Consider the following 114554-nt stretch of genomic DNA (forward strand, 5'->3'; position numbering starts at 1 on the left):
CGCGCCGCCGGCGCCACCGAGCGCCTGCTCGAACTGCTCGCCGCACGCTCGGACATCCGCAATCCCACCCACCCGCGCACCCTGCCGGCACGCTCGTCGAATGGGGCGGCACTGACCTTGCACGACCTGACCTTCGCCTACCCGTCACGCCAGGACACGGCGGCGCTGTCGCATGTATCGCTCGCCATCCGGCCCGGCGAAACGGTGGCCGTGGTCGGCCCTTCCGGCGCCGGCAAGACCACCCTGTTCCAGCTGCTGCTGCGCTATTACGATCCGCAGTCCGGTTCGATCACGCTCGACGGCGTCGACATCCGCGACCTCGACCTGCACACTTTGCGCGGCGCGATCGGCATCGTTCCCCAGGACACGGTGATTTTTTCCGCCGACGCGATGGAAAACATCCGCTACGGCCGGCCCGAAGCGACCGACGAGGAAGTCATCGCGGCAGCGAAAATGGCCGCCGCCAACGAATTCATCGAGCGCCTGCCGCAGGGCTACCGCTCCTTCCTCGGCGAGCGCGGCGTGCGCCTGTCGGGCGGCCAGCGCCAGCGCATCGCGATCGCACGTGCCCTGCTGAAGAATCCGCCCCTCTTGCTGCTCGACGAAGCGACCAGCGCGCTCGACGCCGAGTCGGAACGCCTGGTGCAAGGCGCCCTGGAAGCGGCGATGGTCGGACGCACCACCGTCATCATCGCGCACCGCCTGGCCACCGTGCAGCGCGCCGACCGCATCGTCGTCATGGAAGACGGCCGCGTCGTGGAAACGGGCACCCATGCGTCGCTGGTAGCCTTGGGCGGCATCTATGCCAAGCTCGCGGCGCTGCAGTTCCACAACGTCCACGTGGAGCATTAAGTATTGAACAAAGTGTTGCTGCATCGAAAAATATAATTGCCGACTTTACTGTTTTGTATTGACTGAAGGCAACAGACAGGTATGATCCGCAGGATCTGTCACCGTTACTCTTAGTCATGAACAATAAATACCATCCTGCCAACTGGAATGTCGGCACCAAGATCAGCGCCTTCAGCTTCGCGCTGGTCGGCGCCATCATCGCCGCCCTGGTCCTGACCATTACCGTCACGACCGCCTCCATGCTGGAAGAACGCGCCGGCCAGAACATGCAGAACGAGCTGCGTGGCGTGGTCAGCACGGTCGAACTCTTCAACCGCACCGTCTCGGGCGAAGCCGTCAGTTTCGGGCGCATCTTCGGCGCCGACTTCGCCGGCAGTTTCGAGAGCGACCCAGCTGCACCGGTCGACATTGGCGGCCGCCAGGTCCCTTCGCTGAAACACGACGGCAAGGTGCTGAACCTCGACTTCAGCGCCCCTGACCGCTTCAGCGCCGCAACCGGCGGCAACGCGACCATCTTTGTGGCCGACGGCGACGACTTCGTGCGCGTCACCACGTCGGTGAAGAAGGAAAACGGCGAGCGCGCCGTCGGCACCCCGCTCGACCGCGCCAGCCCGGCCTATGCCGCGCTGAAGGACGGCAAGGTCTACGTGGGCCTGGCCAAGCTCTTCGGCAAGCAGTTCATCACCCAGTACGCACCGGTGCGCGATGCGAGCAACAAGGTCGTCGGGGCGCTCTACGTCGGCGTCGACATTACCGCCGACATCGCCGCACTCAAGGAACGCATCCGCTCAATCAAGGTCGGCGAGACCGGCTATTTCTATGTGCTCAATGCCGCCCCGGGCAAGGCCTACGGCGAGCTGCTGGTCCACCCCAAGCGGGAAGGCGACAACATCCTCGCCAGCCGCGGCGCCAACGGCCGCGAATTCATCAAGGAGATCCTCGAGAAAAAGAACGGCAGCATCGTCTACGACTGGAAGAATCCGGGCGAGACCGATGCGCGCGAAAAAGTCGTCGCCTTTGCCCACTTCAAGGACTGGAACTGGGTCGTCGCCGGCGGCACTTACCGTGACGAGATCACGCAGGAAGCCTCGCGCCAGCGCAACAAGTTCATCGTCTTCGGCCTGATCGGCCTCTCGATCTTCGCCGCCATCCTGTACGCTTTTGTCCGCGCCACGATCACCCGTCCGCTGGCCGCCGCGCGCGACGCCGCGATGCGCATCGCCGACGGCGACCTGACGGTCACGGTGGAGCGCCGCCATGCCGACGAAATCGGCCTGCTGGCCGACGCCATGAACGGCATCAGCCGCAAGCTCTCGCTGGTGGTCGGCCAAGTGCGTCTTGGCGCCGAGCAGATCGCCAACGCCTCGAACGAAATCTCGACCGGCAACCTGGACCTGTGCACCCGCACCGAGCAGCAGGCCTCGAGCCTGGCCACGACCTCGTCCTCGATGGGCGAACTGACCGAGACCGTGCGCCAGAACGCCGAACATGCGCGCCAGGCCAACACCCTGGCCGTCTCCGCATCAAGCATCGCCCAGAAGGGCGGCAGCATGGTCGCGCAAGTGGTCGAGACCATGGAATCGATCAACCAGTCCTCGCGCAAGATTTCCGACATCACGGGCGTCATCGACGGCATCGCCTTCCAGACCAATATCCTGGCCCTGAACGCAGCGGTGGAAGCTGCGCGTGCAGGTGAACAGGGACGCGGCTTTGCCGTCGTCGCCGGCGAAGTGCGCAACCTGGCCCAGCGCAGCGCCGCCGCGGCCAAGGAAATCAAGACCCTGATCGCGGCGTCCTCGGACGAAGTCGATGCCGGCCGCGAGCTGGTGTCGAAAGCCGGCGCCACCATGAACGAAGTGCTCGCCAGCGTCGGCCGCGTGACCACCATCATGGCCGACATCACGGCCGCCAGTGCGGAACAGAGCAGCGGCATCGAGCAGGTCAACCGCGCCATCGGCGAGATGGACGACACGACCCAGCACAATGCAGCGCTGGTCGAAGAAGCCAGTGCCGCGGCGCAGGCGATGCAGGACCAGGCGGCGGAACTGGCGCGCGCGGTGCGCCTGTTCAGGCTCGATGAACATGCGGGCGTGCTGGAAGCGCCGGCGCGGCGCGTCGCCCTGACCCACGGCTAAGGCTCTTCCCGACGGCCGGACGATACGTTCCGGCCTTTTTCACAGCTTCACGCAGTCGCCCATCCGGTGTAAAGTTGTGCCCCACCCCAGGAGCCCATCTTGACCGACTCTGAGCTGATCCGCCGCTGCGACACCGTCTTCCCCGGCCACCGCGCCCGCACTCCCGCCGAGATGTATGCCGCCATGGCCGCCTGGTGCGAGCGGCATGGCGTGGAGCACGACGTCTACGGCAGCGGCGAGCTGATCGAGGGTTTCGAGGACAAGCTCGCCGCCCTGCTCGGCTTTGAAGCGGCCGTGTTCTGCATCAGCGGCACCATGGCGCAAGTGACGGCCCTGCGCCTGGCCTGCGAAGAGCGCGGCAATGCGCGCGCCGCACTGCACCCGACTTCCCACATCCTCGTCCACGAGCGCTCGAACTACCAGCTGCTCGGCCACTTCGACGCCCTGCAGGTCGGCGAGCTCACCTGCCCGTGGGTTTGCGCCGACCTGCAAGCCGTGCCCGACAGGCTGGGTGCCGTGGCGTTAGAGATCCCGATGCGCGAAATCGGCGGCCAGCTGTCTCCCTGGGACGAACTGGAAGCGATCAAGGCGCACTGCAAGGCGCGCGGCGCCCACCTGCACATGGACGGCGCGCGCCTGTGGGAAGCGCAGGCCGGATACGGGCGCAGCGCGCGCGAAATCGCAGCGGGCTTCAATTCGGTCTACGTGTCGCTGTACAAGGGGATCGGCGGCCTGGGTGGCGCCATGCTGCTCGGCAGCCGCGCCTTCGTGGAACGCGCCGCCGAATGGTTCCGGCGCCAGGGCGGCAATGTGATCCACCGTTCCCCGTATGTGGTCTCGGCCGCGATGCAGTTCGATGCGCGCCTGGCCGCCATGCCCGACTATTTCCGCCGCACCGAACTGCTGTACGAGGCGCTGCGCGCGCACCCGGAAATCCGCGTCAATCCCGGCAAGCCCGCCGCCAACATGCTGCACCTGCATTTGCCGGTCGGACGCGAACGCGCGCTCGCGATCCGCACCGAGCTGGCCGAAGCGCATGGAATCTGGCTCTTCAACCGCATCTCGCATGGCGTCCTGCCGGACACCAGCTATTTCGAGCTCTACGTGGGCGACAACCTGCTGCAGGTGAGCGAGGCCCGGCTGCGCGAGGCCCTGGCCATTCTTTCAAGTAAGTTAAAATAGCGCGTTTCCCAACTAAAGACCGCAATGCGCCAATACCTCGACTTCATGCGCCATGTGAAAGAGCACGGCGCGCTCAAGACCGATCGCACCGGAACGGGCACCCTGTCCGTGTTCGGACACCAGATGCGCTTCGACCTGGCGGAAGGTTTTCCGCTGGTGACCACCAAGAAGGTGCACCTCAAGTCCATCATCCATGAACTGATCTGGTTCCTGCAAGGGTCGACCAACATCGCCTACCTGAAGGAAAACGGCGTCTCGATCTGGGACGAATGGGCCGATGCGAACGGCGAACTCGGTCCCATCTACGGCCACCAGTGGCGCAACTGGCCGACGCCGACCGGCGAACACATCGACCAGATAAGCCAGGTGCTGGAGCAGATCCGCAGCACCCCGGACTCGCGCCGCATGATCGTATCGGCCTGGAACGTGGCCGACATCCCGCAGATGAAGCTGCCGCCCTGCCACGCCTTCTTCCAGTTCTATGTGGCCGACGGCAAGCTGTCCTGCCAGCTTTACCAGCGCAGCGCCGACATCTTCCTCGGCGTGCCCTTCAATATCGCCTCCTACGCGCTCCTGACCCACATGATGGCGCAGCAGGCCGGCCTGGAAGTGGGCGACTTCGTCTGGACTGGCGGCGACTGCCACCTGTACTCGAACCACCTCGAACAGGCCGAACTGCAGCTCGCGCGCGAACCGTTCCCGCTACCGAAGCTGGTCATCAAGCGCAAACCCGCGTCGCTGTTCGACTACCGCTTCGAGGATTTCGAGGTCGTGGATTACCAGTCGCACCCGGGCATCAAGGCGCCGGTGGCGGTGTGAGCGCATGAAGATCGCGGGACTGGCCTGGCGTCCCGTTCGACGCTCGCCCCCGCAAGCATCCGGCAGCCTGCGTCTCCTCGCCGGCGCCGGTATCGATGGCGATATCCACGCCGACCCGCTGTCGCCGCGCCAGCTGCTGCTGGCCGGCACGCCGGTGTATGAAGCGCTGTCGCTGCCCGCGCATGCGCTGCGCGAAAACCTGCTGCTCGATACTGAGACTACCTGTCTCAGTTCCGGCACGGTGCTCCAGGTCGGCAGCCAGGTCCGGCTGCGCCTGATGTTCCAGTGCGAGGCCTGCGGCCAGCTCGACACCATCATGCCGGGGCTGGCGGGTCGCGTCGGTGCTGGACGCGGCATGCTGGCGCGGGTCTTGCGGGGCGGCGTCATTCAAGTTGGCGACTCCGTGCGCGATCTCGGCGTGCTGGAACCAGCCTGGCATGAGGACTGGCGCGAGCGCGTGCGCGCCGTGCTCGACGCCGTGCCGCCCGGCGCGGTGGTCGAATACCGCCAGCTGGCGCGCCTGGCCGGCATCCAGTCGAGCTACTGCCGCGCGTTTCCGAGGGCCGTCGCCAGGCTGGGCGATGGCTATGCGGCGAAGGCGGTGCCGGCGCAGTCGGCTGTCACGCGGCCGCGCTGGGATGGTAGCGCCCTGTTCGATCTGTACTGAGCAAAGGCGCAGGTGCGCGCTTCTACGCCCAAAGTCCAATTGCCGATCGCGCGGCACGTTCATACAGTTCAATGAGCGCACAGCCGTGAAGGACCAGCAGGATGAACGCTCGGCCGGGTTCAACCGAACTGCGCTTCGCCGGCAGGCAAGGATGATCTGGAGGACATCGACCATGCGACATCCGATACAGTGCATGCTCGTCATTGCCATGGCGGCGCTGGCGGCGCTCGCCGCGGCACAGGCGCCGATCGCCTACCCCGCCAAGGGCCAGAGCGCCCAGAAGCAGAACAAGGACGAAGGCGAATGCTACGCGTGGGCCAGGCAAACGACCGGGGTCGATCCGGCCACGGTAACGAACGTCCCACAGGAAACCGGCCCTGCGGCCGGCGGGGGCGAACGCGTCCGGGGCGCTGCACGCGGCGCCCTCGGCGGCGCCGCCATCGGCGCCATTGCCGGCGATACGGGCAAAGGCGCGGGCGTCGGCGCGGTTGTCGGCACCATGCGCGGCGGGCGCGAGGCGCGCCAGAACCAGTCCGCCAGGAACCAGCAGGCGCAGGCGGGCTCCCAGCAGGCATTGGGCGCCTATTACCGCGCATTCGGAGCCTGCATGTCGGGCCGTGGCTACACCATCAGCTAACGCGTGTGAAGGACATTCTCCATGAACAGGCTGGCCCAAGCACTCATCTGCCTGGCGCTTTGTGCGCCGCCCGGCGTGGCCCTGGCTGCCGACTTCGATGGCTCGAAGCCCTTGATTTGCGCGACGGCCGAAGCCGTGGAGATCCGCCCCGGCGACGAGATCGTCAAGGAACGGCCGTCCGACATCGGCGCACCCTCCTTCCTGCGGGTCGACATCGCCAACAGGAAGATTTCCGGTCCGAAGCGCGTCACGCCGATCAGTCAGATCGAGAAGGACGACAAGCAAATCCTGCTGCAAGGGACGGAATTCGGTTTCGGGTGGACCCTCGCGCTCGACCAGCGCGCGGGCGAGATGACCTTGAGCTTCGTCGACCGTGCTGGCGCCGTCGTGCTCACCGGAAGATGCACACCGGCTTGAGCCTGTAATGGCCACCCGCACCTGTGAACCCGAACCGGGAGAGCCGCTTGAAATGGCTGACTGGAATCTGCCGCCGATCGAAGCTGGTCCTCGCCGGACCAGCCCTCATGCTCATCCTGGCAGGCTGCGCCTCGCCGCGGGCCTTCCAGGTGCAGCGTGCGGCGCCCGGCCCGCTGCCCTGCGAAGTGCCGATGCAGCAGCGCGAGGTGCTGGTCGGCGTGGCGATGTCGGGCGGGGGCAGCCGCGCCGCCTTGTTCGGGGCGTCCGGCCTCGATGCGCTGGCCGGCGTGCAGCTGCCGGGTGGGAAATCGGTGCTCGAGGAAATTGCCTATGTGTCGAGCGTGTCGGGTGGCAGTATTGCCGCAAGCTACTATGTACTCAAGAAGCCGGGGCGCGAAGTGCCGGTGCTCGCGCCCGACGGCACGATGACGCCCGCCTACCGGACTTTTTTCGACGAGTACCGCCGCGCGGTCGGCCAGCGCATTGGCCCGCCCGTGTTCTGGCGCCAACTGAGCCGCTTCCGCTGGATCAATCCGGCCTCGGGCGCATTGTCCCTGCACGAGATCCTGGGCGAGCGGCTGCTGGGTAATGCCACCTTGACGGATGTCGCGCGGCGCGAAGCGAATGGCGACAGTCCCGGCCTGATCGTCAACACCACCCTGTACAACAACGGACGCCGCTTTGCGCTCACCAATCAGACATCGGACATCTTCCAATACAATTTTTTCGCCGATCTCGAAGCCGCGCTGGGGCGCCAGGGCAAAGCCGCGACGATTCCGCCGGTCCTGATCGAGCGCTGGCAAACCCTGCTCCCCATGACGCCGCACGAAATCCATTTCAACGCCTGCGTCACGCCCCTGAGCGCGGCGGTCAGCGCTTCCGCCTCGTTTCCGCCGGTGATAGGCCCGATTACCTTCCAGGTGGCGGGTGACCCCACCTTCTGGCATGCCGGAGACGGCGGCCTGTACGAAAACCAGGGCGCCGAATCGATCCTCTTCATGTTCCTCAAGCAGTTGCAGGTAAAGAGGGCCAAGCGCGCCCTGATCGTGGCATTCGACAGTTCCTTCCCGTTTGCCGTGGGCGACGTCCGGCTCAACCGGCGCTCCCAGCCATTCGGTCTGTTTTCCTTCGACTTCAGCCGCATTCCGAGCATCATGGAGGAACGCGCCACGACCTACCGTTCCCTGTTCTTCCGCACCTTGCAGATGCAGGGCGTGTTTCCGGATGACCGCACGATCCGGGTGCTGATTCTTCGCCATACCGATGCGATCTGGAATCCGGACCTGAGCGACCTGCCCGCGGCTTGCCGCAACGAACAGCCGGCGCTGCAGACGCCCGCGAGCGTCAAGCAACGGCTGGCGGAAATCCCTACCCTGCTGCAAATCAAATCCGACTGCGACAGCCAGCTGCTGACCGTCGCCGCCGCCAAGGTGGTGGACCAGCACCGCGCGAGCATCCTCGAATTCCTCGGCGGTTCGCCAGTACCTTAAGCGTGCTCTGTTGTCTGTGCCTGGAGCGAAAACTGACCGAGAAACAGTGCTCCGATCAGGGATGACAGCACCGTGATCAGGAAGAAGCAGCCCGACGCAATCACGCCATAGGTCGGGTCCAGGTGCATCAAGTTGAGGCCGAACAGAAAAGTCGCTTCCCGCACGCCCAGGCCGCCAATACTGAGCGGCAGCACGGCAGCAACTGACGACATCAGAAAAATGGCGAAATAAGCCAGGTAGTGCGTTGCCGGCGTGCCCAGATACAGCAGCAGCATCCCCATGCAGATCACCTGCAGGCATTGCACTAAAAGTCCAAGCACGAACACGCTGGCCAGTCCCTGCATGTCGATCTTGATCAGCCAGCGATGCCCTAGTACAAACAAGGCGCCAATGAGGGCGCTGGCTGCAAGCGCGAACACGATGGCGGTGGCGCGCTCCCAGGGCAGCGCAAGCATCGGCATCAACAGGCATGACAGGAACAAAAGGGCGAGAACGCCGCTGACGCGGTCCGCCAGCAGGGTCGTGACCAGTGTGCGCAGCGGTAAGGCATGCCGGCGGTGGAGCACCAGGATCTTGTAGCCATCGCCGCCAATGCCGCCCGGCAGAAACAGGTTCAGAAACATGCCCGCATAGTACAAACGCAGATTTTCGCCCTCGCCTATACGCAAGGCCGCATGGCGTTGATAAACGTTCAGCCGCAGCGCGGCCAGGATCTTGGAACCATTGAATGCGATGAAGGCGGCCAACAGCATCGGCGCCCGCTGCGGATCGAGGGAAATGGTTTTCACCTGGCCGAGGTCAAGATTTCGAAGCACGAAAACGATCAGGCAGGTCGATATCAAGGCCTGTAAGACTAGTTTCGATTTCTTGCTGAAACGCCTGGGCACCGGTGATTTTCTTGATTCGGTAGGGCTTTTTGTTTTGGGATTCATAATAGGTTCGCATCATCAGATCCGCAATGAAGCCGGTGGTAATGAGCTGGATGCCGGCCACTGTCAGCAGCAGGCCGAGAAACAAGAGCGGCCGCCCTGCAATTCTTGCGCCCATGAGCTTGTCGAACAAGACATAGAGGTTCAGAAAGCAGCCCGCGCAAAACGAGACAATGCCGGCGGTGCCGAACAGGTGCATGGGACGCTGTCCGTATTTTCGGATGAATACCATGAGCATCAGGTCGCTCGCCACTTTCAGTGTGCGACTGAGGCCGTATTTGGAAACGCCGGCATGGCGCGCATGGTGCCGCACCGGCATCTCCGTCATCCTGGCGCCATACATGCTGGCCAGCACGGGAATATAGCGGTGCAGTTCGCCATACAGTCCCAGGTTCTTGGCGACATCGCTCTTGAAGAGCTTGAGCGTGCAGCCGTAATCGCTGATATGGACCCCCGTCACGCGCCGGATCAGCCAGTTGGCCAGCTTGCTCGGGACCTTGCGCAGCAGGAAGCCATCCTTGCGCCTGCTGCGCACGCCGGCGACGACGTCCCAGTCGCCGGAGCGCATCCTTTCCATCATGAGCGGAATATCGTGCGGGTCATTTTGCATATCGCCATCGAGCATGACGATCAATTCGCCGCGCGCGGCGTCGATGCCGGCGGCCATCGCCGTGGTCTGGCCGTAATTGCGACTCAATACCAGGACGCGGGTAGTTGGCGTGGCAAAGCGTTCTATTTCCGCCACGGTGCGGTCGTTCGAGCCGTCGTCCACGAAAATGACCTCGTGTTCTACACGGGCAAGCGCGTCTGCAATACGCGCCATCAGGGCTTGGATATTGCCCTGCTCATTCATGACCGGAATCACTAGCGACAAGTGCATTTAGTCTTCCTTTACCGAGAAAACCGCATATTCGACAGCCATGGCGCCATCGCGTCCCTGCGGCTTGCCGACATTGAAGCGTCCACGCTGGCGGACCACGCCGAAGGGATAAGCCTGGAGAAAACTGTCCAGCCGCATGTCCGGGTGGCCGCCGCAGCCGATCACCAGTACCTCGCCCCTGATGGCAGGCCGGTTCTGCAAGATCGCGCGCAGCGGCATGACAGTCCATGCCGGGTTATGCAGGTACAGGTTGCCTGCCTCCGTCAGCTCGCTTGCAACCACGGTTTTCGCCTGAGGGAAGCGCAGCATGAGCTGGGCCGACAGCTCGCCAAACGGTGAGCGCGTGGTCTTGCCAAGGTAGGCCCTTGCCGTCAGGCCAGCCAGGATGGCGATGGCAAACAGGCCCGCCACCCACAGGATGCCTCGACAAACCGCGGGTTGCACAAGCGCCGGAAAGATGACGAAGAACGCCAGCGGCAGCAGGAACAGGATGGGCTGCATCCAGCGGTCCTTGATGCTGGCAAGCACCCCGCTCAGCACCAGCGCCGTCAGGCAGGCAAACGCCGCCACGTAGAACCAGAGAAAGAATCGGGCATGCGGGCTTTCGAGTCTCGCGTGTACCTGATCGCGGCGGCGCCAGTAGATCCAGCCGTACACGATCCAGAGCGGCGTGACGAACAGGAAGCTCGCGCCGGCCATGCTGCCAAGGCCGCGCGCTACATTGCCGGCATAGCCCGCGTCATGGCCATGCATTTTTTCGAGGGTGGCGAGCGTTGCGGCATCGAAGTGTTCAAACAGCCAGAGCGTGTGCGGCGTCACCGACATCACGAGTACTGCAAGCGCTATCCAGGCATGTCGATTCCAGAATGCCTGCCGGTGTTCCCGCACCAGCAGGCTGGCCGCAACGAGGCCAAGCGCGAAGAGTGCAAAATTATATTTCGACTGCAGCCCAAGCCCGATCAGGAGGCCGAAGAGCGCATGGCTTAGCCTGCCTGGGCGCTTGATCAGGGCGACATAGCACCACAGCGTGAGCGCGGCCATGCAGGTCATCAGTACCGAATGGGTCAGGTCGCGCTGCGATTCCCAGCCAATCTGCGGAAACATCACGAGCGAGGCGGCGACCATGATGGCGCCGCGCACGCCGATGAGCATCCTGGCGCTGCAGAACATCGCCAGATAAGTGCAGAACAGCAGCAGGTTCTTCTGCACGGACAGGGCAACGATGTTGACGCCGAATACGGAAAACATCAGCCATTGCAGCCAGGAGTACAGCGGCGGTTGCGTTCCGTATCCCGGCTGCACCTGCTGGAAGGTGAGGATGGCTTCCGATTCGTCGAGGTCGAGCACGGCAGGCGAGCTCACGCGCAGCACGACTTGCAGCAGGAAATAGGCCGCCACGACCATGAGAAAACGGGTGCCGGCCCGCTCGTCGCAGGCGGTGGGAAGTCCATCGTCTCGCATGCTTAATCGACCTTGTTGTGCGCCATCCAGGCGAGCAGCCACTCGCGGAACTGGCACAGCCCATCCCTGAGGGGGGTTGCCGGGGCGAACCCGACCCATTCCCGCAATTTGCCGGTATCGGCACAGGTCATCGGCACGTCGCCCGGCGGCATCGGCAGGAAGGCGATCTTTGCCCTGCCCCCGAAGGCCTCCTCCAGCGCTGCAATAAAATCCAGTACCCGCACCGGCTGATGATTACCGATGTTGAACACCGTATGCGGCGCCACGCTGCCGCTGGCGCTGCACGGCTTTGCCAGCACGCGGACGATCCCTTCGACGATGTCGTCGATATAGGTAAAGTCCCGTTTCAGGGCGCCTTCGGCGAATACGGGAATCGTCTCGCCCTTGAGCATCTTTTGCGCGAAGATGAAACAGGCCATGTCCGGCCGGCCCCAGGGCCCGTAGACGGTAAACAGGCGCAGCCCCGTGGCCGCCAATCCAAACAAGTGGCTGTAGGAATGCGCCAGGGCTTCATTCGCCTTCTTGGTCGCGGCATAGAACGAGACGGGTTCATCGGTTGTGTCGCTTTCCTGGAAAGGCGCTTTCCGGCTTGCGCCGTAGACGCTGCTGCTGCTCGCATAGACCAGGTGGAGTGGTCTGAACTGACGGCAGGCTTCCAGGATGTTGGCAAACCCGACCAGGTTCGATTGCACATAGGCCGAGGGGTTGACGATCGAATAGCGCACGCCGGCCTGTGCCGCCAGATGCACGACATAGGCGGGCCGCACGCGTTCGAACAGGCGGTTCACTTGGCGGGCATCGGCAAGCTCGACGGCTTCGCAGCGTATTCCGTGAGGCGCAAGCAAGGTCTTGACGCGCCCATGCTTTAAATCGACCGCGTAATAGTCATTGAAGTTGTCGCATGCCGCAACCGTCATGCCCATTCGGGCTAGACGCGCTGCGACGCAACTGCCGATGAAACCGGCGGCGCCGGTGACCAGGACAGGAGCGCCGGCGGGAATCATCGCGGCTCCGCCGGCACGTGCCTGCCGATGCCGTGGTAGGCAAGCCCGAACGAAGCGACGAAGGCCGGATCGTACAGGTTTCGACCGTCAAAGATTGCCCTGTGCCGCAGGGCGCTGGCGAGAAAGCCGAAGTCGGGCGAGCGGAACTCTTTCCACTCCGTCGCGATGGCAAGCACATCGGCGCTTTGCACGGCGGCGGCCGCCGAGTCCACGATCCGCAGCAGCGCATCGCAGCGAGCTTCGCCATGCTCCTTGAGCAGAGTATGTCTTGCCTCATTGCCGGCAACCGGATCGTAAGCCTGCACGCGGCAATTTGCCCGAAACAATTCCCGCAGCAAGGCAAGGCTGGGCGCCTCGCGCACATCGTCGGTATTCGGTTTGAACGACAGGCCCCATAGCGCCACGGTTTTTCCCGCCAGCGCCTCGATGCCATTGAAGAAGCGCGTCATTTTTTTGAACAGGATATTCTTTTGCGATGCATTCACCGCCTCGATGGCGTCGAGGATGCGCAGTGTGTGTCCATGGTCGGCCGAGGTTCTCAGCAGCGCCCTGACGTCTTTTGTGAAGCAGGACCCGCCGTATCCCATGCCGGCATACAGGAAATCCGGGCCGATGCGCGAATCGGCGCCGATGCCGCGCCTTACCTGCTCGATATCGGCGCCCAGGGCCTCCGCAAGGTTGGCGAACTCATTCATGAAGCTGATGCGGGTGGCCAGCATGGCATTGGCGCCGTATTTGGTGAGCTCGGCGCTGCGCACGTCCATTTCAACCAGCTTTTCATGGTTGCGGCTGAATGGCGCGTACAGCTGGCGCATGATTTTCGTCGCTTGCGCATTGTCGCTGCCAACGATAATCCGATCGGGGCGCATGAAATCCTCGATCGCCGCGCCTTCTTTCAGGAATTCGGGATTGCTGACGACTGAAAAGTCGAACCAGACGCCGCGTGTGCGCAGTTCGTTGGCAATGACGCTTTTCACTTGGTCGGCAGTGCCGACGGGAATGGTCGATTTGTTGACCAGCAGGGCCGGCCGCTGCATCCGCTGGCCGATGCTGCGCACCGCCGAAAGCACATGCGCCAGATCGGCCCTGCCGTCTTCATCCGGCGGCGTGTCCACCGACAGGAAAATGACGTCGGCGTGCGCCACCGCTTCATCGTAGCTGGCGGTAAAGCTCATTCTCCCGGCTGCAACGTTGTGCGCCACCAGGGCATCGAGGCCGGGTTCGAAGATGGGAATCCGGCCTGCATTGAGCATCGCGATCTTGCGCTCGTCGACGTCGAGGCAGAGCACGGTATTGCCCACATCGGCGAAGCAGGCGCCCGACACCAGCCCGACATACCCTGTGCCAATCATTGATATTTTCATGTTGTGGTTGAATCGCTAGTCGGCAAAAAATTAATAGCCCTGGAGAAGCGGCAAGCATCGCCGCGTTCCGCATCACAGCCAAACTCAAAGCTCATGTGTTCTGATCGTTTATGAACTCACAAGTTCCTGAAGCGGCCGTCTCGCCCCGCCGGTTCTTCCGGCGAATTCGGCTGGCAATACGACCATGGTCCAATTGTGCTCATGCTGTAACGGACCTAACTTTTGCCTCAGACGTGCAAAACCGGCCGGCGTTGGATCAGGCACGCTCGTCCACGAGCGACTCGGCAAGCAAAGGAATGCAAGATGAAGCTCACAGGAAGATCCGCGCTCGTGACCGGGGCTTCGGGCGGAATCCACAGCCATGGCTGGTGCATGGCGTAGCGCTTCCGCACAAGGAGACGCCCCATGAACGCGCCCTACACGCCCGACCCCGTTCTCGAGGAGCGCCTGTCCAGGAAGCTGCTCGACGTCTTCATCCGCGCCGGCGTGGCCGTTGCCCTGGTGCTGCTCTGTTACCGTATTTTCTCGCCCTTCCTCGGCCTGATGGCGTGGTCGGTGATCCTGGCCGTGACGCTCTACCCGGCACACCAGAAGCTGGCACGCAAGATGGGCGGGAAGCAGGGGCTGGCGGCCACCGTGCTGGTGCTGGTGGGCCTGGCCGTGATCGGCGTGCCCGCCGCCATCCTGATGGGGTCGCTCGGCGATTCGCTGCAAAATTTTGTCGCCGGCGTGCGCGGCGGCACCCTCAAGGTCCCGGCGCCGGCGGCCGGTGTCGCGGACTGGCCGCTGGTCGGCCCCAGGCTCCACGAGATCTGGACCCAGGCCCATGCCGACCTGCCGGCACTCGTGCGCAGCCGGCAGCCCCAGGTGGCCGGGCTCGTGCGCCAGGGGCTCGGGATGGTGGCCGGCATCGCCGGCGGCGCGCTGCTGTTCATGTTCTCGTTCATCGTCGCCGGCATCGTCATGGCCTGGGGCGAGCCGGGGGCACGGGCGATCCGCAACATTTTCAACCGCCTGGTCGGCAACCGGCGCGGCGACGAATTCGCCCTGCTGTCCACGCAGACGATTCGTGCGGTGGCCCTCGGCGTGCTCGGGGTGGCCTTCATCCAGGCCACCGTCCTCGGCATCATCCTGGTGGTGGCCGGCGTCCCCTTCGCCGGCGTTCTCGCCCTGGTGGTGCTGCTGCTCGGGATCGTGCAGGGCCCGGCGATCCTGGTCAGCCTGCCCGTCATCGTCTGGATCTGGTCGAAAGGCGGCTATGAGCCCGGTCCCGCCATCACCTACACCGTCCTGCTGCTCATTGGGGGCATACTCGACAACTTCCTCAAGCCCTTGCTGCTGGGCCGCGGCGTCGATGCGCCGATGCCGGTCGTCCTGCTGGGCGCCCTCGGCGGCCTGGCCACCGGCGGCCTGGTGGGGATGTTCGTCGGCGCCGTCTTCCTGACCCTGGGCTACCGGATATTCATGTCATGGGTCGCGAACAGCCCGGACAGCGTGGCGGCGGCGCCGGAATCGACGACACCGGGGTGAGCCATGCTCCGTGCGCCCATGCAGCGCTGGGGAACGACCGCGCCGGGACTGGCGGCGGCTGTGCTGCCCGCCGTCCTGTTCGCCGCGCTCTTGCCGGGATGCCGCACGGCCGGGCCTGATTTCGTGCGTCCCGGGGCGCCGTCCGCATTGAGGGGCTGGGATGGCGGCTCCCTCGCCCCCCTCTCGGCCGAAGCGCAGGCCCGGCCAGGAAGCGGCGCCAGCCAGGGAAAATATATCAGCGCGTGGTGGCGCAGCTTCAACGACCCGGTACTCGACGCCCTGATCGGCGAGGCCCAGCGCGTCAATCCGAACGTGCGCATCGCCGGCCTGCGCATCATGGAAGCGCGCGCCCAGCTCGGGATCGCCGGCAGCGGTCTCTACCCGCAGGTGCCGCAGGCGACCGGCGAACTGGTGCGGGCAGGATCGAAGCGGGCGGGCGCGCCCGACAGCAGCCTCACCTCGCTCGACCTCGGGATGCGCATCAGCTGGGAGCTCGATTTCTGGGGCAAGTTCAGGCGCAGCATCGAGGCCGCCGACGCCGGCTACCTGGCCAGCATTGCCCAGTACGACGATGTCCAGGTGCTGATGGCCGCCCAGGTCGCTGCTCTATACAGCACGATCCGCACGCTCGAAGTGCGCCTCGCGATCGCCATCCAGAATGCGGCCCTGCTCAAACGCAGCCTGGAGATCACGCAGGGCCTGTTCAAGGGCGGCATCGAATCCGAACTCGATGTGCAGCAGGCCAGGACCCTGTACCTGGGCACGCTGGCGAGCATCCCCCAGTTCGAGGCCAGCCTGCGCCAGGCACAGAACGCCCTGGGCACGCTGCTGGCGCGCGCCCCAGGCCCCCTGCCCGAGATGACGGCGAACGCGAATGCGCTGCGCGACCCGCAGCACGACCCGATCCCGAACGCCCGCCTCGATCTGATCGTGGACCTGCCGGCCGAGATGCTGCGCCGCCGCCCGGACGTGCGGGCGGTGGAAATGCAGATGGCGGCCCAGTCCGCCCTGATCGGCGTCAGCGCCGCCGACCTGTACCCGTCGATCTCGCTGCTCGGCTCCCTTGGCCTGGCCGCAACCTCGGTCAACGGCGCGCCCCGGGTCCTGGACTGGGCCTTGGGGTCGGGCATGGTGTGGAACGTGTTCGACCACGGCCGCCTGACCAACACCGTGCTGCTCCAGGATGCCCGCTTCCAGCAGCTCTACGAACAGTACCAGGACGCGGTGCTGCGGGCGGCGCGCGAAGTCGACGACGCCGCCGCCGGCTTCGCCAGGACCCGCGAGCAGATCGCGCTGCTGGCCGACTCGGTGGCGGCGGCGCGGCGCACGCTCGACCTGGCCACCGTGCAATACCGCGAAGGCCTGACCGATTTCCAGCGCGTCATCGACTCGCAGCGGGTGTTCTTCAGCCAGCAGGACCTCCTGGTCACCAGCCGCGGCAACCTGGCGCAGAACCTGGTCGCGCTCTACAAGGCGATGGGCGGCGGCTGGGAAGGCGGTCGGACCCGGCCCGTGCTCGACGAGGCGACGCGCGCCGCCATGCAGCGGCGCAGCGACTGGAAAGGACTGCTGGACGCACCGCTGCCGGCGCTTGCGCCCGAGGCCGGCCCCGCCCCGCCCCCCTTGCAGCGCCCTCCCGGAGCGGAAAAACCATGAACCAGCAATCGCCCACGCCCGGCCAGGCTCCGCTCCCGCCCCCGCCGCAACCCCAGGCTGCCGGCCCGGCGCCGGCGCCCGCCGCCCCCGAAAAAGGCAAGGGGAGCCGGCGCGGCGCGCTGGTCGTGGTGGCGCTGATCGTCGCCAGCCTGGCCTGGTATTTCGTGGCCGACCGCCTCACGCCCTACACCTCCCAGGCCAGGGTGCAGGCCTTCGTGGTGCCGGTGGCGGGCGAGGTGTCCGGCACCGTGCTCAAGGTCTGCGTCAAGAACAACGACGACGTGCAGGCCGGCCAGCCGCTGTTCGACATCGATCCGGTCCAGTACCGCATCGCCGTGCAGCGCAGCCGGTCGGACTACGAATCGGTGCGCCGCTCGGTGAATGCCTCGGCCGCCGCGGTCGAGGCGGCGCGCGCCGCGCTGCAGGCGGCCAGGGCCGCCAATGTCTACGCCCGGCAGGACGCGGCGCGGCTGGAACAGATTTATGCGCAGGACCCGGGCGCGCTCTCGGTGCGCCGCGTCCAGAATGCGCAGACCAACCGCATCACGGCGCGCAGCCAGGTGAAGGCGGCCGAGGCCGACCTGCTGCGCGCCCAGGAGGCGGCGGGCGACAGCGGCGAGAACAACGCGCAATTGATCAGCGCCCGTTCGGCAGTCGAGAAGGCCGAGCTGGACCTGCGCCGCACCCGCGTGCTGGCGCCCGCCCGCGGCCGCGTGACCGACCTGCGCACCGATGTCGGCCAGTTCCTGCAGGCCGGCGCGCCGGCCATGACCCTGATCGCCGTGCACGACCTCTGGATCAGTGCCGACATGACCGAGAACAACCTGGGCAACATCGTCCCCGGCGCCGAAGCCGCCATCGTCCTCGACGTCTTGCCGGGCAAGGTATTCAAGGGCCGGGTGCGCAGCGTGGGGCGCGGGGTGGGCGCCGGGCAGCAATCGCAGCCGGGCGCCCTGCCCACGATCGACAACAGCCGCGACTGGCTGCGCCAGGCCCAGCGCTTCCCGGTGGCGGTCGAGATCGACCCGGCCGAACGGGCGCAGCTGCGCGCCATGCAGATCGGCGGCCAGGCCGACGTGCTGGTGTACACCGGCGACCATGGCCTGATGAACTGGCTGGGCAGTATCTACATCCGCTTGATGAGCTGGTTCGCCTATGTCTACTGAGCGCGTTCGCATGCACCGGGCCGACAAGGCGGTATTGCGCCTGGCGTGTGGCCTGGGCCTGGCCGTGCTGCTCGCGTATGGCCTGCCGATGTCCCTGTCCTTCGCGGTCTGCGTCATGGCCACCCTGGTGCTGTGCAGGCAGGGGCCGCCGATCCCGCTCGCGAAGGGCGCGCTACTGACCGCCGGCGCCGGCGCGGTGGTGGGCGCGGGCATGCTGATGGTCCCGCTGCTGGAACACTATCCGCTGGCCGGCGTCATGCTGACGGGCGCGATCCTGTATGTCCTGTTCCGGCCGGGCGGGGAGCGCGTCAAACCGGGAACGATGGTGCTGGTGATCGCCATCACCGCGATTCCCGTGGCCGGGGTGGCCGACCAGGCCCTCGCCTCCCAGCTGGCCAAGAGCTTCGCGCTGGGCATCGGTACCGGCATCCTGGTCAGCAGCCTGGCGCACGCCCTGTTTCCTGACCCTCCGGCGCCGCCGCCCGAAGCGCCGCCGCCCGCCGGCACGGCGCCCGACAACTCGAAGGCCCTGCAGGCGACGCTGGTGGTCCTGCCGGTCTTCGTGCTGGCCCTCACCAATCCGTCCTTCTACCTGGCGGCGATCATCAAATCGGTGGGACTGGCCCAGCAGGCCGGCGCCGCCAACGCCGGCAGCGCCGGGCGCCAGCTGGTCGGAGGGACCCTGATGGGCGCCTGGCTCGCGGCGCTGGCCTGGCTCGGGCTGTCGCTGCGGCCGAACCTGATGATGCTGGCGCTGTGGGTCATGCTGGCCGCGCTGTGGTGCGGCGCCAGGCTGTTCGGGGTGAAGCCGACCTCCCAGCCGCCTTCGTTCTGGCTCAATGCCCTGATGACCATGCTGATCCTGGTGGGACCGGCCATCGAGGACAGCGCGGCCGGAAAGCCGGTGCTCCAGGCCAGCGCCATTCGCGTGACCGTGCTGGTCGCCCTGGCGCTCTACGCGTGGGCAACCGTATGGGCCATGGAACGCTCGCGTGCAGCGCGGGCGCGGGCGCGGACGCGAAGTTTTTCCTGATAACGGCTGACCGGCCAACGGCGGGAACTACGCAGGCAACTACGTGTCTGAACATGCAGTCAACGCCAAACGCTCACCTTTATTCACAACCATGAGGTCTGTCATGACGAATTCGAAACGATACAGCAGCAGCCTTGCCGCAGCCGCACTCGTGCTGGCGTCCTCCTGCGCCCAGGCCCAGGACCTGATTCCGCTCCAGCTTCCGGAGCAGACCAACCTGGTGGGCCTTGGCGTCTTCGGCGTGCCAGACTATTACGGATCGTCGAAAAACGAAGCCGTCGCGGCACCGGTGCTACGCTACTCATGGGACGGAACGGGCTATGTGCAGCTGCTTGGCACCGAGCTGTTGCTCAATGTGTCCCCTGTCCCCGAGTGGCGCGCGGGTCCGCTGCTCAGGGTCCGGGGCCGCCGCGACGACGATGTCGACGACGAGGTCGTGAGGCTGATGAGGCCCGTTGCCAGCGCGACGGAGCTGGGGGTCTTCGCGGCTTACCATATGCCCCTCGACCCTTCCCGGCCGCTGCACAAGGTGGTGTTCAGCGCTGACATCGTGGGCAATACGAATAATGTCTACGACGGCGCCAGCGGCAACCTGCGGGTCAACTATTTCCATCCGTTCGACGACAACATGATGGGGCGCCCGCTGCTCGGCACCATCGGCTTCGGCCTGTTCTTTGCGAGCAGCGACTTCAACACCAAGTATTTCGGCGTGACCGGATCCGATGTCGCCCTGTTTCCGGAACTTGGCGGCCAGGAATACCGTCCGAGTCCGAGTGTGACGTCGATCAAGATTCCCTTCAGCCTGACCACGCCCCTGAACAAGGAATGGCTGCTCACTGTTGGCGGCCGCTACGAGGCCCTGCTCGACGATGCGAAGGACAGCCCGGTCGTCGATAGCCGCGGAGACTCCAACCAGTGGGTGTTTGGCGTTGCGGCTTCTTATCAGTTCTAGAAGCAAGCCGACGGCCCGGGCCCTGCGCCCGGGCTGTTTCCGCGCCGGCACCGGCGGCCAGCCTGTGTACAGCTCACTCAGTTAATATCCGGGCGGCGAATCGGTCGGCACGTACACGACACCGCTGCCGGCATAACTGGCTGCGTACCAAGTGGTGCCGCAATAGTAGTGGGCCACACCGTTGACGGAAACGGGGGTGATATTGCACGGCGGCGCGGCGGCGGGCGCGGCAACGACGACGGTGCTCGAAGGCGCCGTGGCCGCTGCCGTGACGGCGCCGCCCACGACTGCCCCGGCCACGAATCCGGCCGCCGCGGAGCCGCTGTCCCAGTCGGACCCGCAGTTGTAGCAACCGCCGCGGTAGTTGTCTTGCATGTTGGTCACCGTGGCGGACCGGGTGCTCTGAATATTCGTAGCTGTGGCCGCACGCGTGTTTTGCGCCTGCAGCCCCGTCGACTGGCGGGAACTCTGGTTCGCGCTCATGCTCTGCTGCCGGCTGGCCTGGTTGCTGCTCATCGTGCTCTGGCGTGCCGCCTGGTTCGCTCCAGCGGCGTCGCGCCCGGCTCCGCGCTGCTGGCCTGCCCGCGCATGTGCACCGCCCGACGAGAAGCCACCGGCCGACGCTACGCCCCCACGGGGAAAACCACCGGCATTGCCGCCGCCACGCTGGGCCGCCGCCTGATCCACCAGGCTGGCCCAACATACCGCCGCGACCACGACCGGCACCGCGCGTTTCCATGATCCTTGCTTCATTACTTGGCTCCTTTCTTCGGCGCAGCCTTTGGCGAGGCTGGCGCCACACGCGCGAGCTGGGCTGCGAACCCCACTTTTTGCAGCCCTTCCGGTGCCCGCACCGCGAACATGGCATCGTAGAGTTCCGGAGCAAGATTCCATTTCGAGAACTCGGCCCAGAACTGCGGCTGGCCTGGCTCATTCTTGTAGGTCAGCACCACGCGCCGCGGCAATGGCTGCGCGCCGTCGGCCACCCAGATCTGGACATCGACCGTATCGGTACGCGCGGCGATGTGGTGCGACGCGGCGCCGCCGATGCTGGTCAGCTCGACATAGTCCACCGACCGCACCCGCTCCTGCAAGTCGGCGGGCAGATTTTCCAGCAGCATCGCCGCGAGCGGCAGGCGCATGCCGAGATCGCGGACGAAATAGACAATCGTCTCGTCCAGGGGGCCCGGCTGCGGCGTCACGGCATATATTTTGCTTGCGTAGTCGACCAGGACAATTTCCTTCCCGCTGAATACGGTCAGCACTTTCGCGCCATCGCTGCGCGTGCCTTCGATGCGCAGGCGATCGGGCCGGTTCACCGTGACCGAGCGCTCCTCCTGGAACTCGATCTTTTGTCCCGAGGGCTGTACCGCGTCGTAGCCCGCGTGCAGGCTGACCCTGAAACGGGGCGCCTTGGCCAGGAATTGCGCCATGTTCATCATGATCGTTCGCGCCTGGGCCTGCCGATCGGTCTCAGACCTGGACGCAGGGGCGGCCGCAGGCGCCGGCGCCTGCGGCGCGGCTGCGCGTAAGCAGGGCGGAGCCGCCACTAGCGCCACGGACAGGGCGATCGCTGCAAGGCGCCATGGTTCGATCGACGATTTCATCAACTGCCTCCTGCTGCTCAGATAGGCCGATGCATCCGCTTGCCCACGCGGTCCCCTTGAGACTTTATCCCTGCGCTGCGAATACTGACTATTGGACCATGGTCGTACGCGAACGCAAGCGAAGCGCCTTCTGCCGCTATCCGGCCCCGAGCCAAAATCGCACTAACGCCCTGCCCCTATACCTCGTAAAATGGCAGGCAACAGAGTGCACGCGATGAAGCGATCGATCACAAGGCTTATTGGCCTCGTCTGCCTGGCGGTCTCGAGCGGATGCGCGACCAGGTTGACGGTAGACGACGGCCGCGCGCTCGATACCCAGCTGCTGTTGGACATGCGCGCCTATGGTGCTGCGGCCAGGGCGCTGCGTCCGGCGATCGTGCGCTCGGCCGAGCTCGGCGATGCAGGCTGCAGCAAGCAATACGAGCTGCCCTTCGAAGCCATGACCTCCTACGGTATCGACGACGACAACACCAGGGTCGCCTGGCTGCGCACGCTCGGGGTCAACGAAAACCTGACCGTGATCGCGGCCGATCCCTCCGCCGGCTTGCGCGTGGGCGACATCGTTGCCGGCATCGATGGCCATGCACGCAGGAACAAGCAAAAGATGGCCGAGGAGCTCATCGAAGCCCGTGACCGCGGCGAACCGTTTGCGCTCAAGCTCGCTTCCGGGAAGAAAGTAAGGGTGACGCCGGTGGAGGTATGCCGGGGCCACGTGCGGGTCGCTGCGCCGTCCGCGCCGGCGACGCAGCGCTACCACTGGCAAGAAACAGTCCATCCACTGGAAGTGTTCCGACAAGCACTGACGGCCGAGGAAGCGCAATGGATCGTCCTGTGGACACAGGGCCTGTCCGAAGAGGGTGGCGCGCGGATGAAGACCTACGCCTTCATGGCCGGCAGCGTCAAGTGGATTGCCGTACTGGCGCTCGGCGCCGGTACCAGCCATGCCGCTTCGGCGGCGCGCGGCGCAACCGCCGCCGGCGCGTCCTCGGCAGGTCCCGTCGCTGCAGTCCAGCTCGCGGGGCAGGCCGCATCCCTCATGGCGCAATCGGCGGCGAACCGGGCCTCCTTGTCCGGGATCAGCCGGGTCGCCGCGGGCGTATTCGACCGCGCCGACAAGTGGGCAGTCGAACACATGCGCAACCTGATCATGGATCCGGGCGCCGGGCTGCGCCTGCACGAGAAGCTCGTTGCCCAAGGCGCGGCCGCCAATGCCTTCCTGTTCGATCCACCGCGGCTGGCGCAGATGCGCGCGCTGGTCAGCAAGCCGGGGCCGGAGGCCCAGGCGCATACGGCGCCGTGAACTTCTGTTCAAACCGCTCAGGTCTGGATGGGCGGCCACCCGACTGCCGCCTGGCTGGCCAGTCTGATGGCATCGGCTTCGCCGGGGGTCGCCAGCCGCAGCGGCGCCACCGTCCGATGCCGGGATGGATGCGCGGCAACCCCGCCCGGTATATCCTCGACCAGCGCACCGACCTCGACCGCAACCGTCTTGCGCACGAGTTCCGCCAGCGAGCCTGCGCCCATCTTTTCCATTGCCCTGGCGCGATGCACCTTGATCGTTTTTTCGGCAATACCGAGATCGGCGGCAATCTGCTTGTTGAGGCGCCCTTCCACGACCTGCAGCAAGACCTGGTGTTCACGCGGCGTGAGCGTGTCCAGGCAACGCTGGATCGAGGCGAGCGCCAGCCGCACCTTGCGCGCATATTCATCCATCGCCAGTGCGCTGCGGACCGCGGCAACGACATCGGCGTCACTAAACGGCTTGACCAGGAAGTCGACCGCCCCCGCCTTCATCGCCTGCACGCTGGTGCTGACATCGCCGCGGCCGGTCATGAAGACGATGAAGCGCTCGCTGTCGGCCTCGAGCAGGGCGCGCTGGAGGCCGAGCCCGCCGAGGCCCGGCAAGCCGATGTCGACCACCGCGCAACCGGGCGCCAGCGGATCATGGGCGCGCAGGAATTCGTCCGCGGTTCCGAAGGCCTGTACGGTCATCGCTTCGGCCTGGAGCAGGCGGGACAATGCCTGCTTCTCCAGTTGGTCGTCGTCGACCAGGTACACCACCGGTTCAGCATCCATATTGAGCCTCCGGACATAGGCGCGAGATGCGCGGCTTCGCGCCCGGGAGCCGGCCGCGATCATGTGTTTTTCCTCCAGTCAGAACCCGATAGTGCCGCCTGTGAGGCCAGTCGAACCAGGCCCCGCGGCATCCGATGAAACCGATACCACGCGAGAGTAGGACGCTGCCGCAGGAACGAAGTTCCGTTTCCCTGCACGCCATGGAATAGAATACGGCCATGCAAACTTCATCACTTTCTTCCTGATGGCTCGAATTACTTTGGTAGTGGCAATCGACAGCCGGCGCGGCATCGGCATCGGCAACCGTCTCCCCTGGCACCTGCCGGAAGACCTGGCCCATTTCAAGCGCGTCACGCTCGGCCAGCCGATCATCATGGGCCGCAAGACCTTCGACTCGATCGGCAGGCCCTTGCCGGGCCGGCGCAATATCGTCGTGACCCGCAACGCCGGCTGGCGCCACGACGGCGTCGATGCCGTCACCTCGCTGGAAGCGGCCCTGGCCCTGGTGGGCGACGAGCCCGCCAGCATCATCGGCGGCGCCCAGATCTTTGCCACTTCGATGGACCTGGCGCAGCGCATGATCGTCACCGAGATCGCCCACAGCTTCGACTGCGACACCTTCTTCCCGCCGATCGACCCCGCGCTGTGGACCGAGCGCGCGCGCGACGTGCACCATTCGGACGCCAACGGCTATGATTACGCCTTCGTGACCTATGAGCGGCGGGACCGCGCCGCATGAGCGGGCCTGCGTCACAATTGCCGCTGAGTTAGTGCCTGCGCCACTGATGTGCGACGCCCAGCGCCGCTACCCGTTAAGCTGGTAGCCAAGCTGGTAAAAAAAGCTACACCGGACAGCAGATTTTCTGCGAAAATCCGCTTCTTATTTTTCGGTGCCGTGCGAGGCGGGCCGCCCAACCCCGGGCGCGCCTGCCCCCACGGCGCTTCGCATTGGAGCTGTCAATGAAATTTCGTTTCCCCATCATCATTATCGACGAGGACTTCCGGTCCGAGAACACGTCCGGCCTGGGCATCCGCGCCCTCGCCGCCGCGATGGAAAAGGAAGGCATGGAAGTGCTGGGCCTGACCAGCTACGGCGACATGTCGTCTTTCGCGCAGCAGCAGTCGCGCGCCTCGGCCTTCGTCCTGTCGATCGACGATGAGGAATTCGGCGCTGGCTCGCTCGAGGAAACCGACCATGCGCTGACGCGCCTGCGCGCCTTCGTCGAGGAAATCCGCCACAAGAATTCGAACATCCCGATCTATATCTACGGCGAGACGCGCACCAGCCGCCACATCCCGAACGACATCCTGAAGGAGCTGCACGGCTTCATTCACATGTTCGAGGACACCCCGGAATTCGTCGCGCGCCACATCATCCGCGAAGCGAAAGCCTACCTGGACAGCCTGGCGCCGCCCTTCTTCCGCGCGCTGGTCAACTACGCCTACGACGGTTCCTACTCCTGGCACTGCCCTGGCCACTCGGGCGGCGTCGCCTTCCTGAAGAGCCCGGTGGGCCAGATGTTCCACCAGTTCTTCGGCGAGAACATGCTGCGCGCCGACGTCTGCAACGCGGTCGAGGAACTCGGCCAGCTGCTCGACCATACCGGCCCGGTCGCCAAGTCCGAGCGCAATGCCGCGCGCATCTACGGCGCCGACCACTGCTATTTCGTCACCAACGGCACCTCGACCTCGAACAAGATGGTCTGGCACTCGACCGTCGCCCCGGGCGACATCGTGGTGGTGGACCGCAACTGCCACAAGTCGATCCTGCACTCGATCATCATGTGCGGCGCAATCCCCGTGTTCCTGATGCCGACCCGGAACAACCTCGGCATCATCGGCCCGATCCCGCTGGAAGAGTTCACGGAAGAATCGATCGCCCGCAAGATCGAAGCCAACCCGTTCGCGCGCGAAGCCAAGGACAAGAAGCCGCGCATCCTGACGATTACCCAGTCGACCTACGACGGCGTGGTCTACAACGTCGAGACCCTGCGCGAGATGTTGGACGGGAAGATCGAAACCCTGCACTTCGACGAAGCCTGGCTGCCGCACGCGACCTTCCACGACTTCTACAAGAACATGCACGCGATCGGCCGCGACCGCCCGCGCGCCAAGCAGTCGATGATCTTCTCGACCCAGTCGACCCACAAGCTGCTCGCCGGCCTGTCGCAGGCTTCGCAAGTGCTGGTGCGCGAATCGGAATCGGTGAAACTCGACCAGGACGCCTTCAACGAAGCCTTCCTGATGCACACCTCGACCTCGCCCCAGTACTCGATCATCGCCTCCTGCGACGTGGCGGCGGCCATGATGGAAGCGCCGGGCGGCACCGCCCTGGTGGAGGAATCGATCCTGGAAGCGCTCGACTTCCGCCGCGCCATGAAGAAGGTCGACGCCGAATTCGGCAACGACTGGTGGTTCAAGGTCTGGGGCCCGGATAACCTGTGCGAAGAAGGCATCGGCACCCAGGACGACTGGATGATCCGCGCCGAGGACGACTGGCACGGCTTCGGCAAGCTCGCGCCGGGCTTCAACATGCTCGACCCGATCAAGGCAACTGTCGTCACGCCGGGCCTTTCGCTCGACGGCAAGTTCGGCGAGAGCGGCATCCCGGCCTCGATCGTCACCAAATACCTGGCCGAACACGGCGTGATCATCGAGAAGTGCGGGCTGTACTCGTTCTTCATCATGTTCACGATCGGGATCACCAAGGGCCGCTGGAACACGCTGGTCACGGCGCTGCAGCAGTTCAAGGACGACTACGACCGCAACAAGCAGATGTGGCAGGTGATGCCGAAGTTCGCCGCCGCCAACCCGCGTTACGAGACCAGCGGCCTGCGCGACCTGTGCACGCAGATCCACACCTTCTACAAGCAGTACGACGTGGCGCGCCTGACGACCGAGATGTATCTGTCGGACATGGTCCCGGCCATGAAGCCGTCGGACGCATTCGCCAAGATGGCGCGCCGCGACATCGAGCGCGTGGCGATCGAAGACCTGGAAGGCCGCACCACCGCGATCCTGCTGACGCCTTACCCGCCGGGCATTCCGCTCCTGATCCCGGGCGAGCGCTTCAACAAGATCATCGTCGACTACCTGCGCTTCGCACGCGACTTCAACGAGCGCTTCCCGGGCTTCGAGACCGACGTGCACGGGCTGGTCAAGCGCGAAGTCAATGGCAAGCGCGATTACTTCGTCGATTGCGTGAAGCTGGACTGATTGTTCTGAAGTCTTGATGTGAGAAGAGGAGCCGATGGCTCCTCTTCTTTTGCGTATCGCGCTACGTGCGAACTGACCCGTAGGCTGGGCGGGTTCCCCGCCCACCCTACGGGTATGCCGGATACCATACAAGCGACGCGATCTAGCGACGCTTCAGCTCCACGATAGCCGCCGGCACTACGGCTGGCGACGCATTCATCTCGGCCCTCGCCTGCACGATCACACTGCGCGCGGCCGTCAGCCCGAGCACACCCATCACGCCGGCGACGAACAAATCCGGCAAGCCGCTGCCTGATTTCCACACGCCCAGCGCCGCCAGCATGACGGCGATATTGCCGATCGCGTCATTGCGCGTGCAGAGCCAGACCGAGCGCATGTTCGAGTCCCCGTTGCGGTAAGCGAACAGCAGCGCCGCCACCAGGCCGTTGGCCGCCAGCGCGGCAACGCCGATCGCGCCCATTGTCGTCGCGGCGGGAACGGTGCCGGCGGCCAGGTGCCAGAGCGCCGTGCCGATCACGAACACGCCGTAGGCGCCCATGGTCGCGCCCTTCACCAGCGCGGTGCGCGAACGCCAGACCGGCGCCATGCCGAGCACGAACAGGGAGATGCCGTAGTTGGCGGCGTCGCCGAAGAAGTCGACCGCGTCGGCCAGCAGCGAGACCGAACCCGAAGCCCAGCCGCCAACGAGCTCGACGCCGAACATGAGGGCGTTGACGACCAGCGCGATCCAGAGGATGCGCCGGTACGCCGGGTCGACCGGCGGCTTGTCGGGTGAACAGCCGCCGCTGCAGCAATCGGCCATCGCCGGCCCTTCTAATATGATACAAATTCAGGGGCATACCCCTGAAAACTGTATCAGGTTTTCGGCAGCGTCACGCCAACCTGGCCCTGGTACTTGCCGCCGCGGTCCTTGTACGAGGTTTCGCAGACTTCGTCGGACTCGAAGAACAGCACCTGGGCGCAGCCTTCGCCGGCGTAGATCTTGGCCGGCAGCGGCGTCGTGTTCGAGAACTCGAGCGTCACATAGCCTTCCCATTCGGGTTCGAAGGGCGTGACGTTGACGATGATGCCGCAGCGCGCATAGGTCGACTTGCCGAGGCAGACGGTGAGGACATTGCGCGGGATGCGGAAGTATTCGATGGTGCGCGCCAGCGCGAACGAATTCGGCGGAATGATGCAGACATCGCTTTTGATGTCGACGAAGGAGTTCGAATCGAAGTTCTTCGGATCGACGATGGTGCTGTTGATGTTGGTGAAGATCTTGAATTCGTCGGCGCAGCGGATATCGTAGCCGTACGAGGAAGTGCCCCAGGAGATGATGCGGCGGCCGTCTTCTTCGCGGACCTGGTTGGGGGAAAAGGGCTCGATCATGCCGGTTTCCTCGGCCATGCGGCGGATCCATTTATCGCTCTTGATTGCCATGCTGGGTTCTTTCAGGATTGCTTGGAATCCCACGATTTTACGCGAAAAGCGGAGCCGGGTCGTGGTCAGCCTTGTCCTTCCGCCAGCATTGCTTTCCTTTCAAGGGGCGTACCGAGCAGGCGCTGGATCATCTCGTGCGTGAGCTGGGCGGCGCGCTTGGGGTGCTCCAGCGGGTACAGGTGGCCGCCTTCGGTCATGACGAAATGTTCGCCGACGAGCTTGCGGGTCGAGGCCAGGCCGGCCTGGCGCAGCTCTTCCGAGTTGTTCGCGCCGATGAAGCCCACCGGCACCGGAAAGTCATGGCGGATCACCTCGCCCATGTGGTGCGGCAGCGAGTTGTAGATGGCCGTCTCGACGTCGCGGTCGAAACGCAGCTGCACGCCGTCCGGGTGCGGTTTCAGGCCGACGTCGAGATAGTCGTCCAGCACGCCCGGCGCCCAGGCCGCGAAGATATCCTTCGACATGAAGTGGTCGTGGGCGGCGGCGCGGCTGGGCCAGACATTGCGGCGGCGCTCGGAAAAGCGCGCCGGCGAAAAGCGCGAGCCCTTGCCGAGCAGCTTGACGAGGCGCCAGGCCAGCGCTCGCCAGCCGGCCACCACCGGGGAATCGAGCATGACCACGCAGCGCGCCAGTTCGGGACGGCGCGCGGCCACCATCGTGCTGAGCATGCCGCCGAGCGAATGGCCGACCAGGATCGCCGGACGGCCATGGCGTTCGATGTCGGCGATCAGTTCGTCCACCAGGCCGCTCCAGCCGTCGCCCACCGCGAAGTCCGGATGGTGCCCGACCATGTCGGTCATGTGGACCTCGTAATGCGCACGCAGGCCGTCGAGCAGCTTGCGGTAGGTCCCGGACGGGAAGCTGTTACCGTGACAGAAGTGCAGCAGGGGCTTGGTCATCTAGCAAGGGGCTTTCGATAGGAAGTCCCGATTGTAATGTGACTAACCTGTGCGCGAGCTTCCTTTAGAGGGAAACACCTACAGTCAGTGCCGCCACATAGCCGTTGACCATGTCGCCGCTCATGCTCGCCATCTGCAGCGCCGTGCCGTCGCTGAAGACGTTATCAAGGGCGAAGCTGATGCGCGCCAGGTTGTGCACCGAGGCGCCATAGCCGGTCGCCGTGTAGACCTCGTTGCAGGTGGCCAGCGGGAAGGCGAACTGCGAGGTCTTGATGCGGTTGGTGGCACTGCCGGCCTTGGCGAGCGTCGGATACACCTCGAAGTGCACGTGCGGCATGCGCCCGTCGTAGCAGCCCGGGAAGATGGTCGTGAAGCTCACATAGCCGTCCGCATCGGCTTCCTGCACCCCGCGCAGGTAATTCTCGCCGCTGATGGCGCTCGAATACATCGAGTAGTTGCCGTCGCGGTCGCAGTGCCAGAGGTAGACCGTGGCCCCGGCCGCGCCGGCGCAGCTGTCGGCCACGTTCACGATCCTGAGCTTGATTACCAAGGCCACGCCCATCGCCACGCCGGAAGCGCCGGCCACGCTCCAGCGGATGTCCGCCCGGTTGATGCCCGAGAGGGTCAGCGCATTGGCGACTTTCCCGTTGCTGGCATTGGTGCCGTCGGCCGGATACGGGCCGCCGGTCTCCTCGGGGATGATCGAGCAGGCAAGCGTGCTTGCCGTGGTCGTGGTGCTTGCCGGCGCCGTGCCGGCGGCAGTGGTGCCGGTGCCAGCACTAGCGTCGGTACCGCCGCCGCAGCCGTAGAGCGGCACCGCGGCGGCGCCCGCGAACAGCCAGCGCAGGCTCCGGCGGCGGCTGGTGCGCGCACCGAGCAGTTTGTCGAGGTCGGCCTGCAGGCCGCCGTGATGCTGATCGTCGTGGATGGCGTTCATGCGTCCTCCTGCGCTCATTGACCTGGCTTGCGCTCGGCCTGGAGCTGGGCGCGCTGCTGCGGCGCCTGGGCATGCAGGATGGCGAACAGGCGGTCTTGCTGGGCTTCGCTCAGGTCGATCCCGTGCAGGAAGGGGAAGCCCCGCTTGTTGCCGCCGTGGCGGGGGCCGTGGCCGCCCTTGCCCGCCCGCTCGCCCGGCGGCGCCGTCATCGGGTCGGCGAAGGCGCCTGGCGTGGCGATGAAAGCGGCGGCGGCGAGCAGCGTGGCGGTGATGCGAAATGGCTTCATGGTGGCTCCCTGGCAGTAGCTGAAAGACGCCATTCTGGTGCTGCGCCCTGTAAAACGCCGTAAAGCCGGCGTAAAACCGCGTAAGGGCCGCGTTGTAAAGAACGGTAAATGCTGCGCCCCGTCGCGCCCCGAGCGGGCTGCCTTTGTTATCATCGCCCGCATGAATAATGTCCTGCTGATCGACGACGACACCGAGCTTGTCGCCATGTTTACCGAATACCTGGAGCAGGAAGGCTTCGCCGTGTCCTGCGCCCACGACGGCGCCAGCGGCGCACGCGAAGCCCTGAGCGGACGCCATGCGATCGCGGTGCTCGACGTAATGATGCCGGCCCTGAACGGCATCGACACGCTGCGCCGCATCCGCGCCGGCAGCAAGATCCCGGTCCTGATGCTGACCGGGCGCGGCGACGACGCCGACCGCATCCTGGGCCTGGAACTGGGCGCCGACGATTACGTCACCAAGCCTTGTACCCCGCGCGAACTGACCGCACGCGTGCGCGCCATCCTGCGCCGCATCCACGACACCCAGCCCGACGCCAACGCCGGCGTCACGCTCACGGTGGGTAAACTCACCGTGCTGCCCGAGCAGCGCCGCGCCACCTGGGACGGCGCCAACCTCGAACTGACCAGCACCGAATTCAACCTGCTGGAAGTGCTGGCGCGCCATGCGGGCCGGCCGGTGAGCAAGAACGAACTGTCGGAACAGGGCCTGGGCCGCCCGCTGGCGCGCTTCGACCGGAATATCGACGTTCATCTCAGCAGCCTGCGCCACAAGCTCGGTACGCTCGACGACGGCCGCTCGCCGCTGCAGACCGTCTACCGGCTCGGCTACCAGCTGCTGCGCGTGTGAGCATGGCCACCACGCTCGGGCGCCCCGCGGGGCGGCTCTTCTGGAAGTTCTTCCTCTCGATCCTGCTGGCCCAGGTCGCGGCGGCCGTCGGCATCGGCAGCTATTTCTGGCTGCGCGAACAGGCGCGTTTGTCGAGCACGATCACCAGCATCGAGACCGGGCCGCCGGTCGGCTTCATGCTCGATTCGGCCTCGGTCGCCCTGAAGTACGGCGGGCTGCCGGCGCTGCGCGAACTGGTCGGGCAGATGAAACGGCATACCGTGTACGTGATCGACCGCCAGGGGCGCGACCTGCTCGGGCGCGACGTGAAACCCGCCATCCTGGCGCAGGCCCGCCGCGAACTCGGAGAGGACCGTCCGTTCCAGCCGGTGCGCGAATTGGTCGCCCCCGATGGCCAGCGGCTGCTCGCTTTCGTGCCGCGCCATCTGCATCCGGGCTCGGCACGCCATGACCTGGGGCGCGTTGGTGCGGCACCGGATCGCGCGGGTCCACAAGCGCCCGTGGCCGGAGTGTCCGGCCCGGGTCCCAGGCCCGACGGCCCGGGTTTCACACGCGGCGACGGCCCGCGCGGCCCCTTTGGCCCCGGCTGGCAGTTGAACAAGCCGATCCCGCTGCTGGCCAGCGTCATCGTCAGCCTGCTGTTCGCGCTGCTCCTGGCCTGGTATTTTTCGCGTCCGATCCGCGCCCTGCGCAATGCCTTCGAGGCCGCCGCCGGCGACCTGGCGCCGCGCTTCGCCCACAAGAAAAGCAGCGGCGGCGACGAACTGAACGACCTGGGACGCGATTTCGACCGCATGAGCGGCCGCCTGCGCGCGCTGATGGACGGCCAGCGCCGCCTGCTGCACGACGTCTCGCACGAACTGCGCTCGCCGCTGGCGCGCCTGCAGGCAGCCATCGGCCTGGCGCACCAGCAGCCGGACAAGATCGCCACCTCCCTCGAACGCATCGAGCGCGAGAGCGTGCGCATGGATAAACTGGTCGGCGAATTGCTGACCCTCTCGCGCCTGGAAGCAGACACTAACATCCCGAAGAACGAGCTGGTCGACATGCAGGAACTGGTCGACGGCATCGCGTCGGACGTTCGCTTCGAAGCGGGCCCGGATGGGCCGGTAATCGAGGTCGCGATCGAGGGCGATCCGCAGGTGGCCGTGCGCGGCGCGCCCGACCTGCTCTGGAGCGCCATCGAGAACGTGGTGCGCAACGCCGTCAAGCATGGCGACGCGGGCGGCGTGGTCGACATCAAACTCGGTGCGGATGCGCAGTACGTGCACGTCGACGTGCTGGACCGCGGCCCCGGCATCGCGCCGGCCGATTTGCCGACCATCTTCCAGCCCTTCTTCCGCTCGAACCCGTCGACCAACAATTCGACGGCCATGGCCTGGGCCTGGCGATCGCCGAGCGCGTCGTGCACGCGCACGGCGGTACGATCCGGGCGATGAACCGCGCGGGTGGCGGGCTGCAGGTGGCGATCGTACTGCCGCTGGCATCTTAAGGTTCGTACCAGTAGCGCGGGTTGTCGCGCCGGTATTCGTGTACGCCGATCGCGGCGCCGAAGTCGAAGCGGATGGCGCCCGATTCGTCGGTACGCAGGCGCAGGATGTTCTGCTCGCCATAGCGCTCGAACACCTCTTGTTTGGGATGCTTGTAACGATTCCGGTGCCCTACCTGGAACACGCCGATCAAGGGTTTCACGGCGTCGAGGAAGGCCGGCGTCGACGAGGTGCCGCTGCCGTGATGCGGGGCCAGCAGGACGTCCGCGCGCAGCAGCGCCGGCGACGCGCTTACCAGCGCCGCCTCCTGCGCCGCTTCGATGTCGGCCGCCAGCAGGATCGCCCTTCCCTGCGCCGACACGCGCAAGGTGCAGCTGCGCGCGTTGGCTTTCAATCCCGCGTCTTCATAGCTGGCCCTTGTCGGCTGCAGCATCTCGAAGAGGACGCCGTCCCATTCCCAGCGCTGTCCGCTGCTGCAGCGCGTGTGCTGCTTCGCCGCCTTGACGACCCGGTGTCCCTCGCCCAGCGAACTGGAAACACGGTCGACCGGCAGCGCTGCGAGCAGGGTCAGCGCGCCGCCGACGTGATCGAGGTCGCTGTGCGAGACGACCAGGGTGTCGAGCCTGCGGATGCCGCGCGCCCGCAGGTAAGGCAGCAGGATGCGGCTGCCCGCGTCCTGGCCGGGCGCGTACTGCGGGCCGGTATCGTAGAGCAGCCGGTGTCCCGCCGTTTCCACCAGCAGCGCCATGCCCTGGCCGACATCGAAGGCGGTAACGGTGAAACTGCCCGGCTGTGGCTGCGCCGGCTGCAGCAGGAATAATGGCAGCCATGCCGCCGCACCCGCCCAGCGATGCGGCCAGCCGCGCGGCGCCAGCATCCAAGCGGTGCCCAGCAGCGCCAGCGCGAACAGGAACAACGGCGGCGCCGGCGCGCTCCAGACGGCCAGCGGCAGGGCGGCCAGCCAATCGAGCAGGCCCGCCAGCGACGCCAGCGCGAAATGGGCGCTCCACAGCACCGGTGCGGCCAGGGGCGCCGGCAGCAGGCTGCCCACCAGGGCAAGCGGCGTGACGACAAAACTCACCACGGGAATCGCGACTGCATTCGCGAGCGGACCCACCAGCGACACCTGCGAGAACAGCAGCAGCGTCAGGGGCACCAGCCCGAGCGTGACCGCATATTGGGTGCGCGCGGCCAGGCGCAGCGCGGCACGCCAGCCGCGCGCCGCGCCGCCGATGCGGCCCAGGCCCACGTACAAAATCACGCCCACGGCGCCGAAAGACAGCCAGAAGCCCGGCCACAACACCGCCCAGGGATCGATCAGCACCACCAGCCCGAGCGCCAGGCACAGGATGTGCGACACGTTCGTGGCGCGCCCCATCCACAGGGCCGCCGCGACCACGGCCAGCATGTAGAGCGTGCGCTGGGCCGGCACGCCAAAGCCGGCCAGCAGCACGTACAGCAGCGCCGCGAGCGCCCCGCTCAGCGCGGCCACCTTTTGCGCCGGCAGGATCAAGGGCAGCTGGGCGCCGGTGAAGAAGGAGCGGCGCCACAGCCAGGACATCGCCAGCGCCGCAAGCCCGGCCACCATCGTGATGTGCAGTCCGGAGATGGCGACCAGGTGGCTGACGCCCGTGCGGTTGAATACGTCCCAGTCCGGCTGCTCGATGCCGCGCTGGTCACCGACCACCAGCGCGACGATGACCCCGGCATAAGCTTGGCCGGCCAGCGCATCGAGGATGCGGGTGCGCAGGATATCGCGGCTGCGTTCGACCACATGACCCGGCTTGAGGACAAAATCGTCCAGTTGCCGGTTGCCCGGTGCCGAGCGCACATAGCCGGTCGCGCGGATGCCCTGCCCCAACAGCCAGGCTTCGTAGTCGAAGCCATGCGGATTGGCGTTGCCGTGCGGGCGTTGCAGGCGTACGGTCAAGCGCCAGCGCTGCCCGGGACGCAGCTGGAGCTGCTCGTCTTCGCCGCGGTACCAGGACAGCGCCAGCGTCGGCGGCACCCGCGCCGCGCCGGTGAGCACCCGCTCGACCGAGAACTGGAAGCGCAGGCCCTGGCCGAAGTCATGGGGCAGCTTGGCGACCGTACCGACGATCTCGATGTCGCGGCCTTCGTCTTGCTTTGCCAGCTGGGTCCCGAGGGCCAGGTGGGCGAGGCAGGCGGCCCAGCAGAAGCCGGTCAAGGCGCCGGCGACCAGGCCGCGCAGCGGCCCGCGCCTGGCCGCCATCAGCGCGAGTGCTGCGAACAGGCAGGCTGCGATCAGCCAGGCGCCGGGCAGCGCGCCGCGGGTTTGCAGGAAAGCGGCGCCGGCGACGAAGCCGAGGATGGTGGAGCGCATCGTGCGCTGGCTGATGGAAGCGGGACTGTCAGGACTCGGGCTGGCGCAGTGTCGACGCCGGCCCGATGGCGGGCGACACAGCGGGTACGACCTTTGCCGGTTCGGGTGTATGAAAGCGTATGCTGGACGAGATGGTGTCCCACAAGGCGACCGCCGCCTTTTGCGACAACGATGACGAGACTGGTTCGCCCACGGCGTGTCCAGTTTCCATCGTCAAAGTAAAGCTAGGGATCAGTACGTTGTCAGCCGTTCCGGGAACTTCCCACCGAAAATGCTGGACAAAAACATTATTGAGCCGGTCGAACTCATCCACCACCTCCTCGCCAGCAATGCCGGCGATCGTTCTCGGCGCTGCACGCAGCCGGAACAGCCCGTGCTCTTCTGCATGCGACCGGCTCGTGTACCCTTCGGCAATTCTGGCAAGTAGCCCCGGGCCTTGGGGCCTCGCGCCAGCCATGACATCTAGCCGGAAATCGATATCGGGGTGCGTCGGAAATTCAGCATGCATCATGAGTCGTTCGTTCTGATCGGCAGTGAGCGGGTCACGCAACCACGCGTGGTATACACAATATCCTGGCCCCGTGGGCGGACGATCGCCGCGGTTTGGCACCAACTTGGCGAGCAGACGGGGCAGGTTTTCGATCAGGTCAGGGTCGTATTTGTCTGCCACTACTTCGAAGCTCATGCCTTCCGCATGGACCAGCGCCTCGACTGCAATACCTTCGAAGCGGTAGTTTTCGAGTTCAGGGCCCCTCAATCGCGTGCCTTCCTTGACTGTCCGGCCGTGTACAAACATCTTGCCGACTACCCCGTTCTCTGTTTTTACATGCCTGACCGATTCGAGGTGATTTTCCCCTCCGAGCCGGTCCGGGGTATCGCGTAGACGAGCCTCCCGCTGGATGAGCCGGGCCCGGAAGTCCGCCTCCGGCTCTTCGAAGGACACAATATGAAACCCATCGATACGCATCTCACGCAATTCGACCTTCGCCTCTTCGGGCAAGTCGATCAAGAACCTGCCAACGCATATCGTTCTCATTTTTCTGGTCATTCGTGCAAGCTCACCTTGGTCCCGGCCCTCAATTTCAAGTCGCTCCCGGCGCGTCACTTGGGCATCCCACATTCGGTCCGACGCCAGGCCGGCCACACTGGCGACCGCAATGATGCAGGCGAATTTCGCGATTTCTCCACCGGTCGGGCGCTTCAACTCGATTCCCCAGTGTCGGCACTGCCCGCCTGGAACGGAGCCTCCCCAAGCCTTACCAGCCGCCACGCTCCGCGGCGCTCGATTGTCGTCGCGGCGTTCGCCGAACGGCCGAAGGCATCAGGCGGCACAGCGAAGGTTGCCGACGGCAGCAAACTCCCTCGCGCGAACCAGCGCGTGCCATCGAGCGCACGGGGATCTTCGCAATGCCACCAGCCGCTGGCAGGACAGGGAATCCCTGTGGCCGCAAAGCTGCCGACGGGTACGCCCTGCTGCTCCATGATGCTGGGACCAGCACCGGTCGTCGTGATACTGGCCGCCGCGGCGGGCGTCGCCTGCGCCAGCGGCACCTGCGCAGGCACGCGCTTGCGGTTCCGCTTGTCGACCAGCTTCCACGAGGTCTGGGTCTGCGATTCAAAACTCGGCTGCACGCCCCTGAGCTTTTCCCACAGGGTCTGCGGCGGCAGCAACAGCGCCTGCGGCATGCGCTCGCCCTTCTTGATGTACTGGCGCTGCCCACCCAGTACGCCGACGCCGTTTCCGCCAGCGCTGCAGGACCACCAGCCGCTTTCGGGGCAGCGGTCGCCGGCCCAGGCGTAGGTGCCGAGCGGCGTCGGCGACGGTTCGACGACGACAGGTTTGGGCGGTTCTGCAGGGCGCAACCGGATGCTGGAAGAAATTTTGTCCCACAGCGCCATGGCGGCGTCTTCCGACATGGAAGTAGGAACCGGTCCATTGTCGCCTTCGCCGGTCGTCATTTTGAAAACAAAGTGCGGAACGAAAACGTTGCCTTGGGTTCCGTTAACCTCCCACCAGAAAGAATAACCGACGGTATCATTCATCTCGGTGACACGCTTGACCAGTTCATCGCCGGTGATGCCGCCAATCGTTCGCGGTGCTGCGCGCAAACTCGATATGCGCCACCGTTCGGCCAGTGTCGATATTGTCTGCGTGGCCGCCGACCTCTCGAGCAAGCTTTGCTTGTCGGGCTTGTTCCCGGCGGCCAGAATGGTCAGGAACTCGAAATCCGGGTGGCTCGGCAACTGGGCGGACATCATGATTTCTTCGCCCTGGTCAGCGGTCAGCGGATCGCGGAACCAGGCGCGATCGATGCAGAAGCCTGATTCCGTCGGGATTTTGTTGTGGGGGTTCGGCACCAGCTTGGCGACCAGCCTGGGCAAGTTTTCGATCAGGCTGGGTTCGTAATCGCCTGCCGACAGATCGAAGCTCACGCCCTGCCCATGCACCAGGGCTTCGATCGCAACACCTTCATATCGGTAGCGTTCCAGTTCCAAGCCCCTTGCTTGGGTGCCTTCCATCACCGTCCGGCTGTGGACGAATATCTTGCCGAGGACGCCGTTGTCCGTCTTTACTTCCGTCACCGACTCAAGGTTTTTTTTGCCGCCCAGCCGGTCCGGCTTGGCCAGCAGTTCCGCCTCGCGCTGTGCAAGGCGGATTCGAAAAGCGGCCTCCGGCTCGTCGAAGGACGAGATGTCGAAGCCGTCGATACGTGGCCCCCGCAGCTCAAGGCGCGTCTCTTGCGGCAGGTCGATCAAGAACCTGCCGATGCACAATGTCATCATTTTCTGGGTCATGCGCGCCACCTTGTCGTTATCCCGCTGCGCCACAGCGCGCTGTTTTACTTCGCCGACGGCCCAGGCGCTCGCAAGTGAGGCAATGACAACGCCGGCCAGCAGCAGCGCCAGCCCTCGCCGCCGCCAGGGCTTCACGGCATCTCCTGAACAATCTTTACCACCAGGCGCAGCGTCAGCATGAGCATGTCGGAGTGCTTGTACGAGCCCTGGTGGTCGTAGCCCTGGGTCGCGAACACCTGCCTGACCTTGCCCCGCGGCCCCGTGCCCGATTGGTGCGGGACCGTGCCGTCGCCGCGGGCGTCCTGCTGCTCGAGCGCGAACAGCAGGTCCGCCTTGCCTTCCACGCGCACGCGCCGCTGGCCCAGCTCCGTGTGGCCGAGGAAGCCGGCTGCGCCGACGTTGATCGCCGTGACGACGGTCGCCGCCCCCGACTGCTGCCAGGCGACCCAGCGTACCTGGCCGTATGCGCGCTTGTGCTGATCGTCGCCGTAGAACGCATAGGTATTTGGGTGGTAGTAGTCGCCCAGGGATCGGTGAAATCGCTCGGCTGTCTCAATTGCTTCTTTGATTGCTTTTTCCACCCCACCCGGTTTCTTTTTGTATTTGCCAGCGGGATCAGCCAATGCCGGATTGATCAGCCGATACCAGGAATTCACGTCGCGGTAAAGGTCGTAGGGGTTCGGCGCCCTGCTGCTCGGAAGGTGCAGACAGTCACGCGTTGCCGGGCCGTGGCCCGCGACATTGGTGTGCCCGCCACTGCTTGCCGGCGGTGTTGCGACGCCCGTCATGACGCGGACATGCAGCCATGGCCCGGGATACTGATGATTCGGCAGGAGTTCCAGCGCCCCTGGCGAAGTCGACAGCACAGGCGTGGTCTTCTCGGTCGTTTCGCCCAGGATCAGCGCCAATCTAGAGGCTGCCAGGTCGTCGAGCGGGCCGTTGTCCGGACTCGAACTTTCGGTACCGCAGGCCAGGCGGCGATAGGCCGCCGGCGCACCCAGCGCCGGCATGACGCCGTGAATGACGCCAGCGATCTTGTCTGGAATGCGCCTGGCGCAGGTGCGCGCGACCAGGCCTCCCATCGAATGCGTAACCAGGATCACCCGGTCGCAGCGCCGTTTCGCCCCAGCCCAGAAGGCGATAATTTCAAGGATGCGCTGCTCGAGCCTGTGCGACGACAGTTCGCAATCGTCGAGCCAGTTGTAGCCGACGGCGTACACCGGATAATTGTACTGCGCATGTTTTTTAAGATGGGCCAGGGTCAGCGGCTCGAATTCGCGCAGCCCCCAATTCGCCGGCGGGCAGGCCATCACGTCCTGCCAGTGCTTGCGGGGGACGCTGCCCTTACCTTGGTAGTCGGGCTCGAAGGTATGGTTCAGGCGTATCTCCAGCGCGTCCAGCAAGGCGCCGTACGAGTCGGCATGGACTTCGCCCCACCCGCGGGCGCGCGCCTCGGCCGACGTGAGGACATAGCCGTAGGTGGCGTCCTCCAGCATGACGGCGCCGCGATCGTCGACCTCCAGCGTCGGACCATCAAACAGTCTCTGGCGGTCTGCCGGCGAAACAGTCTTCCATTGATCTGAAGCGTTCAGTCCTTCCTTCATGCCATTCGGCGGACGCCACACCACGCCGCCGGACGCGACCTTCGCGTTCTTCTCGTTGACCGGACTGTTCGGCCGCGGCGTGCGCTTCGCCCGCAGATTCGTGCCCATGATGCCGGGCACAAAGATGACCGGCACAACACGGTCCGTGGGCACCAGGGCCAGCCCCATTATTTTGTACTCGGTCGACGAGGTGAAGGCATCGACCGCCCAGCCGCCGCCGGGCAAGGGGGATGGCGGCGGAAGTGGCCTGGTCGGTTCGCTCATGGGGACGGTGCGGGATGGGGTTCAGGGAAACAGTTCGAAGCGCACCGGTCCGAGGGTTGCGGTGGTGACCAGCTGGGTGCGCCCAGCCTCGTCGCTGGTGCCGCTGACGGTGCTGCCGTCGTCGAGGTAGGCAATGTAGCGCTGGTGCGCGATCGGCTCGAGGGTCTGCCTGTGGCGCAGGACGACACGTTCATCCGCCCGAATCTTCGACCCCGCAAAATCAAGCGTCGTCGGCACCCCTCCCCCCGGCCCGCCGTGCACGATCGCGGCGGCCTTGACCACATGCTTGCCGGCGCTTTGCTGCTCGATCACGCCGTCCGCCCATTCGGTTTGGGCGCCTTTCGAGACGATGCGTACGACCGGGGCCTCGATGTGGATCGCTTCCGAAGAGATCAGGCTGATGCGCCCGGAGGACTTGATCTCGATCCCGCCCTGGTGCGCCTCGAGTGCGATATTGCCGCGCGCGGCGACCAGCTTGATGCCGATGGCCTGCGCAAACGCGCTGATGCCGCGCGCCGCGCGCAGGAAGACGTTGCGCCCGGCCGCAATCTCGGCGTCGCCGCCGCTGACGATGTCGACCTTTTTTTCCGACCCGAGCGCGACATTGTCCTGGCTCGCCAGCAGCATGCCGGCCGGCGCGGTGACGGCGACGATCGGCGCGCCGCCGCCGGCGCCGGGCGTGGTGTTGCTGCCATCTTCCCAGTGTTTGAGCTTGTCGGCCAGTTCGGCCAGCCGCCCCGTGCTTTGCTCGTCGCCGGCATGCTGCTCGGCGAGCCGGGCCATTTCGTCGACCACGCTTTGCATCAGTTCCGTCAGGCCGATCAGGCTGCTGCGCGCCATCTGGCGGCCGGCGTCGCCGCTCGCGTCTTCGGCGCTGACCAGCACGCCCCTGCGCCCGCGGATCGCTACCGCGTGCTCGCTGCGCAGTTCGGCCCCTTCGCCGCGTGCTTCGCCTTCGCCGTTGGCGCGCGGGCGCGTCAGCCAGCCGAGGTTCAGTTCCGAGGCCGCATGGTCGCTCGCCAGCTGGGCGCTGATCTGGCCGCGCGTGTCGTCGAAGCGCAGCTGGCTGCCGCGGCCCCCGCCGATCTCGCGGCTGCGCAGGCCCGCCAGGTAGCGGTTGCCGGGAAGGTCGCCGTGCGGGCTCAGTGCCGGCGGCACGGCGTGGCCGTTGAACAGCTGGGCCAGCACGATCGGCTTGTCCGGATCGCCGCCGAGGAAGGCGACCAGCACCTCGCTGCCGACGCGCGGCAAGCTCACCGTTCCGCACTGCTCCTGGCTGCCCGACCCGCTGCCCGCCCAGTTCGAGGCGACCCGCACCCAGGCCGAATCGAGCGGCGAGCTGGATGCGCCGGCGCCGTGCGCGTGTTCGTGATCGACTGTGCGCATGCCGGGAAAGCGGATCTTGACGCGGCCCAGGCTGTCGCAATGGACTTCCTCGTTCGCCGGGCCGACCACGATCGCGCTTTGCAGCTGCGGATGCGGCAGGTCGAGGCGCGCGTCGAAGGCCGGCACCACCGGCACGCCGCGCCGCACGGCGGTGAAGCGCACCGCGACCTGGGCGCCGCCCAGCGGCGCGCCCCAGCCGTTCTTGGCGAGCAGGTGCTCGATGCGGGTCGACATGTCTCCCGGCAGGTTGTTGCGCACGCTGGCCTGCAGTTCGGTGATCAGGAATTCGCGCTCTTCTTCGGGGTGGGTATCGATCTCGGGATGCTCGGTCAGCCTGAAGTACTGGCCGGCGCAGAAGTCGCGCACCGTGCCTTCGCCGTGAAAGCACTTCGCCTCGAAGCCGTGGCGCGCCATGCGCAGCTGGCCCAGGCGCAGGCTGTCCTCGATGTCGTTGCCCGCATGCGGCGCCTCGACCAGGTAGTCGTCGAGGCTGGCGGCGAGCGCATTGCCGTGCGCGCCCTGGTCGAAACCGGCGCGCGTGCTGGTGGCCATGAAGCCGCTGCCGCCCGGCTGCTTGTAGTCCCAGCTGTGGCGCGCCGCGGCGCCGCTCTGCAGGCTGCGCGCCGCGCTCCAGGCGGTGATGGTGTCGCGCGTTTCGGTGGCGTCGTCGCGGTGGTAGCGCACGGTGCCGGCGGCGTTTTCCGGCAGCGTGCCGGCGTCGGCGAACAGCACCAGCGTGTGGGCAGGAATGCGGTCATGCAGCGGGTCGACCGTGCTGGCGCGGCTGCGTTTCGGGCGCACGCACCAGGAGATGCCGCGCCGGCGCAGCAGGCGGCGCACGAAGGCGGCGTCGGATTCGTTGTACTGCATGGTCTGTTCGCGCGCCGGGTACTGGGCCTGGTCGAGCAGCGCGTCGAATTCGTATTCGAAGGCCCCGGCCAGCACCGCGTTCGCATGGCGCCATTCGTCGAACAGCACCTGGACGATGGCCAGCTCATTGAGGTTGCGGAAGATGCGGCTGTTGACGCGCTTTTCCATGATCGCCAGCGCGTCGCGCAGCACCAGCTGGTAAGTGGTAAGGCCGCCGTCGCTGTCGCCGGAGCGCGCTTCGACCACGATCCCGCACACGCTGCGCAAGGCGCCGCGGTCGGTGACGATCTGGAGTTCGGCCGGCAGCGCGATGAACTGCTTGAGCGGCAGCGCCGGGTCGCTCGAGACGCAGGCGATGCGGTAGTCGATGCCGCCGCAAATCGCTTCCGTGCCCGTGAACTGCTGCGGAAGCAGGACGTCCTCACGCAGTCCTTCCGCATGGGCGAGGCGCAGGCGCAACGCACGGTGTGCCGTGCTCAGCGACTGTTCGTGCCGCAACACCCGCAGGAAGGCACTTGCGCTGTCCAATGTCGTCTCCCATGCCGAAAGAGCCATGGTCACACGAACCCGACATTTCACGGTTGCGCAGCATCATCGTGTCCGGGCAGAATGTCGCGAACTTAGCACTGCGTCGACACTCATCTGTATGCGCACACAGCCGAGTCCGGCCAGCGCAAAAGGTTCAGCCGGATTGCGTGTTTTTTAGGGCAGCAGCGCTGCGAGGCGCGGAATGGCGGCTAGCGAACTGCGCCAGGCCGACGTTGCCACCTCGGCAGCATCCACCCCGCGCAGTTCGGCCAGGGCCGCGCCGATCGACGGCAGCTGTTCCGGGCTGTTGCGCCCGGGGTGGATCCAGCTTGGGGAGATGTCGGGTGCATCGGTCTCGAGCACGATCCGGTCCAGCGGCAGGCTGCTCGCCAGGCGCCGGATCTGGAGCGCGCGCGTAAACGTCATGGCGCCGCCGAACCCGAGGTGCATGCCGAGCTTGATGAAGGTGTTTGCCTGCTGCTCGCTGCCGTTGAAGGCGTGGGCGATGCCGCCCGGCGGCGTGACCTGGCGCAGGTGTTTCAGGACCTGGTCCTGGGAGCGGCGCACATGGGTCAGCACCGGCAAACCGAAATCGCGCGCGATGCGCAGCTGCTCGCGAAAGAAGCGTTCCTGCTTCTCGCGCATGGCCGGTTCGCACAGCAGGGGAATGAAGAAGTCCAGGCCAATCTCGCCGATGGCAACGAAACGCGGGTCGCCCATCGCCACTTCGACGGCGGCGCGCAGCACGATCAAATCTTCGTCGCGCGCCTGCGGTACATAGATCGGGTGGATGCCGAGCGCATAGCAGGCGTTCGGCGCCGCCTGCGCAAGGCTGGCGACGGTGTCGAAATTGCCGCGGTCGACCGCCGGGATCACGATCATCGACACCCCGTTTGAACCGGCCTGGCGCGCGATGTCGAGCGAGGCATCGCCGAATTCGTGCGCATCCAGGTGACAGTGGGTGTCGATCCACATAAGTTTAATCTTCCAGCGGCACCAGCCCGTGTTCGGTCAGGCGCAGCGCGCGGTCGCAGCGGCGCGCCAGTTCCATGTCGTGGGTGACGATGACAAAGGCCGTGCCGAGGGTGCGCGAGAGTTCCAGCATCAGGTCGAAGATGACCAGCGCCGTCGTGTGGTCGAGGTTACCGGTCGGCTCGTCGGCCAGCACGCAGGCAGGTCCCGTGACCAGGGCACGGGCCAGGGCCACGCGCTGGCGTTCGCCGCCGGACAGTTCGCCCGGACGGTGCACGACGCGCTTGGCCAGGCCCACGCGGGCCAGGATGGCCTGTGCCTGCTCCACCGCCTTGGCGTGCTTCTCGCGCCGGATACGCAGCGGCATGGCCACGTTGTCGAGCGCCGAGAATTCCGGCAGCAGGTGGTGGAACTGGTAGACGAAGCCGAGCGAGGAATTACGCAGCTCACCGCGCCGGGTTTCGGACAGGGTGGCGAAGTCTTCCCCAAGCAGGGTCACCGAGCCTTCGGTCGGCGTATCGAGCCCGCCCAGCAGGTGCAGCAGGGTCGACTTGCCCGAGCCGGAGGCGCCGACGATGGCGACCCGTTCGCCGCGGTGGATGGCAAAGTCGATCTTCTCGAGCACCTGCACCGCATAGTCGCCCTGCTTGAAGGTCTTGCTCAGGCCGCGGCAGGCAAGGACGGGCATATTCGTGGCATCACTCATAACGCAGCGCCTCCGCCGGTTTCACGCGCGAAGCGGACCAGCTTGGATACAGGGTGGCGGCGAAGGCGAGGATCACGGCGACGACGCCGATGCGCGCCACGTCCGGCCAGCGCAGGTCGGATGGCACGGCCGTGAATTGGTAAATATCCTTGGACAAGAACTGCACTCCCAATAACTGTTCAATGAATGGAACGATGACGTCGATGTTCAGCGCGACCAGCACCCCGCCGCCCACGCCAAGCAGCGTGCCGAGCAGTCCCGCGACCGCACCTTGCACCATGAAGATCTTCATGATCGACTGCGGCGAAGCGCCGAGCGTGCGCAAGATCGCGATGTCGGCCTGCTTGTCGGTCACGGTCATGACCAGCGTGGAGACGAGGTTGAAGGCCGCCACCGTGACGATCAGCGTCAGGATAATGAACATCATCTTCTTCTCGGTCTGCACGGCGCCGAACCACATGGCGTTGAGCTTGGACCAGTCGCGCATGACCAGGTCGCCCGACATCGACTGCTTCAGTTCCTGGGCCACCTGGGGCGCGGCATGCATGTCGCGCACCCGCAGGCGCAGGCCCGCCGGCGCCGGCAGGCGCTCCATTTTCTCCGCGTCGACCAGGCTGATGAAGGCCATGCTGGCATCGAACTCCGCATGGCCCGCTTCGAAGATGCCCGAGACGGTGAAGGTGCGCATGCGCGGCAGCAGCCCGGCGGGCGTGGCCTGGGCCTGCGCCAGCAGCATCGTCACCTTGTCGCCAATGCGCAGGTTCAGGGCGCCGGCCAGCGTGTAGCCGAGCACGATGTTGAAGCTGCCCGGCGTGAGCGACTCGAGCCGGCCCACGCGCATGGTGTTGGCCATATCCGAGACATTGCGTTCCGCTTCGGGCAGGATGCCGCGGATGACGGCGGGACGCATCGTGCCGTCGGCCTGCTGCAGCAGCGCTTCGCTCTGCACGAAGGGCGCCGCGCCCAGCACGGCCGGGTTGCGCAGCGCTTCCTTCGCAGCACTTTCCCACTGCGGCATGCTGCCTTGCGCATCGAAGACTTCGATATGCGCCAGCACCGACAGCATGCGGTCGGTGACCTGCTTCTGGAAGCCGTTCATCACCGACAGCACGATGATCAGCGCCGCCACGCCCAGCGCGATGCCGGCCACCGAGATCAGCGAAATGAAGGAGATGAAGCCGCCGCCGTTACCATTGCCGTCGCTGCCTTTGCCGGCGCGGCTGTAGCGCAGGCCGACCAGCCACTCGAAGGGGAGTTTGTGAAGAATGCTCATCGTGTGCAGCGTGTATACATAAAAGTCATTCGTAGCGCAGCGCCTGCGCGGGATTGATGCGCGCGGCGGCCCAGCTCGGGTACAGGGTCGAGAGGAAGGCCAGCAGCACCGCCAGGCCGCCGATGCTCGCCACGTCCGGCCAGCGCAGTTCCGACGGGATCTCGCTGATCAGGTAGATCTCTTTCGACAGGAACTGGACGCCGAGCACGCGCTCGATGGCCGGCACGATGATGTCGACGTTCAGCGCCACAGTGACACCCAAGGCCACGCCCAGCAGGCTGCCCAGCAGGCCGACCAGCGTGCCCTGCACGATGAAGATCTTCATGATCGATCGCGGCGAGGCGCCCAGGGTGCGCAAAATCGCGATGTCGGACTGCTTGTCCTTGACTGTCATGACCAGCGTGGACACCAGGTTGAAAGCGGCCACCGCGATGATCATCGCCAGGATGATGAACATCATGCGCTTTTGCGACTGCACGGCGGCGAACCAGATCGTGTTGACCTGCGACCAGTCGCGCATGACGAGTTCGTTCGACAGGCTGCGCCGCAAGTCGGCCGCCACTTGCGGCGCCTGGTGCATGTCGCGCAGGCGCAGGCGCAGGCCGGCGGGGCCCTCGATGCGGGCGGCCGTGACGGCGTCGTCGAGATGGGCAAAAGCGAGCGTGGAATCGAATTCGTAGTGGCCGGCTTCGAAAATGCCGCTCACCGTAAAGGTCTGGCTGCGCGGCGCACCAGGGGCGCCGCCGCCGCTGCCGGTGGCGCTGCCCAGCAACATGGTCACGCGCTCGCCTACCGTCACTTCGAGCGACTTGGCCAGCGCGCTGCCCAGCACGACGTTCATCGAGCCGGGCGTGAGTGTGTCCAGGCTGCCCTTGCGCATCTGGTGCGCCACTTCCGAGACCTTCGCTTCCTCGGCCGGCAGGATGCCGCGCAGGAGCGCCGGCTTCATCACGCCATCGCGCAGCAGCATGCCCTGCACGTCGGCGAAGGGTGCGGCGGCCACGACTTGCGGGTTGCGCGCGGCGTCACGCCCGGCGGCGCGCCAGTCGGGCATGGCGCCGCGCACGTCGTAGATTTCGATATGGGCCAGCACCGACAGCATGCGGTCGGTGACTTCCTTTTGAAAACCGTTCATCACCGACAGCACGACGATCAGGGCGGCCACGCCGAGGGCGATGCCGGCCACCGAGATCATCGAAATGAAGGAAATGAAGCGGTTGCGGCCGCTGCGCTTGCCGGCGCGCGTATAGCGCAACCCGACCAGGGCTTCGAACGGCAGCTTGTAGACAATGCTCATGAATGTAAGTATTTGACAACCGACCCGCAGTTTGCCACACAAAGCTCATCCATGACAGTGCGCCAGGCCACCAATGCTCGCAGGAAGCAGCCAGGTGCTGTGCCGGTCGGACCCCATTTCGCCTACAATCACGGCATGTCCCAGATCACGCTCGTCCTGCCTTTCGCCCTCCCGATTCCCGAATTCGCCCCCGACCTGGTGCGCGCCCTCGATGCGCCGGCCCTGGCCAGCCTGCTCACGCGCACCAGCAGCCACGCGCGCGTGCCGCTCGACGATACGGTGCGCGCCTTGCCGCACGAGCAATGGCTGGCGCGCGCGCTCGGCCTGGCCGATGCCGGCCGCCCGGCATTTGCCGCCGCCGCGATGCGCGCCTGCGGCCTCACGCAAGAGGACGGCACCTGGTTCATTCTCAATCCGGTGCATATCGAAATCGCACGCACCCACCTGATGATGGGCGACCCGGCCAAGCTGCGTCTGCCCGATGACGACAGCCGCGCCCTGTTCGATACCGCCCTGCCGTATTTCGAGGAAGCCGGCCATGCCCTCGTCTATGGCGACGCCCAGACCTGGTTCATGCGCGCCGACGACTGGGCCGGGCTCGACACCTCGACCCCGGATGCGGCCCTTGGCATGGACCTGACCGACTGGATGCCGGTCGGGACCCGGGCGGCGGCCTTCCGCCGCCTGCAGAACGACGTGCAGATCGCCTGGCACACGCATCCGGTAAATGCTGCGCGCGAAGCGCGGCGCCAGGCGCCGGTGAACGCGTTCTGGATCTGGGGCGCGGCCGCGGCCGGCGCCGTGCCGGCCGCGGGTCTGCCCAAGCTGGCGGCCTTCGATGCGCACGGCGGCATTGCCGCCCTGGCCGACACACTGGTAAAGGACCTGGCGCAGTTCGCGGGCAGCACGGCCGGCGACACCATCCTGTATTGCGCCAGCCCGGCGCCGTACGCGGTCAGCGCCGACTGGGGCGGCTGGATCGCCCAGCTGCAGCAGCTTGAAGCTGCGCTGTTCGCCCCCATCCTGGATGCATTGATGAAGGGCCGCGTGCGCAAGGTGTCGCTGGTGCTGAGCCACCGCGACGCGCATGCCGAATTCTCTACCACCGCCCTGGCGCAACGCACTTTCTGGCGCCGCCCTACCCTGGACCGACTGCTTTGAGAGTAACGCTTTGATTACCCGCATTTCCACCCGCCCCTGCCCCTTCCGCCAGTCCGAAATGCTGCGCCAGGGCGGCGTGCACCCTGTTCTGGCCCGTATTTACGCGGCGCGCGGCCTGGTCGATGCGCGCGAACTGTCCTGCGAACTCTCGGCCCTGGTGCCGCCGAGCGGCCTGAAACACATCGACGCCGCCGCCGTGTTCCTGGCCGACGCCATTGCCGCCGGCAAGAAGATGACCATCGTCGCCGACTACGACTGCGACGGCGCCACCGCCTGCGCCACCGCGCTGCGCGGCCTGCGCGCGATGGGCGCGAACGTCGACTACATCGTGCCCGACCGCGTGGTGCACGGGTACGGCCTCACGCCCGAGATCGTCGAGCTGACCGCGAACGAAAAGGCGCCCGACATCATCGTCACGGTCGACAACGGCATCGCCAGCGTCGACGGCGTGATCGAGGCAAACCGGCGCGGCATCGACGTCGTCGTCACCGACCATCACCTGCCGGGAGACTTCCTGCCGCCGGCGCGTGTGATCGTGAATCCGAACCAGCCCGAGTGCGGCTTCCCGAGCAAGCACCTGGCCGGCGTCGGCGTGGTCTTTTATGTTTTGCTGGCCCTGCGCGCAGAGCTGCGCCGGCGCGGCGTGTTCGATGCCCAGACCCAGCCCAAGCTCGACAACCTGCTCGACCTGGTGGCCCTCGGCACCGTGGCCGACGTGGTGAAGCTGGACGCCAACAACCGCATCCTGGTCGCCCAGGGCATCAAGCGCATGCGCGCGGGCCGCATGCATGCGGGCGTGGCGGCGCTGTTCCGGGTCGCCGGCCGCGAAGCGCGCTGCGCCTCGCCTTTCGACCTTGGCTTCGCCCTCGGCCCGCGCCTGAACGCCGCCGGCCGCCTGCAGGACATGGCGCTCGGGATCGAATGCCTGACCACCGACGACGAAGGCCGCGCCTGGGCGATCGCCCAGCAGCTCAACGAGATCAACCTCAAGCGCCGCGAGATCGAGGCCGACATGCAGGACACGGCGCTCCTGCACCTGGACGACTTCCAGCCGAGCGACAGCAGCACCATCACCGTCTTCGACGACGGCTGGCACCAGGGCGTGATCGGCATCGTGGCCTCGCGTCTGAAAGAGAAATTCTTCCGCCCGACGATCACCTTCGCGCCCGGCGGCCCCGGCCTGATCAAGGGCTCGGGACGTTCGATCCCGGGCTTTCACATGCGCGACGCGCTGGACCTGGTTTCAAAACGCGTCCCTGGCCTGATCGACAAGTTCGGCGGCCACGCGATGGCGGCGGGCCTGACGATGAAGGCCGAGTGTTTCGAGCCCTTCCAGGAAGCGTTTGAAGCGGTCGGGCGCGCCTGGCTGACCCAGGCCCAGCTCGAACGCGTGGTGGAAACCGACGGCCCGCTGGAAGACGAGTTCTATACCACCGCCTTCATCGAACTGATGGACGGCCAGGTCTGGGGCCAGGGCTTCGCCCCGCCGGTGTTCTGCGACGAGTTCCGCGTGCTGAGCCAGCGCATCCTGAAGGAGAAACACCTGAAGCTGCTGCTCGAGCGTAATGGGCGGCGCTACGATGCGATCTGGTTCGGGTGTACCGATGCGCTGGGCGAACGGGCGCGTGTCGCGTTCAGGCTCGACGCGAACGAGTACAACGGGGTGACCAAGGTGCAGTTGCTGGTGGAGCATGCCGAGCCAGCATAGCCGGGAATACTGACGCGCTGCCGCCCCTCATCAGGCAACCTGACATGCTACTATCCCATCATGCCCTTTCAGGAGACGCATGCATGAGCGAAGCACAGGAAGTCGCCCTTGTCACCGGCGGCAGCTCCGGCATCGGCCGGGCCATTTGCGAAGCGCTGCTGGCGCAGGGCCGCAGCGTCGTCAACCTCGACTACAAGGCGCCGAACTGGGGCCATGACCGGCTCGCCTCCCTGCAGGCCGACCTGACCAGACAGGGCGAGATCGAAGCCGCCGCCCGCCATATCGCCGCCACTTACGCGGTCACGGCCCTGGTCAACAACGCCGGCGCCACCCGCCCCGGCAGCATAGCCACCGCCAGCATGGCCGACCTCGACGACGTCGTTGGCCTGCATCTGCGCGCGCCCATCATCCTGGTGCAGGCTTGCCTGCCCGCCCTGCGCGCCTCCGGACGCGGGCGCATCGTCAACATGGCCTCGCGTGCGGCGCTGGGCAAACCCGAACGCATCGTGTATTCCGCCACCAAGGCCGGTTTGATTGGCCTGACGCGCACGCTGGCGCAAGAGCTGGGCGCCGACGGTATCACGGTCAATGCCGTTGCGCCCGGCCCGATCGCCACCGAACTATTCAGGAACAGCAATCCGGAAGGCGCGCCGCAGACGCAGCGCATCATTGACAGCATCGTCGTCAAACGCATCGGCACGCCCGAGGATGTGGCGCGCGCCGCCCTGTTCTTCCTCGACCCCGACAACGGCTTCGTCACCGGCCAGGTGCTCTATGTCTGCGGCGGCACCACGCTCGGCGTCGCACCGGTTTAGCACGCACCACTTTTCCCACCACCATAATTAACAGGAGACCTGACATGACCCGATCCCGTGTTGCCAGCGCACCGAAGCGCCGCACCCTCAGCCTTGCCGTACTGGCTGCCGGCACCCTCGCGCTCGCGCCCTTCGCAGCCCAGGCCCAGGCCGCGTTCCCGTCGAAAGCGCTGACGATCGTCGTGCCGTTCTCGGCCGGCGGCACCACCGACATCCTGGCGCGCGTCGTCGGCCAGTACATCGCCAGGGACCTCGGGCAGCCGGTGATCATCGACAACCGCCCCGGCGCCGGCGGCAATATCGGCGCCCAGATGGTGGCGCGCGCCGCGCCCGACGGCTACACGCTCCTGATGGGCACCGTCGGCACCCACGCCATCAACCAGAGCCTGTACAAGAAGATGGCCTTCGACCCGATCAAGGACTTCGCACCGATCACGCGCGTGGCGCTGGTGCCGAACCTGCTGGTGGCCAATCCTTCGCAGCCCTACAAGAACGTGAAGGAACTGATCGCCTACGCCAAGGCCAACCCGGGCAAGATCAACTTTGCTTCGTCGGGCAGCGGCACCTCGATCCACCTGTCGGGCGAGATGTTCCAGCAGATGGCCGGCGTCGAGATGCAGCACATCCCGTACAAGGGCAGCGCGCCCGCACTCACCGACCTGCTCGGCGGCCAGACCGCGATCATGTTCGACAACATGCCCTCCGTGATCGGCCACGTCAAGGCGGGCAAACTGCGTCCGCTGGCCGTGACCACGCCGCAGCGCTCGCCGGCCCTGCCGGACGTGCCGACGATCGCCGAAGCGGGCGTGCCGGGCTATAGCGCCACGTCCTGGTTCGGTTTGCTGGCGCCAGCCGGCACGCCGGCGCCGGTGATCGCCAAGCTGAACGCTTCAGTCCTGAAAGCGCTGCAGGATCCGGAAGTGAAGAAGAAGATGGCGGAGCAAGGGGCCGAACCGAATGGCGAGAAGCCCGAGCAGTTCGCCGAGTTCATTCGCAGCGAGACGGCCAAATGGGGCCAGACCGTGAAGAAGTCGGGCGCGACCGCCGACTGAGCGCGATCGAAACAGCCCCGGCTGCGGCCGGGGCCTGGCGGCTCAGCGGCAATCGCAGCCGCGGTCGAACACCACCCGCCAGGTGCCTGGTCCTTCGAGGCGCCAGACCGAATTGAAACGCCCGACCTGCTTGCCGGCGGCGTCCAGCACCGGGCCGCTGCTGTAGGCCAGCGTGCCCGAGGCCAGCACCTGGACCTCGTCCGGGGCCCAGGAGAACGGCGCCTGCGGCTTGTCGAAATAATTGCGCCAGGCCTGGGCGACTGCCTCCTTGCCGTTTGACGCACCCTTCGGGCTCATGAACACCGCTTCGCGCGACAGATAGCCCGCAAACGCCTCGAAATCGCGGCGCGCCATGGTAGCGGCAAACTCCCGTTCCGCCGCGAACACTTGCTGGCGCAGGTCGCCAGGGGCCACGCGCGAGCCGCGCGCCATGCCGATGGCGGCCAGCGCAACGCAGGCCACCACCACAAACAGTACTCCCGCCGATCGCCACCGCATTGGAATAACCTTTTCCTTTTGACAATTCGGCGCCAATTCTGTCATGCCGCACACGGCTTGACAACCGTCAGTTGCAACGACTCCGGAAGCGGAGTATAAATACTCCGAAACCGGAGAATTCCATGAATCTTGCCTACGCCTACCCGCGCAGCCGCTTCGAGCCCGCGGTGCTGGTCGACCTCAATTCCCGCGCCGAGCGCGAGCGCCTCTCGAAGGCCGCGCTGACCGGCTTCTTCAAGCTGGCCGGCGCCTGGCAGCTGCGCGACGAAGATGCGCGCGAACTGCTCGGCGGCCTGTCGGCATCGACTTTCTACGACTGGAAGAAGAACCCGGACCGGGTGCTGGAAGTCGACCGCATCACGCGCATCTCCTATCTGCTGGGCGTCTACAAGGCCCTGCACATCCTGTACGGCGACAAGCTCGCCGACGAATGGGTGCACCTGCCCAACAGCAACCTGATCTTCGGCGGCCGCACGCCGCTGGCGCTGATGCTGGGCGGGGGCTTGCTCGCCATGCAAACGGTGCGCCAGCTGCTGGACGCGCGCCGCGGAGGCCTCTGATCTTGGCGGCGCTCCCCACACTCACGCCGCTGCGCCAGTTCGACACCTGCCGCCTGATTCCCTCGCGCTTCGCCGACCGCGAGGATTCGGTGCTGGCGCCACTTAGCGACAACGACGCCACCCTGCGCGACCTGTTCGACCTGGATAACGCGACCAACGAGCGCCTGCGCGGCGAAGCGGGCCTGTTGCCCGGCATCGGCATGGACGAACTGGTGTTCGGGCTGCCGCATTTCCGCATCATCAATGCGGCCTATACCTATGCGCGCCCGGAAGGCAGCCGCTTCAACGACGGCGAGCGTGGCGCCTGGTACTGCGCCTTCGACGCGCAGACGGCCCTGGCCGAGGTCACGTTCCACAAGACGGTCGAGTACCAGGAAATCAAGCGCTTCGACGACAGCGTCACCTACCAGGCGATGCTGGCCGATTTCAACGCCAGCTTCCACGACATCCGCGGCGCCCGCGGCTTTGCCAAATGCCTCGATCCGCGCAGCTATGTCGCTTCGCAAGAACTGGCCAATACCCTGCTCGATCTCGGCTCGATGGGTGTCATCTACCCCAGCGTGCGCGCCAAAACCGGCACCAACCTGGCGTGCTTTCGCCCGGCCCTGGTCGGCAACGTGCGCAAGGGCGCGGTCTATCGGTTAACATGGACGGGTTCCCCGACCCCGACGGTCGAGATTATCTGATTGAAGCACGACGCCATGAAAACCAAACCCGAGAACGACACCGAACTGCACGACAAGATCAACCGCGAGACCGGCCGCATCGAATGGAGCGAGCTCGAGCGCCACTTCGCCCAGGGCAACCTGGTCTACGTCAGCGAGGCGCTCGACCTGATCGACGTCGCCGTGCGCATTTCGCATGACGACAAGGACACGATCGCGCGCTGGATGGCCGACGGCAAGCTGGCCAGGGTGTCGGACCTGCAGGCCCAGACCTGGAGCGCGGCCGGCGCCCCCTTGTGGGCAGCGGTCGTCCATCCTTTCGTCCTGGTGCAGCCCGAAAAGAAGCAGCTGCACTAAGCGCCGAACGCCTGCTCGCCTGAATTGCAACATTGCCAACATGGTATGTTGCAAATTTGCCGCATAGCATCTTTTGATGTCCTCGTGCTGGTATACTCCCTCTAAACAAACGACCTCGGCCATTGCCGGCCATCTCGACCTCATCAGCGGCCAAGCGCCGAGCATTCATCGGGAATCCAACGTGAAGAACCTCAAGATCGGCGTGCGCCTCGGCGCGGGCTTTGCCATCGTCCTCGCATTGCTGCTGGCCGTCACCATCACTGCCGTGCTGCGCATGCAGGCAGCGGGCGAGATGACCGACCGGCTGGTTCATACCAGCATCAAGAACCAGCGCAACGTCGCCGAATGGGGCAAGCTCATTGAGCTCAACAGCGCCATGCTGCACACCGTCTACGTGACCGACGACAGCGCCGTCATCGAAAAACTCGAGGCGCGCATGAAGGAAGTATCGAGCCGCTCCACCGAGCTGCAGAATGCCGTCGAGGCTTCGCTCCGCAACGAAGCGGTGAAGGTGCAGTTCGCCGCCGTCAAGGCCGCGCGCGAACCTTACCTGGCTGCGCGCGCCGCCATGTTCACCGCCAAGCGCGCCGGCGATGTCGCCGCTACCGACAAGATCTACAGCGAGCAGCTCGCGCCGGCGGGCGTCACCTTCCTGGCCGCGATGAACAAGCTCGCCACCATGCAGATCGATGCCACCGACGCCGTTGCCAGCGGCATCCTCGACTCCTACGCCAGCACCCGCGTACTCCTGGTCTCGCTCGGCATTGCCGCCCTGCTGCTGGGCGTCGTCTGCGCCTGGATGATCACGCGCTCGATCACGCTGCCGCTGCGCCACGCCGTCGGCTTCGCCCAGCGCGTCGCTAGAGGCGACCTGACCAGCCGCGCTCCCTCCACCGACAAGGATGAAACCGGCGACCTGCTGCGCGCGCTCGCCAGCATGTCGGCGGCCCTGGCCGATATCGTCGGCCACGTGCGCGGCGGTACCGGCGCCATCTCGACCGCCTCGGGCGAGATCGCCAGCGGCAACGCCGATTTATCGAGCCGCACCGAGCAGCAGGCCAGCTCGCTCGAGGAAACCGCCTCGTCGATGGAAGAACTGACCTCGACCGTGCGCCAGAACGCCGAGAACGCGCGTGAAGCGAACAAGCTGGCCAAGACGGCTTCCGGCATCGCCGGCGAAGGCGGCGCCGTGGTGGCCGAAGTGATCGCGACCATGGGCTCGATCAACGAATCCTCGCGCAAGATCGTCGACATCATCGGCGTCATCGACAGCATCGCCTTCCAGACCAACATCCTGGCCCTGAACGCAGCCGTCGAAGCGGCGCGCGCCGGCGAACAGGGCCGCGGCTTTGCGGTCGTGGCTTCCGAAGTGCGCAACCTGGCCCAGCGTTCGGCCAGCGCGGCCAAGGAGATCAAGGCGCTGATCGACGACTCCGTGAACAAGGTCGCGGCAGGCACCGGCCAGGTCGACCGCGCCGGCGCCACCATGGGCGAGATCGTGCGCAGCATCGAGCACGTCACCACCATCATCGCCGACATCGCCAACGCCAGCGAAGAGCAAAGCGCCGGCATCGAGCAGGTCAACAGCGCCATCGTCGACATGGACCAGGTCACCCAGCAGAACGCGGCCCTGGTCGAAGAAGCGGCGGCCGCCGCCGAATCGATGCAGGAACAGGCTGCGCGCCTGGCCCAGGTGGTGAGCACCTTCCGGCTCGACGAACCAAGCGCCGCAACGGCGGGCCGTCCGCGCGCCGCCGCGGCGGCGTCCTCGCAGCGCGCATTGGCCGCTGCTTGATTTAAATCGGCTTGCGCCTGGCCGGCCGGCCGCCGATCGGGCGGCCTGAGCCGGTCATGCGGCCGTCAGGCGTGCCGCCCCTTGCGGTGCGCGGCGTCCAATTGCACTTTCATTGTTATCGAGCTGGAAGGTGTTAACGACGCCGGCCAGTTCGTCGGCCTGCATGCGCAGCGATTGCGCCGCCGCCGAAGCCTCCTCCACCAGAGCTGCGTTCTGCAGCGTCATTTCGTCCAGGCGCACGATGGCCTGGTCGACCTGTTCGATGTCTTCGCTCTGCGCGCGGGTCGCGTTCGAGATCTGGCCCATGATGTCGGTCACGCGCGCAATGCCCGTCACCACCTTGCGCATGGTCTCGCCGGCCTGCCCGACCAGCACCGTGCCGGCGCCGACCTTGCCGACCGAGTCTTCGATCAGCGCCTTGATCTCCTTGGCCGCATTGGCCGAGCGCTGCGCAAGGTTGCGCACCTCGCTGGCCACGACCGCAAAGCCGCGCCCCTGCTCGCCCGCGCGCGCGGCTTCGACGGCGGCGTTGAGCGCAAGGATATTGGTCTGGAAGGCGATGCCGTCGATGACCGAGATGATGTCCTCGATCCTGCGCGAGGATTCATTGATCAGATTCATGGTCGCCACCACGCCCTCGACCGCTGCGCCGCCCTCGAGCGAGACGCTGGAGGCCTCGCCCGCCAGTTTGCTGGCCTGGGCCGCATATTCGGCATTCTGCTGCACCGACCCGATCAGCTGCTTCATCGATCCCGCGATCTGCGCCAGCGCGGCGGCCTGGGTTTCGGTGCGGTTCGACAGGTCGAGGTTGCCGGTGGCGATTTCGGCCGAGGCCGAGGCGATGGCGTCGGTCCCGCCGCGCACCCGGGCCACGATGCCCGACAGGCTGTTCTGCATGGCGCTCATCGCGTACAGCAGGCTCGAAGGCTGCGCGCGTTCGGTGTCGACCTGGTGCTGCAGCTGGCCTTGCGCGATCGCGCGCGCGACGCCGGTGGCATAGGCTGGCTCGCCGCCCAGCTGGCCGATCAGGCTGCGCGCAATCGCCAGGCCAATCACGGCGCACAGCACGGCGCACAGCACGCTCAAGGCAGTGATCCAGGTGCGCGCACCGGACGCTTCGGCAGCCGCGGCCTGGCCGGCGGCTGCCGTTTGCGCCTGCAGGTCGCGCAGCAGCACGTCGATGTCGGCCACGATCTGGCGCCGCAGCGGGCTGCATTCCTGCACCAGGAAGGTGCCGAAGGCCTCGCGTTCGCCGGCGGCCAGAAAGCGCCGCGGACGGGCGAGCTCGCCCGCCATCACGGTCATGCTGTCGCGCACCTTGCGCCAGTGGGCGTCGTCCTTGAGCAGCGGATCGAGCTTGGCGAGCGCGGCGAGGTACTCGGCTTTTTTCGCGTCGACGATGTCGAGCTCGCGGCCGGCGGCAGCCGCATCCTGGAAAATGAAGGCATTGCGCGCGGCGATACCGGTCTGGGCCAGCGCTTCACGCGCTTCATACAGCGGTTCGAGCTGGGCGGCGCGGAAGGCTTCTGCGTTTTCGAGGCTGGCCTCGATGCTGTTGACGCGCACGATGGCGAAACCAGCAAGGGTAAGGGTGACAAACAGGACGAGCGCGAAGGCGGCAAAAAGCCGGCTCGCGAGGCTGAGTTGGGACAGCTTCACAGGTTCTCCGAAGGACAGGGGCCCTGTCGGGCCAGAAATTAATGACGAAATCGAAACTAATTGTGCATGATCAATTTCTATTTGGCAATTAAATATGCGTTCTTTGCGCTTCCACTCCTAACTCGCGGGACAAAACCGGAACAGGCGGCGATATTCATCAAATCGGCTATACTCCCATAAACAATAGGAATGTTGATGAACAGCAATTTAATGGACGAGGACCCGATCCTCACCACCAGCGCCGCCGCCCGGCTGCTTGGCGTAGCGACCAGTACCGTCCAGCTCTGGATGGAAAGTGGCGCCATCGAATCCTGGAAAACGCCCGGCGGCCACCGCCGCACGCGCGAAAGCCATATCCGCGCGCTGATGACCAAGGTTCCCGGCCAGCCCGGCGCCGGCGAGCGCCGCCAGCCGCCGACGCCGACCGATCCCGAATTCCTGCCGAACCCGGATGCGCTTTATCCGGTGGCCGAGGACGAAGCGCAGCGCCTGGCCGCGCTGGCTGCCACCAAGCTGGTCGATACCATGCCGGAAGAGCGCTTCGAGCGCATCGTACGCCTGGCCTCGAAGGTGACCGAGTCGCCGATTGCCCTCATTTCGCTGCTGACGGCGCGCCGCCAGTGGTTCAAGGCACGCGTGGGCCTGCCGGTCCAGCAAACGCCGCGCGAATGGGCGTTCTGCACGCATGCCATCCTGCAGGACGGCCCCTTCGTGATCGAAGACGCGATGAACGACGCGCGCTTCACCGGCAACCCGCTGGTGCTGGCCGACCCGCACATCCGTTTCTATGCGGGCGTCCCGCTGCGCGACAGTTCGGGCATGGCGATGGGCACCCTGTGCGTGATCGACCGCGAGCCGCGCAAGCTGCGCGCTTCCGAACTGCAGGCCCTGATCGACCTGGCGGCCATTGCCGCCAGCGAAATCGAAGCCTCGGCCGACGCGAAGAACCGCTCCTGAACTGGTCAATGTAGGGTGGGCACTCTGTGCCCACGCGGTACGGACGCCTGCTTCCACCTGCGCCCGTGACGAAACGCTCGTACTGTCTCCGACGGCCATATAAATGATGTACGTGGCTGCCGGATACCGTGCGAGCGAACCGTTGGCGCTACGTATGCCAGATGCGCCCGCAACGCGTGGGCACAGAGTGCCCGCCCTACCGGTGCTGCAACGCATGCGCCGCCTGGCGCATCAGCAGTTCAGCCTTGCGCGGGTCCGGCTCGATCAGAGCAAGCTGCTGCAAGGCTTCCGGAGAGCCCAGTGCGGCTGCCCTCTCGAGCCAGTCGCGCGCCTCTGCCGCATCAGGTGCTGCGCCCTCTCCCGCCGCCAGCATGTTCGACAGCGTGAACATCGCCGCCGGCAGCCGGCAATCGGCCGCCTTCCTCAGCCAGTGCAGCGCCAGCGCCGCGTCCCGCGCCACACCTGCACCATTCCGGTAGTTCAGCCCCAACCGATGCGCCTCCTGGGCGGCGCCAACCGGTTCGCACGGCGCCGCCTGCGCCATGCCGGCGCCCATCAACGCAAGCAAGAGCGCCAGCGTCTTCACTTCGACAGGTCCAGCGCGTACAGCGCAAAACCCTTGCCCAGGCCATCGTCGGCGCGCAGCTCGCTGACGTTTTCCAGGCCCGCTTCCCTGGCGAGAGCCAGCACGCCAGGGGCCGAATGGAACACGACCGGCCCGGCCGTCCGCACCCTGGTAAAACGCCAGCTGCGCGCGGCGCCATGGCTAGCGCGGCTCAGCTTTTTCACGTCGCGGATGTAGGCGATCAGCACGTCGCGGCTGGTGTCGGGCGAAGCGATCACGGTCTTGCTGCCGTCCAGGCCGGGGAAGTTGCCGCCGCCGCTGGCGCGGTAGTTGTTGGTCGCGACGATGAATTCCTGCTCAGGCGCGACCGGCGCGCCGCGCAGCGTCAAGTGACGGATGCGCGAACCCGGTGCCTGCGTGAGGTCGATTTCGTAGCTGATCTCGTTCGAGGTCGGCGTATCGAAGTTGTAGCTCGGGACAGTGGCGTTGACCAGTTCCTGCGGCTCGGCTTTGGCCGGGTCGATCGTGTTGAAGCGCCGCGCCGACGTTTCGAGCCAGGCCTTCAAGCCGGCGCCGTCGACCTTCACCGCATACAGCGCGTTCGGGTAGAGGTAGAGGTCGGCCGCATTGTTCAGCGCCAGGTTCCCGGCCGGGACGTCGGTGAAATCGAAGGCGCCGGCCAGGCCGCTCTTGAAGGGCGCCGACATCGACAGCACCGGCAGCTTCGCGTACTGCGGCAGGTTCGCCGCCACATAGTTCTTCACGTACTGCGTTTGCGCCGCGTTCACCACCGCGATCGCCGAGGTGTCCCCAAGGTCGGCAAAATAGGTCGTCATGCGGAAATCGGTAGTGCCGACCGGCGTCTTGACGTACGCAATGGTGGCCTCATGTTCCGCGCCGATCAGCGCCATCACGGCCGGGTCGGCCGCAACGAAACGCTTGTCGGCGTTCTGGGCGCTGCGCGCCTCGACCCGCGTCTTGTCCTTCTGGACCGTCCAGCGCTTGCCGTCGGCCTGCAGCTGCAGCGCGATCACGCCCAGGTGCTTGCCCCACAAGTTGGCCATCACGGTCGGCACGCCATGCACCAGGCCCTGCACCTTGTCCACGCCGGGCAGGTTGAACTGCGGCGCCGTGCTGGCGGCATTCGGGAACAGCTGGTGCGAATGCCCGAGCAGCATCGCGTCCACGCCCGGCACCTGCGCCAGGTACCAGCCGGCGTTTTCCATCTGCGCCGTGTAGGGCTTGTCGTCCAGGCCGCCGTGGGCAATGGCGACGACAATGTCGGCGCCTTTCTTGCGCATCTCGGGAATGTATTTCAGGGCCGCTTCGCGTACCCCGGTCGTGTAGACCTTGCCCTCTAGCCAGCGCTTGTCCCAGGACATGATGGTCGGCGGCGTGAAGCCGATGATCCCGACTTTCACTACGGCCGTGATCGCACGGCCGTTCGCATCCTGCGCACTGACCTTCTTCTCGATGATGCGCCAGGGCGCAAACAGCGGCTGTTTCGTCTTCACGCTGTAGACGTTGGCCAGCACCTGGGGAAAGGCCGGGCCGGCGCAGCGTTTCGGCTGGTCGACGCCGGCGACCTGGAAGCGACTGCCCGTCACCTGCGAAAGGTAGGCCAGGCCGTAGTTGAATTCGTGGTTGCCGATCGAGGCGCCGTCGTACCTCAAGGCGTTCATCACCTTGTAGATGCCCAGCGTTTCGCCGCAGCCCAGCGGTTTGACCAGCGCCTGGTAGTCGGCCAGCGCATTGCCCTGGATCGTGTCGCCGTTGTCGAACAGGACGGTATTCGCAAACTCCGCGCGCGCCTGCGCGATCAGGCTCGCGGTGCGGTCGAGGCCAATCGAGGGTTCGGGAGCGAGCTTGAAATAGTCGTAGCCGACCACGTTCGAATGCAGGTCGGTGGTTTCCAGCACGGCCAGCGTGGTGGTGGCCCCTTTTGGTGCAGGCTGCGCCGCGATGGCAGGCAGTGCGAGGATCGCGATGCCGATTTGGCAAGGAATGAAAGAGCGCATGGAATTCTTCAGTTGGGAACGGGCCGATGATAAGGCAGCGGCGCAGAAAGCGGCAAGCGACTGGGGTATAATCGAAGGTTCGATTCCACTCATTCAAGACACTACCGCCATGGAAGCTGAACGCATCAACGCCATCTCCGCCCTGCTGAACGACCTGACCGGTCGCGAGGCCGAACTTCGGAGGTATCTTTGACTTCGATCGGAAGTCAGAGAAACTAGAGCAGGTCAACGAAGAACTCGAGGATCCGACCGTCTGGAACGACCAGAAGCGGGCGCTCGACCTCGGTAAAGAGAAAAAAGCGCTGGAAGGCGTCGTGCTGACGCTGGAAAAAGCGAAAGCCGACCTGGCCGACGCCGCCGACCTGTTCGGCATGGCGCGCGAAGAAGCCGACGACGACACCATCGAAGCCGTCAGCAGCGACATCGACGCGATCGCCAAGGTCATCGAGGGCATGGAGTTCCGCCGCATGTTCGGCAACCCGATGGACCACGCCAACTGCTTCATCGACATCCAGGCCGGCGCCGGCGGTACCGAAGCCCAGGACTGGGCCTCGATGCTGCTGCGCCAGTACCTGCGCTATTGCGAGCGCAAGGGCTTCAAGGCCGAGATCCTGGAACAGTCCGACGGTGAAATCGCCGGCATCAAGACCGCGACCATCAAGGTCGAGGGCGAGTACGCCTATGGCCACCTGCGCACCGAAACGGGCGTGCACCGCCTGGTGCGCAAGTCGCCGTTCGACTCGGCCAACGGCCGCCACACCTCGTTCACCTCGCTGTTCGTGTATCCGGAAGTCGACGATTCGATCGAGATCGAGATCAACCCCGCCGACGTGCGCATCGATACCTACCGTGCGTCCGGCGCCGGTGGCCAGCACATCAACAAGACCGACTCCGCGGTGCGCCTGACGCACGCGCCGTCGGGCATCGTCGTGCAGTGCCAGAACGACCGTTCCCAGCACCGCAACAAGGCCGAAGCCTTCGACATGCTGCGCGCGAAACTGTTCGAGCTCGAAATGCGCAACCGCATGAGCGAGCAGCAGAAGCTGGAAGACTCGAAGACCGACGTCGGCTGGGGCCACCAGATTCGTTCCTACGTGCTCGACCAGTCGCGCATCAAGGATTTGCGTACCGGCTTCGAGACGGGCAACACGAAGAACGTGCTCGATGGCGACCTGGACGACTTCATTTCGGCCTCGCTCAAGCAAGGCGTGGGCGCATGACGCAGTTGAAACGCGCCTTCATCTTCGACATGGACGGCACCATCGTCGACAACATGGCCTTCCACACGCAGTCCTGGGTGACCTTCTTCGAGCGCCGCGGGCGCGCCATCGATGCGGACGAATTCTTCCGCACGACGGCCGGACGCCAGGGCAAGGAGATCATCCGTTCGCACATGGGTGAAGACTTGCTCGATGAGGAAGTCGCGGTCCTGAACATTGAAAAGGAAGCGGTCTACCGCGAGCTGTATGCGCCGCATCTGAAAGCGGTCGACGGTTTCGAGGACCTGGTGCTGGAGGCCCGCTCGCAAGGCATCGCGCTGGCAGTGGGCACGGCCGCGCCGCCGGCCAACGTCGAGTTCACGCTCGATGGCCTCGACCTGCGCCGCCATTTCGAGACCGTGGTCGGTGCCACGGATGTCGCGCGCGGCAAACCGCATCCGGACGTGTTCCTGGAAGCGGCAAAGCGTTGCGGCGCCGAACCGGCCAACTGCATCGTCTTCGAAGACGCGCCCCTGGGCGTGGAAGCGGCGCGCCGTGCCGGCATGCGCGTGGTGGTGATCACCACCACCCTGCCCGCCGCCGCCTTTGCCGAATTCGACAACGTGATCGCCATCGTCGACGACTTTTCTGACATGTCGATCGAGACGCTGTTCGCCTGATCAAAACAAAAGAGTACAAACACCATGACTACGGAAAACCAAGAGAACGCGCCAGCGCCAGCACTGGCAGCCGACGAAAACAAGATCATGACGGAACGCCGCGCCAAGCTGGCCGCGATCCGCGAACAAGGCGTCGCCTTCCCGAACGACTTCCAGCCGCAGCACAAAGCCGCCGCGCTGGTCGAGCAGTACGGTGCATTGACGCGCGAAGAACTGGAAGAAAAAGCCATCCCCGTGGTGCTGGCCGGCCGCATGATGCTCAAACGCGAAGCCGGCAAGAAGGCCGCCTTCGCCACCCTGCAGGACGCGTCGGGCATCCGCGCCGACGGCCGCATCCAGATCTACGTCACCCTCGACCTGACCGGCGAAGCGGCGATGGAAGCCTTCCGTACCTATGACCTGGGCGACATCCTGGCCGTGGAAGGCACGCTGTTCAAGACCAAGACCGACGAGCTGACGATCAAGGTCTCGAAACTGCGCCTGCTCACGAAGTCCCTGCGCCCGCTGCCGGACAAGTTCCACGGCCTGGCGGACCAGGAGACCAAGTACCGCCAGCGCTACGTCGACCTGATCATGAACGAAGAGACGCGCCGCACGTTCAAAGCGCGTACCGCCGCGCTGTCGTCGATGCGCCGCTTCATGGAAAAGAACGAGTTCATGGAGGTCGAAACGCCGATGCTGCACCCGATCCCCGGCGGCGCGGCGGCCAAACCGTTCACGACCCACCACAATGCGCTCGACATGCAGATGTTCCTGCGTATCGCACCCGAGCTGTATCTGAAGCGCCTGGTGGTGGGCGGTTTCGACCGCGTGTTCGAAGTGAACCGCAACTTCCGCAACGAGGGCGTCTCGATCCGGCACAATCCGGAATTCACGATGATGGAGTTCTACGCGGCCTACACGAACTACACCTGGCTGATGGACTTCACCGAAGCGATCATCCGCCAGGCTGCGGTCGACGCCCAGGGCACGGCCGTGCTGTCCTACGGCGGGCGCGAGCTGGATTTGTCGAAGCCCTTCCAGCGCTTGACCATTGTGGACGCGATCAACAAGTACGCCCCGGGCTATACCCCGGAGCAGCTGAACGACGCCGAGTTCATCAAGGCCGAACTCAAGAAGTTCGGCGTCAAGCCCTTCGCCACGGCTGGTTTGGGCGCGCTGCAGCTGTCGCTGTTCGAAGAGACGGCCGAGTCGCAATTGTGGGAGCCGACCTATATCATCGACTATCCGGTCGAAGTCTCGCCCCTGGCGCGCGCCTCGGACACCCGTGCCGGCATCACCGAGCGTTTTGAGCTGTTCATGGTAGGCCGCGAGATTGCGAACGGCTTCTCGGAGCTGAACGATCCGGAAGACCAGGCCGCGCGTTTCCTGTCGCAGGTCGAAGCCAAGGAAGCCGGGGACGATGAAGCGATGTACTACGACGCCGACTACATCCGCGCGCTGGAATACGGCATGCCGCCGGCCGGTGGCTGCGGGATCGGGATCGATCGCCTGATCATGATTCTGACGGACTCGCCGAATATTCGGGACGTGTTGTTGTTCCCGCATTTGCGGAAAGAGGACTAAGAAAACGGGGCGCAGCAAGCGCCCCGTTTTTTATTGCCGATTGACCGCGCGGGTCACTGCACGATCGTATAGCAAGGCACATACGCCTTGCCCGGCAACTTCATGCGGCTCTGCTCGACGAACGAAGCCAATAAGGCGTCCATCGGCCCCATGATCTCGCTGTCGCCGTGGATCTCGTACTTGCCGAACTTCTCGATCTCGCGGATCCCCTCTTCCTTCACATTGCCCGCCACGACGCCTGAAAACGCGCGGCGCAGGTTCGCGGCCAGCAGGTGGGTCTCGAGGTCCTTGTGCAGCTTCAGGTTGCGCATGTTCTCGTGGGTCGGCTTGAAGGGCTTCTGGAATTCCGGGTCGATCTTGAGCAGCCAGTTGAAGTAATAGGCGTCGCTCCTGGTCTTGCGGTATTCGCGCACCTGCTTGATGCCGGCGGCCATTTCGCGGGCGACGGCGTCCGGGTCGTCGATGATGATCTTGTACATGGCCTGGGCGCGCGCGCCGAGGGTCTGGCCAATGAAGCCGTCGATCTGCTCGAAATACTCGCGCGCCGTGGCGGGCCCCGTGAAGATCAGCGGGAAGGGCATCTCGGCGTTGTCCGGATGGAGCAGGATGCCGAGGATGTAGAGGATCTCTTCGGCGGTGCCGGCGCCGCCCGGGAAAACGCAGATGCCGTGGCCGGTGCGCACGAACGCTTCCAGGCGCTTCTCGATGTCCGGCATGATCACCAGGTCGTTGACGATCGGGTTCGGCGACTCGGCCGCGATGATGCCGGGCTCCGAGATGCCGAGATAGCGCCCGCCGTGCAGGCGCTGCTTCGAGTGGCCGATCGCCGCGCCCTTCATCGGGCCTTTCATGGCGCCGGGACCGCAGCCGGTGCAGATATCGAGTTCGCGCAGGCCGAGCGCGTAGCCCACTTCCTTCGAATAGTTGTACTCGATGCGGTTGATCGAGTGGCCGCCCCAGCACACGACCAGGTTCGGGTTGCGTTGCGGCTGCAGGATGTTCGCGTTGCGCAGGATGTGGAAGACCGCGTCGGTGATCCCTTCCGGCTTGGCGAGGTTGAATTTCGGGTTTTCGGTGATTTCGAAGTGGACGTAGACGATGTCGCGCAGGACCGCGAACAGGTGCTCGTGGATCCCCTTGATCATCTTGCCGTCGACGAAGGCGATCGACGGCGCGCCGCGGATATCGAGCTTGATGCCGCGTTCGCGCTGGACAATGCTGATCTCGAAGCTGCTGTAGCGCTCCAACAATTCCTTGCCATCGTCGATCGAGCTGCCGCAGTTCAATACTGCGAGCGCGCACTTGCGAAATATATTGTAGAGACCGCCCTGGCTGGTGTCGAGCAGCTTGGCCACTTCGGCTTTCGACAGGACTTCGAGCTGGCCCTCGGGAGAAATCAGGACATCGACGACTTCGTAGTTCATGCAGGCCTTCCTTTTCAAATACGCCGGAAAAAAGGCTTCCGGAAACTTCGGTGACTGTTTCACCAATATACGACAACTGGCCCGGGGACGCCTGCGCATGTGTGCGTCTGCGGTGCAATCCGGCAACGCATTGCACCGCCTGCGCGCGTGTTTACCACAATGACAAAAATTTTTCTTGTGGTAAGCAATTTCCTCTAAAATGCGTCCCAACTGGAAACTCCGGCAACCCGGGCTTTTCAACAAAACAGTTATTCTCAAATTATTTTCAGGAGAACCCGCATGAGCGGTGCAGCTACATTACCTGGCGAAAAGGCCATTCCAGAGTTCAAACAGATCATGGGTCACCCGGCACCGTTGTGGATGCTGTTCATGACCGAGTTCTGGGAGCGCTTTGCTTTCTACGGCATCCGTTGGGCCCTCGTGCTTTACATCGTCGCCCAGTTCTACGGTGGCGCGGCAGTCGGCCAGGCCGACGCCAACCTGACTTATGGTTCCTACCTCGCGCTGGTGTATGCCGGCGCCGTCTTCGGCGGCCTGATTGCCGACCGCGTGATCGGCTACCAGCGTTCGATCCTGATCGGCGCCGTCTTCATGGCGGCCGGCCTGTTCATGATCACGCTGCCCGACCAGGACATCTTCAAGCTGGGCCTGGCCACCATCATCGTCGGTAACGGCATGTTCAAACCGAACATCTCGACCATGGTCGGCAAACTCTATTCGCTGGGCGACACGCGCCGCGATTCGGGCTTCACCATCTTCTACATGGGTATCAATGCCGGCGCCTTCATCGCACCGATCCTGACCCAGATCCTGGCCCAGGAAATGGGCGACGGCACCACGCCTGCCTACAAGGTCGTGTTCTTCGTGTCGGGCATCGGCATGCTGATCAGCCTGGTGTGGTTCTACATCGGCCGCCGCACGCTGGCCGGTATCGGCGCACCAGAGCCGCAAGCCCAGGGCCGCGGCCGTTCGATCGCCGTCATCATCGGCAGCATTGTCGTCATCCCGGGCGTCTACCTGCTGCTGAAACTCGGCGCCGGCACCCTGCAGATCATCCTGACCGTGCTGTTCCTGGCACTGGCGACGATGCTGATGGTCGAAGGCGTCCGCAATGGCAAGGTCGCGCGCGACAAGACCATCGCCATGATGATCATCTTCGCCTTCAACATCCTGTTCTGGATGTTCTTCGAGCAGGCAGGCAGCTCGTTCACCTTCCTGGCCGACCAGATCGTCGACCGCAACCTGGGCGGCTGGACCTTCCCGGTCGCCTGGTTCCAGAGCGTGAACTCGATCGCCATCATCGTCTTCGCGCCGATCATCGCCGCCATCTGGGTGATGCTGGGCCGCCGCAACGCCAATCCGTCCATCCCGCGCAAGTTCGGTCTCGGCCTGATCTTCAACGCCCTCGCCTTCGGCCTCCTGATGTTCGCGCTGGGCAGCCTGGTCGACATGGACAACAAGATCCCGTTCTGGACCCTGTTCACGGTCTACTTCATCCAGTCGGTCGGCGAGCTGTGCCTGTCGCCAATCGGCCTGTCGATGGTCACCAAGCTCGCGCCAGTGCGCCTGGTGGGCCTGGGCATGGGCGGCTGGTTCCTGTCGACCGGTATCGGCAACAACCTGTCGGGCATCTTCGCCTCGCACGTCTCGGGCGAGTCGGGCATGTCGATCGCCTCGGCGCTGGACGGCTACACCTTCGGCTTCTGGTCGCTGATGGCCGGCGGCGTGCTGCTGTTCCTGCTCGCACCGCTGATCCAGAAGCTGATGCACGGCGTGAAATAAACATCTCCACGCATTAACGAAAACGGCAGCCTCGGCTGCCGTTTTTTTATGTGGAGCGTCCGAGCTCGCGCTGCATCTGCGCCATCTCGCCCTCGATCCAGGCCCGGAAGCGCTGCACCTTGCCCATGTTTTCCTTGTGCGGATTGGCGAGGAAGCGGTAGCCGCTGTCGAAGCGCGCGCTGCGGCAGGCGATCTGGCGCAGTGCGCCGGAGGCGATATCCTGGCAGGCGATCCCGTAGGGCACCAGGGCCACGCCCTGCCCCGCCACTGCTGCCTGCACCAGCACGCCCCAGTGGCTGTAGGCGCGCGAGAAATCGAATTCCCCTTTCAGGACCCGGTTCTCGTTGAGCAGCTGGAGCCAGCGCTCGGGCGATTTTTCGTACAGCAGCGGCCAGCTGCGAATGTCGGCCAGGGTCAGTTCGGCCTGGCCGGGCGCCAGCAAGTCGGGACTGTAGACCGGCACCAGGCGCTCGCGAAACAGGGTCGCGGGATCGCCCTCGCGCACCGGGCCGTAGCGCACCGCCACGTCGGTGCTGTCGGCTTCCATGTCCACCGGCGCGTCGTTCGAGTCGATGCGGATCTCGAACTCCGGATACAGCTTGGTGAAGCGGTGCATGCGCGGCACCAGCCACTTGATCGCGAACGAGTGCGTGGTCGAGATGCGCAGCACCGACTCCTCGTCGCCATGCTGCAGGGCCGCCACCTTGGCGCGCAGGTCAAGCAGCATGCGCCCGACCGCAATGGCCAGTTCTTCGCCCTTTTCGGTCAGCGCGATATGGCGCGGGTGGCGCACGAAGAGCGCGAAGCCGACCGATTCTTCCAGCTGCTTGACCTGCAGGCTGACCGCGGCCGGCGTCTTGTGCAGCTCGCGCGCGGCAAGCTTGAAACTGCCCCAGCGCGCGGCGCAGTCGAAATCGATCAGGCCGGACAGGGAACGCAGCGGCTTCATGGCGCCCTCCTGCATAAGTTTTTCTTAGTCATAGTGCTCGATATTTCTCGTTTGTGCGATTTTACTGCTGAGCAGAGAATATAGTCGAATCGTCTAGGAGAAGCCATGCACAAGGATATTTTGGTGATCGGCGGCACCCGCTATTTCGGCAAGCTGCTGGTGCAGCGCCTGGTGCGCGCCGGCCACCGGGTGACGATCGCCACCCGCGGCTACGCGCCCGACCCGTTCGGCGCGCGCATCGAGCGCATCCGCGTCGACCGCCGCAACGAAACCGCAATGCGCGCGGCCTTTCTCGGCAAGCACTACGACCTCGTGTTCGACCAGATGTGCTACAGCCCCCTGGACGCGGCGATTGCCGTGCGCACCTTTGCCGGCAAGGTCAAGCGCTATGTAATGACCTCGACGATCGACGTCTACCGCGGCGTCGAGGCCTCCAGCGCGGCCCTGGCCGAATCCGACCTGCCGGTGCTGGCCCGCCCCATCGACACCGGCTACCCCTGGCACGATCCGACGCTGGCCGTGGAGAGCTATGTCGCGGGCAAGGTGCAGGCCGAGGCCTACCTGTACCGCGACGGTTCGCTTCCCCTGGTGACGGCGCGCCTGGCGCACGTGCTGGGTGGGCCGGAAGAATTCACGGGCCGCCTCGCCTTCTACGTCGACACCCTGCGCCAGGGCCTGGCGCTGCGCTATGCGAACCTGGACGCGCGCCTGTCCTTCCTCGGGACGCAGGAAGCGGCGTCTTTTCTCGACTGGGTCGGCACGCAGGACTTTACCGGGCCGGTGAATGCGGCGTCCGGCGGCGCCTTGTCGGCACACGGACTGTTCGCTCGCGTGGCGGGGGTGCTCGATGCGCCGGCGCGCACGCAGCGGGTTGCTGGTGCGGTCGAGCCGGGGAAGTTATCGCCGTTCGATGCTTCGGATTCGATGGTGCTCGATACGGGGCGCGCGCTGGGGCTGGGGTATCGGTTCAGCCATTGCGACGAATGGCTGGACGACGTGATTCGGCAGCACGATCTGGCCTTCGTTTAGGGCGCGTCTGATCGGAGGTAAGAACGCGGCCACACCAATAAAAAACGGGCGCCTGCAAAGCGCCCGTTTCTTTTACTTGCGTGCCTTCTCGCGCGCCACCCAATACAGCAGCAGCACGATCGCCGCATATGGGATCAAGGAAAGCAGGTCCGCGTTCGGCCCCGCCACGAAAGGATTCGAGCTCTCCGCCCACTTCGCCATCATGCTGTCGAAATTGGTCATCACGCCCGCCGTAATCGCAATGATGATGCCCGCCAGCGCGCCGCCGGCGATATAGCCCGAGGCCAGCAAGGTGCCCGAGCTGCGGTCGCCCGCTGCCGTGCGTTCCTCGGCATTGAGCTCGGCGTACTGCGGCAGCTTGTTGTTGCGGCGGTCGGCCGCCCAGCGCACGGCGCCGCCGATGGCGATCGGCAGGGTCGACACCAGCGGCAAATACACGCCCACCGAGAAGGCCAGCGCCTGGATGCCGGCCATCTCCAGCACCGCCGAAATCATCACGCCGAACAGCACCAGGGTCCAGGGCAGCTGCTGGTCGAGGATGCCCTTGATGATGTAGGACATGAGCACGGCCTTCGGCGCGTCGTATTTCTTCACTTCGGTGCCGTCCGGGCGCGTGTGGTGGTGGCCGTTGATGCCCGGGTCGACCAGGTAGGCCAGCTTGCCGTCGTCATTGACCAGGTATTTGCCTTCCGGTCCGCCGGCGGTACCCGTCTTGCGCCAGACTTTATAGGTTTTGTTGTCGGTTTCGGCCTGTGGGCCCTGCAGCTGCGCGGTTTCCGTCAGCTTGGAGGCGTCGACCGTGATGCCGGGCGCGACCTGGGCTGCGGGCACGTACACGGTGCCGGCATCGTTCAGTTTCAAGAGGATCGGCCCCAGGATCAGTGCCGACGCAAAGGCGCCGCACAGGATCGCGTACTGCTGCAGGCGCGGGGTCGAGCCGACCAGGAAGCCCGTCTTCAAGTCCTGCGAGGTGGTGCCGGCATTGCTCGCCGCGATGCAGACGATGGCGCCGACCGACAGGGCGGTCACGTAATAGCGCCCGCCAGTCCAGCCCATGACGAGGAAGATCAGGCAGGTGAAGAGCAAGGTGGCCACCGCCATGCCCGAGATCGGGTTCGAGGACGAGCCCACTTCACCGGTCAGGCGCGAGGAGACGGTCGCGAACAGGAAGCCGAACACCAGGATCAGCAAGGCGCCCAGCAAATTCATGTGCAGGGGCGTGGCGAAGGTGATGATGGCGATGATGGCCAGGCAGCCCATCGCCACCCATTTGAACGGGATGTCCTGGTCGGTGCGCAGCGGCGATGCCGGCGTCGCGCCCTTCCCCTTGCCCATGCCTGCCAGGCCAGCCTTCAGGCCGTTCCAGATCGAGGGCAGCGAGCGCACCAGCGAAATCAGGCCGCCCGCGGCGACCGCGCCGGCGCCGATGTACAAAACATAGGCGTCGCGGATATCGTCGGGCGACATGTCCTTGATCAGCATCGTGCCCGGCGAGACCGGCACCGTCAGCAGCTCCCCAAAAAACTTGATCATCGGGATCAGGAGCAGATAGGACAGCACGCCGCCGGCGGCCATCGTGAAGGCGATGCGCGGGCCGATGATGTAGCCGACGCCGACCAGTTCCGGCGAAATTTCGGCGCCGGCCGATCCGGCCTTCAGGGGCGCGCCGAACTCGAAGTTGGCGACATCCTTCCAGCCCTTGAACGAGACGTTGGCGACTTTATACAGCAAACCCAGTCCGAAGCCGCCGAAAATGATGGCGGCGCGGCGTTTCGCGTCCCGCGCAGCGTCGGATCCTTCGACCCGCACCTCGCCCGCGGCTTCGCGCGACGTCTCGGTGGCGGCGGCTTTCAGCACTTCGGCGCAGGCCGTGCCTTCCGGGTATTTCAGTTCGCGGTGCTGCTCGACGATCATGGTGCGGCGCATCGGGATCATCATCAGGATGCCGAGCAAACCGCCCAGTACACCGACCAGCATCACGCGCGAGATCTCGAGGTCGAAACCGAGGATCATAATCGCCGGCATGGTCACGCCCAGGCCGAAGGCCAGCGACTCGCCGGCCGAACCCGCGGTTTGCGTGATGCTGTTCTCCAGGATGGTCGACTCGCGCCCGCCCATCTTCTTGAACATGCCGAACAGGGTGATGGCGATCACCGCCACGGGAATCGAGGCGCTGACGGTCAGGCCGACCTTGAGCACCAGGTAGAGCGAGGACGCGCCAAAAATCATGCCCAGCACGACGCCCATGACGAGGGCGCGGACGGTGAATTCGGGGAGGTTCGCCGTCGCCGGGATATAGGGCTTGACTGGCGCGGGAGCGGGATCGTAAGGCATCGTATTCCTGGTTCTTGGGGTGCCCGGGCTTCCTTAAGCCCAGCTGAAGGCGAGACTATCGCATACGTCGGGTGCTAAAGAAAGCGGATTATAATGCCCCGCCGGGCCTGCCTTTTGTGCGGCCCACAGCAGGAGAATACTGTCTTGACCAAGTCCCCCAAAGCCCTGCGGCCGCTGCGCGCGCAGGGCGGCTTCATCTTCTTCATCCTCGCCGCCATCGTCCTCGTCGTCGCCTGCGTTGCCGTCTGGTTCCTCTTTGCCATCGTACCGAACGTGCCCTCGATCGGCGCCGTCACCGACTACAAGCCGAAGATCCCGCTGCGCATCTACACCGCCGACAATGTCCTGATCGGCGAATTCGGCGAGGAGCACCGCGACTTCATGCCGATCGGGCAAATCCCGCCCATGATGAAGAACGCCGTGCTGGCGATCGAAGACGCGCGCTTCTACGAACACAAGGGCATCGACTGGATGGGCGCGGCGCGCGCGGTCAAGTCGAACGTGACGGGCGGCTTCGGCTCGGGCGGCGCCTCGACGATTACCATGCAGGTGGCCCGCAACTTCTTCCTTAGTAAAGAAAAGGTCTTGTCGAGGAAGCTCAATGAAGTCGTGCTGGCGTATAAAATCGAGGATGCGCTGACCAAGGACCAGATCCTCGAGCTGTACATGAACCAGATCTTCCTCGGCCAGCGCTCCTACGGTTTTGCCAGCGCCGCGCGCAGTTATTTCAGCAAGAAGCTCGACCAGCTGAGCATCGCCGAGACCGCGATGCTGGCCGGCCTGCCGCAAAACCCGTCGCGCCACAACCCGGCGGTCAATCCGAAGCGCGCCAAGCTGCGCCAGGAACAGGTGCTGCGCCGCATGCGCGACCTGAAGTTCATCGATGAGGCCCAGTACGCGCAGGCAGTGGCCGAACCGCTGCGCGTGCACTCCAAGCCCAAGGAATTCGGCGCCCACGCCCAGTACGTGGCCGAGCTGGCGCGCCAGGTGGTGTTCGCCCAGTACGCGGAAGAGTCGTACACGCGCGGGATCAAGGTCTATACCACGATCGACTCGAAAGCCCAGGAAGCGGCCTACGATTCGGTGCGGCGCAATGTGCTGGCCTACGACAGCCGCCACGGCTACCGCGGCCCCGAAGCGCGCATCGCGCTGCCGGAAGCACAGGAAGAACGCGAGGAAGCGATCGTCGAAGCGCTGCAGAAGCGCCCGTCGAGCGATGGCCTCGAGCCGGCGGTGGTGATCGCCGCTTCGCCGAAAAGCGTGAAGGTCGAGACCATCGACGGCGACGCCATCACGATGACCGGCGCCGGGCTGAAATTCGCGGCCGCCGGTTTGTCCAGCAAGGCCAAGGACGCCCAGCGCATCGAGCCGGGCGCCGTCATCCGTATCAGCAAGATCAAGGGGGAATGGGCCATCACCCAAGTGCCGCTGGTGGCGGCCGCCTTTGTCGCGCTCGACGCCGACAGCGGCGCCTACCAGGCACTGGTCGGCGGCTTCGACTACAACCTGCAGAAGTTCAACCACGTCACGCAAGCCTGGCGCCAGCCCGGTTCGGCGATCAAGCCCTTCGTGTACGCGGCGGCGCTTGACAAGGGCTTTAGCCCTGGCACGCTGATCCTCGACGAGGAACTGCTCATGCCGGGCGAGAACGCCGGCGCCGACTGGTCGCCGAAAAACGACGACAATGTTTTTTCGGGCCCGATCACGATGCGCTATTCCCTGGCCCACTCGAAGAACGTGCCGACGGTGCGCCTGCTGCGCGCAGTCGAGGTCCCGTATGCCCACGACTTTCTTGGCAAGTTCGGCTTCGACCTGCCCCGACACCCGCAGAACCTGACCCTGGCCCTGGGCACGGGCGCCGTTACGCCGCTGCAGATGGCCGGGGCGTACGCGGTGTTCGCGAATGGCGGCTACGGCATCAAGCCCTATCTGATCGCGCGCATCGAGGATGGCGACGGCACGGTCCTGATCGAGAACAAGCCGCCGGCGCCGCGCCAGGAAGCGGCGCGCGTGCTCGATGCGCGTAACGCCTGGGTGACCGATTCCATGCTGCGCGACGTGACGCGCTACGGCACGGGCGCGGCCGCCACCAAGCGCCTGGGGCGCACCGACATCGCCGGCAAGACCGGCACCACCAGTGACGCCATCGACGGCTGGTTCGCCGGCTATGGCGGCAATGTCGTGGCGGTGGCCTGGATGGGGTATGACGAGCCGCGCTCGCTGGGCGGACGCGAATTCGGCGCCACCCTCGCCCTGCCGATCTGGCTCGACTACATGCAGGTGGCGCTTGCGAAACGGCCCCAGCTCGAACGTCCCGAGCCGGAAGGCGTGCTGCGCGAGAACGACGACTGGATCTATGCGGAGTTCGCCGAGATGCCGCAACTGCGCACGATCGATATCGATGCGTCGAGCCTGAATCCGCCCGCCGCGCAGGAGCCAGAATTCATGACTGACGACGAGGAGCTGCATCCGCGGGCCGACGGCGTACCGTCCCAGCCTCCCGCCGAGCCGGTGTTCGTGCCGGCGCAATAGGCGGGCGGGCCGGGAGCCGCGTGCGCGGCCGGTTCAGGCGATGGCGAGTCGCCGCTCCGGCAGCGCCGTCCGGGCATCGAGATGCTCGATCAATTGCGGGAGCGGCATCGGCCGATGGTACAGGAAGCCCTGCATGCAGGCGCCGCCGTGCGCGGCGAGGTAGTTCGCCTGCGCTTCCAACTCGATCCCTTCGGCAACCACGCGCAAGCCCAGGTGGCGGGCCATGGACAGGATCGACTGGACGATGGCCGTCCCGCTGCGGTCGTGGGGTGTGCCGTGCATGAAGCTCTTGTCGATCTTCAGCTCGTAGAGCGGCATCTTGGTCAGGTAGGCCATGTTAGAGTAACCGGTCCCGAAGTCGTCGACCGAAAAGCGGATGCCGAGCGCGGCCAGTTCGTGCATGCGCCTGATCGCCTGGCCGATGTCTTCGATCAGCAGCCCTTCCGTGACTTCGAAGATGAGCTGCTGCGGCGGCGCGCCCGTTTCGGCAAGGATCATGCGCACCTGGTCGACGAAGTCGGGCTGCCGAAACTGCAGCGGGCTGACATTGATCGAAAGCGGCATCGGGTATCCTGCCCGCTCCAGCACCAGCCATGCCAGGCAGGCCTGGCGCAGTGCCCAGTGCCCCATCGGGACGATCAGGCCGCTCGCCTCGGCCGCCGGAATGAAGACGTCGGGCCGCACCGAGCTGCCGTCGGCCCGCTGCCAGCGCATCAGCAATTCGACGCCGGCAGGAACCGCGTGCTGGTCCACCTGCAGCTGGAAATGCATGGCCAGCTCGCCGTTTCCCATGGCCTGCGCCAGATCGCGCTCGAGCGTCAGCTTGTCCTGCGCCTCAGTCAGCATCGCGTCTTCGAACAGCACTACCCCGTTGCGGCCGGCGGACTTGGCGCGGTACATCGCGGTATCGGCGGCGCGCAGCAAGTCGTGCGCGCTTCTGCCGGCGCTTGACGCCAACGCGACGCCGATGCTGGCAGCGATCTGGTGCAGCTGGCCCTGAAGGTCCAGCGGAGCGCCCAGCGCACTGCGGATCGTCTCGGCCACTTGCAGGGCCGCGCCGGCGGCGGCAACCGGGTCGGGATCCAGGCCATCGAGCAGGACGACGAATTCGTCGCCGCCGATGCGGGCCACGAGGTCGCTTCCGCGTACCGCCTGCTTCAGCCGCGCCGCCGCGTGTGCAAGCAGCGCGTCGCCGGCGGCATGGCCGCGAGCATCGTTGACGTTCTTGAAATCGTCGAGATCCAGGTAGAGGACCGCGCCGAGGTGGCTTCCGCTGGCGGCCTTGTCGACAACCGCGCCAAGACGTTCCATCAGCAAACGCCGGTTCGGCAGGCCGGTCAGGACATCGTAGAACGCCAGCCGATGAATCGCATCGGCCGCCGAGCGCCGCTCGGTGATGTCGCGGCCCACCATGACCCAATGGCTGGCGCGCTCCCCCGGCTGCGAGAACGGCACCATCTCGGCCTCGATCCAGAACCCCTGGCCGCTGCGTTGATACACCATCAGTTCAGCATTCGAGGACCGGTTGTCGCGCATTGCCGCCATGATGCGCGCGATGACGGCGTGGTCGGTCGCGGGCCCCCTCAGCATGTGCAGGCTTTGCCCGATGACCTCGTCGCGGGTGTAGCCGGTGCGGGTCAGGAAGGCGTCGTTGGCGAAGATGATTGGCTGCCCGCCGTCGCTCGCATCGACCGCCCGGGCGATTACGACCATGTCGTTCAGGCGCGCTACCGCCGCCGACGTCAGCTCAAGTTCGCCCAGCGACTGAGAAAGGCCCTTGAGCAGCTTCGAGCAGATCAGAATGAGCATCAGGCCGATAGTTGCGTAGTTCAGCGCGGCCACCAGCGACGCCTTGACCGGATCGTGTTCCCAGCCGGGCACGCTCAGCATGACGTGGCCGGTAGCGCCGAATATGACCATCGACGCCGCCCCCACCGCGAGCGCGAGCAGGGCCGGCCTCAGGCTGAGCAGGACCGCCGCGATCAGCGGCGGCCCGAGGAGATAGCTCAAGCTGGCGGCGCCGACGGACAACATCAGCGCAATCGACAGCGCGTACACGACCGCCAGGAAATGCAGCACGCGCATGGTATAGCCGAGTCGCTTGAAACGCCAGATCGCGCAGATCCAGCCGAGCGCGGCGAGGTCGGCCAGCGCCACCGTCCACATGCCGCGCAGCAGCAGGAAGGGCACGATGACCAAGGTCGATATCGACCCCACGACCAGGATCGTCGGCAGCAGCGAGTTAAAAATCCGTTCTCGCCAGGCGGCGACATCGTTGATATTGTCCATTGAGGCAGAATCTGGACGCCGGAGGAACACAGCGCGCCTAAAATTGAATTGCGCAATCATAAATTGCCACAATGAAACTGTCAGCCGACTTTCGTCATTTCCGGTGAATTTTGTTCCGGGTTACAACAGACCTGCACTGCCGGAACCTGGGCGCCGCGCGCGCTCGGCTATGCCCAGGCATCGATGATCCAGTCGGCCGGCTTGCCGCCCGGCTGGCGCGGCAGCGAGGACCCGAAGGAAAACGCCGCGGGCCGTTCGGGCGGCGTCAGGCGTTCGGCGATCCAGCCATCGAGCTCCGCACGCAAGGCAGCAGGCGCGACGCCTCTTGCCGCCACCACGAAGGCTTTCAGGCGCGTGCCTTCATCGATGCGCATCGGGCGCACGGCGCACTCGCGCACGCCCGGGTGCATGGCCAGCACCTCGGCCACATAGGCTGGATATACATTGGTGCCGCCGACCTGCACCGCCTGGTCGATGCGCCCGGTCGGTACAAAGCGCGCGTCGTCAAACCAGTCGAACCGGTCCTGCAGCTCGAAGCGCTCCGTTGAACCGTTCACGGTGCGCTCGATCGCATTGTCCAGCCCTGCCCGGCGCCAGTAAGGCAACAGCCGGTACGGCTCCCCCGCCCCATCGCGCCAGCCGACGCCTGCCGTCTCCGAACTGCCGTAGACCTGCAGCAGGCGCAGGCCGCCGGCGGCCAGGGCAAGCGCCGTGGCGTCCGGACAGGACGCGCCCGAGCTCACGCCAATCACATCCTGCGGAAACAGCGGCGCCAGCGCCGCCACCTGGTTCCAGAAATCCGGATGGCCGACCACCAGGTCGCCCGGCCAGAGCAGCGCCGCCAGCGAAGCGGGAGACGAGCCGCGCAGGTCGAGCACGGGCAGCGGCGCGGCGCAGGCCTGCGGCAGCAGCACTGTAAACAGGAAGCCATATATATGATGGGCCGGCACCGCGCCGAGGATGCGGCGCCGGCCTGGCATTAGCTGCGCCAGTTCGTCCACCTCGCGCCACAGTCCCGCCAGGCGATGGCTGCAGCGCTTCGGCGCGCCCGAACTGCCCGAGGTACGGAAGGTCAGCACGGCATCGTCCAGGGCCAGGCTGGCGCGCGCCGTGGCGATCCAGTCCGCCAGCAGGGTCTGGGCGAGCAGCGCATCATTCATGCCGGCCCGGGCAAACCCGAGCAGGTCGGCCAGGGAAGTCGCGGCACTCATCAAATCCAGCGAATCGGCGCCCAGGTCGGCGGCGAGATCGATTCCGTCCAGCCAGCCAGGCGCCGGCGGCAGGCTGCGCCCGGGACGTGCCGCGGCCAGTTCCGCGGCGACGAGATCGCGCACGACACGCGCCAAGGCGGGGCCGTGCTGCCACCAGGGCGGATGCACACTCCGTTCCATTCTTTCCAACCTGACAAATAAAGATGGGCGATGTTGAACGCAAGTCGCCCAATGTGTCAACCGCACGCTAGAATTGTGTCTGCGAGCGCCTTGACGATTGACACAAGCGCTAGGCCATGCCAACATTTGTTTCCATATATCAATTTATCAAATCGAGCCCCCAGTCGGAAAATTCATGACCAGTCCCACCCCTACCTTCGACACGCGCGGCTTGGCCGACATTCTCGACGCCAGCAGCCAGGAACAGATCGACACCTTCGACTTCGGCGTGATCGGTTTCGATTCCGACGCCAACGCCAACGTCCAGCGCTATAACGCGTTCGAATCGCAGGCAGCCGGGCTTTCGCCGCAGCGCGTGCTGGGCGAGCCGATGTTCCTTAACGTCGCGCCTTGCCTGAATAATTTTCTGGTGGCCCAGCGCTTCGAAGACGCGCTCGAAGACGGCAGCGAACTGGACGACACGATCGATTACGTCCTGACGCTGCGCATGCGCCCGGTCAAGGTCAAGCTGCGCCTGCTGGCCAGCGCCGCCAGCGGCACCCGCTACGTCCTGGTCCAGCGCCGGTGATTGCGCACGACGACAGCGTGGAGAGCCTGCGCGCCGAACACGAAGCGCTGATGCAGTTCCTCTACCTGGCACCGGTCGGACTGGTGCAGGCGGGGATCGACGGCGAGATCGTGATGATCAATCCGATCTCGGCCCAGCTCCTGATGCCGCTGTCGCCCGACGGCTGCCTGACCAACCTGTTCACGGCACTCGAAAGCGTGGCCCCCGGCCTGCGCCTGCAGTGCAGCCAGTACCCGGCCAGCCACGGCATGGTCTTCGAAGGCCTGCACATCCATTTGCGCGCGGACGAGCGCGCGCGCAGCAGCACGCCGCAGATCCTGTCGCTGACCCTCTTGAAGCTCGACGACGCGCGCGTCATGGCCGTGATCAAGGACATCACGGCCGAGATGCGGCGCGAACGCCAGCTGCGCCAGAGCGACGCCTGGCTCAACGCCATCCTGACGCGCATCAGCGACTACGCCCTGGCCGCGCTCGACCGCGACGGGCGCCTGTGCGACTGGAACGACAGCATCGCGCGCGTGACCGGCTTTGGCGACCACATTGTCGGCTCGCCCTATTCGGTCTTCTATCCGCAGGATGCGATGACGGACGAGCACCTGCTGGACCGCCTGCGCGAAGCGGACAACAACGGCTGGAGCATGGACGAAGGCCTGCGCCTGCGCGCCGACGGCAGCCAGTTCTGGTGCAGCGCCCTGATCGCGCCGCTGCCGGACCGCGAAGCCTTCGGCGACGACCCGCACGCCCCCGCCTACTGCCTGATCCTGCGCGACATCAGCGACAAGCGCGCCGCCACCGAGAAGCGGCGCCAGGCAGCTTTCTGCGACCACCTGACTTCCCTGGCCAACCGGCGCGCCTTTTTCGAAGCGGCCGAGCAGGAAGTCGACCGCGCCGCGCATACGCCGCGTTCGCTGGCCCTGATCGTGTTCGACGCCGACCACTTCAAGCACATCAACGACCGCCATGGCCACCCGGCCGGCGACCGCGTGCTGTGCGACCTGGCCAATGCGCTGCGCGATACCTTCCGCGCGGTCGACACGGTGGCGCGCCTGGGCGGCGAGGAATTCGCCGTGCTGCTGCCTTCGACCGGCATCGAGCAGGCCCTGGCCAGCGCCGACCGCCTGCGCGCCCAGGTGGCGACGCGCCTGGTGGCGGTCGACGGCGTCGAGATTGCCTACACGGTGAGCGCCGGCGTCGCCGTGCTGGAAGCCGGGCCGGACGACAAGGCGGGCGGGATCGACGCCCTGCTCAAGCGCGCGGACGAGGCGCTGTATCTGGCAAAATCGCAGGGACGCAACCGCGTCGCCCCATGGACTCCGGAGCTCTCCACGCATGAAAACCCTCCACAGCGAAGCCGCAATGCAGGTTGAACAGATCGACGCCTACGAGGCGCTTGTCCAGTTCCTGTACCGCGCCCCGATCGGGCTGGTGCAGACAGGCCGGGACGGCGCTGTCGAGATGCTCAATCCCATGGCCTCGAACCTGCTGATGCCGCTTGCACGCGACGGCGGACTGGATAACCTGTTTTCCGTGCTGGAAGAGATCGCGCCGCAGGTGAAAGCCATGGCCGACGCCTTCGGCCAGCCCTCTGGCGTGGTCTGCGACGCCCTGCGCGTGCCGCTTGGCGAGGGCCAGTGCGCCCCGGGCACGCCGCAGGTGCTGTCGATCAGCCTGATGAAGCTCGACCCTGAGCGCCTGATGGCGGCGATCACCGACGCCACGCTGGAAATGCAGCGCGAGCAGGAAAACCTGCGCCGGCGCCTGCGCAGCGCCGCCCGCACCGACACCCTGACCCGCCTGCCGAACCGCGCGGCCGCGGTCGAGCAGCTGCAAGGCCTGCTCGACCGCAGCACGGCGCGCCCCGGCGGCGACAACCGCTTCGCGCTGCTGTTCCTCAATTGCGACCGCTTCCGCCAGATCAACGACACCCTTGGCCAGAGCGCCGGCGACCGGCTCCTGATGGCGGTCGGCGACAGCCTGCTGGCGGCGCTGGCCGACCGCATGCGCGCCGGCGGCCTGCCCGCGAATGGCCGGGTCGACCCGGCGGCCGGCGGCGCGGGCCTGGTGGCGCGCGTGGGCGGCGACGAATTCGTGGTGCTGCTCGATGGCTTGCGCCATCCCGACGAAGCCGAGCGCCTGGCCCTGCGCCTGCTCGACACGCTGGCGCGCCCGCACCAGATCGACGGCCATGAAGTGGCCTGCCGCGCCAGTATCGGCGTGTTCTGGGACCAGGGCCAGGGCGGCGACGCCGACGAAGCCATGCGCGACGCCAGCATCGCGATGATCGAAGCCAAGCGCGCCGGCGGCGCGCGTCACGTCGCCTTCGAACCCGCCATGCGCGAACGCGCCGCGCACCGCGCCGACATCGAAGCCCAGCTGCGCACCGCGCTCGCCGAAGAGCAGCTGTTCGTGGTCTACCAGCCGGTGGTGGGCCTGAATGCCGACGGCTCGATCGACCACTCGGCCGGCGTCGAGGCGCTGGTGCGCTGGCAGCATCCGACCCGCGGCCTGGTGCCGCCTTTCGATTTCATCGGCATTGCCGAGGAATGCGGCCTGATCGACCAGATCGGCGACTTCGTGCTCGAACGCGCCTGCGTCGATTTCATGCGCTGGCGTGCGGCACTCGGCCATGCCGCGCCGCGCCTGATGGCGGTGAACCTGTCGCGCGCCCAGCTGGCCCAGCCCGACTGGGCCGCCAGCGTGGCCGCCATCCTGGCGCGCACCGGCATGCCGGCCGCCAGCCTGCAGCTGGAAGTGACGGAAAGCCTGGCCGCCCAGGACGAACATATCCAGGTGCGCCTGCACGAACTCAAAGGCCTGGGCATCAAGCTGGCGCTGGACGACTTCGGCACCGGTTATTCCTCGCTGTCGAGCCTGCACCTGCTGCCGGTCGACACGGTCAAGATCGACCGCTCCTTCGTGTGCAAGGCCGACACCAGCCACCACCACCGGGTGCTGATCGAGGCAACCGTCAAGGTGGCGCAAAGCCTGGGCATGAATACGGTGGCCGAGGGCATCGAAACGGCTGCCCAGCTCGATGCGGTGCGGGCCCAGTCCTGCGCCAAGGGCCAGGGCTATCTGTTCAGCCGGCCGCTGGTGTCGAACGCGCTGGTCGAGTGGATCGGCGCCCAGCAGGCCGGCTTGCGCGCCTGAGGCTGTCCGGCGGGTGCTGCACGCTGAAAGCTGGTCGCCTATTTCCATTGACTGTCCGTCAACTCCTACATGCTCTGGCGTCGCCTTCCTATAGCACTTGCAATCGAGCGCCCGCATGATGAAGTTCTCGACATCCACGGAGGATAATAAATATGAAACGTGCAACTTTAAGCCTGATCGTCGCCGCCACCATGGGCCTGAGCCTGGCAGCCTGCAAGTCCACCGACACTATGGACACGTCGTCCGGCTCCAGCACCTCGGGCGCGACCAGCGGCTCGAGCATGCAGGAACGCGGTAACCCAAGCACGGGCGCCACCGGCAGCACAGTAACCACCGACTCGACCGCGCCGGCACCAGCACCAGCGGGCGCCGCCGGGACCACCGGTACCATGGGTACGACCGGCACCACGGGCACAACCGGCAGCATGGGCACCACCACCCCGCCGCCTAGCACCACCGGCACCGGCCGTTAAACGTTTTCACGGTACGCCTCCCCTGCGTACCGTGCGGGCCGGCCAGCCGGCCCGCTGCATTCTCTCTTCTCCAAACTTGTCAGGTAGAATCGAGCCATCCACATGGCCGAGGCTACCCATCAATGAACAACCCGTTTGCGCGCTGACGGCATGGCGTTTCCCATTGAACAAAAACTCGTGATCGGGATCGCCTCGAGCGCCCTGTTCGACCTGTCGGCATCGCACCAGGTCTATCTCGACGAGGGTCCCGAAGAATACCGGCTGTACCAGGAACAGCATCTCGACACCATACTCGCCAAAGGGGTGGCTTTCCCCTTCATCCGGCGCTTCCTGAACATCAACAAATGCTTCCCGCGCGAGTCGCCGGTCGAGGTCGTGCTGTTTTCGCGCAATTCTCCGGAGACGGGGCTGCGCGTGCTGCGCTCGATCGCCCATTACGGGCTCGACATCTCGCGTGCGGCCTTCATGACCGGCAAGTCGCCGTATTCCTACCTGCCTGCCTTCAACGCCTCGCTCTTCCTCTCCGCGAACGAGGAAGACGTGAAAAGCGCGATCGCCGTGAACTATCCGGCCGGGCTGGTGCTGCCGTCGCAGATCGACGACGGCGACGACGACCCGGACCTGGAGCTGCGCGTGGCCTTCGACTTCGACGGCGTGCTGGCCGACGACGAATCGGAAACCGTCTTCAAGCAGGGCGGCCTGGACCAGTTTCACGCCCACGAAACCCTGCACATGGGCCGGCCGCACAGCCCGGGCCCGCTGGCGAACATGTTCCAGAAGCTGGCGATGATGCAGCGCCTGGAAGAACGCGCCCAGCGGCGCGACCCGAATTACCGGCGGATCGTGCGCATCGCCATCATCACGGCGCGCAGCGCGCCCTCGCACGAGCGGGTGGTCACGACCCTGAAAAGCTGGGGTGTGTCGGCCGACGAAACCTTCTTCCTGGGCGGGATGGACAAGTCGCGTGTGCTGGGCGTGTTCAAGCCGCACATCTTTTTCGACGACCAGCTGACCCATCTGCGCGCCGCGCCCGGCGGGACCATCCCGATGGTGCACGTGCCCTTCGGGGTGGCGAACCGGGTGGCGGCGCCGGCGAACGCCTGAAGGCGCTTGCCGTTTACGCTTGCAGGGCCTGGCCGCCCGCGTCCACGACCCGGTTGCGCCCGCCCTGCTTGGCAGCATACAGGCGGCGGTCGGCCAGTTCGATGAAGCCATGTTGGGTGTCGTGCGCACCCGGCACGATGGTCGCGATGCCGATACTCACGGTGAGCACGTCGGCCACGCGCGAATTGCGGTGCGGGATGGCCGCGCGCGCCAGCATGCGGACAAAGCGCGCCGCGATGGTCTGCGCCGCTTCTTCGTTCGTCCCCGGCAGCACCATCACGAATTCCTCGCCGCCCAGGCGCGCGCACAGGTCGCGCGTGCGGGTGGCCGTGTCGTCGAGCAGGCCTGCCACCTGCTTCAGGCACAGGTCGCCCTGCGGGTGGCCGTAGCTGTCGTTGTACTGCTTGAAGAAGTCGATGTCGAGCATGACCAGCGACAGCGGCTCGCCGCAAGCGCGCGCCTTGCTCCATTCGACGTCGAGGATGCGGTCGAACGTGCGGCGGTTCGCGATGTCGGTGAGCGCGTCGCGGTAGGACAGCGTCTCGAGCTCCTTCTGCAGCTGCAGGATCTTGTCCTCGGCCGCTTTGCGTTCGGTGATGTCGAACATGAAGCCGATCAGGCAGTCGACGCTGCCGTCAGGACGGCGCTTGACGTGCACCACGTCGCGGATCCAGACCAGCTCGCCCTCAGCGGTCAAGGCCCGGTAATCGGCTTCGTGGTCGACGCCTTCCATCGACTGGGCGACGCAGAAGTCGACCGTCTTCTGGCGGTCGTCTTCGTGAATGCGGTCGGCCCAGTCGGTGACCGTCTGCCAGCTGTCCTGGCGCCAGCCGAGCAGCGTTTCGATCTGCGGGCCGATATACGTGAAGCGCATGCTGTCCCAGTCGATCTTCCATGGAATGGCCTTGGTCGACTCGAGCAGGGTGCGGTAGACGCCGGGATCGTCGTAGGTAGGTGTTTGGCTCATAGTGTCTCGAAGGAGGCGGTGAAGGTCGGGGCCGCGGGCATGGCCAGCGCGCGGCGGTGCAGGTCGAGCAGCTCGGCAGGCTTGTCGTAGGCCAGCCGCAGGCCGGCGCGCAGGTCGCGCCGCATCAGGCGGATCATCCAGTCCAGCACCTCGTCCGGAAACGATGCGGCCGGCCGGCCGGTGACTTCGGCCAGCCGGCCGGCGATCACGGGACGGTCGCTGACCACCGGGCAAATGCGGTAGCCATAGCGCCCGCCGATGCGCTCGGGCGGCAGGTCCATCGGGCGATCAGCCAGCTGGCGGAAGAAGCCGAGCGTCAGGCGGTAGGCGTTGCGTCCGAATACCGGCACGTCGTCGGGCACCGGCTGGCCGGAGTCCAGCTCCTGCAGGCTGGTCGCCAGCGGCAGCAGGCGCTCGACCTGGTAGGCCGCCATGTGCGGGTTGCCGATCCGGACCAGGTTGGCGATCAGTTCGCCCAGCGACGCGTGGCCGATGATCGCGGCCTGTTTCGGGATGCCGCCCCAGACGCCGTCGGCGCCGCGCAGCAGCGCCTCGATCACCGAGGCGTTCTCGTAACCGGCGCCGGCGTGCACGTGGACCACCAGCTTCTTCGGCTGCGGCAGGCAGCGGCGCGCAATGGCCACGCAGGCCCCGACCTGGAAGGGCAGATAGGTGCCGCGGTCGTCCTCGATGCTGACGCCCTCGATGGCTTCAGCGGCCAGCATCGCCAGCAGCGCGCAGCTGCGTTCCAGGTTGTTGGTCAGCGCGTCGCAGCCGTCGACGATGTTGATCAGGATGCGCGGCGCGCCGCCGGCGTCGCCGGTGATGTTCGCGTGCAGCCAGGCGATGCTGGCGCGCAGGTCGCGCACCAGCGTATCGAAGTCGTACAGCGGCGCCATGCCCGCGTCGCTCAGGTAGATCTCGTGCAGGGTGTTGGGCACCTTGTAGGCCTGCAGCTTGCGCATCGAGAGCGAAGGCTGGAAGCTGCCGTCGGGCGCGTGCGTCCCGATGTCGGTGAAGGCGAAGCAGCCGCTCATGTCGGCCTCATGGTCGCGCAGCCAGGCCATGAAATCGTCGTCAACTTCCGGCTCGTCCGGCAGCGCATAGTCGAGCGAACCGAGGTGGATGTTCTTCATGCCGAATGCGCGCAGCTGCGGCAGGATGCGCAGCTTGTCCGCCAGCGTGTGGCCGATGCCGGAACCGACCGGGTTTTCGCGCAGCGAAATATCGATCAGGTAGGGGTCGATGGCGCGCAGCTGCGCCAGTTTCTGGCCGGCGTCGTCGAGCAGTGCGCGGGCGTCGTCAAGGAGAGCGGCGTGGTTGTCCATCGGTTACATATTCGATAAAACTAATGATGTTACATCATGATAATGACATATTCTTACATTGAGGCAAGAACGCCACAGTCCGGGACCGCCGGCGGCGCATATCGCTCCCGCATGCCGGGCGAGAAGAGCGGCTCGCGTATCATGTGGGCTCATCACAACGCATTCACTTTTCGCCCATGACCACGGATTCACCCAGCACGGAAATCAGTTTCGACGACGCCGCTGCCGCAGCAAGCGCTTTACAGGATGCCGGCACGCCGGTCACGCTGGAGGCTCTGCGCGCAGCGCTGCCGGGCGCATCGACAACAAGCCTGGCCCGTCATCTGCGCGCCTGGCGCGCCGAACACGAACCCGCGCCCGCCCCGCCGCCGGCCGAGATGCCGGCCGCCCTCCTCGCCGAGCTCGCCAAATGGGCGCAGCAGCATGCCGAACAGGCCGGCGCCGGCCCGCGCGCGGCACTGGCGCAACTGGAAGGCGATCTCGACGCGGCAATTGATGAAGCCGAGCGCCTGGAAGAAGAACGCAGCGAGCTGCTGGCCGAGGTCGACAACGCGTCGGCCGCACGCGAAGCCGCGCAGGCCGTGGCCGACGAACGCAGCGAAGAGATCGAACGCCTGATGGCCGAACTGCGCAATGCGCGCCAGATCGCCATGGACGCCCTGGTCGGCAAGGCCAAGGACCAGCTGGCGATCGACGGCAAGGACGCCCAGCTGGCCGACCTGCGCGGACAGCTCGAGCGCAGCGTGACGGCCTCTTCGGCCCAGTCCGATGCGCGCCTGGCCGCCGAGATGGAACTGGTCGGCGCGACCACCGCGCGCGACAGCCTGGCGCTGGAAGTGAAGGAGCTGCAGGCGCAGCTGGCGGCGGCGAAAAGCGACCGCGGCGCACTGCGCATGGAGCTCGACAAGCTGCGCAAGGCGAAGTAAGCGCCTGCCGTCGGCCTGGGCGTTTACGGCGTGACCGACACCGTGCGCTTCAGGCAGCGCAGCGTAAACGTCGAGCGGGTGTGCTTCACGCCCGGCAGCTTGTAGAGCTTCTGGCGCAGGAAGCGCTCATAGCCTTCCGTCCCCGACACCGCCACCTTGATCAGGTAATCGTATTCGCCCGAGAGCAGGTAGGCTTCCATCACTTCCGGCAGCTCGGCCAGCGCGTCCGAAAACGCCTGGAAGATCTCGTCGTCATGGCGGTCGACCGTCACCTCGATGATCACCGTATCCGGCAAGCCCAGGGTGCGCTGGTCAAGCACGGCGACATAACCCGTGACGTGTCCCGATTCTTCCAGCGCGCGCACGCGGTGCCAGCAAGGCGTGGGCGAGAGGTTCACGGTCTCGGCCAGCTTCTGGTTGCTGATGCGTCCATCGCGGCTGAGCGTGCGCAGGATCTTCCTGTCGATCTCGTCGAGTATTCCGTCCTTCATCCTGCAGCTCCTCCTGTCTATACGAGTAGGATTAGATAATCCTTCTACATTTTAGCCGAAACATAGAAGGAATATCGAAGATCCGGGCAAATCGCCCGGGGATACGAAAGAATATTTTTTGTGCGCTGCAGTAAAATTCTGGTCCGCCATCCCCGCGGGGCAAGAAGCCCGGTTTCACCCAGTTCGAACCGGCATTCGACCCCGCATTGCAGCATCCAGAATCAGGAGTTGTCGTGTCAGAAGCAGTATCCCGCGCAGGCGCAGGAAGTTTAACCCTCGGTTCGCTCAACGCCGAGCTGCCGCTCATGCTGGTCACCCCTGCGCTGTTCGCCGCGAACCTGCTGGTCGCGCGCTGGGCCGAGAGCGCGGCCCTGCCGCCGCTCTTCCTCGCCTTCGGCCGCTGGGCGCTCGCCTTTGCCATCCTGCTTCCCGCCGTCGGTCCGCGCCTGTGGGCCCTGCGCCACGTGATCATGGCGAACTTCCCGCGCCTGATCCTGTTGGCGGGTCTCGGCATGGGCCTCGCGGTCGGCCCCCAGTACATCGGCGCGCGCCAAACGAGCGCAGCCAACATCGCCATCATCTTCGCGGCCTGCCCGGCGCTGGTGATGCTGCTGGAAACCCTGGTCTGGAAGGCGCCGCTGGCGCGCAAGCAGGCCGGCGGCATGCTGCTGGCCATTGTCGGCGTGCTGGTCGTGCTCTCGAAAGGCGATATTTCCGCGCTCGGCGGCCTGGCCTTTGGCGCCGGCGACCTGTGGGTGGTGCTGGCCGCCTGCGGCTGGGCGCTCTATACTGTGCTGGGCAAGCGCCTGCAGCTCCCTAGCCTGCCAAGCAGCGTCAAGCTGATGGCCTTGATCGGCGGCGGCGCCCTGGTGCTGGCGCCCTTCGCGGTGCTGGAAGCCTCGCTTGGCAACGTGGCCAATTTCCACGACCCGCGCCTGTATATCGCGCTGGCCTTCCTGGCGACCGTGCCCAGCCTGGGCGCCTATTTCTGCTTCGACCGCCTGGTCGCGATTGCCGGTCCGGCGCGCGCCAGCCTGTCGGTCTACCTGATCCCGCTGTTCGCCACCCTGGCCGCCTGGCCGCTGCTGGGCGAAGCGCCCAAGCTGTACCATGCGGCGGGCTTCGGCATCATCCTCGCAAGCGTGCTGTTCGCCACGCGCAAGGGCCGGTAAGACGGCGCCTCGCGTGCGGCGCGCGCGCGGGTGGGTTCGTCTATAATCGAGGACCCATCGGCTAGAACCCAAAGCGCACGTCTGCATGCCTTTCGACCTTACCAAGCACCTCCCGAAACCCGGACAGCGTTTCGTCCTGCCTGCCCTGGCAGGTTCGTCCGATGCCTATGCCCTGGCCGTCGCCGGCCTGGCCTTCAAGGCGGAAAAGCGGATCCTGACCGTCATCGTGGCCAACGCCAGCGACGGCCAGCGCCTGCTGGATGAAATCGCCTGGTTCGCCGACGGCAGACTCTCCTGCCATCTGCTGCCGGACTGGGAAACGCTCCCCTACGACGCCTTCTCGCCGCACCAGGACCTGGTGTCCGAACGCCTGGCGACGCTGCACGAAATCCGCAACGGCCAGTGCGACGTGCTGGTGGTCCCGGCTACGACCGCCCTGGTGCGCCTGGCGCCACCATCCTTCCTGGCGGCCTATACCTTCTTCTTCCGCCAGGGCGAAAAGCTCGACGAAGCGCGCCTGAAGGCCCAGCTGACCCTGGCCGGCTATTCGCACGTGTCGCAGGTGATGTCGCCCGGCGAATACTCGGTGCGCGGCGGCTTGATCGACCTGTTCCCGATGGGTTCCGCCCTGCCCTACCGGCTCGATTTGTTCGGCGACGAGATCGAAACCATCCGCACCTTCGACGCCGACACCCAGCGTTCGCTCTATCCGGTGCGCGAGGTGCGCCTCCTGCCGGGCCGCGAATTCCCGATGGACGAGGCGGCGCGCACGCGTTTTCGCAGCCGCTGGCGCGAGCGCTTCGAGGGCGATCCCTCGCGCTCCACGGTCTATAAGGACATCGGCAGCGGCATCGCCTCGGCCGGTATCGAATACTATCTGCCGCTGTTTTTCGACGAGACGTCCACGCTGTTCGACTACCTGCCCGAGGACGGTCCGCTGGCCCTGGTGGGTGACATCGACGGCGCCATTGCGCGCTTCTGGCTTGACACCGAATCGCGCTACCGCTTCCTGAAAAGCGACCGCGATCGCCCGCTGCTCGAGCCGCGCGAACTCTTCCTGTCGAGCGAGCAGTTCTTCACCTGCGCCAAGCCGCACGGGCGCTGGAACATCGCGCGCGACGCCATCACCGTCGCGTCCGAACTCTCCGCGCCGATTCCCGACGTCGCCGTCAACCGCCGCCTGGAAGACCCGCTGGCCCCCTTGCGCGCCTTCATCGCGAAGACCGGCTGCCGCGTCATGATCTGCGCCGAGTCGAACGGCCGGCGCGAGACGCTGCAGCAGTATTTCAACGAATACCAGTTCAACGTGGTGCCGGTCGAAGGTTTCGAGGGCATGCGTACGAGCGACGCAAAACTGGCGCTGGGCGTGGCGCCGCTGCAAAGCGGCTTCGAGCTCTTCGAGGATGCGAGCGGCTGTATCGCCTTCATCACCGAGACCGAGCTGTACGCCGGTTCCGGCCGACGCGCCGGCAGGAAGAAGCAGGAAGCGACCAGCCAGGTCGAGTCGATGGTGCGCGACCTCTCCGAATTGAAAATCGGCGATCCGGTGGTGCACATCAACCATGGCATCGGGCGCTACATGGGCCTCATTTCCATGGACCTGGGCGAAGGCGAAACCGAATTCCTGCACCTCGAATACGCGAAGGACACCAAGCTGTATGTGCCGGTTTCGCAGCTGCACGTCATCTCCCGCTATTCCGGCACTTCGCCCGAGGACGCGCCGCTGCATTCGCTCGGCTCCGGCCAGTGGGACAAGGCCAAGCGCAAAGCGGCCGAACAGGTGCGCGACACGGCGGCAGAGCTGCTGAACCTGTACGCGCGCCGCGCCGCGCGGGTCGGCCACGCCTTCGAATATTCCGCGACCGACTACGAGAACTTCGCCCAGAGCTTCGGCTTCGACGAGACGCCGGACCAGCACGAGGCCATCATCAACGTGATCAAGGACATGACTTCGGGCCGCCCGATGGACCGCCTGGTCTGCGGCGACGTCGGCTTCGGCAAGACCGAAGTGGCCCTGCGCGCGGCCTTTATCGCGGTCATGGGCGGCAAGCAGGTCGCGATCCTGGCGCCGACCACGCTGCTGGCCGAGCAGCATGCGCAGACCTTCGCCGACCGCTTCGCCGACTGGCCGGTGAGAATCGCCGAACTCTCGCGCTTCCGGACCGGCAAGGAGATCAACAACGCGATCAAGGGCATGGCCGACGGCACCCTCGACATCGTGATCGGCACCCATAAACTGCTCTCGCCCGACGTGAAGTTCACGCGCCTGGGCCTGGTCATCATCGACGAAGAGCACCGCTTCGGCGTGCGGCAGAAGGAAGCATTGAAAGCCCTGCGCGCCGAAGTGGACGTGCTCACGCTCACCGCCACGCCGATCCCGCGCACGCTGGGCATGGCGCTGGAAGGCTTGCGCGATTTCTCCATCATCGCCACCGCCCCGCAAAAGCGCCTGGCGATCAAGACTTTCGTGCGCAGCGAAGACGGCTCGGTGATTCGCGAAGCCTGCCTGCGCGAACTGAAACGCGGCGGCCAGATCTACTTCCTGCACAACGAAGTCGAAACCATCGAGAACCGCTACGCGATGCTGCGCGAACTGCTGCCGGAAGCGCGCATCGCGGTCGCCCACGGCCAGATGCACGAGCGCGACCTGGAAAAGGTGATGCGCGATTTCGTGGCCCAGCGCTTCAACATCCTGCTGTGCACGACCATCATCGAGACCGGCATCGACGTGCCGACGGCGAACACGATCATCATGCACCGCGCCGACAAATTCGGCCTGGCCCAGCTGCACCAGCTGCGCGGACGGGTCGGCCGCTCGCACCACCAGGCCTATGCCTATTTGCTGGTGTCGGACGTGCAAACCCTGACCAAGCAGGCGCAGCGCCGGCTCGATGCGATCCAGGCGATGGAAGAACTGGGCAGCGGCTTTTACCTGGCCATGCACGACCTCGAGATCCGCGGCGCCGGCGAAGTGCTGGGCGAGAACCAGTCGGGCGAGATGCTCGAGATCGGATTCCAGCTGTATTCGGACATGTTGAATGAAGCCGTGCGTTCGCTGAAAGCCGGCAAGGAGCCGGACCTGGCGGCGCCCTTGTCGACCACGACCGAAATCAACCTGCACGTGCCGGCCCTGCTGCCGGCCGACTTCTGCGGCGACGTGCACGAGCGCCTGTCGATCTACAAGCGCCTGGCCAACGGCGACAGCCAGGCCAAGATCGACGACATGCAGGAAGAGCTGATCGACCGCTTCGGCAAACTGCCGGAACAGGTGAAGGCCCTGATCGAGACGCACCGCCTGCGCATCGCGGCAAAGACGGTCGGCATCGTCAAGATCGACGCCCACGGCGAGGCTGCCAGCCTGCAGTTCATGGAAAAGCCGCCGATCGATCCGATCAAGATCATCACGCTGATCCAGAAGAACCGCCACATCAAGCTGGCCGGCCAGGACAAGCTGCGCATCACGGCCGCCATGCCGGACCTGGCAAGCCGCGTGCTGCAGGTGAAGCAAACGATCAAACAACTATTGGCATGACGATGATGAATCTGGTGTTGCAGGGACCGAAGGCCGAGGTTTCCACCCTGGAGACGATTGCGGCGCTGGCCAGGCCGGCGCGCACGCTGCGCTTGTCGGCGCATGCGCTGCGCTGCGAAGACGTGGCTGCTGGTTCAGAGGTGGTGGAGGCCGTGCAGGCGGCGGCCCTGGCGGCCCAGGTCGACGCCACCTTCATCGAGGGCGGCCGCACCCTGGCGGACTTTTCCCTGGTGGCGATGGACATGGACTCGACCCTGATCACGATCGAGTGCATCGACGAGATCGCGGACATGCAGGGGCTCAAGGCCGAGGTCTCGGAAATCACGGAAAGCGCGATGCGCGGCGAACTCGATTTCGCAGCCAGCCTGACGCGGCGGGTCGCCTTGCTCAAAGGGCTGGATGCGTCGGCGCTTGAACGCGTGTACGAGGAGCGCCTGCGCCTCTCGCCGGGCGCCGAGACCATGCTGGCGGCGGTCAAGGCGGCCGGCCTGAAGACGCTGCTGGTGTCGGGCGGCTTCACCTTCTTTACCGACCGCCTGAAGACGCGCCTTGGCCTGGACTACACGCACGCGAACCTGCTCGAGGTCGAAGATGGCCGCCTGACGGGGCGCGTGGTGGGCGGCATCGTCGACGCCGAGGAAAAGATGCGCACCGTCGAACGCGTGTGCGCGGAGCTGGGCGTGCCGCCGTCGCGCGCGATCGTCATGGGCGACGGCGCCAACGACCTCAGGATGATGAAAGTGAGCGGGCTGTCGGTGGCCTTCCGCGCCAAGCCGGTGGTGCGCGCGCAAGCCGATGTGGCGCTCAATTTCAGCGGGCTGGACGGGGTGCTGGCGGTGCTGGCCTAGCTGGGTTTTTGTTGAATCAGGCAAAAAATTGCTGAAGTTCAAGCCCTATCTCATCAGGTCCTGCGCCGCCGCAAATCCCCTGTCGTGCCTCCCTTGAGTCGCATGCCCCCCGGACGTTAGATTGGTCTCTGCGACCTGCGCCGCAGTCGCTCCCGCCAACCTGTCCGTCGGAGCAAAGACCATGAAGAACGTTGTGCCTCCCGCGCTTGATGAAACCGGCCCGAACCGGCGCGCCTTTTTGAAAACAGGCCCGCTGGTAGCCGCTACCCTGGCGCTGCCGGCGCTGCCGGCGCACGCACAGACGGGGAGCGGCGTGCGCTGGTGCACTACCTGGGGCGCAGCGCCGGCCGGCCCGCCGCCCGCGGCCAGCATCGTCACCTATTCCAGCCAAACCTTGCGCCTGATCGTGCGCACCAGCATCGGCGGCAACCGGGTGCGCATCCGCATCTCCAACGAAATGGGTTCGGCGCCGCTGCGCATCGGCCGCGCCACCATCGCCCTGCGCTCCAGCGGCGCGGCAGTCCAGCCGGGCACCCTGCGCGAACTGCGCTTTGGCGGCGCGCCTGCGGTCACGATTCGGGCGCGGGCGCCGGCCATCTCCGATGCGCTCGACTTCGTGGTGCCGGCGCAAGCCGACCTCGCCATCAGCCTGTACCTGTACGGCAGTACGCAGGGCACCACCCTGCATAACACCGCGCTCCAGCACAGTTATGTGTCGCCGGGCGGCGACTATACCTCCACCGTTTCGATGCCGGTGACGCGCACGCTCACGTCCTGGCCCTTCCTCACCGCAGTCGACGTCAACGCCGCCGTTCCCAGCCTGGTGGTGCTGGGCGACTCGCTCACGGATGGCCAGGGCAGTACCATCAACGCGAACCGGCGCTGGCCCGATTTCCTGGCGCGGCGCCTGCAGGCCTCGCTGGGGGTGGCAGGGCGCATCGGCGTCGTGAACCGCGGCATCAGCGGCAATTTCCTGCTCTATGACACCCCGAACGGCCTGCTCGCTGGCTACGCCGCGCCGGAGCGCTTCGACCGCGACGTACTGGCAACGAGCGGCGTGCGCTATCTGGTGACGCTCATCGGCATCAACGACGTGCGGGCCAGTTCGATCTCGAACCCGGTCCCTGCGAGCGAACTCATCGCCGGTTACCGCCAGCTGATCATGCGGGCCCAGGCGCGCGACATTACGATCATCGGCGCAACCCTGACGCCTTTCGAAGGTTTTTCGTCCTACAGCCCGGTGCTGGAAAACGTGCGGCGCACGGTGAATGACTGGATGCGCGCGAGCGGGGAATTCGACGCCCTGCTCGATACCGATGCGGCCGTACGCGATCCCTTGCGGCAGACGCGCATCCTGCCCGCTTACGACAGCGGCGACCACCTGCACTTGAACGATGCGGGCTACCAGGCGATCGCGAATGCGGTGCCGCTCGCACCTTTCCTGGCTGGGGCGACTGCGCCGATCGAGCAGACGGCCTGAGACCATGGCGGGCCGCGCATGGCTTGATGCGGCCCGAGGTGTAACAAGCTGTAATTCCACGCGAAAAATGGAGTTCAATTAACTATTATGATGGCATCAGGAGGACCGCCATGCATAAACTCATCGTTGTAATCGCTTCGCTTGCCGCGCTTGCCGGCTGCGCCACGCCGGCGCCTGGCCCTGCCAATTACGGCACCCGCGCCGCTGGCCCGGCCGACCCGAACGGCTGGCAAGTTGTCTCGGTAACCCCGGTTCCGCTCGGCACGGGCGAACGTGCGGGGGACGCCGGCGTCGTCACCAGCTCGAACGTGGTCGTCAATCCGGCACCTAACGTGGCCAGCCGGCCGATCTATGCCCCGGCGCCCGTCTACGGCGCTCCGGTGTACGTGGCGCCGCCCGTGTATGTCCAGGAACCGTACTGGTATCCGCCGGTGTCGATCGGGCTGGGTTTCAGCTTCGGAAAAAGCTGGGGTGGCCACCACCATCACCGTGGTGGGGGCTATCGCCGTCGTTGACACGATAGCAGCGCTGCCGCGCTGCCGCAAAAACGCACCAAAACAGGGAGGCCGCACAATCGTGCGGCCTCTTTGATTTTGCGGCTTTATACGCCCTATTTCTTACCGTTTTCTTACGTTCGCACAGCTGTTGCACATGGTGCAATGCGTCATAGCAATCGTTTGCTGTCGATCAATTGCTAATCTACAATCGGTCGGTCGATGTCACCCTCGCGGCATATTTTTGCCGGCGGTGCAACGTACGGTACGACCAAAAACACACTACGGAGACGGCAATGAATTTCAAGTTGAAGGCATTGGTTGCAGGGGTAGCACTGGGTTTTTCGATGTCCGGCATGGCGCAGGAGCCAATCAAGATCGGCGTGTCCGGCCCGTTCACGGGCGGTTCGGCCCCGATGGGCGTGTCGATGCGTGACGGCGTCAAGCTGGCCGTGAACGAGATCAATGCCGCCGGCGGCGTCCTTGGCCGCAAGATTCAGCTGATCGAGCGCGACGACGAAGCGAAGAACGAACGCGGCGTGCAGATCGCCCAGGAGCTGATCAACAAGGAACGCGTCGTCGCCACCGTCGGCTATATCAACACCGGCGTGGCGCAAGCCTCGCAGCGCTTCTACCAGCAGGCGCAGATCCCGGTGATTAACAACGTGGCCACCGGCTCGATCATCACCCAGCAGTTCGCCTCGCAGCCGACCAACTTCGTGTTCCGTACCTCGGCCAGCGACGCGATCCAGTCGCAGATGATCGTCGACGAAGCCATCACCCGCCGCGGCTTCAAGAAGGTCGCGATCCTGGCCGACTCGACCAACTACGGCCAGCTGGGCCGCGCCGACCTCGAGAAAGCGCTCGAGAAGAAAGGCATCACGCCGGTCGTCGTCGAGAAATACAACCTGCAAGACGTCGACATGACCTCGCAGCTGCTCAAAGCCAAGCAGGCCGGCGCCGAAGCGGTGCTCACCTACGGCATCGGCCCTGAGCTGGCCCAGATCGCCAACGGCATGGAAAAGCTGGGCTGGAAAGTGCCGATGGTCGGCAGCTGGACGCTCTCGATGGCGAACTTCGTCGACAACGCCGGCAAGAACGGCGAAGGCACGCGCATGCCGCAGACCTTCATCCAGGAAGCGACCACGCCGAAACGCAAGGCCTTCATCGACGCTTACGTGAAAGCCTACAACCCACCTGGCGGGCGCATGCCGTCGGCCGTGTCGGCAGCCCAGGGCTACGACTCGATCTACCTGCTGGCCGCAGCCATGAAACAGGCCAATTCGACCGAAGGCCCGAAGATCGTCGCCGCACTCGAAAACCTGAACACCAAGGTTGAAGGCGTCGTCACCACCTACGACAAGCCGTACACCAAGACCGACCACGAAGCGATCAACTTCAACAATACCGTGTTCGGCGAAGTGCGCGGCGGCCGTGTGGTGCACGCCAAGTAAGGCAGCGTGTAGTTAGCATCGCTGCTCGTGGCCAGTCGGGATCATCCAGGCTGGCCATTTTCTTGTTGACCGGCGGCGCCGGCGTCATGCCCGCGCGCCTCCTAAGGTGAAATTCATGGATATCCTTCTCCAGCTAGTCTTCAGCGGTATCGCGCTCGGCATGATCTATGCCGTCGTCGCGTTCGGCTACCAACTTACCTTTGCCACTTCCGGCACCCTTAATTTCGGCCAGGGCGAAGCGCTCATGCTCGGCGCCCTGGTCGGCCTTTCTTTTGTGGGCGGCGTCCATGGCGGCCCGTACATGAGCTACTGGATCATGCTCCCGCTGGTCATCATGTTCGGCGCCCTGCAAGGCATGTTCGTCGAATGGATCGGCGTGCGTCCGGCCATCAAGATCAAGTCCGAATTCGGCTGGATCATGTCGACCATCGCGCTGGCCATCATCTTCAAGAACGTCGCCGAAAACATCTGGGGCAAGGACGTCCTGCCCTTCCCTTCGCCGCTGTCCTCGACGCCCTTCCAGTTCATGGGCGCGAACGTGCAGCCGATGCAGGTGGCCGTCATCATCGGCGCGCTGGCCATCATGCTCGCGGTCGAAGTCTTCAACCGCAAGTCGATCTACGGCAAGGCCGTAGTGGCCACCTCGAACGACCGCGACGCGGCCGGCCTGATGGGCATTAACACGGGCCGCGTGATCACCTTCTCGTATGCGCTGTCCTCGGCCACGGCCGCCTTTGCGGGCGCGCTGATCGCGCCGCTGACGCTGACCAGCGCCACCATGGGCGCTTCGCTCGGCCTGAAAGCGTTCGCCGTGGCGATCATCGGCGGTTTGACCAGCGGCGTGGGCGCGATTGTCGGCGGCCTGATCCTGGGTATCGCGGAAGTGGCGACCGGCTACTACATTTCGACCGGCTACAAGGAAGTGCCGGGCCTGATCCTGCTGCTGCTGGTGCTGGCGATCAAGCCGTCCGGCCTGTTCGGCAAAGCCGCCATCAAGAAAGTCTGACCATGAAGAACAACAAGCTACTCCTCGCCGGCAGCGTGCTGGGACTGATCGTGCTGGCGATCTTCCCGCTCGCCTTCACCAATCCCTATTACATCCACCTGGCCGAAACCATCCTGATCTACGCGATCCTGCTGTTTGGCCTGGACATCGTGGTCGGCTACACCGGCCAGGTCTCGCTCGGCCACGCCGGCCTGTTCGGTATCGGTTCCTATGTCACGGGCGTGCTCGTGATGAAGCTGGGCGCGCCCTGGTTCCTCGCGGTGCCGGCCAGTATCGCCATTACCGCGGCCTTCGGCGCCATCCTGGCGCTGCCGGCGCTACGCGTGACCGGTCCTTACCTGGCGATGGTCACCCTGGCCTTCGGCACCATCGCCCAGATCATGATCAACGAGATGACCTTCCTCACCGAAGGCCCGATGGGCATCACGGTGCCGAAGCCGCACGTGCTGGGCAAGGAGCTGACAGAGACCCAGTACTACTACATGGTCGCCGTCTTCATGCTGCTGTCCCTGGTGCTGGTGCACCGCCTGCTGAAATCGAACATCGGGCGCGCTTTCGAGGCGCTGCGCGACAGCCCGATCGCGTCCGACTGCATGGGCGTGTCGGTCTACCGCTACAAGGTGTATGCCTTCGTGATCAGCGCCGGCTTCGCTGGCCTGGCCGGCAGCCTGTACGCGTATTCGGAACAGTACATCTCGCCGAACACCTACAACTTCGAGCTGACCATCCTGTTCCTGCTGGCCGTGATCATGGGCGGGCGCAAGACCCGCAGCGGCGCCATCCTGGGTGCGATCATCGTCGTCATGCTGCCTAGCCTGCTGTCGGACATCGCCCTGTTCCGCAAGATCGCGGTGGCTGCCGCCATCCTCGGCGTGATCTTCTCGGCGCTCGCGCTGGCGAAGAAAACCTCCACGCCGCGCAAGGTGCTGGTGCCGGTGGTGGCGACGATTGGCCTGGCGATCTGGTCGTACCGGATCGAGAACATGGTCGACTGGCGCCTGACCATCTTCGGCCTGATGACCCTGTTCGTCGTCTACTACCTGCAGGACGGTATCGTCGGCTTCTTCCGCCAGTTGCTGGGCCGTCGCACGGCGCACGTACGCGCGGTCGGGCTGGACGCGGCGGCCGATCCCTTCGAGGGCGTGGCCAAGGGCCAGGCGGGCGGCGACCTGCTGCGCGCCGAGCAGATCCTGATGCAGTTCGGCGGCCTGAAGGCGCTGAACCTGGTCGACCTGCGCGTGGCGCGCGGCTCGGTGCACGGCCTGATCGGCCCGAACGGCTCGGGCAAGAGCACGATGATGAACGTCCTGACCGGCATCTACAAGCCGACCGCGGGCGGCGTCGTCTTCGCCGGCCAGCCGATCACGGGACGCACGCCGTCCCAGATCGCGCTCGGCGGCGTGGCGCGCACCTTCCAGAACGTGCAGCTGTTCGGCGAGATGACGGCCACCGAAAACGTGCTGGTCGGCCTGCATCACACCTTCCGCTCGACCGTGTTCGACGCGATGATCTCGTCGCCACGCCAGCGCCGCGAGGAAGCAGCGGCCCGCAAGCGCGCCGCCGCCATCCTCGACTTCGTCGGCCTGTCGGACCTGGCGAACGAGGAGGCGCGCAACCTCCCCTACGGCAAGCAGCGCCTGCTGGAAATCGGCCGCGCGCTGGGATTGAACCCGCAGCTGCTGCTGCTCGACGAACCGGCCGCGGGCCTTACGGCCCCGGACATCCGCGAGCTGATGGCGATCATCCGCAAGATCCGCGACCACGGCATTACCATCATCCTGATCGAGCACCACATGGACGTCGTGATGTCGATTTCGGACACGGTGACCGTGCTCGACTTCGGCCAGAAGATCGCCGAAGGCAATCCATCGGCGGTGCAGGCCGACCCGAAAGTCATCGAGGCTTACCTGGGCGGCAGCAGCGAAGCGACTGCCCCTGCCCCGGCCGCGGTTTAAGGAGAACACATGCTCAATATTCAAAACCTCGAAGCGGCCTACGGCAAGGTGCAGGTCCTGCACGGCATTTCGCTGGAAGTCCCGCAGGGCAAACTGGTCACCCTGATCGGTTCGAACGGCGCCGGCAAGACCACCACCATGCGCGCCATCTCGGGCATGATCAAGCCGACTGCCGGCTCGATCAGCCTGGGCGGCAAAGACATCACCGGCATGGACTCGCACCACATCGCGCGCGCGGGACTGGCCCACTCGCCGGAAGGCCGGCGCGTGTTCGCCACGATGAGCGTGACGGACAACCTGCTGCTGGGCGCCTTCCCGCGCTTTACCCGGGCGCGGCCGAAAGGCGACGTCCAGCGCGACCTGGAAAAGGCGATGGAGCTGTTCCCGCGCCTGAAGGAGCGCCGGACCCAGCTTGCCGGTACTTTGTCCGGCGGCGAGCAGCAGATGCTGGCCATGGCGCGCGCCGTCATGCTCAACCCGGACGTGGTGCTGCTCGACGAACCCTCGATGGGCCTGGCGCCGATCCTGGTCGAAGAAGTCTTCCGCATCATCACGCGCCTGAAAAGCGAAGGCGTGACGATGCTGCTGGTCGAGCAGTTCGCGGCCGCCGCCCTGAACGTGGCCGACTACGGCTATGTGCTGGAAAACGGCCGCATCTCGGTGCACGGTCCCGCCGAGAGCCTCAAGAACGACCCGAAAGTCGTGGCTGCTTACCTCGGCGGCGGACACGCTCACTGAAGATGAGCCAGAGCAGCGCACTCGAGGGGCGCGACTACGCCGCCGCCCTGTGCGTCGTGCTGGTCTGGGGCACCAACTTCGTGGCCATGAAACTGGGCCTGCGCGAAGTGACGCCCTTCCAGCTCGGCGCCGGGCGCTACCTGTTCGCGCTCCTGCCGCTGCTCCTGTTCGTCCGTCCGCCGAAGTTGGCGCCGCGCTGGGTCATCCTGTACGGGTTGTTCCAGGGCGTCGGCCAGTTCGGCCTGCTGTTCCTGGCGCTCAGGGAAGGCATGTCGGCCTCGCTGGCGCCGGTCATGCTGCAGATGCAGGTGTTTTTCACGGCCTTGTTCGCGTGGCTGATCCTCAAGGAAAAGGTGGGACGAAGACTAAAAGGTGCAATGGGCATCGCCGCGCTGGGCCTGGCCTGCCTGTGCGTCGATGCGCTCGGGCGCGGTTCTTCCGTCACGCTGGCCGGTTTCATGCTCAGCGTCGCGTCCGCCGCGATGTGGGCCGCCTCGAACATCGTGGTGCGCATCGCCCAGCGCAGCGCGCCGCAGTTCGAGGTGCTGCCCTTCATGGTCTGGAGCAGCATGGTGCCGATCCTGCCCTTCATCCTGCTCTCGCTCGCCTTCGATCCGCCCTCGACCCATTGGGACTGGCGCGCCATCTCCGGCACCGCCTGGGCCTCGATGGCCTATCTCGGCTGGTTCGCCACCATCCTCGGCTATGCGATGTGGACCGGCCTGCTGACGCGCCATCCGGCCAACCGCGTGGCGCCCTTCAGCCTGGCCGTGCCGCCGGTCGGCATTGCGGCAGGCATGCTGGTGCTGGGCGAAGGCGTCACGCCCTGGCAATGGGCCGGGATCGTGCTGGTCGTGGCTTCGCTGGCGCTGGTCATCATCAAGCCGCCGGTCCGCACTGGTTGAGCCAAGGCAGCGCCGCTATAATGTGCTTTTGACAGCACGCCACCTTATGGACACCTCCAAACTTTCACGCTACACCGGCTCCCGCATTTTCTGGTTCCTGTTCGGGATGACGCTCGGCTGCATGGGCGTGTGGAGCGGGCTGAAACAGGGAATCATCGGCGAGATGCTGATCGGCCTGGGCCTGATCATGCTCGGCATCCAGGGCTTTCTGCGCCCGGTCGTCCTGAGCCGGGTCGCGAAAATGAGCAAGGAAGAGATGACGCGCGAGGTCTCGATCGGTTCGGACGCGCTGCACGGCGCCCTGTCGCTGGCAATGGCAGGCTTGCTCATTACCGGCTTCGTATTGAAATACCTGATGAAAGTCTGAAGCCGCATTGGCAGCCGAGGGCAGGAATGCCCAAGCTGACTTCCCCGGGTTCAATTGTTATTTCCTGTCGTTAATTTTTCCCTTCCGACGTCGTTTTTTCCCCACGGCACCTTACGCTTAACGCGTATAAATATCGATTTTGCCGATTGGATATGGATTAACTTTCGGTCGTGCCGTACCCTGTAGGACAGATCCTACTTGAGACTGCACATGGACCGTTACTACCCGTCTGCCCTGCGCATCAGGCAACGCATCCAATTTCGACAACGCGTCCTGGCGGGCGCTTGCGCCGGCGTTGCCGTCTGTGCGATGGCCTTCGGCGTCGGCCCGGACAGCGCTCCCGCCGGCGCCTCCTTGCCGGCGCTGGAGATGCCCGCTGCCCTCAAGGTGGCCGTGCCGGGCGCCGAAACCACGCCGCCGGTGCGCCGCGTCTATCGCTACTCCGTCGTCCCGGGCGGCGCCGCGAACCAGGCGGAGCTGGCCCAGGTCATCCGCACCGACAAGGTGGTCGCTGCGCACTATGCCGGCTTCGACGTGGACCAGGCGCGCCCCGTCACGGTCGCCGCGCCACGCGCCGTGTACGTCTCCTATCGCAAGGGCGACAAGATCTACTGGACGTCCAGGAAGGTCATGCTGCAGGCGGGCGAAACCCTGCTCACCGATGGCCAGAACGAGATGCGCGCACGCTGCGCGAACCGCATTTCCGAGTCGCCGCGCCTGCCGGTCGAGGCGCACGGCCCGCGTCTCGAGGCGCTCGACGCGTTCGAGGGCGAAACCGAAGGCGACATCATCTTTGTCAGCGCCCCGGACCTGGACGACGGCGACTTGCCGGACTTGGCCGGGCAATCGTTCCAGCCGGTCTGGCATGGGGCGACCCCGGCCCCGGCCGGCACGCCGGCACGCACCCGGACGCCATTGCAGAGCGAGCCTCTGCCAGGCCTGCCCTGGCCGCGCACGCACTGGTTCGGCAACCCGGACGCGCCCATCCTTGCCACCCTTTCGCCGCCGCCGCAATCGGGCGCCTTCCCGGTCGATCCGCTCCCGAACGTGGATGCGCAAGATCCGGTCGACCGCACGCCCCCGCCCGGCGCGCCCGATCTCGCCCCCTTCATCCCCGGCTTCAACCCGGGGCAGCCGGCAACGCCATCGAACCCGACCCTGGACTTGCCGCACCCGTCCGATGTGCCGGAACCGGCGACCCCATGGCTGCTCGCATCGGCGCTGGTGCTGATGCGCGCGCTGCGCAGGCGGCGCTGACGGCGCCTTCAGTCGCTGCCGAACAGGTTGCCGGCGTCCAGGATCGCATACGCGATTTCGGGCTTTTCCTGCAGGCGCTTGCGCACCGCGGCCGGCACCGACTGGCGCACCTTCTTGCACAGCCCCGGTTTTTCCTCGAGCACGATGAGGATGCCGCGCAGTGTGCGCACCTCGTTCGGCCCCGGCGCGATGCGCAGCTCGGCGCCGATATTTTTCCGGATGAGTTCCTGCACATGGCGCAGGTCGGCATAGCTCTCGATGCGCTCGATGCGTTCGATGAGCTTTTGTTCCTGCTTGCGGTCGATCGCGAGCGGGCGCACGTCGGCATCCGGCTCGGACATCAAGCGCTCGCGCTCGCAGACACAGGCGCCGGGCGGGCACCCGGTGCGGACCGGAAACTGCAGCAGTGGCAAGGAGACGTTCACGCGTGATCGCTCGCGGATTGGAATGTCGACGATTCTAGCCCAATCGCGCCGTCCAGCATCGCCAGCATGCGCTTGTGGTGCGAGCCCTGCCAATACACGCGGGCGCAGGCCTCGCAGGTCGTGAACGATTCGTGCTGCGCGCGCACCGATTCGGGCAGGCGATCGAGCACCTCCTGCTTAGCCACCGGCCGCAGCGGCAGGTTGCAGTGAAGGCAGAGCGTGAAGGGGCGGGCCAGCGGCGCCAGCGTCAAGCGCGCGAACAGTTCGCGCAGCTGCGCTTCGGGGCGGATCGTGTGCAGGTAGCAGCCGCGCTCCACCTCGCGCCGCTTGAGCAGTTCGCGGTCGCGCGTGAGCGCCAATCGCGCATCAAGCGCGCTGATGGCGGCGATTTCCTCGTCCTGGTACGCATTGTCATACAGGGTGTCGAAGCCGGCCATGCGCAGCAGGCGCGCCAGTCCGCCCAGGTGGGCGTCGGCGATGAAGCGGATGCCGGCACCGGCGTTTTCGCGCTGCGGATGGACGACTACCTCGTCGCCCTCTTCCAGCGGCCGGTCCAGTCCTGCGGGCAGGCCGTTCACGATGAGCGTCCCGGCTTCGGTATGCGGTACGCCCAGCGCCTCGATCATGTGCTTGGTGGTGGCAGCACGCGCGCAAGCTGCATGGAACGCGCGCTCGCGCCGCTCGCGCGGCAGGAAGTCGTTCAGTTCCTCGTAAAACCGGAAGGTCGCCGTCACCATGGCGCGGAGCTCACCTGCTCGCCGGGGCACCGAGCTTACGCAGCACGTCAAGCGCGTTCGGCATCGCTTCGCCCGCCGCCGTGTTATCGAAGATGCACCAGACCTGGCGCCCGGCCGCGCTGTGCACGCTCAGGTCGGCGGCCAGTGCATCGAGGTAGTCCTGCGAGTACGCCGAATAATAGATGCGCGGCGCGCCATGCAGGCGCACATACAGGTCGTTCGTGGTCGGCACGTGCGGCCCCGGCTGGCCGGCGGCCGGATCGGCGATCACGCGCGTCACTTTCCGTTCGCGCAGCACCTCGGTGGCGTTGTCGCTGAACCAGCTCGGATGCCGCCCTTCGCAGGCGATCATGCACCCAAAAGTGTCTTCCAGTTTCAGGAAGAAGTCGCGCGCGATCTCGTCGTGAAAGCCGAGCTTGGGCGGGTATTGCACCAGCAGGCAGCCGAGCTTGTCCTTCAGTTCGCCGACTTCGCCGGCGAAACGCGCCAACAGCGCGTCGATGTCGCGCATCTGCGCGTCATGCGTAATCGAGCGCGGCACCTTGACGGAAAAGCGGAAATCGCTCGGGACGCTCTCGGCCCAGCGCGCCCAGGTCTGGGGCCGGTGCGGCTTATAGAAGGATGTATTGATCTCCACCACGGGCAGCACGGCGGCGTAGCGCTCGAGGTGGCTGCCCGCCGCGGGAAAGTCCGCGGCCGCTTCCTTTGGAATAGTCCAGCCGGCACAACCGATCAGGGGCGTGGCGGCATTGCTCTGTTTAGTCATTGACGATATTGCAAGTGAAGTAGGCCGATTGTACGCCGGGGGCGCTGGCCGGGGCGCATGGTTGAGCCGGCGGCGCCAGGCGTGCGCAGCGGCCGACGCGCCTCCGGCATAGAATACCCTCACCGATTCTTTTCGAAGGACTCATCGTGACCGACTCCCTCCACATCGTTTGCCCCGCCTGCGACGCCGTCAACCGGCTGAGCCAGGCCCGCCTGGCCGACAACCCGGTGTGCGGCAAATGCGCCGCCCCGCTCTTCAGCGGCCGCCCGCTCGACGTCACCTCCGAGCGCTTCAATAAACATATCGCCCGCAACGATATCCCGGTGCTGGTCGACTTCTGGGCCGAGTGGTGCGGTCCGTGCAAGATGATGGCGCCGGCCTACCTCCAGGCTGCAAGCCGGCTCGAGCCGCGCGTGCGCCTGCTGAAGGTCGATACCGAGCGCGCCCAGGATCTGTCGGCGCAATTTGGGATCCGCAGCATTCCGACGCTGGCGCTTTTCCGGGGCGGGCGCGAGGTGGCGCGCCAGCCAGGCGCGATGGATGCGGGCAATATCGTCGCCTGGGTGCAATCGAAGCTATAAGTGCACCCAGTTGGAAACGTTAGCGAAATCGCCACGATTCGCTGCTACAATCGGCTCCGAAGCGGGGTCGTCCCGCATGGAGCCAACAATGACACAACAACTCGTACTCGACAGCGGGACTGAAGATGCCAAGCAGATGGCGCGCATCCTCTACCTGGTGCACGCTGCCACCTTCTTCTTTTCGCTGGGGATGCTGTCCTTCCTGCCGCTGATCGTCAACTACATCAAGCGCCCGGAAACCCACGGCACCCTGGTCTACAGCCACCACAGCTGGATGATCCGCTCGTTCTGGTTCTACTTCCTGTGGATGGTGGTCGGGGGTATCCTGTTCGCCACGCTGATCGGCATTCCGGTCGCCTGGCTGGTGTGGACCCTGGCGTGGTTATGGAAGGCTTATCGTCTGATTCGTGGTTTTTTGGACCTGAACAGCAATAAATCGATGCCGATTTGACGATTTTTGGGCGCAATCCAGCGAAATCGGCGCTAGAATACTTTCCTGATGGCACTACCACTTTTCGGGACGAAATATGAAATCGGTTCAGCAGGAAGTCGACGAGCGCAGTAACCTGGCAGGCACCAATAAATTCGAGCTGCTGCTTTTCCGCCTCGGCGGCGACGAGAACGGCGAGCGCAGCGAGCTGTTCGGCATCAACGTTTTCAAGATCCGCGAAATCGTGGCGATGCCGCAGATTACCGCCGTGGCCGGTTCGCCGAGCCACGTGCTGGGCGTGGTCAACCTGCGCGGCCAGATCATCCAGGTGCTGGACCTGCCGGCGATCGCCGGCGTCAAGCCGAAGACCGGCCTGAACATCATGCTGGTCACCGAGTTCGCGCGCACTACGCAAGCTTTTGCGGTGGAGAGCGTCGAAGAAATCGTGCGCCTGGACTGGAGCCAGGTGATGTCGGCCGAAAAGAGCGCCGGCAGCGGCATGGTCACCAGCATCGCCCGCCTGGAAGGCGAAAACGGCGCGCCGGGCCGCCTGGCCCAGGTGCTCGACGTCGAGACCATCCTGCGCAGCATGAACCCGGACACCGGTCCCGAAATCAGCCAGCAGACGGTCGGCGCCAAGATCCAGATCAAGCCAGGATCCGTGATCCTGGCCGCCGACGACTCGGTCGTCGCACGCGCCCTGATCGAACAAGGGCTGGACGCCATGGGCCTGCCCTTCATCATGACCAAGAGCGGCAAGGAATGCTGGGACCAGCTCAATACCATCGCGAATGCGGCCGAAGGCGAAGGCAAGAGCGTGTATGACCGCGTCGCGCTGGTGCTGACCGACCTCGAGATGCCGGAGATGGATGGCTTCACGCTGACCCGCAACATCAAGAAGAATGCGCGCTTTGCCAACATGCCGGTGGTGATTCACTCCTCGCTGTCGGGCACCACGAACGAAGACCACGTCAAGAACGTGGGGGCGGATGCCTATGTGGCCAAGTTCTCGGCGGAAGACCTCTCGAGCACGCTGCGCCGGGTACTGAAGCAATAAGCAAACAGTAAGCTTTACGCCTGCTCCCGCCGGAGCGGAAAAGACAAGGGGCGCGTCGCGGGAATTTCCCGCCACGCGCCCCTTTCGTTTTACCGCAAGGCCAGTCAGCGCCCGGTGTTCTTTGCCGGCCTGTTCAGCCCTGCAGCTGTCCAAGCGCGCGCGCGATGTCGGCGATCAGGTCGTCCGTGTCTTCCAGGCCGATATTGAAACGCACCAGCAAGCCCTTGCCCTGCCAGTCGCGGCGGATCGCCGTCATCCGGTAAGGCATGACCAGGCTGTTTGCGCCGCCCCAGCTGTAGCCGAGGCCGAACAGTTCCAGCGAATCGACGAAGCGGTCGATCTGTTCTTCGGTATAAGCTTCGTCGAAGACCACCGAGAACAAGCCGCCGGCGCCTGTGAAATCGCGCTTCCAGGTATCGTGTCCCGGGCAGTCGGTGAAAGCCGGATGCAGCACGCGCGTGATTTCGGGACGCTCCTTCAACCAGGCCGCCACCCGGCGCGCGCCGGCGTCGTGGGCGTCGAAGCGCAGCTTCATGGTGGGCAGGCCGCGCATGACCAGCCAGGCGTCGTCGGCGCTGACGCCCTGTCCCAGGCGCATGTGGGCCATGGCCAGCTTGTCGTGCACGGCGCGCTCGCGCGTGATCACGGCGCCCATCAGCACGTCCGAGCCGCCCGACTGGTATTTGGTGAGGGCCTGCATGATGATGTCGACGCCAAGCTCGAAACCGCGCAGGGCCAGGCCCGCGGACCAGGTGTTGTCGAGGGCGACCAGCACGCCGCGCTCCCTGGCGGCGGCGCAGATGGCGGGCAGGTCCGGCACTTCCATCGACACCGAGCCAGGTGCTTCGGTCCAGATCAGCTTCGTGTTCGGCTGGATCAGTGCAGCGATGCCGGCGCCGATCATCGGATCGTAATAGCGCGCGGTGATGCCGAAATCGTTCGACAGCCAGCGTCCCAGTTCCCGGTTCGGGTTGTAGACGTTATCCGGCAGCAGGACGTCGTCGCCGGTTTTCAGGAAGGCGAAATCGACCATCGCGATCGCCGCCAGGCCCGACGGCGCCAGCAGGCACTGCGTACCGCCCTCGATTTCGGCCAGGCGCGCTTCCAGCGTAAACGTGGTGGGCGTGCCGTGCAGGCCGTAGGTATAGGCGTTCTTCTCTTTCCACTCGCCCGAGCGCATCGCCGCCACGTTCTTGAAGAGGACCGTGGAAGCGTGGTGGATCGCCGGCGGGAAGGCGTCGAAGCCTTCCGGCGCCGTGTAGGCGGTGTGGACCAGCGTGGTCTGGAGCGACTTCTTCGCCATGGTTCTTACAGCGTTCTGGCCCAGAGGTCGTGGGCGTCGGCCTTGGTCACGACCACATCGGCGAACTGGCCGACGGCCAGCTTGGCCTGGCCGGGAACGAGCGAGCGCTTGATGTGGACCACGCCGTCGATTTCGGGCGCGTCGGCGCTCGAGCGGCCGATGGCTTCGCGCGGCGTGACTTCGTCGATCAGCACGCGGATGGTCTTGCCGACCTTGGCCTGCAGGCGCTTCAGTGAAATCTCTTCCTGCAGCAGCATGACGCGTGCGCGGCGTTCTTCGCGTACTTCCAGCGGCACAGGATTGTCCAGCAGGTTGGCGGTCGCGCCTTCCACCGGCGAATAGGCGAAGCAGCCCAGGCGGTCGATCTGCGCTTCGCGCAGGAAGTCGAGCAGGTATTCGAATTCGGCCTCGGTCTCGCCGGGGAAGCCGGCAATGAAGGTCGAGCGGATCGTGAGGTCCGGGTTCATCGCGCGCCAGGCCAGGATGCGGTCGAGGTTCTTCTCGCCGGAGGCCGGGCGCTTCATGCGCTTGAGCACATCCGGGTGCGCGTGCTGCATCGGGATGTCGAGATAAGGCAGCACGTGGCCGTCGCCCATCAGCGGGATGACCTGGTCGACGTGCGGGTAAGGATAGACATAGTGCAGGCGCACCCAGGCGTCGTACTGGCGCGCCAGCTGGCCGAGGGCTTCGGTCAGCTGGGTCATGTGGGTCTTGACCGGGCGGCCGTTCCAGAAGCCGGTGCGGAACTTCACGTCAACGCCATAGGCGCTGGTGTCTTGGGAAATGACCAGCAGTTCCTTGACGCCGGCCTTGAACAGGTTCTCGGCTTCGATCAGCACTTCGTGGATCGGGCGCGAAACCAGGTCGCCGCGCATCGACGGGATGATGCAGAAGCTGCAGCGGTGATTGCAGCCTTCGGAAATTTTCAGGTAAGCGTAGTGCTTCGGCGTGAGCTTGACGCCATGGTCCGGCATCAGGTCGATGAAGGGGTCGTGCGTCATCGGCAGGTGCAAATGCACCGATTCCATCACCTCGGCCATCGCATGCGGGCCGGTCACGGCAAGCACCTTCGGGTGCACCTTGGTGATGATGTCCTGGCCCTGCGCATCCTTCTTCGCGCCCAGGCAGCCGGTGACGATCACTTTGCCGTTTTCAGCCAGCGCTTCGCCGATGGCGTCGAGCGACTCCTGCACCGCGGCGTCGATGAAGCCGCAGGTGTTGACGATCACGAGGTCGGCGCCGGCGTAGGACTTGGCGGTCTGGTAACCCTCGGCGCGCAGCTGGGTCAGGATCTGTTCCGAGTCGACCAGCGCCTTGGGGCAGCCGAGCGAGACGAAGCCGACCTTGGGCGCGGCAGCCGGAGCGGCGGCGATTGCTTCAGGGTTGGCGGCGGGGACGGGATTGCGACGGAGTTCGAGCATGGATTGGAGGCGACAAAGAAGCTGGGCAATCTGCGATTGTACCTGAACGCGCACCAGGAGAGTACAGGTGCATTGTTTTCAGCGACAGCGCCTGCCGCGAGTTTGAACGGATTTTCGCTTTCTCTACACCACCAAAGATTTCCATGTGGATATCGTGTTCACCCTGGCCGCGCTGGCCATCGGCGTGCTGCTGGCCTGGGCCATCACGTGCCAGCTCCGCGGCGGAGCGCAGGTGGAGGTGGCGCTGATCAAGATCGACGGCGTGACCCGGTAAAAAGGCGAAAGCCATGGCCGCATGCAGCCTCGGCGCGGCGGCAACTGCGGCGATGACGGCGCCGGCCGTCATCCGGACGCCGCCCCGCGCGCGCGCAGCGTTGCGGCAGACGCATGTCAGCCCTGCTCCCGGGCGGCGGCAAGGTCGGCCAGGATGGCGGCCAGGCGGCCGGTGTCGGCCGGCTTGACCAGGTGATGGGAAAAGCCCGCGGCGAGCGACTCGTTGCGGTCGCTCTCGTGACCATAACCGGTCACCGCGATCAGGACCGCATGCTCTGTCTCGGGCAGCGCATGCAGGCGCCGGGCCAGCTCGTTGCCGTCGATCTCGGGCAGGCCGATATCGAGGATGCAGGCATGCGGCCGCTCCAGGCGCGCGCGCGCCAGCCCCGCTCGCGCGCTGTGTTCCACGGCGACCTGGTGCCCCATGCTCTCGAGCACCATGCCCAGCATCGTCGCGGCGTCGGCATTGTCGTCGACCACCAGGATGCGCAGGCCAGCCTCTTCGGTCAGGCCGGCCAGCGATGCGGCGCCCGCCGTGGCGCTTGCCGCATCGCTGGCCAGGCGCGGCAGGCGGACGCAAAAGCGGCTGCCCATGCCCGGGCCTGCGCTGTCGCAGGTGACGCTACCCTTGTGCAGTTCGACCAGGCTCCTGACCAGCGCCAAGCCCAGCCCCAGGCCGCCGGCGGAACGGTCCGAGCTGCGCTCGCCTTGCGCAAACAGCTCGAACACGCGCCCCGCCAGGGCCGGCGTCATGCCGATGCCGTCGTCGCTCACCTCGATCATGACGCTGTCGGCGCACGCTTCCAGGCCGAGCGTGATGGTGCCGCCTTCCGGCGTGTACTTCGCTGCGTTGTTGAGGATATTCGTCAAGACCTGCACCAGCCGCTTCCTGTCGCCCATGACGATGGTCGTTTCCGGCGTTATGTGCGACTGCAAGCGGTGACGTTTGGCCTGCACCAGCGGCGCCACCTGTTCGGTGGCGTCGGTGACGACGTGGCGCAGGTCGAGCGGCGCATTTTCGAGCTCGACCAGGCCGCGCGTGACGCGCGACACGTCCAGCAGGTCGTCGATCAGGTGCGTCATATGGTCCACCTGGCGCCCGATGATCTCGCTGGTATGGCGAACCCGTTCGCCATTCATATTTCCCATTCGCAACAAATGCGCCGCCGCGCCGATCGGCGCAAGCGGATTGCGCAGCTCGTGCGCCAGCATGGCGAGAAATTCGTCCTTGCGGCGGTCGGCCTCGCGCAGCGTCTCTTCCGCCACCTTACGCTCGCCGATATCGCGGAAGAACACCGCGAGGCGGTCCTCCGGCAATGGATAGGCGCGAATTTCAATCCAGGTTGCTGCACCGTGCGACAGCGATTGCAGGTGTTCCAGGGTACCCGGCAGACGTTCGGCCTGGACACGCCGGTAAAGTGCTTCAACAGGACCGCCGGCCAACTCCGGCATGGTCGTCCATAACGGCCGTCCGAGCAGGTCGGCGCGCGCCATGTACGACAGGCGCGCGCCCATCTCATTGACCTGGAGGATGGTCCAGTCGCCGTCCAGCAGGGCGAAGCCTTCCGCCATGCCGTCGAAGATCTGGCGGCTGTGATCGCGCTCGGCGCGTAGCGCCGCCTGGGCACGCGCGCTCTCGACGGCGAACCAGGTACGGTCGACCATGTCCTCGGCCATGGCGATGTGCTCGCTGGTCCAGCATCGGGGCGCATCGTCGTGCACGCTCAGCACGGCGCGCAGTTGCCCGTCCTTGACGAGGGGAATCGCCAGCACCGCCCGGATGCCCGACGCCAGGTAGTTCGCAAGATAAGGCAGGGCGGCGTCGACCTGCATAATGTCGTCGACGACGAGCCGGTCGCCGGCGCGCAGGACGTCGGCCACGGCGGCGCCAAAATCGTCGAGCCGCAGGCGCGTGCCGCTCAGCGACGCCAGGCTGCCGTCGCTCCAGCCGCGCTGCAAGGCCAAGTGGGTGGTCGTTGCGTCGGCCTCGCCGTAAATCACGCGCTTGCCGCCGAGTTGGCGTCCCAGCAATTCGCAGGCGCTCGCCGTGACCTCGTCCGGCTCGCACAGGGGACGGATGCGGTCGGCGAGCGCCAGCTGGAAGGACTGACGCCGCTCGGCCACCTCGAGCGCGATCTTGAAAAGCTTTTGTTCATGAATGTCGGTCGAGGTGCCGAACCAGCGCTCGACGGCGCCGGATGCGTCCAACAAGGGCTCGGCGCGTACCAGAAACCAGCGGTAGGCGCCGTCGTGGGCGCGGATCCGGTGCTCGACCTGGAAATCGCGCTGCCGCTCGTAGGCCTGGCTCCACGCGGCCATGGTGTGCGCGCGGTCGTCCGGGTGGACGAAGCGGTTGGCCACGTCCGCCGGCGTGCTCGCCGCGATGGGGTGGCCGGTGTACTCGTCCCAGACACGGTTGAAATACACCGCCGCGCCCGATGCCATCACGATCCAGATGATTTGCGGCACCGAGTCGGCCATCAGCCTGAAATTGCGCTCGCTCTCACACAGGGCCTGCTGGGTCGCCACCTGCTCGCTGACGTCGCGAAAATAGAACGACAGCCCGGCGGCGGCGGGCGCGACCCGTACCTCGTACCATTTCTCGTGTTCGGGATAGTAGGACGTCACCTCGGCCGGAACGTGGTCGTGCATCGCATGGCGGTACACGGTCTCGAAGGAGGTGCCGGCCAGGCCGGGAAAGGCATCCCAGATCGTTGTGCCGACGACGTCGCCGCGCAGGACGCCGAGCAGTCGTTCGGCGCGCTGATTCAGGTAGACAAATTCCCAATTTCGATTGACTGAAAAAAAGCCATCGGAAATGCTTTCCAGGATGGCGATTGCTTCGTCCGCAAATTGCTGCGACGAACTGCGGCTGACATGCATGAACGCCCCTTCGGCATTTTCGTTAATTCACCATTATAAAAGGGAACGACATCGTCGGCATGTCTTGCCGTCGGGTCCGTTTTGCGCGCACCCGTCCCGCCGCGCTGCCGCGCCAGGGAGCGCCGTGATAAAAAACCCCAACGGCTGGTGTCCAGCGGTTGGGGTTCGCGTGCGTGGCCGGCTCGACTCTTACTGCGTCATGCGATGTTTACTTCTTGTCCGTCGGCACCGGCGGAAACGGGAAGGCGCTGAACAAGACCTTGCTCTGGTTCTGCATCTGCTCCTGCATCTGCATGAACAGGTTCTTGCTCTGGTCGATGTAGTTATTCATCATGCCCTGCATCATCGGACCCTGGACGTTCATGAACTGGGTCCACATTTCCGGGCTGAAGGGCTTGCCCTCGAGTGCGCCGGCGGCATTGCTGGTGAACTTGTTCTGGATGTCGGTGAAGGCCTGGACGTTCTTTTCCAGGTAAGAACCCATCATGCCCTGCATCGCATGGCCGTAGTAACGGATGATCTGGGACAGCACGGCGCTCGAGAACATCGGCGCGCCGTTCGCTTCCTCTTCGAGGATGATCTGCAGCAGGATCGCCCGGGTCAGGTCTTCACTGGTCTTGGCGTCGACCACCGTGAACTCGTCGGCGTCGAGGACCAGTTGCTTCACGTCCGTGAGGGTGATGTAGGAACTGGTCTGGGTGTCGTAGAGACGACGGTTCGGATACTTCTTGATCAGGCGTTCAGTACTGTTTTTTGCACTACTCATCTCGAATTCCATTATTGCGCCGCCTTGTGGGCAGCGCGCTGCGAAGATTGTTCAAATGTCGCGCCGGCTTGTCTCGCCGGCTTGCCGCGTCGTCTCGCTTTGCCTGCCCAGAAAGTTGCCGGACAGGACGAGCCGCCTAAAAATACCACGTTCAATGCGCAGGTGCAGCAATTATCGCTTTTGCCACTGAATTTATTTCAAGGCAAGTACGAGCCGACAAGTTTGCTTCTTCCTCAAGCACGGACCTGCACGTAACGCCCCGGCGCCGGTTCCGACGGCTGGTACTGCGCATTGCCCGCCTGGCTCGGGGCCGGCACTTCTGCGCCGCCGTTTTCCTGCAGGAAGCGCGCCCATTCCGGCCACCAGCTGCCCTTGTGTTCGGTCGCGCCGGCAAACCATTCCTCGGCCGATGGCGCCGCCGCCGTCCTGGCGCCGTTCTTGCGGCCCTTCTTGCCTTCCGTTGTCGCGCTCATCTGGTCGTTCACCCAGTAGCTGCGCTTGCCCTTCGAGGCCGGGTTGATGACGCCGGCGATATGGCCCGAGGCGCCCAGCACGAAACGGTTGGCTTTCGGCTTCGTTGGATTGAGCAGCGTGCTTGACGCAAACGCGGCCGGCCAGGGCACGATGTGGTCTTCTTTCGAGCCGTAGATGAAGACCGGCGCGTCGATGCTGCCCAGGTCGACCGGCACGCCGCAGACCGTCAGCCGGCCCGGCACTTTCAGATTGTCCTCGAGATAGGTATTGCGCAGGTACCAGCAGAACATCGGGCCCGGCAAGTTGGTACTGTCGGCATTCCAGTAGAGCAGGTCGAAGGCCGGCGGCACCCTGCCCTTCAGGTAGTTTTGCTGGACATAGTTCCAGACCAGGTCGTTCGGACGCAGCGCCGAGAAAGTGGTCGCCAGGTCGCCGCCCGGCAGGATGCCGCCCTTGGCCAGCTTGGCCTCGTGCTTCGCCACCGAGGTTTCGTCGACGAAGACTTCCAGCACGCCGGTGTCGGAAAAGTCGAGCAGCGTGGTCAGGAGCGAGACGCTCGCCGCCGGCTGCTCTCCGCGCGCGGCCAGCACCGCCAGCGCAGTGGCGGCAATCGTGCCGCCGACGCAGAAACCGAAGACGTGCACCTTGTCCTGGCCACTGATCTCGCGCGCGACCCGGATCGCGTCGATCGCACCGCGCTCGACATAATTGTCCCAGGTAATGCCGGCCATCGACTGGTCCGGGTTGCGCCAGGAGACCATGAAGACGGTATTGCCCTGCTCGACCGCATAGCGCACCAGCGAGTTTTCCGGCTGCAGGTCGAGGATGTAGAACTTGTTGATGCAGGGCGGGATCATCAGGAGCGGCACGGAGCGCACGGTCGGCGTGACCGGGGTGTACTGGATCAGCTGGAACAGCTCGTTCTCGTACACCACCTGTCCGGCCGTGGTGCCGACGTTCTTGCCGACCTCGAAGGCCGATTCGTCGGTCTGCGAAATGCGGCCCTTGCGCAGGTCTTCCAGCATGTTCTGCAGGCCCTTGGTCAAGCTTTCGCCCTTGGACTCGATCAGCTGGGCCTGGGCTTCCGGATTCGTTGCCAGGAAATTGGCGGGCGACATGGCGTCGACCATTTGCTGCACTGCGAAGCGGATCTTCTGCCGCTCGCGCGCGCCGGCCTCGACCGCGTCCGCCATGGCCATCATGAATTCGCCGTTGAGCAGGTAGGAGGCGGCCGTGAAGG

Annotated in this window: 99 protein-coding genes (2 of these 99 running past the window's edge); 57 read left to right on the forward strand and 42 right to left on the reverse strand. The window is 65.6% G+C overall.

Annotated elements, in window-relative coordinates:
* The 8 genes from NMB41_RS13665 to NMB41_RS13700 all read left to right on the forward strand — a co-directional run.
* Nucleotides 1-852, forward strand: the final stretch of a protein-coding gene (locus NMB41_RS13665) for an ABC transporter transmembrane domain-containing protein (protein ID WP_494378361.1). The gene continues 993 nt to the left of window position 1, outside the view; 852 of the gene's 1845 nt are visible here — the last part of the coding sequence; the start codon falls outside the window, past its left edge; it ends in the stop codon at nucleotides 850-852.
* 116 nt (nucleotides 853-968) lie between these two features.
* The gene (locus NMB41_RS13670; protein ID WP_494378362.1) at nucleotides 969-2987 is read left to right on the forward strand and encodes a methyl-accepting chemotaxis protein; all 2019 of its coding nucleotides are present in this window, start codon (nucleotides 969-971) and stop codon (nucleotides 2985-2987) included.
* A 99-nt stretch (nucleotides 2988-3086) separates the two neighbouring features.
* Nucleotides 3087-4169: a threonine aldolase family protein gene (locus NMB41_RS13675; RefSeq protein ID WP_494378363.1), complete on the forward strand. Its 1083-nt coding sequence runs from the start codon at nucleotides 3087-3089 to the stop codon at nucleotides 4167-4169.
* A 24-nt stretch (nucleotides 4170-4193) separates the two neighbouring features.
* The gene (gene thyA / locus NMB41_RS13680; RefSeq protein ID WP_494378364.1) at nucleotides 4194-4988 is read left to right on the forward strand and encodes a thymidylate synthase; all 795 of its coding nucleotides are present in this window, start codon (nucleotides 4194-4196) and stop codon (nucleotides 4986-4988) included.
* A 4-nt stretch (nucleotides 4989-4992) separates the two neighbouring features.
* Nucleotides 4993-5655, forward strand: coding sequence for an MOSC domain-containing protein (locus NMB41_RS13685; RefSeq protein ID WP_494378365.1), 663 nt, complete (start codon nucleotides 4993-4995; stop codon nucleotides 5653-5655).
* Nucleotides 5656-5827: 172 nt separating this feature from the next.
* Nucleotides 5828-6292, forward strand: coding sequence for a glycine zipper domain-containing protein (locus NMB41_RS13690; RefSeq protein WP_494378366.1), 465 nt, complete (start codon nucleotides 5828-5830; stop codon nucleotides 6290-6292).
* A gap of 21 nt (nucleotides 6293-6313) precedes the next feature.
* Nucleotides 6314-6709: a hypothetical protein gene (locus NMB41_RS13695; RefSeq protein WP_494378367.1), complete on the forward strand. Its 396-nt coding sequence runs from the start codon at nucleotides 6314-6316 to the stop codon at nucleotides 6707-6709.
* A gap of 107 nt (nucleotides 6710-6816) precedes the next feature.
* Nucleotides 6817-8199, forward strand: a complete 1383-nt coding sequence (locus tag NMB41_RS13700) for a patatin-like phospholipase family protein (protein ID WP_494378368.1) — start codon at nucleotides 6817-6819, stop codon at nucleotides 8197-8199.
* Here NMB41_RS13700 and NMB41_RS13705 read toward each other — a convergent pair.
* The 5 genes from NMB41_RS13705 to NMB41_RS13725 are packed head-to-tail and all read right to left on the reverse strand — an operon-like array spanning nucleotide 8196 to nucleotide 13837.
* Nucleotides 8196-9086: a lysylphosphatidylglycerol synthase transmembrane domain-containing protein gene (locus NMB41_RS13705; protein ID WP_494378369.1), complete on the reverse strand. Its 891-nt coding sequence runs from the start codon at nucleotides 9084-9086 to the stop codon at nucleotides 8196-8198. The genes NMB41_RS13700 and NMB41_RS13705 overlap by 4 nt on opposite strands.
* Nucleotides 8998-10008, reverse strand: a complete 1011-nt coding sequence (locus NMB41_RS13710; RefSeq protein WP_494378370.1) for a glycosyltransferase family 2 protein — start codon at nucleotides 10006-10008, stop codon at nucleotides 8998-9000. Before NMB41_RS13710 ends, NMB41_RS13705 begins: the two co-directional genes overlap by 89 nt.
* Nucleotides 10009-11511, reverse strand: a complete 1503-nt coding sequence (locus NMB41_RS13715; protein WP_494378371.1) for a glycosyltransferase family 39 protein — start codon at nucleotides 11509-11511, stop codon at nucleotides 10009-10011.
* Nucleotides 11472-12473: an NAD-dependent epimerase/dehydratase family protein gene (locus tag NMB41_RS13720; RefSeq protein ID WP_494378372.1), complete on the reverse strand. Its 1002-nt coding sequence runs from the start codon at nucleotides 12471-12473 to the stop codon at nucleotides 11472-11474. Before NMB41_RS13720 ends, NMB41_RS13715 begins: the two co-directional genes overlap by 40 nt.
* Nucleotides 12470-13837, reverse strand: coding sequence for a UDP-glucose dehydrogenase family protein (locus NMB41_RS13725; protein ID WP_494378373.1), 1368 nt, complete (start codon nucleotides 13835-13837; stop codon nucleotides 12470-12472). The genes NMB41_RS13720 and NMB41_RS13725 overlap by 4 nt, the downstream gene beginning before the upstream one ends.
* Nucleotides 13838-14242: 405 nt before the next feature.
* On the opposite strand from NMB41_RS13725, the gene NMB41_RS13730 reads away from it, so the two are divergent.
* The 5 genes from NMB41_RS13730 to NMB41_RS13750 all read left to right on the forward strand — a co-directional run bounded on the left by NMB41_RS13730 (nucleotide 14243) and on the right by NMB41_RS13750 (nucleotide 20174).
* A complete protein-coding gene (locus NMB41_RS13730) occupies nucleotides 14243-15367 on the forward strand; it encodes an AI-2E family transporter (RefSeq protein ID WP_494378374.1) in 1125 nt (374 codons plus the stop codon).
* 3 nt (nucleotides 15368-15370) lie between these two features.
* Nucleotides 15371-17023: an efflux transporter outer membrane subunit gene (locus NMB41_RS13735; RefSeq protein WP_494378375.1), complete on the forward strand. Its 1653-nt coding sequence runs from the start codon at nucleotides 15371-15373 to the stop codon at nucleotides 17021-17023.
* Nucleotides 17020-18189 carry an HlyD family secretion protein gene (locus tag NMB41_RS13740; RefSeq protein ID WP_494378376.1) on the forward strand — a complete coding sequence of 390 codons (1170 nt, stop codon included), beginning with the start codon at nucleotides 17020-17022 and terminating at the stop codon, nucleotides 18187-18189. The genes NMB41_RS13735 and NMB41_RS13740 overlap by 4 nt, the downstream gene beginning before the upstream one ends.
* 10 nt (nucleotides 18190-18199) lie before the next feature.
* Nucleotides 18200-19222 (forward strand): DUF2955 domain-containing protein, encoded by a 1023-nt coding sequence (locus tag NMB41_RS13745; RefSeq protein ID WP_494378377.1) that lies wholly within the window; start codon nucleotides 18200-18202, stop codon nucleotides 19220-19222.
* A 103-nt stretch (nucleotides 19223-19325) separates the two neighbouring features.
* Nucleotides 19326-20174, forward strand: a complete 849-nt coding sequence (locus NMB41_RS13750; RefSeq protein WP_494378378.1) for a MipA/OmpV family protein — start codon at nucleotides 19326-19328, stop codon at nucleotides 20172-20174.
* 81 nt (nucleotides 20175-20255) lie between these two features.
* Here the strand turns inward: NMB41_RS13750 and NMB41_RS13755 are convergent, their stop codons facing one another.
* Both NMB41_RS13755 and NMB41_RS13760 read right to left on the reverse strand, forming a co-directional pair.
* The gene (locus tag NMB41_RS13755; RefSeq protein WP_494378379.1) at nucleotides 20256-20927 is read right to left on the reverse strand and encodes a hypothetical protein; all 672 of its coding nucleotides are present in this window, start codon (nucleotides 20925-20927) and stop codon (nucleotides 20256-20258) included.
* Nucleotides 20927-21781 carry a DUF2092 domain-containing protein gene (locus NMB41_RS13760; RefSeq protein WP_494378380.1) on the reverse strand — a complete coding sequence of 285 codons (855 nt, stop codon included), beginning with the start codon at nucleotides 21779-21781 and terminating at the stop codon, nucleotides 20927-20929. The genes NMB41_RS13755 and NMB41_RS13760 overlap by 1 nt, the downstream gene beginning before the upstream one ends.
* Nucleotides 21782-21995: 214 nt before the next feature.
* Between NMB41_RS13760 and NMB41_RS13765 the strand changes: the two genes are divergently transcribed.
* Nucleotides 21996-23081 (forward strand): hypothetical protein, encoded by a 1086-nt coding sequence (locus tag NMB41_RS13765; protein ID WP_494378381.1) that lies wholly within the window; start codon nucleotides 21996-21998, stop codon nucleotides 23079-23081.
* Between the two features lie 17 nt (nucleotides 23082-23098).
* Here the strand turns inward: NMB41_RS13765 and NMB41_RS13770 are convergent, their stop codons facing one another.
* Entirely contained in the window at nucleotides 23099-23920 is an 822-nt protein-coding gene (locus NMB41_RS13770) for a response regulator transcription factor (protein WP_494378382.1), read from the reverse strand.
* A 181-nt stretch (nucleotides 23921-24101) separates the two neighbouring features.
* Here NMB41_RS13770 and NMB41_RS13775 point away from each other — a divergent pair, with 181 nt between their 5' ends.
* Complete coding sequence (locus tag NMB41_RS13775) at nucleotides 24102-24596, forward strand: dihydrofolate reductase (RefSeq protein WP_494378383.1); 495 nt, start codon at nucleotides 24102-24104, stop codon at nucleotides 24594-24596.
* Nucleotides 24597-24817: 221 nt separating this feature from the next.
* A complete protein-coding gene (locus tag NMB41_RS13780) occupies nucleotides 24818-27073 on the forward strand; it encodes an Orn/Lys/Arg family decarboxylase (RefSeq protein WP_494378384.1) in 2256 nt (751 codons plus the stop codon).
* A gap of 142 nt (nucleotides 27074-27215) precedes the next feature.
* On the opposite strand, the gene NMB41_RS13785 is transcribed toward NMB41_RS13780, so the two are convergent.
* From NMB41_RS13785 to NMB41_RS13805, 5 genes are all read right to left on the reverse strand, one after another.
* A complete protein-coding gene (locus tag NMB41_RS13785) occupies nucleotides 27216-27875 on the reverse strand; it encodes a cation efflux transmembrane domain-containing protein (protein ID WP_494378385.1) in 660 nt (219 codons plus the stop codon).
* Nucleotides 27876-27928: 53 nt separating this feature from the next.
* Nucleotides 27929-28495, reverse strand: a complete 567-nt coding sequence (gene dcd / locus NMB41_RS13790) for a dCTP deaminase (RefSeq protein WP_494378386.1) — start codon at nucleotides 28493-28495, stop codon at nucleotides 27929-27931.
* A gap of 65 nt (nucleotides 28496-28560) precedes the next feature.
* Nucleotides 28561-29394, reverse strand: a complete 834-nt coding sequence (locus tag NMB41_RS13795; RefSeq protein WP_494378387.1) for an alpha/beta fold hydrolase — start codon at nucleotides 29392-29394, stop codon at nucleotides 28561-28563.
* Between the two features lie 64 nt (nucleotides 29395-29458).
* Nucleotides 29459-30331: a dioxygenase family protein gene (locus NMB41_RS13800; protein ID WP_494378388.1), complete on the reverse strand. Its 873-nt coding sequence runs from the start codon at nucleotides 30329-30331 to the stop codon at nucleotides 29459-29461.
* Nucleotides 30332-30345: 14 nt separating this feature from the next.
* The gene (locus NMB41_RS13805; RefSeq protein WP_494378389.1) at nucleotides 30346-30618 is read right to left on the reverse strand and encodes a hypothetical protein; all 273 of its coding nucleotides are present in this window, start codon (nucleotides 30616-30618) and stop codon (nucleotides 30346-30348) included.
* A 160-nt stretch (nucleotides 30619-30778) separates the two neighbouring features.
* Here NMB41_RS13805 and NMB41_RS13810 point away from each other — a divergent pair, with 160 nt between their 5' ends.
* The 3 genes from NMB41_RS13810 to NMB41_RS13820 are packed head-to-tail and all read left to right on the forward strand — an operon-like array spanning nucleotide 30779 to nucleotide 32960.
* Nucleotides 30779-31468 carry a response regulator gene (locus NMB41_RS13810; protein ID WP_494378390.1) on the forward strand — a complete coding sequence of 230 codons (690 nt, stop codon included), beginning with the start codon at nucleotides 30779-30781 and terminating at the stop codon, nucleotides 31466-31468.
* 2 nt (nucleotides 31469-31470) lie between these two features.
* Nucleotides 31471-32907 carry a sensor histidine kinase gene (locus tag NMB41_RS13815; protein ID WP_494378391.1) on the forward strand — a complete coding sequence of 479 codons (1437 nt, stop codon included), beginning with the start codon at nucleotides 31471-31473 and terminating at the stop codon, nucleotides 32905-32907.
* The gene (locus NMB41_RS13820; RefSeq protein ID WP_494382840.1) at nucleotides 32874-32960 is read left to right on the forward strand and encodes a hypothetical protein; all 87 of its coding nucleotides are present in this window, start codon (nucleotides 32874-32876) and stop codon (nucleotides 32958-32960) included. The genes NMB41_RS13815 and NMB41_RS13820 overlap by 34 nt, the downstream gene beginning before the upstream one ends.
* On the opposite strand, the gene NMB41_RS13825 is transcribed toward NMB41_RS13820, so the two are convergent.
* The 9 genes from NMB41_RS13825 to NMB41_RS13865 all read right to left on the reverse strand — a co-directional run bounded on the left by NMB41_RS13825 (nucleotide 32957) and on the right by NMB41_RS13865 (nucleotide 46998).
* Nucleotides 32957-35302, reverse strand: coding sequence for a DNA internalization-related competence protein ComEC/Rec2 (locus NMB41_RS13825; protein WP_494378392.1), 2346 nt, complete (start codon nucleotides 35300-35302; stop codon nucleotides 32957-32959). The two genes, NMB41_RS13820 and NMB41_RS13825, sit on opposite strands and share 4 nt — an antisense overlap.
* 28 nt (nucleotides 35303-35330) lie before the next feature.
* On the reverse strand, nucleotides 35331-36506 hold the full coding sequence (locus tag NMB41_RS13830; protein WP_494378393.1) for a T6SS immunity protein Tli4 family protein: 1176 nt from the start codon (nucleotides 36504-36506) through the stop codon (nucleotides 35331-35333).
* Nucleotides 36503-38233: a T6SS immunity protein Tli4 family protein gene (locus NMB41_RS13835; RefSeq protein WP_494378394.1), complete on the reverse strand. Its 1731-nt coding sequence runs from the start codon at nucleotides 38231-38233 to the stop codon at nucleotides 36503-36505. The genes NMB41_RS13830 and NMB41_RS13835 overlap by 4 nt, the downstream gene beginning before the upstream one ends.
* Nucleotides 38230-39966 carry an esterase/lipase family protein gene (locus NMB41_RS13840; protein ID WP_494378395.1) on the reverse strand — a complete coding sequence of 579 codons (1737 nt, stop codon included), beginning with the start codon at nucleotides 39964-39966 and terminating at the stop codon, nucleotides 38230-38232. The genes NMB41_RS13835 and NMB41_RS13840 overlap by 4 nt, the downstream gene beginning before the upstream one ends.
* Nucleotides 39967-39987: 21 nt before the next feature.
* Nucleotides 39988-42750: a type VI secretion system Vgr family protein gene (locus NMB41_RS13845; RefSeq protein ID WP_494378396.1), complete on the reverse strand. Its 2763-nt coding sequence runs from the start codon at nucleotides 42748-42750 to the stop codon at nucleotides 39988-39990.
* Between the two features lie 174 nt (nucleotides 42751-42924).
* Entirely contained in the window at nucleotides 42925-43725 is an 801-nt protein-coding gene (locus tag NMB41_RS13850) for a TatD family hydrolase (RefSeq protein WP_494378397.1), read from the reverse strand.
* A gap of 4 nt (nucleotides 43726-43729) precedes the next feature.
* On the reverse strand, nucleotides 43730-44428 hold the full coding sequence (gene lolD / locus NMB41_RS13855; RefSeq protein WP_494378398.1) for a lipoprotein-releasing ABC transporter ATP-binding protein LolD: 699 nt from the start codon (nucleotides 44426-44428) through the stop codon (nucleotides 43730-43732).
* Nucleotides 44421-45701, reverse strand: coding sequence for a lipoprotein-releasing ABC transporter permease subunit (locus NMB41_RS13860; RefSeq protein ID WP_494378399.1), 1281 nt, complete (start codon nucleotides 45699-45701; stop codon nucleotides 44421-44423). The genes lolD and NMB41_RS13860 overlap by 8 nt, the downstream gene beginning before the upstream one ends.
* 25 nt (nucleotides 45702-45726) lie before the next feature.
* Nucleotides 45727-46998 carry a lipoprotein-releasing ABC transporter permease subunit gene (locus NMB41_RS13865; protein WP_494378400.1) on the reverse strand — a complete coding sequence of 424 codons (1272 nt, stop codon included), beginning with the start codon at nucleotides 46996-46998 and terminating at the stop codon, nucleotides 45727-45729.
* 135 nt (nucleotides 46999-47133) lie between these two features.
* Between NMB41_RS13865 and NMB41_RS13870 the strand changes: the two genes are divergently transcribed.
* The 4 genes from NMB41_RS13870 (at nucleotide 47134) to NMB41_RS13885 (ending at nucleotide 51734) form a co-directional block, all read left to right on the forward strand.
* Nucleotides 47134-48159, forward strand: a complete 1026-nt coding sequence (locus NMB41_RS13870) for a hypothetical protein (RefSeq protein WP_494378401.1) — start codon at nucleotides 47134-47136, stop codon at nucleotides 48157-48159.
* 13 nt (nucleotides 48160-48172) lie between these two features.
* Nucleotides 48173-49867: a single-stranded-DNA-specific exonuclease RecJ gene (gene recJ / locus NMB41_RS13875; RefSeq protein WP_494382841.1), complete on the forward strand. Its 1695-nt coding sequence runs from the start codon at nucleotides 48173-48175 to the stop codon at nucleotides 49865-49867.
* 83 nt (nucleotides 49868-49950) lie between these two features.
* Complete coding sequence (locus NMB41_RS13880; RefSeq protein WP_494378402.1) at nucleotides 49951-50682, forward strand: SDR family NAD(P)-dependent oxidoreductase; 732 nt, start codon at nucleotides 49951-49953, stop codon at nucleotides 50680-50682.
* A gap of 44 nt (nucleotides 50683-50726) precedes the next feature.
* Nucleotides 50727-51734, forward strand: coding sequence for a tripartite tricarboxylate transporter substrate binding protein (locus NMB41_RS13885; protein ID WP_494378403.1), 1008 nt, complete (start codon nucleotides 50727-50729; stop codon nucleotides 51732-51734).
* Between the two features lie 42 nt (nucleotides 51735-51776).
* Here NMB41_RS13885 and NMB41_RS13890 read toward each other — a convergent pair whose 3' ends face one another.
* Nucleotides 51777-52232: a YybH family protein gene (locus NMB41_RS13890; protein WP_494378404.1), complete on the reverse strand. Its 456-nt coding sequence runs from the start codon at nucleotides 52230-52232 to the stop codon at nucleotides 51777-51779.
* A gap of 122 nt (nucleotides 52233-52354) precedes the next feature.
* Here NMB41_RS13890 and NMB41_RS13895 point away from each other — a divergent pair, with 122 nt between their 5' ends.
* The 4 genes from NMB41_RS13895 to NMB41_RS13910 all read left to right on the forward strand — a co-directional run bounded on the left by NMB41_RS13895 (nucleotide 52355) and on the right by NMB41_RS13910 (nucleotide 55609).
* Nucleotides 52355-52792 carry an antitoxin Xre/MbcA/ParS toxin-binding domain-containing protein gene (locus tag NMB41_RS13895; RefSeq protein WP_494378405.1) on the forward strand — a complete coding sequence of 146 codons (438 nt, stop codon included), beginning with the start codon at nucleotides 52355-52357 and terminating at the stop codon, nucleotides 52790-52792.
* Nucleotides 52793-52794: 2 nt separating this feature from the next.
* On the forward strand, nucleotides 52795-53478 hold the full coding sequence (locus tag NMB41_RS13900) for an RES family NAD+ phosphorylase (RefSeq protein WP_494378406.1): 684 nt from the start codon (nucleotides 52795-52797) through the stop codon (nucleotides 53476-53478).
* A gap of 15 nt (nucleotides 53479-53493) precedes the next feature.
* On the forward strand, nucleotides 53494-53814 hold the full coding sequence (locus tag NMB41_RS13905) for a DUF2288 domain-containing protein (RefSeq protein ID WP_494378407.1): 321 nt from the start codon (nucleotides 53494-53496) through the stop codon (nucleotides 53812-53814).
* 181 nt (nucleotides 53815-53995) lie between these two features.
* On the forward strand, nucleotides 53996-55609 hold the full coding sequence (locus NMB41_RS13910) for a methyl-accepting chemotaxis protein (RefSeq protein ID WP_494378408.1): 1614 nt from the start codon (nucleotides 53996-53998) through the stop codon (nucleotides 55607-55609).
* Between the two features lie 54 nt (nucleotides 55610-55663).
* Here the strand turns inward: NMB41_RS13910 and NMB41_RS13915 are convergent, their stop codons facing one another.
* Nucleotides 55664-57268 carry a methyl-accepting chemotaxis protein gene (locus NMB41_RS13915; protein ID WP_494378409.1) on the reverse strand — a complete coding sequence of 535 codons (1605 nt, stop codon included), beginning with the start codon at nucleotides 57266-57268 and terminating at the stop codon, nucleotides 55664-55666.
* Between the two features lie 195 nt (nucleotides 57269-57463).
* Between NMB41_RS13915 and NMB41_RS13920 the strand changes: the two genes are divergently transcribed.
* Nucleotides 57464-58225, forward strand: coding sequence for a GAF domain-containing protein (locus NMB41_RS13920; protein ID WP_494378410.1), 762 nt, complete (start codon nucleotides 57464-57466; stop codon nucleotides 58223-58225).
* Between the two features lie 196 nt (nucleotides 58226-58421).
* On the opposite strand, the gene NMB41_RS13925 is transcribed toward NMB41_RS13920, so the two are convergent.
* The gene (locus NMB41_RS13925; protein ID WP_494378411.1) at nucleotides 58422-58793 is read right to left on the reverse strand and encodes a tetratricopeptide repeat protein; all 372 of its coding nucleotides are present in this window, start codon (nucleotides 58791-58793) and stop codon (nucleotides 58422-58424) included.
* Nucleotides 58794-58807: 14 nt separating this feature from the next.
* Nucleotides 58808-60808, reverse strand: a complete 2001-nt coding sequence (locus NMB41_RS13930) for a bifunctional 2',3'-cyclic-nucleotide 2'-phosphodiesterase/3'-nucleotidase (RefSeq protein ID WP_494378412.1) — start codon at nucleotides 60806-60808, stop codon at nucleotides 58808-58810.
* Here NMB41_RS13930 and NMB41_RS13935 point away from each other — a divergent pair.
* The 4 genes from NMB41_RS13935 (at nucleotide 60807) to lysS (ending at nucleotide 64253) form a co-directional block, all read left to right on the forward strand.
* Entirely contained in the window at nucleotides 60807-61001 is a 195-nt protein-coding gene (locus NMB41_RS13935) for a hypothetical protein (RefSeq protein WP_494382935.1), read from the forward strand. The genes NMB41_RS13930 and NMB41_RS13935 overlap by 2 nt on opposite strands.
* Nucleotides 60918-62028 (forward strand): peptide chain release factor 2 gene (gene prfB, locus NMB41_RS13940; RefSeq protein ID WP_494378413.1). Its coding sequence is split into 2 segments (ribosomal slippage): nucleotides 60918-60998 and nucleotides 61000-62028, totalling 1110 coding nucleotides; the frame shifts between segments, so codons are not numbered across the junction. The genes NMB41_RS13935 and prfB overlap by 84 nt, the downstream gene beginning before the upstream one ends.
* Nucleotides 62025-62687, forward strand: coding sequence for an HAD family hydrolase (locus tag NMB41_RS13945; RefSeq protein ID WP_494378414.1), 663 nt, complete (start codon nucleotides 62025-62027; stop codon nucleotides 62685-62687). Before prfB ends, NMB41_RS13945 begins: the two co-directional genes overlap by 4 nt.
* A 24-nt stretch (nucleotides 62688-62711) precedes the next feature.
* Nucleotides 62712-64253: a lysine--tRNA ligase gene (lysS, locus tag NMB41_RS13950; RefSeq protein ID WP_494378415.1), complete on the forward strand. Its 1542-nt coding sequence runs from the start codon at nucleotides 62712-62714 to the stop codon at nucleotides 64251-64253.
* Nucleotides 64254-64306: 53 nt separating this feature from the next.
* On the opposite strand, the gene ppnN is transcribed toward lysS, so the two are convergent.
* Nucleotides 64307-65677 (reverse strand): nucleotide 5'-monophosphate nucleosidase PpnN, encoded by a 1371-nt coding sequence (gene ppnN, locus NMB41_RS13955; RefSeq protein WP_494378416.1) that lies wholly within the window; start codon nucleotides 65675-65677, stop codon nucleotides 64307-64309.
* 279 nt (nucleotides 65678-65956) lie between these two features.
* Between ppnN and NMB41_RS13960 the strand changes: the two genes are divergently transcribed.
* The gene (locus NMB41_RS13960) at nucleotides 65957-67459 is read left to right on the forward strand and encodes a peptide MFS transporter (protein ID WP_494378417.1); all 1503 of its coding nucleotides are present in this window, start codon (nucleotides 65957-65959) and stop codon (nucleotides 67457-67459) included.
* A gap of 46 nt (nucleotides 67460-67505) precedes the next feature.
* Here the strand turns inward: NMB41_RS13960 and NMB41_RS13965 are convergent, their stop codons facing one another.
* Nucleotides 67506-68408 (reverse strand): LysR substrate-binding domain-containing protein, encoded by a 903-nt coding sequence (locus NMB41_RS13965; RefSeq protein ID WP_494378418.1) that lies wholly within the window; start codon nucleotides 68406-68408, stop codon nucleotides 67506-67508.
* Between the two features lie 105 nt (nucleotides 68409-68513).
* Here NMB41_RS13965 and NMB41_RS13970 point away from each other — a divergent pair, with 105 nt between their 5' ends.
* Complete coding sequence (locus NMB41_RS13970) at nucleotides 68514-69437, forward strand: NAD-dependent epimerase/dehydratase family protein (protein WP_494378419.1); 924 nt, start codon at nucleotides 68514-68516, stop codon at nucleotides 69435-69437.
* A gap of 72 nt (nucleotides 69438-69509) precedes the next feature.
* On the opposite strand, the gene NMB41_RS13975 is transcribed toward NMB41_RS13970, so the two are convergent.
* Entirely contained in the window at nucleotides 69510-71771 is a 2262-nt protein-coding gene (locus NMB41_RS13975; RefSeq protein ID WP_494378420.1) for an OPT family oligopeptide transporter, read from the reverse strand.
* 93 nt (nucleotides 71772-71864) lie between these two features.
* Here NMB41_RS13975 and NMB41_RS13980 point away from each other — a divergent pair, with 93 nt between their 5' ends.
* A complete protein-coding gene (locus tag NMB41_RS13980) occupies nucleotides 71865-74303 on the forward strand; it encodes a penicillin-binding protein 1A (RefSeq protein WP_494378421.1) in 2439 nt (812 codons plus the stop codon).
* 33 nt (nucleotides 74304-74336) lie between these two features.
* Here the strand turns inward: NMB41_RS13980 and NMB41_RS13985 are convergent, their stop codons facing one another.
* Both NMB41_RS13985 and NMB41_RS13990 read right to left on the reverse strand, forming a co-directional pair.
* Nucleotides 74337-76592: a putative bifunctional diguanylate cyclase/phosphodiesterase gene (locus NMB41_RS13985; RefSeq protein ID WP_494378422.1), complete on the reverse strand. Its 2256-nt coding sequence runs from the start codon at nucleotides 76590-76592 to the stop codon at nucleotides 74337-74339.
* Nucleotides 76593-76759: 167 nt separating this feature from the next.
* Nucleotides 76760-77983 carry an AMP-binding enzyme gene (locus NMB41_RS13990; protein ID WP_494378423.1) on the reverse strand — a complete coding sequence of 408 codons (1224 nt, stop codon included), beginning with the start codon at nucleotides 77981-77983 and terminating at the stop codon, nucleotides 76760-76762.
* Between the two features lie 175 nt (nucleotides 77984-78158).
* On the opposite strand from NMB41_RS13990, the gene NMB41_RS13995 reads away from it, so the two are divergent.
* The 5 genes from NMB41_RS13995 (at nucleotide 78159) to NMB41_RS14015 (ending at nucleotide 83278) form a co-directional block, all read left to right on the forward strand.
* Entirely contained in the window at nucleotides 78159-78551 is a 393-nt protein-coding gene (locus tag NMB41_RS13995; RefSeq protein WP_494378424.1) for a phosphonate transporter, read from the forward strand.
* Nucleotides 78548-79918, forward strand: coding sequence for a sensor domain-containing diguanylate cyclase (locus NMB41_RS14000; protein WP_494378425.1), 1371 nt, complete (start codon nucleotides 78548-78550; stop codon nucleotides 79916-79918). Before NMB41_RS13995 ends, NMB41_RS14000 begins: the two co-directional genes overlap by 4 nt.
* Nucleotides 79881-81701, forward strand: coding sequence for a putative bifunctional diguanylate cyclase/phosphodiesterase (locus NMB41_RS14005; protein WP_494378426.1), 1821 nt, complete (start codon nucleotides 79881-79883; stop codon nucleotides 81699-81701). Before NMB41_RS14000 ends, NMB41_RS14005 begins: the two co-directional genes overlap by 38 nt.
* A 152-nt stretch (nucleotides 81702-81853) precedes the next feature.
* On the forward strand, nucleotides 81854-82174 hold the full coding sequence (locus NMB41_RS14010) for a hypothetical protein (RefSeq protein WP_494378427.1): 321 nt from the start codon (nucleotides 81854-81856) through the stop codon (nucleotides 82172-82174).
* Nucleotides 82175-82324: 150 nt separating this feature from the next.
* A complete protein-coding gene (locus NMB41_RS14015; protein ID WP_494378428.1) occupies nucleotides 82325-83278 on the forward strand; it encodes a 5'-nucleotidase in 954 nt (317 codons plus the stop codon).
* Nucleotides 83279-83291: 13 nt separating this feature from the next.
* Here NMB41_RS14015 and NMB41_RS14020 read toward each other — a convergent pair whose 3' ends face one another.
* Together NMB41_RS14020 and NMB41_RS14025 are read right to left on the reverse strand one after the other, a co-directional pair.
* Nucleotides 83292-84245 carry a GGDEF domain-containing protein gene (locus NMB41_RS14020; RefSeq protein ID WP_494378429.1) on the reverse strand — a complete coding sequence of 318 codons (954 nt, stop codon included), beginning with the start codon at nucleotides 84243-84245 and terminating at the stop codon, nucleotides 83292-83294.
* Entirely contained in the window at nucleotides 84242-85573 is a 1332-nt protein-coding gene (locus NMB41_RS14025) for a hypothetical protein (protein WP_494378430.1), read from the reverse strand. Before NMB41_RS14025 ends, NMB41_RS14020 begins: the two co-directional genes overlap by 4 nt.
* A gap of 176 nt (nucleotides 85574-85749) precedes the next feature.
* Between NMB41_RS14025 and NMB41_RS14030 the strand changes: the two genes are divergently transcribed.
* A complete protein-coding gene (locus NMB41_RS14030) occupies nucleotides 85750-86499 on the forward strand; it encodes a DNA-binding protein (RefSeq protein ID WP_494378431.1) in 750 nt (249 codons plus the stop codon).
* A 23-nt stretch (nucleotides 86500-86522) separates the two neighbouring features.
* Here the strand turns inward: NMB41_RS14030 and NMB41_RS14035 are convergent, their stop codons facing one another.
* On the reverse strand, nucleotides 86523-86990 hold the full coding sequence (locus NMB41_RS14035; protein ID WP_494378432.1) for an Lrp/AsnC family transcriptional regulator: 468 nt from the start codon (nucleotides 86988-86990) through the stop codon (nucleotides 86523-86525).
* A gap of 233 nt (nucleotides 86991-87223) precedes the next feature.
* Between NMB41_RS14035 and NMB41_RS14040 the strand changes: the two genes are divergently transcribed.
* The 12 genes from NMB41_RS14040 (at nucleotide 87224) to NMB41_RS14095 (ending at nucleotide 102198) form a co-directional block, all read left to right on the forward strand.
* Complete coding sequence (locus tag NMB41_RS14040) at nucleotides 87224-88162, forward strand: DMT family transporter (protein WP_494378433.1); 939 nt, start codon at nucleotides 87224-87226, stop codon at nucleotides 88160-88162.
* Nucleotides 88163-88247: 85 nt separating this feature from the next.
* A complete protein-coding gene (mfd, locus tag NMB41_RS14045; RefSeq protein ID WP_494378434.1) occupies nucleotides 88248-91694 on the forward strand; it encodes a transcription-repair coupling factor in 3447 nt (1148 codons plus the stop codon).
* A 5-nt stretch (nucleotides 91695-91699) separates the two neighbouring features.
* Entirely contained in the window at nucleotides 91700-92542 is an 843-nt protein-coding gene (gene serB / locus NMB41_RS14050) for a phosphoserine phosphatase SerB (RefSeq protein ID WP_494382842.1), read from the forward strand.
* A 181-nt stretch (nucleotides 92543-92723) separates the two neighbouring features.
* The gene (locus NMB41_RS14055; protein WP_494378435.1) at nucleotides 92724-94022 is read left to right on the forward strand and encodes an SGNH/GDSL hydrolase family protein; all 1299 of its coding nucleotides are present in this window, start codon (nucleotides 92724-92726) and stop codon (nucleotides 94020-94022) included.
* A 110-nt stretch (nucleotides 94023-94132) separates the two neighbouring features.
* Nucleotides 94133-94537 (forward strand): hypothetical protein, encoded by a 405-nt coding sequence (locus tag NMB41_RS14060; RefSeq protein ID WP_494378436.1) that lies wholly within the window; start codon nucleotides 94133-94135, stop codon nucleotides 94535-94537.
* 275 nt (nucleotides 94538-94812) lie between these two features.
* Entirely contained in the window at nucleotides 94813-95970 is a 1158-nt protein-coding gene (locus NMB41_RS14065; protein ID WP_494378437.1) for an ABC transporter substrate-binding protein, read from the forward strand.
* 115 nt (nucleotides 95971-96085) lie between these two features.
* Nucleotides 96086-96976 (forward strand): branched-chain amino acid ABC transporter permease, encoded by an 891-nt coding sequence (locus tag NMB41_RS14070; RefSeq protein WP_494378438.1) that lies wholly within the window; start codon nucleotides 96086-96088, stop codon nucleotides 96974-96976.
* A gap of 2 nt (nucleotides 96977-96978) precedes the next feature.
* Nucleotides 96979-98931, forward strand: coding sequence for a branched-chain amino acid ABC transporter ATP-binding protein/permease (locus NMB41_RS14075; protein ID WP_494378439.1), 1953 nt, complete (start codon nucleotides 96979-96981; stop codon nucleotides 98929-98931).
* A 9-nt stretch (nucleotides 98932-98940) separates the two neighbouring features.
* Nucleotides 98941-99669 (forward strand): ABC transporter ATP-binding protein, encoded by a 729-nt coding sequence (locus NMB41_RS14080; protein WP_494378440.1) that lies wholly within the window; start codon nucleotides 98941-98943, stop codon nucleotides 99667-99669.
* A gap of 2 nt (nucleotides 99670-99671) precedes the next feature.
* Complete coding sequence (locus NMB41_RS14085; RefSeq protein WP_494378441.1) at nucleotides 99672-100574, forward strand: EamA family transporter; 903 nt, start codon at nucleotides 99672-99674, stop codon at nucleotides 100572-100574.
* 46 nt (nucleotides 100575-100620) lie between these two features.
* Nucleotides 100621-100941, forward strand: coding sequence for a hypothetical protein (locus NMB41_RS14090; protein WP_494378442.1), 321 nt, complete (start codon nucleotides 100621-100623; stop codon nucleotides 100939-100941).
* Nucleotides 100942-101151: 210 nt separating this feature from the next.
* On the forward strand, nucleotides 101152-102198 hold the full coding sequence (locus NMB41_RS14095; protein ID WP_494378443.1) for a PEP-CTERM sorting domain-containing protein: 1047 nt from the start codon (nucleotides 101152-101154) through the stop codon (nucleotides 102196-102198).
* A gap of 8 nt (nucleotides 102199-102206) precedes the next feature.
* Here NMB41_RS14095 and NMB41_RS14100 read toward each other — a convergent pair whose 3' ends face one another.
* The 3 genes from NMB41_RS14100 to NMB41_RS14110 all read right to left on the reverse strand — a co-directional run bounded on the left by NMB41_RS14100 (nucleotide 102207) and on the right by NMB41_RS14110 (nucleotide 104126).
* The gene (locus tag NMB41_RS14100) at nucleotides 102207-102539 is read right to left on the reverse strand and encodes a hypothetical protein (RefSeq protein WP_494378444.1); all 333 of its coding nucleotides are present in this window, start codon (nucleotides 102537-102539) and stop codon (nucleotides 102207-102209) included.
* A gap of 80 nt (nucleotides 102540-102619) precedes the next feature.
* Nucleotides 102620-103360: a Mut7-C RNAse domain-containing protein gene (locus NMB41_RS14105; protein ID WP_494378445.1), complete on the reverse strand. Its 741-nt coding sequence runs from the start codon at nucleotides 103358-103360 to the stop codon at nucleotides 102620-102622.
* A gap of 10 nt (nucleotides 103361-103370) precedes the next feature.
* Nucleotides 103371-104126 carry a DUF72 domain-containing protein gene (locus NMB41_RS14110; RefSeq protein ID WP_494378446.1) on the reverse strand — a complete coding sequence of 252 codons (756 nt, stop codon included), beginning with the start codon at nucleotides 104124-104126 and terminating at the stop codon, nucleotides 103371-103373.
* Between the two features lie 146 nt (nucleotides 104127-104272).
* Here NMB41_RS14110 and trxC point away from each other — a divergent pair, with 146 nt between their 5' ends.
* From trxC to NMB41_RS14125, 3 genes are all read left to right on the forward strand, one after another.
* Complete coding sequence (gene trxC / locus NMB41_RS14115; RefSeq protein WP_494378447.1) at nucleotides 104273-104707, forward strand: thioredoxin TrxC; 435 nt, start codon at nucleotides 104273-104275, stop codon at nucleotides 104705-104707.
* An 88-nt stretch (nucleotides 104708-104795) separates the two neighbouring features.
* Entirely contained in the window at nucleotides 104796-105158 is a 363-nt protein-coding gene (locus tag NMB41_RS14120; protein WP_494378448.1) for a DUF4870 family protein, read from the forward strand.
* 76 nt (nucleotides 105159-105234) lie between these two features.
* Entirely contained in the window at nucleotides 105235-106194 is a 960-nt protein-coding gene (locus NMB41_RS14125; RefSeq protein ID WP_494378449.1) for a chemotaxis protein, read from the forward strand.
* A 133-nt stretch (nucleotides 106195-106327) separates the two neighbouring features.
* Here the strand turns inward: NMB41_RS14125 and NMB41_RS14130 are convergent, their stop codons facing one another.
* Together NMB41_RS14130 and rimO are read right to left on the reverse strand one after the other, a co-directional pair.
* Nucleotides 106328-107497: a cystathionine beta-lyase gene (locus tag NMB41_RS14130; RefSeq protein ID WP_494378450.1), complete on the reverse strand. Its 1170-nt coding sequence runs from the start codon at nucleotides 107495-107497 to the stop codon at nucleotides 106328-106330.
* Between the two features lie 5 nt (nucleotides 107498-107502).
* Nucleotides 107503-108918 (reverse strand): 30S ribosomal protein S12 methylthiotransferase RimO, encoded by a 1416-nt coding sequence (gene rimO / locus NMB41_RS14135; RefSeq protein WP_494378451.1) that lies wholly within the window; start codon nucleotides 108916-108918, stop codon nucleotides 107503-107505.
* A 145-nt stretch (nucleotides 108919-109063) separates the two neighbouring features.
* Here rimO and NMB41_RS14140 point away from each other — a divergent pair, with 145 nt between their 5' ends.
* Nucleotides 109064-109192 (forward strand): hypothetical protein, encoded by a 129-nt coding sequence (locus tag NMB41_RS14140; RefSeq protein ID WP_494378452.1) that lies wholly within the window; start codon nucleotides 109064-109066, stop codon nucleotides 109190-109192.
* A 116-nt stretch (nucleotides 109193-109308) separates the two neighbouring features.
* Here the strand turns inward: NMB41_RS14140 and NMB41_RS14145 are convergent, their stop codons facing one another.
* The 3 genes from NMB41_RS14145 to phaC all read right to left on the reverse strand — a co-directional run.
* The gene (locus NMB41_RS14145) at nucleotides 109309-112074 is read right to left on the reverse strand and encodes a hybrid sensor histidine kinase/response regulator (protein WP_494378453.1); all 2766 of its coding nucleotides are present in this window, start codon (nucleotides 112072-112074) and stop codon (nucleotides 109309-109311) included.
* Between the two features lie 208 nt (nucleotides 112075-112282).
* Entirely contained in the window at nucleotides 112283-112840 is a 558-nt protein-coding gene (gene phaR / locus NMB41_RS14150) for a polyhydroxyalkanoate synthesis repressor PhaR (protein WP_494378454.1), read from the reverse strand.
* Between the two features lie 233 nt (nucleotides 112841-113073).
* Nucleotides 113074-114554 carry the 3' portion of a class I poly(R)-hydroxyalkanoic acid synthase gene (phaC, locus tag NMB41_RS14155; RefSeq protein WP_494378455.1) on the reverse strand. The gene runs 313 nt beyond the window's last position, so only the last 1481 of its 1794 coding nucleotides appear in the window; its start codon lies off the right edge, out of view; the stop codon is at nucleotides 113074-113076.

The sequence above is a fragment of the Massilia sp. FBCC-B171 genome, assembly GCF_059134155.1.

Excerpts from the sequence above, each read along its gene's own strand:
- dcd (WP_494378386.1), bottom strand. The coding sequence starts at position 28,495 with ATGGCAATCAAGAGCGATAAATGGATCCGCCGCATGGCCGAGGAAACC.
- NMB41_RS14085 (WP_494378441.1), top strand. The coding sequence starts at position 99,672 with ATGAGCCAGAGCAGCGCACTCGAGGGGCGCGACTACGCCGCCGCCCTG.
- NMB41_RS14080 (WP_494378440.1), top strand. The coding sequence starts at position 98,941 with ATGCTCAATATTCAAAACCTCGAAGCGGCCTACGGCAAGGTGCAGGTC.
- NMB41_RS13930 (WP_494378412.1), bottom strand. The coding sequence starts at position 60,808 with ATGCGCTCTTTCATTCCTTGCCAAATCGGCATCGCGATCCTCGCACTG.
- NMB41_RS14070 (WP_494378438.1), top strand. The coding sequence starts at position 96,086 with ATGGATATCCTTCTCCAGCTAGTCTTCAGCGGTATCGCGCTCGGCATG.
- NMB41_RS13810 (WP_494378390.1), top strand. The coding sequence starts at position 30,779 with ATGAATAATGTCCTGCTGATCGACGACGACACCGAGCTTGTCGCCATG.
- NMB41_RS14010 (WP_494378427.1), top strand. The coding sequence starts at position 81,854 with ATGAAACGTGCAACTTTAAGCCTGATCGTCGCCGCCACCATGGGCCTG.
- NMB41_RS13755 (WP_494378379.1), bottom strand. The coding sequence starts at position 20,927 with ATGAAGCAAGGATCATGGAAACGCGCGGTGCCGGTCGTGGTCGCGGCG.
- NMB41_RS13770 (WP_494378382.1), bottom strand. The coding sequence starts at position 23,920 with ATGATCGCGGCCGGCTCCCGGGCGCGAAGCCGCGCATCTCGCGCCTAT.
- NMB41_RS14100 (WP_494378444.1), bottom strand. The coding sequence starts at position 102,539 with ATGTCCGAGCCGGATGCCGACGTGCGCCCGCTCGCGATCGACCGCAAG.
- NMB41_RS13685 (WP_494378365.1), top strand. The coding sequence starts at position 4,993 with ATGAAGATCGCGGGACTGGCCTGGCGTCCCGTTCGACGCTCGCCCCCG.
- NMB41_RS13945 (WP_494378414.1), top strand. The coding sequence starts at position 62,025 with ATGACGCAGTTGAAACGCGCCTTCATCTTCGACATGGACGGCACCATC.
- NMB41_RS14145 (WP_494378453.1), bottom strand. The coding sequence starts at position 112,074 with ATGCATGTCAGCCGCAGTTCGTCGCAGCAATTTGCGGACGAAGCAATC.
- ppnN (WP_494378416.1), bottom strand. The coding sequence starts at position 65,677 with ATGAACTACGAAGTCGTCGATGTCCTGATTTCTCCCGAGGGCCAGCTC.
- NMB41_RS14005 (WP_494378426.1), top strand. The coding sequence starts at position 79,881 with ATGAAAACCCTCCACAGCGAAGCCGCAATGCAGGTTGAACAGATCGAC.
- NMB41_RS13850 (WP_494378397.1), bottom strand. The coding sequence starts at position 43,725 with ATGTGGATCGACACCCACTGTCACCTGGATGCGCACGAATTCGGCGAT.
- serB (WP_494382842.1), top strand. The coding sequence starts at position 91,700 with ATGAATCTGGTGTTGCAGGGACCGAAGGCCGAGGTTTCCACCCTGGAG.
- NMB41_RS14090 (WP_494378442.1), top strand. The coding sequence starts at position 100,621 with ATGGACACCTCCAAACTTTCACGCTACACCGGCTCCCGCATTTTCTGG.
- NMB41_RS13970 (WP_494378419.1), top strand. The coding sequence starts at position 68,514 with ATGCACAAGGATATTTTGGTGATCGGCGGCACCCGCTATTTCGGCAAG.
- NMB41_RS13775 (WP_494378383.1), top strand. The coding sequence starts at position 24,102 with ATGGCTCGAATTACTTTGGTAGTGGCAATCGACAGCCGGCGCGGCATC.
- NMB41_RS13750 (WP_494378378.1), top strand. The coding sequence starts at position 19,326 with ATGACGAATTCGAAACGATACAGCAGCAGCCTTGCCGCAGCCGCACTC.
- NMB41_RS13785 (WP_494378385.1), bottom strand. The coding sequence starts at position 27,875 with ATGGCCGATTGCTGCAGCGGCGGCTGTTCACCCGACAAGCCGCCGGTC.
- NMB41_RS13885 (WP_494378403.1), top strand. The coding sequence starts at position 50,727 with ATGACCCGATCCCGTGTTGCCAGCGCACCGAAGCGCCGCACCCTCAGC.
- NMB41_RS13690 (WP_494378366.1), top strand. The coding sequence starts at position 5,828 with ATGCGACATCCGATACAGTGCATGCTCGTCATTGCCATGGCGGCGCTG.
- NMB41_RS13725 (WP_494378373.1), bottom strand. The coding sequence starts at position 13,837 with ATGAAAATATCAATGATTGGCACAGGGTATGTCGGGCTGGTGTCGGGC.
- NMB41_RS14120 (WP_494378448.1), top strand. The coding sequence starts at position 104,796 with ATGACACAACAACTCGTACTCGACAGCGGGACTGAAGATGCCAAGCAG.
- NMB41_RS13960 (WP_494378417.1), top strand. The coding sequence starts at position 65,957 with ATGAGCGGTGCAGCTACATTACCTGGCGAAAAGGCCATTCCAGAGTTC.
- NMB41_RS14065 (WP_494378437.1), top strand. The coding sequence starts at position 94,813 with ATGAATTTCAAGTTGAAGGCATTGGTTGCAGGGGTAGCACTGGGTTTT.
- NMB41_RS13720 (WP_494378372.1), bottom strand. The coding sequence starts at position 12,473 with ATGATTCCCGCCGGCGCTCCTGTCCTGGTCACCGGCGCCGCCGGTTTC.
- NMB41_RS13995 (WP_494378424.1), top strand. The coding sequence starts at position 78,159 with ATGACCAGTCCCACCCCTACCTTCGACACGCGCGGCTTGGCCGACATT.
- NMB41_RS13825 (WP_494378392.1), bottom strand. The coding sequence starts at position 35,302 with ATGCGCTCCACCATCCTCGGCTTCGTCGCCGGCGCCGCTTTCCTGCAA.
- NMB41_RS13710 (WP_494378370.1), bottom strand. The coding sequence starts at position 10,008 with ATGCACTTGTCGCTAGTGATTCCGGTCATGAATGAGCAGGGCAATATC.
- NMB41_RS13695 (WP_494378367.1), top strand. The coding sequence starts at position 6,314 with ATGAACAGGCTGGCCCAAGCACTCATCTGCCTGGCGCTTTGTGCGCCG.
- NMB41_RS13865 (WP_494378400.1), bottom strand. The coding sequence starts at position 46,998 with ATGAGCATTGTCTACAAGCTGCCGTTCGAAGCCCTGGTCGGGTTGCGC.
- NMB41_RS14035 (WP_494378432.1), bottom strand. The coding sequence starts at position 86,990 with ATGAAGGACGGAATACTCGACGAGATCGACAGGAAGATCCTGCGCACG.
- NMB41_RS13800 (WP_494378388.1), bottom strand. The coding sequence starts at position 30,331 with ATGAACGCCATCCACGACGATCAGCATCACGGCGGCCTGCAGGCCGAC.
- phaR (WP_494378454.1), bottom strand. The coding sequence starts at position 112,840 with ATGAGTAGTGCAAAAAACAGTACTGAACGCCTGATCAAGAAGTATCCG.
- NMB41_RS13965 (WP_494378418.1), bottom strand. The coding sequence starts at position 68,408 with ATGAAGCCGCTGCGTTCCCTGTCCGGCCTGATCGATTTCGACTGCGCC.
- mfd (WP_494378434.1), top strand. The coding sequence starts at position 88,248 with ATGCCTTTCGACCTTACCAAGCACCTCCCGAAACCCGGACAGCGTTTC.
- NMB41_RS14020 (WP_494378429.1), bottom strand. The coding sequence starts at position 84,245 with ATGAGCCAAACACCTACCTACGACGATCCCGGCGTCTACCGCACCCTG.
- NMB41_RS13985 (WP_494378422.1), bottom strand. The coding sequence starts at position 76,592 with ATGGACAATATCAACGATGTCGCCGCCTGGCGAGAACGGATTTTTAAC.
- NMB41_RS13760 (WP_494378380.1), bottom strand. The coding sequence starts at position 21,781 with ATGAAATCGTCGATCGAACCATGGCGCCTTGCAGCGATCGCCCTGTCC.
- NMB41_RS14105 (WP_494378445.1), bottom strand. The coding sequence starts at position 103,360 with ATGGTGACGGCGACCTTCCGGTTTTACGAGGAACTGAACGACTTCCTG.
- NMB41_RS14130 (WP_494378450.1), bottom strand. The coding sequence starts at position 107,497 with ATGGCGAAGAAGTCGCTCCAGACCACGCTGGTCCACACCGCCTACACG.
- NMB41_RS13975 (WP_494378420.1), bottom strand. The coding sequence starts at position 71,771 with ATGCCTTACGATCCCGCTCCCGCGCCAGTCAAGCCCTATATCCCGGCG.
- NMB41_RS13870 (WP_494378401.1), top strand. The coding sequence starts at position 47,134 with ATGTCCCAGATCACGCTCGTCCTGCCTTTCGCCCTCCCGATTCCCGAA.
- NMB41_RS13740 (WP_494378376.1), top strand. The coding sequence starts at position 17,020 with ATGAACCAGCAATCGCCCACGCCCGGCCAGGCTCCGCTCCCGCCCCCG.
- NMB41_RS14125 (WP_494378449.1), top strand. The coding sequence starts at position 105,235 with ATGAAATCGGTTCAGCAGGAAGTCGACGAGCGCAGTAACCTGGCAGGC.
- lolD (WP_494378398.1), bottom strand. The coding sequence starts at position 44,428 with ATGAGTGATGCCACGAATATGCCCGTCCTTGCCTGCCGCGGCCTGAGC.
- NMB41_RS14025 (WP_494378430.1), bottom strand. The coding sequence starts at position 85,573 with ATGGACAACCACGCCGCTCTCCTTGACGACGCCCGCGCACTGCTCGAC.
- NMB41_RS13840 (WP_494378395.1), bottom strand. The coding sequence starts at position 39,966 with ATGAGCGAACCGACCAGGCCACTTCCGCCGCCATCCCCCTTGCCCGGC.
- NMB41_RS13735 (WP_494378375.1), top strand. The coding sequence starts at position 15,371 with ATGCTCCGTGCGCCCATGCAGCGCTGGGGAACGACCGCGCCGGGACTG.
- NMB41_RS14095 (WP_494378443.1), top strand. The coding sequence starts at position 101,152 with ATGGACCGTTACTACCCGTCTGCCCTGCGCATCAGGCAACGCATCCAA.
- rimO (WP_494378451.1), bottom strand. The coding sequence starts at position 108,918 with ATGCTCGAACTCCGTCGCAATCCCGTCCCCGCCGCCAACCCTGAAGCA.
- lysS (WP_494378415.1), top strand. The coding sequence starts at position 62,712 with ATGACTACGGAAAACCAAGAGAACGCGCCAGCGCCAGCACTGGCAGCC.
- NMB41_RS14060 (WP_494378436.1), top strand. The coding sequence starts at position 94,133 with ATGCATAAACTCATCGTTGTAATCGCTTCGCTTGCCGCGCTTGCCGGC.
- NMB41_RS13730 (WP_494378374.1), top strand. The coding sequence starts at position 14,243 with ATGAACGCGCCCTACACGCCCGACCCCGTTCTCGAGGAGCGCCTGTCC.
- NMB41_RS13980 (WP_494378421.1), top strand. The coding sequence starts at position 71,865 with ATGCCCCGCCGGGCCTGCCTTTTGTGCGGCCCACAGCAGGAGAATACT.
- NMB41_RS13815 (WP_494378391.1), top strand. The coding sequence starts at position 31,471 with ATGGCCACCACGCTCGGGCGCCCCGCGGGGCGGCTCTTCTGGAAGTTC.
- NMB41_RS14055 (WP_494378435.1), top strand. The coding sequence starts at position 92,724 with ATGAAGAACGTTGTGCCTCCCGCGCTTGATGAAACCGGCCCGAACCGG.
- NMB41_RS14110 (WP_494378446.1), bottom strand. The coding sequence starts at position 104,126 with ATGACTAAACAGAGCAATGCCGCCACGCCCCTGATCGGTTGTGCCGGC.
- NMB41_RS13780 (WP_494378384.1), top strand. The coding sequence starts at position 24,818 with ATGAAATTTCGTTTCCCCATCATCATTATCGACGAGGACTTCCGGTCC.
- NMB41_RS13935 (WP_494382935.1), top strand. The coding sequence starts at position 60,807 with ATGGAATTCTTCAGTTGGGAACGGGCCGATGATAAGGCAGCGGCGCAG.
- NMB41_RS13890 (WP_494378404.1), bottom strand. The coding sequence starts at position 52,232 with ATGCGGTGGCGATCGGCGGGAGTACTGTTTGTGGTGGTGGCCTGCGTT.
- NMB41_RS14075 (WP_494378439.1), top strand. The coding sequence starts at position 96,979 with ATGAAGAACAACAAGCTACTCCTCGCCGGCAGCGTGCTGGGACTGATC.
- NMB41_RS13990 (WP_494378423.1), bottom strand. The coding sequence starts at position 77,983 with ATGGAACGGAGTGTGCATCCGCCCTGGTGGCAGCACGGCCCCGCCTTG.
- NMB41_RS13880 (WP_494378402.1), top strand. The coding sequence starts at position 49,951 with ATGAGCGAAGCACAGGAAGTCGCCCTTGTCACCGGCGGCAGCTCCGGC.
- NMB41_RS13670 (WP_494378362.1), top strand. The coding sequence starts at position 969 with ATGAACAATAAATACCATCCTGCCAACTGGAATGTCGGCACCAAGATC.
- NMB41_RS13765 (WP_494378381.1), top strand. The coding sequence starts at position 21,996 with ATGAAGCGATCGATCACAAGGCTTATTGGCCTCGTCTGCCTGGCGGTC.
- NMB41_RS13860 (WP_494378399.1), bottom strand. The coding sequence starts at position 45,701 with ATGAGCATTCTTCACAAACTCCCCTTCGAGTGGCTGGTCGGCCTGCGC.
- NMB41_RS13795 (WP_494378387.1), bottom strand. The coding sequence starts at position 29,394 with ATGACCAAGCCCCTGCTGCACTTCTGTCACGGTAACAGCTTCCCGTCC.
- NMB41_RS14030 (WP_494378431.1), top strand. The coding sequence starts at position 85,750 with ATGACCACGGATTCACCCAGCACGGAAATCAGTTTCGACGACGCCGCT.
- NMB41_RS13895 (WP_494378405.1), top strand. The coding sequence starts at position 52,355 with ATGAATCTTGCCTACGCCTACCCGCGCAGCCGCTTCGAGCCCGCGGTG.
- thyA (WP_494378364.1), top strand. The coding sequence starts at position 4,194 with ATGCGCCAATACCTCGACTTCATGCGCCATGTGAAAGAGCACGGCGCG.
- NMB41_RS13700 (WP_494378368.1), top strand. The coding sequence starts at position 6,817 with ATGCTCATCCTGGCAGGCTGCGCCTCGCCGCGGGCCTTCCAGGTGCAG.
- NMB41_RS14015 (WP_494378428.1), top strand. The coding sequence starts at position 82,325 with ATGGCGTTTCCCATTGAACAAAAACTCGTGATCGGGATCGCCTCGAGC.
- NMB41_RS13805 (WP_494378389.1), bottom strand. The coding sequence starts at position 30,618 with ATGAAGCCATTTCGCATCACCGCCACGCTGCTCGCCGCCGCCGCTTTC.
- NMB41_RS13905 (WP_494378407.1), top strand. The coding sequence starts at position 53,494 with ATGAAAACCAAACCCGAGAACGACACCGAACTGCACGACAAGATCAAC.
- NMB41_RS13920 (WP_494378410.1), top strand. The coding sequence starts at position 57,464 with ATGAACAGCAATTTAATGGACGAGGACCCGATCCTCACCACCAGCGCC.
- NMB41_RS13745 (WP_494378377.1), top strand. The coding sequence starts at position 18,200 with ATGCACCGGGCCGACAAGGCGGTATTGCGCCTGGCGTGTGGCCTGGGC.